The organism is Brotaphodocola sp., from assembly GCF_050873365.1.
In the GTDB taxonomy this organism is placed as follows: domain Bacteria; phylum Bacillota; class Clostridia; order Lachnospirales; family Lachnospiraceae; genus Brotaphodocola.
In genome coordinates, this window is sequence record NZ_JBNMIQ010000005.1 from 1 (window position 1) to 115,343 (window position 115,343).

Below are 115,343 nucleotides of genomic sequence, written 5' to 3' on the forward strand. Positions count from 1 at the left end.
AAACATACAGACCTTTTGGCACTCCAGACATGTAATTAGTGTAAGGAGCATTTCAGAATGGCACAAAACCAAAAAGTTTCGTGTAAAGGGATTTTTGAAGTTTCTACACGAACCTTGAAAACGGAAGAGCCTGCCCATAGGGATACCAGATCTGAATGTGCATTGTGCATGTCTTTTCTGGAAATACGTCCCGGAAACATCAGAACCCGGTACAGGAACGGATATGGGATGAACACAGGAACGGAAAAACGAAGAAAGGAGGGCGTCAGAGAATGGCACAGACACAGGGATTCATGACAGCGTTGTATGAGCGTCTCAGTCGTGATGATGAATTAAACGGGGAATCCAATAGTATTTCCAACCAGAAAAAGTTACTGGAACAGTATGCAAAAGAGCATGGTTTTACCAATCTGGTGCATTTTACCGATGATGGAATCTCAGGCACAAGATTTGACCGCCCCGGCTTTCTTGCCATGATGAGAGAAGTGGAGTCCGGGAAAGTTGGGACGATTCTGATAAAAGATATGAGCCGAATGGGAAGAGATTATCTGAAAGTGGGACAGTACATGGAACTGCTCCGGCAGAAGAATGTTCGGCTGATCGCAGTCAATGAGAACGTGGACAGCTTCCGGGAGGACGATGATTTTACCCCATTCCGAAATATTATGAATGAGTGGTATGCAAGAGATACCAGCAAAAAGATTAAATCTACCTTTAAAGCAAAGGGAAAGTCAGGGAAGCATGTGGCAAGTACAACACCGTATGGTTATCTGAAAGATAAGGACGATCCGAATGTATGGGTCATTGATGAAGAAGCGGCAGCAGTTGTACGGAGAATCTTCCACATGACGATGGACGGATGCGGGCCATATCAGATTGCCCGGATACTGAAAGAGGATAAGGTTGAGATACCTGCAGTGCATATGGCAAAGAAAGATGCCGGGTTATGGAAAGGCAGGATAGAGGAAATCAAAGACCCGTATGGATGGGGTTCCTCTACGGTTGCAGGGATTCTGAAGAAAAGAGAATACCTTGGACATACTGTGAATTTCAAAACCAGAAAGCACTTCAAGGATAAGAAAAGCCATTATGTATCTGAGGATAACTGGACAGTATTTGAGAATACGCAGGAAGCAATTATAGATCAGGAAACCTTTGATAACGTACAGAGAATCAGAAGCAATGTAAGGCGGTATCCAGATGGATGGGGAGAAGCCCACCCACTGACAGGACTGATGTATTGTGCAGACTGTGGCTCAAAGATGTATGTCCACCGGGTAAACAATGGAAAGAGGGTACCGCAATACACCTGCTCTGCATATTCTAAAGTTCCAGTTGGAACGCTCTGTCCGACACAGCACAGAATCAATGCTGATGTAGTTATGGAGCTGATTAAGGAGCTTTTAAAGGCTGTTGCGGAATATTCCCAACTGAACCGGGAAGAGTTCATGGAGACGGTTAAAAAAGCACAGACTTCACAACAGTCCAGTGAGATCACAAGGCTGAAAACCAGATTATCAGAAGCACAGAAACGTGTGCAGGAACTGGAAAAACTGCTCTGCCGGATTTATGAGGATAACATTCTTGGTAAACTGCCAGATGAACGTTATGCAATTCTGGACGGGCAGTATTCCAAAGAACAGAAAGAATTATCCGCAGAGATCGCAGATATGGAAACTGAGTTATCCAGTTATGAGGAAGGTCGCAGGTCAGCGGAGAAGTTTATCTTATTGGTTGATAAATACCAGAACTTCGATGAACTGACCACCTATATGCTGAATGAATTTGTTGAAAAGATTGTGGTGCATGAACGTGACCGGAAAGGAAGCGTTGAAACAACACAGGAAGTGGAAATCTATTTTAACTTTATTGGCAGATATTTACCGCCACATTTTGGTGAGGTAGAAATGACACCGGAGGAAATTGAAGAAATGAAAAAACGGGAAGCCAGAAAGGACAGGCTTCACCAGAATTACCTGAGAAGAAAAGCAAATGGCAAGCAGCAAGAATACTATGAACGGACAAAAGCAAAAAAGAAAGCTGAGATGGATGCCAAAAAAGAAGAAATCCGGCAGGAAGATATTGCAAAGGGTGTGTTCGTTCCGGTATCACTGCTTCCACCTGCAGAGCCGAAGAAAGGAGTTGCATCAGCATGAGCAAATTAGAAAGAATCATTCACGATGACAGTAACGGTCTGGATTATATCCTTGTCGGGGAAATCTATCTGCCATTGATCGCAGTGCCGGAAGAAAGAAGAGAGATTGGTTTTTATGGAAGTATCCATAGAAATTATCTGAAAGACTACAAGAGTGGTTTGTATTCCTATCTAATGTTGACCGGAAAACTCTGGACATACCTTGCAGATCTGAACGAACAGTGTAAAGAACGCAGAGATTTTCTCATGGAGCAGATCATGGAGCAGGAAGGCATTACGGAGGAATTGAAAAGCAAAGATCAAATGGAATGGGTTCGACGGGCAAACAATGTAAGAAGCCGGGTTGATGAAATCATTTTAAATGAACTGGTGTATGTGTAGGAGGGGTTTATGAGATATCGGATTGAATATGCAGATGGAAGATGCTGTAATTTTGCAAACAGCAGAAAAGATTTATTGGACTGGCTGAAACTGCTGAAAGATGAAAAGATTGTAGATATTCGTAAGATTTACAAAAGCGGTGTGACAGATTCCGTTCTGGATAATTATCGCAGATATTTAAAACAGTGAAAGGGGCAGGCAGTCATGGTAGTTGTAAAAATTATTATAAGGATTTTGTTATTGCCAGTGCGGATATGCCTGACGTTGATACAACTTGTTCTTATGTTCAGTACATGGCTGTCTGCAACTGTGTTTCATATCCTGTCTGGAATCATCTGCATTACGGCAGTTTTAGGTTATGGATTCGGGCAGGAAACAGGCACAGAAGCGGTCAGAATGCTTTCGGCAGGTTTTATGCTTTATATCCTGCCTGTGCTTTCTGGCTGGGCAGTGATGTGGCTGGAAACAATCAAAATCAGATTGATGGGAGATTAAATAGATGGAATTAACAGAAAATATGGAAGAGTTTCTGAGTGACCTGATCGGAAAAAGAATGGAACAGGTTTATCAGGAAAAAGATGGAGAGCAGTATGATCCATTCAACGAAGAACTGGAACTGAAAGTACAAAAGGTAATTCGGAAGTTACCGCCAAAACAGGGAAAAGTCATTTTTGACTATATGACGGAAACCTCAAATAATAACAGTGACCTGAATGAGTTCTATTACCGTATGGGATTGAGAGATGGGCTGAAGCTGAGAGAAGCTATCCGAACTATACTGGACACATTGATGGAGTAGGGAACTGTAGAAAGGAACGGGATTCACAAATGAAAATGACAAAAGAGATTGAAGAATTTATCAACCTGACCATAACGGAACACATGGGAAAATCATATGCAGACTGGAAGCTGAACCAACCGTCTGTGACAGAACCAGATGAAGTTGAGGAAGAATATAAAAAAGTGATTGCAACACTCCCACCGGAACAGGAAGAGGTCATTACAAAATATTGTGACCAGATATTCAACAGTGGAGCAGATACAGAAGAATTTTTCTATCGGCTGGGTCTGAGGGACGGAATGAAACTCAGGAAGATTGTAAAGATGGTTATGAAGCAATTAGCAGAATGATACATACTGGAACCATCCGTGAAAGTGAATGAGTAAAGGAAAGGGCATTAACCGTAAAAAGTTAGTGCCTTTTATTTTACCCATTTTTATATTTTCATAAAATCCGGTACAGAGGATTTTTGAAAAACAGACAGAACGGAGAACATGCCAAAGGGACAGTGGCAGGTGTTACGTTTTGTCTGCCGGGAGTACAGAGGGCGGGCAGCTCTCTGTGCCGGGATTGCAAAGGGCGGCAGCAACCTTGCTGGGGTTAAGGGGCGAAGCCCTTAGCAGGTTAAGGGCGGCAGCCATTGCCCAGTGATATGGCGTTTCGCCATATGGTACTGGGTACTGTCTGTAACGGGGACAGAGGCTTTTGGCAGCTTCGCTGCAATCCCCTCCGGGGAAACAACTTGAAAAAAGGAGAGATGTGAATTGAAAGGCACAAGGCATAATGGACGGTCGGGCAAAGATGGTGTTTACAATCCGCTTCACAATGACCGGAGATTTGACCCGGAACACAGCGAGCATATCGACAATGAACGTGTCCGTCAAAATATTTACTGGGACTGCTATCAGGGATATACCACAATGGCTGACCGGGGGAAAGATGTCAATTTTTCTTTCAACCAGATTGAAATGGCATACTATGTGGAGCATTACAGCGACTATGTAATCAACCAGAACAAGCGTCATGAGAAAGCCAGACACCCCGACAGGTGCAAAGGGATGGAAGATGTCCTGAAAAATAAAAAGACCTGCCCGGAAGAAAGTATCTATCAGCTTGGCACGATAGATGAACATGCTTCGGCAGAAACGCTGGTCTTGATCTTTGATGAATTTAAAAAAGAGTTCGATGAGCGATTCGGTTCCAACGTGCATATCATTGACTGGGCATTGCACATGGATGAAGCAACACCGCATATCCATGAGCGTCATGTATTTGATGCCACAAACCGATATGGGGAGATCGAACCGAAGCAGGAAGCGGCACTGGAAGAACTTGGTTTTGAACTTCCACACCCGGAAAAAGCAAGGTCGAAGTCCAACAACCGGAAGATCGTTTTTGATTCTGCCTGCCGGGCAATGTTCCTGGACATCTGCAAACGTCATGGACTGGAACTGGATGAAGAACCGTCTTATGGTGGAAGGCAGTATCTGGAGAAACAGGACTATATCCGAATGAAGCAGAAAAAAGAGATTGCGGTTCAGCAGGAAATGCTCGAACAGCAGAGGGATAAGGTCAATGCAAACCATCTGGAACTTGCAAGGCAGTCAAACCATGTCAGGGCAAATGAAAAGGTTATCCAGTCACAGAAAGAAAAAATAAATCAGCAGGAAGAAGAGTTTAAAGAAAAATTCTTTGCCAATTCTGACCGGATTCTAAGTCAGGGTGAGCTGATTGAAGAACAGCAACAGGAGTTGCAACAACTGACACTCCGCATAGAAGATATGGAAACTTTGCTTGATGAAGTATCCAGTGAAGCTTATGACAAGGCAGTGGAGAAAGTTGCAAAGGAAGCTGTGCTGGCTACCAGAAAAGATGATATTTACCTGGCAGAAGATTCAAAAAGATGGATACAGAGTCCGGAACGCAAAGCAACACGAAAAGAAAAGGAATATGCGATAAACCGGCTGGACGGTCTGATACGGAAAATTGAAAATGCGATGGAAAAAGCGGTTGTGAAAATCGTCCGTCAGTTAAAACAGCCAGAGAAAAAGAAAGCGGTTGTGGAAGAAATCAAGAAAGAAGTGAAGCCGTCCATCAGGGAAAAACTTGCACAGAACGTTGCAAAGGTTCAAAAAGAAGAAGCTGAGAGAAAACAACTGAATAAAGGAAAATCACATTCCAGTGATCTGGAGATATAAGGGCATTTTGTTGATTCCGTAAGGACAGGACAAAGTGCCTTTTTTTGTTTTTAGTGAAAACTTGCTTCCCAGATTTGGGAAGCAGATTTAAGAAAGTGAGGAAACAAATTGGGACTATTTGATGAAGTAAAACAGAATGTGACCGTCCGGCAGGCTGCTGAGAGGTATGGGTTAAAGCCAAATCGGAGTGGACTTATCTGTTGCATTTTTCATAATGACAAATCGCCCAGCATGAAAGTAGACCGGAGATATTACTGCTTTGGTTGTGGGTGTACGGGTGATGCGATTGATTTTACCGCACAGTTATTTGGGATTGGACTGAAAGATGCAGCCATGAAGCTGGCAGATGATTTTGGGATTTCCTATTCCGGCAGGGACAGGGGATCACCACAGAACAGGAAACGTGTTGCAATAAAAAAACCAGAGCCGACACCAGAAGAACTCTGGCAGAAAAGATATATAAAATGCCTGAGAACGTATCTGGACTACCGGAGCCAGCTTCTGGAATGGAAAGAGCAGTATGCACCAAAAACATGGACGGAAGAATGGCATGAAAAGTTTATGACTGCTCTCCGGGAGCTGACGGTTGTTGAGCATTATCTGGACATTCTGCTCTTCGGGGATCAGGCAGATAAGGAAGCACTTGTAAAAGAAAAATGGGAGGAGGTGGAGAGGATTGAGCAATGCGAAAGAGAAGATAAAGGAGATCGCCACAAAAGAACAGAAAGACGCTATGAAAGAAATGCTCCGAATGGTAGATAAAAGCAAAGTCGATGAAGTGAAACAGATGTTGGAATATACACAGAAGGGAACCGCTAAAGCAACGGTGGGAAATTATATGGTTGTGCTGAGAAATGACCCTCTTGTGCGTGAGAGTATGAAGTACAACAGGCTGACAGGCAGGATTGATATTGTAAAAAAACTCTGGTGGAATGATGAAATCTGCAAGCTGGACGATGATGGCAGGACTTATTTTTATTATTTCTTTGAACGTTATTACAAACTTGCAAGTGAAAAATGTATGGATAAGGCACTCCGACTGGAAGCCAACAGCAGGGCATACCACCCGATCTGTGAGTATCTGGAACAACTGGAATGGGACGGACAGGAGCGAATCCGCTATGTCCTGCAACGGTATATGGGGGCTGATGCTTCGGATTTTGTCTATGAGGTTGTGAAGCATTTCCTTATGGAAGCATTGAGCAGAATCTACCGTCCCGGCTGTAAGGCAGATGAGATGCTCTGTCTGGTAGGTCAGCAGGGAGCCGGAAAATCTACGTTTTTCCGTTTCCTTGCCATAAATGATGACTGGTTTTCCGATGATCTGAAGCAGTTAAACGACAGTAAAATATATGAGCATCTCCGGGGACACTGGATCATGGAAATGTCGGAAATGATCGCAGCGATTAGTGCAAAGAGCAATGAGGAAATCAAGTCATTCCTTACCAGACAGAAAGACACTTACCGTAACCCTTATGATAAATATGAGGAAGACCGGAAGCGTCAGTGTATTTTTGCCGGGTCAACGAATACAAGGCAGTTCATTCCTTTTGACCGTACCGGGGCAAGGCGGTTCCTGCCGATTGCCATTGACAGCAGTAGGGCAGAGAAGCATATCCTTGATGATGAAAAAGAAGCCAGAGCCTATTTTGACCAGCTATGGGCAGAAGCAATGGAACTCTACTGGTCTGCGGAGGATAAGAACAGCCTATTAAGGTTTTCAAAGGAAATGGAACAGGAGATCAATGAATACCGAAAGCAGTTCACACAGGAAGATACGATGGCAGGAATGATCCAGGGGTGGTTAGATGCTTATAAAGGTACCCATGTATGTTCCGTCCAGATCTGGAAAGAAGCCTTTGACCATTTTGACCGGGAGCCAAAGAAATTTGAAACAAATGAGATATGTTCCATTATGGATACACAGATCACTGGCTGGAAGAGATCAGGATTCCACCGTTTTACCAAAGAAGGCTATGGCAGACAGCGGAGTTGGATCAGGGAAAGGACAGAAGAAGAGGGTGGCAACGAACCGGATAAAGACGGATTTACGAAGCTGACGAAGGCAGAGCAGATGGAACTCCCATTTGACCTGCCCGACAAAGAGAAAGGCTGATTTTTCCACCGGAAGGCTGTTGAATTACCCGAAAATTTATCGCTTGTTGCCATTCTTGTATCCACCCTGAACCATTGAGTTTACTGATGATTTTGCCATTTTTAACGGGTGGCAACAAGAACATTCAAAAAAATTTTTAGTAGTATTTAGGGGAACAGAAAAAACAACCTGTAAAAAGTTTCAATCCCCATGTTGCCACTTACGTTACCAGTTTACCAATAAACTTCCGGCAGGGACAGAAACAGTCCTCTCTCTGTCGGGCAAATAAACGAAAGGAAATAGATGATTATGGAAAAAATGATAAATACAAAAACAGAAGGAAGCACATTTACAAAGAAGATCGGACAGACAGTTTACATTGTACGCTATCATTTCAATGAAGATGCAAAAGAAACCATGCAGGAAAAGATTAACCGGATGCTGGTTACAGAAGCAAGCCGACAGGCTGTTAATAAAGTATAAACGAAAAAAACCTACTGTTATCTGTGGAATAATCTACGGATAATGGTAGGCTCTTTTACTTTTTGTTGAATGATTCACTGAGCAATTCATCGTAAGTGGTATGCAGGCAGTCCCGGATACCACGAAGCTGAGTGCCTGTGATGTGCTGAATACCTCTTTCGATTTTTACCAGAGATTCTCTGGTCATGTCTATGTTTTCTAATTGAAGCATACGGACAAGTTCAGTCTGACCGTAGCCTTTCTGTAATCTGATACGGCGGATATTTCCACCAATATCAATACCAACCTGTTTTATTTTTTGCTCCATTCATATCACCTGAAATAGAGGACTGAAATTAGTCCATATTTGTCTTTATCATATCTGTCAGAAATGATATAATGGGACTAATATGAGTCCATTTCTAAATCTCATAATACAAACAACATAAAATTAGTATTTCGGGTTTTGAGTGTATTTATTTAGCGAATAAAAAAGTAAAATTACTACGGCACTAATATAAAAATATTAAAATGATCATTCTAAATGATACTGCTTTTGATTGACGATATTATTTTGTGGGAGATATAATATAATAAAATTTTTATCGAAATTAGAAGTGTATTATGGTATTGGAAGACGGTAGAAAGAGGAAAGGATAATTTTCATGGATAAAAATCTAAACCTAAAAGGAAGCATAATGGCAGGTATAATACAAATTCTTGCCTGCATTATTGTATATAAATTCAATATTCCAAATCCGAATATTGTGTTATTTGTTCTGCTTTCAGCGTCAATAGTACAATTCGGATACTTTGCAGGGATAATAAGTGGTGTTATTGCTGTTTTGTATTCAGCATTCTTTTTTTCCACAGATCACAGTTGGATTTTTTATACGCCGATTAATCGTGATAAACTGATTGTCATTGTGTTGGGAGTTATTGCTAATATTATTGTTGTCGGACATCTGCAAAAAGTAAATAGACAGGCAGTGCATAAGATTGCAAAACTTGAATCAGAGAAAAAACAGAAGGAGAAAATGGAGGGACTTAATGCGACCACGGTTGCCCTTTCTGATATTTATACGGGTGTATTTTTAATTAATCTTGTAACAGATACCTTTGTACCTATTAAAGCAGAAGATGAAATTACTAAAATTCTTGATGGTTACTCATCTGCTCAACAAGCTATTTCCATAGCAATAAAAAAAACTGCCAATGTGAAAAATCAGCAAGATATGCTGAAATTTGTTGATTTAAACACTTTGCCACAGCGTATGGATTCGCAACGGTATTTAAGCAAGGAGTACAGAGGTGTTTATTCTGGCTGGGTGCGGGGAAACTTTGTTGAAGTTTCGAGAGATGACAGGGGAATTTTGACACAGGTACTCTACACATATCAAGTTATTGATGAAGAAAAGAAAAAAGAGCTTGAACAGCAAGAAACGCTTCGTAAGGCAGTAATCGCAGCAGATACTGCGAATCGGGCGAAATCTACATTTCTTCTTAATATGAGTCATGACATTCGAACACCACTCAATGGAATCATTGGCCTTTTGAAAATCAATATGACACACAGCGATGATGAGAAACTTGTGCGTGAAAATTACAAAAAAATGGAAAAGGCAGCAAACCATCTGTTGTCTTTGATTAATGATGTTTTACAAATGAGTAAATTGGAGGATGGCAGAGAAGAATTTTCATCGGAATTGGTCTGTTTATCTGATATTTTCTATGATATTAAGGCTATTATAGAAGGAAATGCCTCGGATAAGGGAATTTCATGGGATTTTTCAGGAGATATTGTTTTTGTACATCCGTATGTTATAGCGAGTCCGCTACATTTGCGACAAATATTTTTGAACATATATGGGAACAGCATTAAATTTACAAATCCTGGTGGAAAAATTTCAACAAAACAGGAATGTATAGAGGAAAAGGATAATGTAATTACTTATCGCTGGATAATTTCTGATACAGGAATTGGCATGAGCAAAGAATTTCTGCAACATATTTTTGAACCGTTTTCACAAGAACAATCTGATGCCCGCAGTGCTTATCATGGAACCGGACTTGGCATGTCTATTGTGAAAAAACTGGTTGATAATATGGGCGGCACGATTTCTATTACCAGCGAAATTGGAAAAGGATCAACTTTTGTAATTGAACTGCCTTTTGAGATGGCCTCTGCACCAGAAAAATCTAAGAAGGAAGAAGTGGAGAAGGAGAATAGTATTCGTGGTTTGAATCTTATGTTGGTCGAGGATAATGAGTTGAATGCCGAGATTGCAGAAATGCTTTTAAAAGATGAAGGTGCAATCATTATAATGGCCAATGATGGACAGCAAGCTGTTGGATTATTCAATAATAATCCAGTGGGAACATTTGATGCAATTCTTATGGATATCATGATGCCGGTAATGGATGGACTAAGTGCTACTAAAGCAATTCGAGCATTAAATCGACCAGATGCAGGCACAGTTCCGATTATTGCAATGACTGCCAATGCTTTTGCGGAAGATGCACAGAAATGTTTGGAAGCAGGAATGAATGCACATTTGGCAAAACCTTTGGATATTGAAAAGGTGAAAAAAATCATTTATGAACAGACAAAAAATAGATTATATAAAAAATAGTAAATGGATGTGACAGCTTTGTTGATTAAATTGACATGGATTTGCTATAGAGTATAATTACTATTGTAGACACTGAAAATATAAAAAATCGGAGGTATAGTATGAAAGCACATAAATATTGGTCAGCAGGAGCGTTAATTACAATGCTTGGTACTCTTTACACAGGGCATAAAGCTTCAAAATCAAGTCACAAATATTTTGCACTGGGTTCTCTTTTTTGTATGATGATGGCTATCTATACAGGTCATAAAATGATTTCCGGGAATAAGAAAGTAAAGGTAAATAAAGAGAAAGCGGTAAAGACGGAGGAGTAAAGAATGCTGGAAGTAGGAATAAAAGCACCAGATTTCGAGTTACCAGATCAGAATGGAAAGATTCATAGATTATCCGATTATGCAGGAAAGAAAGTGGTTTTATACTTTTATCCAAAGGATAATACAGCGGGATGCACAAAGCAGGCATGTGGTTTTTCAGAAAGATACCCTCAATTTACGGAAAAGGGTGCGGTCATTCTTGGAGTCAGTAAAGATTCCGTAGCATCTCATAAGAGATTTGAAGAAAAATATGGACTGGCATTTACACTTTTATCTGATCCGGAACGTAAAGTTATTGAAACATATGATGTCTGGAAAGAAAAGAAAAATTATGGAAAAGTTTCTATGGGAGTAGTAAGAACCACATATCTTGTTGATGAGCAGGGAATCATTATAAAGGCAAATGATAAAGTTAAAGCTGCAGATGATCCTGAAAACATGCTTAAGGAATTGATGTGATGAAGATTATATTATCACCTGCAAAAAAAATGATTACTGATACAGACAGTATAGCACCAGTTGAATTGCCAGAATTTATTGACAGGACGGCAGAGATATTGAGCTGGATGAAAAGTCAGTCAAAAGAAGAACTGAAGTCCATCTGGAAATGTAATGACAAGATTGCAGAACAGAATTTCAACAGGTTAGAAAATATGGATCTTTATAACATGCTTACACCGGCTGTTTTATCGTATGAGGGAATTGCATTTCAGTATATGGCACCATCTGTGTTTGAAAATCGGCAGTTTGATTATATACAAAATCATTTGAGGATACTGTCTGCGTTTTATGGTGTTCTAAAACCGATGGATGGTGTAACGCCTTATCGCTTGGAGATGCAGGCGAAAGCTGAAATAGAAGATACAAAAAATATATATGATTACTGGGGTGAAAGATTATATCGTTCAGTGATCGACGGCGACAGGGTTATGATTAATCTTGCATCAAAAGAATACTCGAAATGTATAGAAAAATATCTGTCAGATAAAGACCAATATATTACAGTTACATTTTGTGAACGATCAGGAGATAAATTGGTAACAAAAGGTACATATGCCAAGATGGCTCGTGGTGAGATGGTCAGATATATGGCAGAAAAAGAAATTGAAAATCCGACAGATATACAAAAGTTTGACAGACTTGGATATACCTTTAGAGGAGACTTATCATCTGAATCGAGATATGTTTTTGAACGAAAAATTATGAAATAAGATTGTGCTAAAAAGAGATATTTACTAAGTGCTATTGCTATTTTAGAAAATAGTAACTATTACTATTTTTTTGTTGACATCTTCAGACTTCTGATATATACTTCTAATTAAGAATAAATCCTAATAAGGAGAAGGAATGACTAACAGAAGAAATACAATTCAGAAAGATCTTGTGAAAAATGCCGTATATGAAATGAAAAGGCATGTTACAGCAAATGAAGTATATGAATTTCTAAAAAAAGAATATCCTACCATTGGAAAAGGAACAGTATATAGAAATCTTGATATACTGTCAGAAGAAGGTGCTCTGAGAAAGGTTGAAGTGCCAGATGGAGCAAATCGGTTCGATATCACACTGAAAAATCATTATCATGTGAGATGTATAAAATGCGGTGAAGTATCGGATGTAGATATGGATGAAATACCGGATTTAATGAAAAGAATTCATGATACGCATGGAATAGATTTTTTGGAATATGATATTTCCTTTAAAGGTATTTGTCCGAGATGCAGGGAGAAGATGAAGGAGGAGCAGAATGGATAAAAAAGCGATGTATAAGCTGAGTTACGGATTATTTATACTGACTGCCAGAGAAGAAGAAAAGGATAATGGTTGTATCATTAACACTGCGATTCAGGCGGCATCAGAACCAAATCAATTAAGTATCTGTGTAAATAAGGCAAATTATACACATGAAATGATCCAAAGAACCGGAAAATTCACAGTGTCAGTATTAAGCCAGAGTGCCCAGTTTGAACTATTTAAACATTTTGGTTTTCAATCCGGGCGGGATATGAATAAGTTTGAAACATTTGAAAAATGTGCAAGGGGCGAAAATGGCATTTACTATATCACGGAAGGAACAAATGCATATATTTCTGTAAGTGTTAATAAAATAGAAGATTTGGGTTCCCATACGATGTTTATTGGTGAAATAACAGATATGGAAGTCTTAAGTGATATCCCTTCTGTAACATACGAGTACTATCAGAATCACATAAAACCTAAGCCACAGGCAGTAGGAAAAACAGAAGATGGTCAGACAATATGGCGTTGCAGGATTTGTGGATATGAGTATGTAGGAGAAGAATTACCGGATGATTTTGTATGTCCTTTGTGTAAACATCCGGCATCAGATTTTGAAAAAGTGATAAAGAAAACGGAGGTAAAAGAGATGGCTGCTAACAAGTACGCAGGAACACAGACAGAGAAAAATTTACAGGAGGCATTTGCAGGAGAATCACAGGCAAGAAATAAGTATACTTATTTTGCATCTGTAGCGAAAAAGGAAGGCTACGAGCAAATGTCAGCATTATTTTTAAAAACAGCAGATAATGAGAAAGAACATGCTAAGATGTGGTTCAAGGAATTAGCAGGAATTGGTGATACAAAAGAAAACTTAGCTGCTGCAGCAGAAGGAGAGAACTACGAGTGGACAGATATGTATGATGGATTTGCTAAAACAGCAGAGGCAGAAGGGTTCCCGGAGCTTGCAGCAAAATTCAGAGCTGTAGGGGAAATCGAGAAACATCATGAAGAGCGATATCGTGCACTCCTTAAGAATATTGAAACTGCTCAGGTGTTTGAAAAGAGCGAAGTCAAGGTATGGGAATGCCGCAACTGCGGACATATTGTAGTCGGAACAAAGGCTCCGGAGGTATGTCCGGTATGCAATCATCCGCAGAGCTATTTTGAAGTACATGAAGAGAATTATTAGGAGGAATAGACATGAAAGTAAAATATTATGTATGTAAGCATTGTGGAAACATTATTGAAAAGGTAAAAGACAAAGGTGTACCTGTAATTTGTTGTGGAGAGCCGATGCCGGAACTGAAAGCCGGAGTAACAGATGCCGCAGTTGAAAAGCATGTACCGGTATATACAGTAGACGGTAATCATGTTCATGTTGTTGTTGGAGAAACCAAACATCCAATGCTTGAAGAACACTTTATTGAATGGATTACATTAAATACCAATCAGGGCGTTTACAGAAAACAGTTAAATCCCGGACAGGAGCCAGTTGCAGATTTCTGTCTTTCTGACGGAGAGCAGATAGAGGAAGTATATGCATACTGTAACTTGCATGGATTATGGAAATGTTAAAATAAATTTTGTACATATCAATACCATAGAATAATAAGGATACAACAGCAAAACAGCTGTGGATTAAAATATTTTACAAGGAGGAACCAATAATGAAATATGTATGTGATGTTTGCGGATGGGAGTATGACGAGGAAGCAGGATACCCGGAAGGTGGTATTGCACCGGGAACGAAATGGGAAGATGTTCCAGAAGATTTTGAATGCCCGTTATGTTCCGTAGGAAAGGATCAGTTTTCAGAAGTATAAATAAATTATGATAGGATTATGTTAATGGAAAAAGAGCAACTGGCCATAGATATTGTCGGACTGGCAGGAGCCTGCTCATATGCCTTGGACTGTATCGAAGCAGAACTGGTAAATATCAAAAATAAACATGGGAAAAGGGTTGCATATATAAGTGTGCGTATGGCTGAATACTGGGCAATCCAAAGTGATGCACTACAAGATTTAGCCATATGTGCATTGTTGCATGATAACGCTCTGACACAATATATTTCTGAAGAATTGAAAAATAATTCAGATGTTGATTTAAAAGAAGATTTATCAGAGGAAAAAACAAATCTACATTGCATTTATGGTGAAAAAAATATTTCAAAAATTCCATTTAAAACAGATGTTTCAAATATTATATTATATCACCATGAACATGCTGATGGAACGGGTCCATTTCAGAAGACATGGCAGGAAACACCATTATTTGCAAGAATTATTCATCTTGCTGATATGATTGATATCATTGGAAACAGTAAGGACTTTAATGAGCAGAGATGGGATTTTATATGCCAGTATCTTTCAAAAAACAAGGATCGGTTATTTGATTCCGAATGTGTGGATGCTTTTCTTAAGGCATTCTCAAAAGAATCATTTCAGGCTTTAAGGGATGATTCTTTTGAATCAAAGCTATGGGAAATTATTCCAAGGGAAAAACAAGATTTTGACTGGGAAACGTGTAAAAACGTTGCAGATTTTTTTGCAAAGATTGTAGATTATAAATCGCCTTTTACCAGCACTCATTCTATAGGGGTAGCTGAAAAAGCTTCGCTCTTTGCCAAATACATAGGGTTTGATTCAATAAACGTACAGAAAATGTATCTGGCGGGTGCTTTGCATGATATTGGGAAAATGGCGATCGGTAATGAAATTTTGGAAAAACCGGATAAACTTACTGATGATGAATTTTCAAAAATGAAAAATCATGCTGGTTATACGTATATAATATTGTCGGAAGTTAATGATTTCGAGGAAATACGGGACTGGGCTGCTCTTCATCATGAAAAGTTAAATGGAAAAGGATATCCTTTTGGAAAAATTGCTGATGAATTAAATGAGCCGGAGCGTATCATGGCTTGCATTGATATTTATCAGGCACTTACTGAGGACAGACCATATAAGAAAGGATTATCACATGAAAAAGCGTGTGATATACTTACTGATATGGCACAGAAAGGTTTTGTTGATTCTGATATTTCAAACAAGATTAGAAAGTGTTTCAAATAAGCGTGCTAGTAGAGATAGGATTCTATTTAATAAAATACCAATCTATATTAATCTGACAAATTTAAAATAGAATATAAAATGGAGTGTATGAAAATTCATATGCTCTATTTTTTTGCTCATTTTCGGAAAAAAGTGATTAAAAAACTATTGACATTTTGTTTCTGGTAAAACGGCAAAATCCATCCTCATTTCCTGCGGTGCAAGATTAGCTCCGTTTGACATTGCGGAACTGCGTGACCTCATGGCCTACGATGAAATGGAACTGGAACAGTTGGGAGAGGAACGGACTGCAATGTTCGTTATTATCTCCGATACTGACGATACGTTCAATTTCGTGGTGTCCATCATGTACACCCAGCTTTTCAATCTTCTATGTGATAGTGCAGACGATAAACACGGCGGGCATCTTCCGTGTCATGTACGGCTGCTGCTCGACGAGTTTGCGAATATCGGTTTGATTCCGAAGTTTGATAAGCTGATCGCTACCATCCGCAGCCGCGAGATTTCGGCATCCATCATCCTGCAATCGCAGAGCCAGTTGAAAACCATCTACAAGGATGCCGCAGAAACCATCATCGGCAACTGCGATACCATGCTTTTCCTCGGCGGCAAAGAAAGTTCAACGCTCAAAGAGATTTCCGAAACCTTGGGGAAAGAAACGATTGATCTATACAACACATCCGACACGCGCGGTCAAAGCCCATCCTTTGGCACAACGTACCAAAAAACCGGGAAGGAACTCATGAGCCGGGACGAGCTTGCTGTCATGGATGGCAGCAAGTGCATCCTGCAATTACGCGGTGTCCGGCCATTCTTGAGCGATAAATTCGACATTACCAAGCATAAGCGGTACAAAGAGCTTTCGGACTTTGATAAGAAGAACGCTTTTGACGTAGAACGCTACCTGAAGCATGAACTGCAATTGCGGATGGATGAAGAATTTGACTGCTACGAGGTGGATGTGACCGAAGAAAACACAGCATAGGAAAGGAGAACATTATTTCCAGTAAGAAGTACACCCGCCCACCTGTCCGGGCAGACCCCATGACAGGAACCTCGTCCGACTGATTTTTCCCATCTGCGATTCCAAAAGGCTGATTTTTATGAATATGAAAGGAGAAGCCAGAATTGCAGGAAGCAGGCAGCACCGAAGCTGTGCCAGCCTGGTTCTCTTTTGGAATCGTGTACATTATCAATGCTGCAATCTGGCGAAAGTACATATATGGAATTCTTCAATCAGGCTATTACCGTTCTCCAGACTCTCGTTGTTGCCATCGGCGCGGGCCTTGGCGTTTGGGGCGTTGTGAACCTCATGGAAGGGTACGGGAACGACAATCCGGGCGCAAAGAGCCAGGGCATGAAGCAGCTGATGAGCGGCGGCGGTGTCATTTTGATCGGCACCCAGCTCATCCCGCTGCTTTCTGGTCTTTTCGGCTAAGCGATAGTTATAGGAGGAAAACCCGCCATTGTTCGATAATATTTTCGCAGCAATCGAAAAATGGATGAGGGAACTTCTCTCCGGCATGGTGGAGTCCAACCTGAGTACGATGTTCACGGCAGTCAACCAACAGACCAGTGAGATCGCTGCTCAGGTCGGGCAGACACCGCAAGGGTGGAACAGCAGTATTTTCAGCATGATCCGTAATATTTCAGATTCGGTGGTGATTCCCATTGCAGGAATCATCATCACGCTGATCCTCTGCTACGAACTGATCTCGATGCTGACGGAACGAAACAATCTGCACGATGTGGACACATGGATGTTCTTCAAGTATTTCGTGAAGATGTGGATCGCGGTCTATCTCGTCAGCCACACGTTCGATATTGCAATGGCCGTGTTTGACATTGGACAGTCGGTGGTGAACGCTTCCTCCGGCATTATCCGTGGCAATACGGAGATCGACATTAGTTCTCTTTCCATGCAGATGCAGGCGGCAATGTCTACAATGGCGATTGGCGAACTGGTGACGCTGGCACTGGAAACCCTTGTTGTAAGCTGGTGTCTGAAAATTCTGTCGGTGGTTATCACGGTGATTATGTACGGCAGAATGATTGAAATTTACCTCTACACTTCGCTTGCTCCGATTCCATTTGCAACCATGAGTAACCGAGAATGGGGTCATGTGGGTACGAGCTACTTCCGAGGACTGTTCGCGCTGGCATTTCAGGCGTTTCTAATGATGGTCTGCGTGGCGATTTATGCAGCCCTCATCGGCAGCATCCGGGTATCTTCGGATATTCACTCGGCTTTGTTCGGCACGATGGCCTACACGGTGATTCTTTGTTTTTCGCTTCTTAAAACGGGGAGTCTGTCTAAGCAGATCTTCGGCAGTCACTAAATCCGGGAAAATTCAACGAAAGGAAAAGACAGCAGACAACGCCGTTTCCCGGCGGCGGTCTGGCTGTTCTGGTAATCAATGGCCTATGTAACGATCCCCAAAGACCTTTCCAAAGTAAAAAACAAGGTCTTTCTGAACCTGACGAAACGCCAGCTTGTGTGTATGGGTTTCGCGGCGAGCATCGGCGTTCCGTTCTATTTCCTCATGCGCGGTACGCTGGGAACCAGCAATGCAGCGGCAGGTATGGTGCTTCTGATGCTGCCGGAATTTTTCTTTGCACTGTACGAGAAAAACGGGATGCACCTTGAAACCATCCTGACGAACTTTATCAGCGTCCGATTCAAACGTCCTGCGGTACGCCGCTATGAGATTGAAAATCTGTATGACCGGGAACTGGAAACAGCAGCACCGATCCAGCGGAAAGGAGGCTTTATTGGTAAAAAATGAACCGAAGAAGAAACTGCCGTTCGGCGACTTCTTCCAGAAGTTCTTTCGGAAATCCGAAAAGAACCAGAAAGAACAGCGGCTGACCGTGCAGCGTTCCATTCCGTATCTGGAAATGGGGCGCGACGGCATCTGCCGGGTGGAGGAACATCTGTATTCCAAAACTGTCCGATTCTACGACATTAACTATCAGCTTGCCCAGAACGAGGACAAAAACACCATCTTTGAAAGCTGGTGCGATTTTCTCAATTATTTCGATTCCAGTATACGCTTCCAACTCTCGTTTATCAACCACAAAAGTGACATGAGCGAGTACAACAGGGTCATCCAGATCGAGCCGCAGCACGACCGGTTTGATGATGTGCGCATGGAATATGCGCAGATGTTGAAACAGCAGCTTGCCAAGGGCAATAACGGTCTGGTTCGGACGAAGTACATCACGTTCAGCATCGAAGCAAAGAGTGTCCGGGAAGCAAAGCCCCGGTTAGAGCGTATCGAAACCGATATTCTCAACAATTTTAAGGTGCTGGGAGTGAAAGCCTATCCGCTGAACGGTGTAGAACGGCTTCAGATCATGTACGAAACCTTTCATCAGGAGGAACAGCAGAAGTTCGATTTTAGCTATGACCGCATTTTGCAGAGCGGCATGACGACCAAAGATTTCATTGCCCCGACCAGTTTTCTGTTCAAGAGCGGCAAGGACTTTATGATGGGCGACACCTACGGTGCTGCATCCTATCTGAACATCCTTGCCCCGGAACTGACGGATAAGGTGTTGGCTGAATTTCTGGACATGGACAAGAATCTGATAGTCAGTATCCATGTAAGATCGGTAGACCAGCTGAAAGCAATCAAGCTCATTAAGAGCAAAATTACCGACCTTGATCGTATGACCATTGAGGAACAGAAGAAAGCTGTGAGGTCTGGCTATGATATGGAAATTATTCCGAGTGACCTTGCAACTTATGGCGGCGAGGCCAAAAAGATTCTGGATGATCTGCAAAGCCGTAATGAGCGTATGTTCCTTGTTACGGTACTTTTCCTCAATACGGCCAAGACCAAACAGGAGTTGGATAGTGCTGTGTTTCAGACTGCTGGTATCGCTCAGAAGTTCAACTGCACTCTGAACCGTCTGGATTATTTGCAGGAGCAGGGCCTTATGAGCAGCCTGCCGCTGGCAAATAATCTCGTTCCCATTAAGCGCGCACTGACGACCACTTCCACCGCAATTTTCGTCCCGTTTACGACACAGGAGCTTTTTATGGAGGGCGATTCCCTCTATTACGGCTTAAACGCGGTGTCCAACAACATGATTATGGCAGACCGCAAGCAGCTGAAAAATCCCAACGGCTTGATTTTGGGTACACCCGGCAGCGGTAAAAGTTTCTCGGCAAAGCGTGAAATTACCAATGTGTTCTTCACCACAACGGACGATATTATCGTCGCAGACCCGGAAGGCGAGTATTATCCGCTGGTGGAAGCGTTGGGCGGTCAAGTCATCCATATCTCGTCCACCAGTAAGGACTACATCAACCCGATGGACATTAACCTCAATTACGCGGACGATGATAACCCGCTGGGCATGAAATCGGACTTTATTCTTTCCTTGTGCGAACTTATCATGGGCGCACGGGATGGCATGGAGCCGGAAGAAAAATCGGTCATTGACCGCTGCCTGCCGCTGGTCTACCAGAAGTATCTGAACGACCCGAAGCCAGAAAATATGCCTACGCTTGGTGATCTGTACGACTGTCTGCGGGAGCAGAAAGAGCGGCAGGCGCAGCGTATCGCCACGGCGTTGGAAATTTACGTCAATGGTTCGCTGCGAGTATTCAACCATCAGACGAACGTGGAACTGGATAATCGCATCATCTGTTTCGACATTAAGGAACTGGGCAAGCAGCTTAAAAAGCTGGGTATGCTTATTGTTCAGGATCAGGTCTGGAACCGTGTCACCATCAACCGCAGCGGCAAAAAGAACACACGGTACTACATAGACGAATTCCACCTCCTGCTGAAAGAGGAACAGACCGCAGCATACAGCGTGGAAATCTGGAAGCGGTTCCGAAAATGGGGCGGCATCCCCACGGGCATCACCCAGAACATCAAGGATTTGTTGGCCAGCCGGGAAATCGAAAATATCTTCGAGAACAGCGATTTTATTTATATGCTTAACCAAGCATCCGGCGACCGACAAATCCTTGCAAAGCAGCTTAACATTTCGCCGTTCCAGCTGTCGTATGTGACGAACAGCAACGAGGGTGAGGGACTGCTGTTCTACGGCAACACGATTATTCCGTTCAAGGATAAATTTGATACTTCGCTGAAATTGTACAGCTTAATGACCACGAAGCCCGGAGAAATGGGAAAATACAAGGAGAAAAGAGAAGCATGAAAACACCGAACATTTTTGACCGACTGAGCCGTAAGATTCATCATCATTCTGACATGGAGCCGCACGAAAGTGATTCCGGCCCGCCTTTTGCCGAGGTGGAGCCGCTCAACTTCCACGATGAAGAATCGGTGGTGCATACGGTGCTGGAGGATTTTTACGCCGTTGGTACACTGGCCGATGAACTGACTGCCGGCTTTCACATGGAAGCCCACGGTTATCTTGACCGTGAGGAAGTGAACACCCGTCTGATCGCCTTTGCCCGGAAGCTGGAACAGGTGCTTGATAAGTGGGAAACCCACGCAGCCCTAATCGCATGACGGTTCCAGCTGGAAGGAGGTGATTTCCATAGCAGACAAAAAGTTTCGGGGCAGAGATAAAATTGTCCAGAAAATGACCAAAGATGGTCTGGCGGATGAAAACCTCCGCACCGGGGAACAGAAGTCCGCAACCGCAGAAGAAAAGCCAGAGCAGGAAGATTCGGCAAAAGAAACTGCGGAAAAGGAAACAGACGAAGAACCTATCGTGGAAGAAGAACTGTGCATGGATGCCGAGGACGGGGAGGAGGATGCACCCCGGTATCACAGCACCGCCAAGCAGAGCGCAGACTATTATAAAGCCCATCAGGAGGAGGGTAAGCCAAAGAATGCGCCTGCGGAACCTGATGCAGAGCCGTCGCCCACAAAGAAAGGCCGACTTTCTTTTGAGGATGAAAAAGGCGGTATTGTCCGTGGCATGGGGATGGGCGTTAAGAAGGTGGCCAAGAAAGGAGTGGACACCGCCACCGGGTTTGCCCATCAGAAAGTACATCAGGTAGAAAAAGACAATTCCGGCGTGGAAGCTGCCCATAAGTCGGAAGAAGCCGCCGAACGCCTGCACCATTTTGTCAAAGGCAGAAAAAAGCCCAAAGAAAAATCTGCCAGAGCGGAGAAGAAAGTCAGCGATGAACAGAAATCCAGCCGCCTGAAATTCTCCGAAAATGAGGGCGGCACGGCAGAAAATGCGGCAGAACTGCCGGTGAAAAAGAAGCAGCCCCAGCCACCACCGACTGCCGCAGGGGGTGAAGCAAAAACAGTCGGTGCGAAGTTTTACCAGAAAAAGCAGTATAAGGATGCTTATGCAGCTGCCAAGCGCGGCCAGAAAGCCGGAACTGCTGCCAGCAAGCAGGCGGCAGCGGCTACCAACACCATTACGGAGAAAGCGAAAGCAGCGGTGCAGGAGATCGTTGTGCAGAACAAAACCCTGTGGGTCGGTATTGGTGTGGGTATCCTGCTTGTGATGGTAATGCTGGGAGCCTTTTCAAGCTGCGGTGCAGCAATTCAGGGGACAGGCAGTACCTTTGTGGGAACGACCTACCCCAGCAAGGATGCCGACATGAAAGGCGCGGAAGAAGATTATCTGGAACTGGAAAAAGAACTGGATAAGCAGATCAGACAGATGGAATCCACCCATCCGGGCTATGATGAATACCGCTATCAGCTTGACGAAATAGGGCATGACCCGTATCAGCTTATTTCCCATCTGACTGCGGTTTATGAGGAGTTCACCAGAGGACAGGTCAAGCCTGTTATCAAAGAACTGTTCAAGCAGCAGTATCTCCTGAAAGTGTGGGAAACCATTGAGATTCGTACACGAACTGTGACTTCCGTTGACCCGTTTACGGGAGAACTGACGCAGACAACGGAAGAATATGAGTACAAAATTCTCAATGTCCTGCTGAAAAATAAAGGCTTTGACACCATCGCACGGCAGAACATGAACCAGAAGCAGACGGGACGATACGATGCCTATAACCTGACCTACGGCAACCGCCCCGAACTGTTCGGCGCAGGTTCTCCGACTTACAGCGGCGGCACAACGGGCAGTATCGGCACGGGCGGCGGTGCTGGTGGCTCCGGCGGTGGTTTCAAGTACGATATTCCATCGGAAGCCCTTTCGGATGAAAAGTTTGCGAGGATGATAAAGGAAGCCGAAAAGTACCTTGGTATGCCGTATGTGTGGGGCGGCAGTTCCCCAAGCACCAGTTTTGACTGCTCCGGCTTCGTATGCTGGGTCATCAATAACTGCGGCAATGGATGGAGCGTTGGGCGCACAACGGCCAACGGCCTGCGCGGAAAATGCAGCTATGTTTCGCCTGCGGATGCGCAGCCCGGTGACCTGATCTTCTTCGAGAAAACCTATAACACCGTTGGTGCGTCGCACGTTGGTATCTATGTTGGCGATGGCATGATGATCCACTGTGGCGACCCCATTTCCTATACCAGTATCAATTCGACCTACTGGCAGAGCCACTTCTTAGGCTTTGGCCGCATTAACTGAAGGAGGGCCGATGGGCAAAAAATTACAGAAATATCTGGATGAAGCTGAAAAGACCGAACAGCAGATCGCGGAACTGGAGGAACGGCTGAAAACCATCCGGGCAGCACAGAAAAAGGAAGAGGACAGCGAGATCATTCGTGCCATCCGCAGCACCAAGATGGGCGGGCGCGAACTGCTGGCTCTGCTGGACAACATTCAGGCAGGCAACGTGAAATTCATAACTGCTGTAAACAACGCTTCGGAAGAAGCAGAAACGGAGGAAGTTCTTGAAAAAGATGCTTAAACGGCTGGGAGTTGTTATTCCCAGCACAATTCTGACCCTGCTGATGGCGGTGGGCTTTTCCACTCCGGCCTTCGCCTATGTGGATGCCACTGAAGTTACGGAGGAACCTGTACAGGTGGTTGAGGAAACCGAGCCGACAGAGGAAGAAAAGATTCCGTTTACCATCGTGGGCAATGGCGAGGTGGAGGATAACATCACAGATGATTCCAGTAAAGAGTTCTTCACTGTCAAGACCAAGGGCGGCAATACGTTCTTTCTGGTGATTGACCGGGCGCGGAACAGTGAGAACGTCTATATGCTCTCCATGATCGACGAGTACGATTTGCAGGAGTTTCTGGACGATGAAGAACGGAACGGCAAGCAGGAAGAAGAAACACCTGCGGTAGTGCTGCCCGAAACCAAACCAGAACCTACCCCGGATGTGGAAGTCGAAGAAGCAAAAGAGGAATCGGGCGGCGGCAAGAATAAGATTCTGCTGCTGGTATTCGTGGCTGCGCTGGGCGGTGCAGGTGCTTTCTTCTACTTCTACATTTATAAGCCGAAGCCGAAAGAAGAAACGCCGCGGAGTGAAAATTTGGAAACCGACCAGAGCCTTGCGACTGTGAACGAGGATAATCAGTCCGACAACGAAAATGATACATAAGAAACCGTAACATAAGGATGCAGGGGTAGTCGAAAGGCTATCCCTGCTTTTTTAAAAAGGAGAAAAAGTTGAAATATCTGGTGATTGCAGAAAAGCCGAGTGTATCAAAATCCATTGCAAAAGTGATCGGTGCGTATCGGCAGGAGGACGGGTACCTGGAGGGTGGGGATTGCGTGGTAAGCTGGTGTCTGGGGCATCTGGCAGAGTATGCAGCCCCGGAACACTACGATGAACGCTATGAGAACTGGCGTTTTGAAGATTTGCCGATTCTCCCTACTGAGTGGAAACTGCTGGTACATAACACCAAGAAGCCGCAGTTCAATGTTCTGCGCAAACTGCTCCGCAGCAAGAAATTTGATTATGTGGTGAACGCCTGCGACGCAGGGCGTGAGGGTGAAGCGATTTTCCGCCGTGTGTATGCCCTTGCCGGAAGCAAACTCCCCATCAAGCGGCTGTGGATCAGCAGCATGGAAGATACAGCCATCCAGCAGGGCTTTGAAAATCTGAAAGATGGCGCGGCGTATGATAATCTGTTTGCAGCGTCTGAGTGCAGAGCAAAAGCGGACTGGCTGATTGGCATGAACGGAACCCGCGCATTTACGAAAAAATACGGCAGAAAGCAGACCATTGGCCGGGTGCAGACCCCGACACTGGCAATGCTGACCGAACGGCAGGCCGAAATCCAGAACTTCGTAAAAGAACCCTATTACAAAGTGGAACTGTCCGGCGCGGGTGTCGTGGCGGTATCGGAACAGATGACGCAGGAGCAGGATGCCGATACCATGCGGGTCGCTTGTGATGGCCAGTGCGCGGTGGTCGGCGGCATTGAGCGCAAGAAGGTAGAAAAGAAGCCACCGAAGCTGTATGACCTGACGACCTTGCAGCGAGAAGCAAACCGCTACTACGGTCTGACCGCCAGCCAGACTTTGCAGGCTGTACAGGAATTGTACGAAGAAAAGCTGGTGACATATCCCAGAACAGACAGCCAGTTTGTGACCGAGGATATGCGCAAGACAGTGGAATCTCTGGTGCTGGCCTTGGATGGCACGGCGGCAGACGTAAGCTGCGTTATCAACAACAGCAAAGTCATAGACCACCATGCAATTTTGCCGACCATGCAGGGTGCAAAGTGTGATAAAGAAAAGCTGTCCGAAATCAAGCAGAAGATTCTTTCCCTTGTCGCATGGAAGCTGCTGCAGGCTGTACAGCCGCCGTTCATCTATGAGGACGTTCTTGTGACGGTATGCTGCCAGGGCAAGAACTTTATGGCAAAATATAAGAACATCCTGCAGCCCGGATACATGGCAAAGCCTGTTCCGTTTGTAGAGCTGGAAAAGGATAAAGATGTACCTCTCCCGAAAAAGATGGAGCAGGGAATGGTTCTTCCTGTGGTACGGGCAGAGAAAAAGCAGGGCTTTACTTCGCCGCCGAAAGTCTACACCGAAGATACCTTGCTATCCGCAACGGAAACCGCAGGCAACAAAGAATTTGAAAAGGACACGGAAAAGAAAGGGCTGGGAACTCCTGCAACGCGCGCCGCAATTCTGGAAAAGCTGGTATCCTCCGGCTATGTGCAGCGCAAAGGAAAGCAGATGATTCCAACGGAGGACGGTGTGGCCGCGATCCACAATATCCCGGACTACCTGAAATCTGCCAGCATGACAGCCGAGTGGGAAAATGACCTGCTGCGGATGGAGCGCGGCGAGATCAAACCCCATGATTTTATGCAGGGCATCCACGGATTGCTCGACAAGATGCTGGCCGATTTGCGGCAGATTCCTACTGTTGCGGCGGCTCCCTATTATAATAAGGTAGGCGTGGGAAGCTGCCCGGTCTGCGGAAACCCTGTGCATGAGAGTAAACTCAGCTTTTGTTGTGCAGACCGCAGCTGCAAATTTGCTCTCTGGAAAGAAAGCAGATACTTGTCCAATATGAGAAAGACGATGGACAAGAAGATGGCAGCCGACCTTTTGAAGAAAGGCCGCACCCATGTGAAAGACTTTTATTCTGCGAAAAAAGATAAGACATTCGCCGCCGACCTTGTGATGCGCGTCGAGGATGGCCGCGCACAGTACAGTCTGGAATTTCCGAAAACGCCGATGAAAAAGAAAACGTAAAGGGGGAACACCTTGTCAAAAGTCAATGATATTCGTGAACTTGCGCAGAAAAATGCGCAGTACGTCAGCAATTCCCCACGGGATTGGATGGGCTATCTGGATGTAGCGGCACGGCTATACCGCTACTCGTTCAGTGATACGCTGCTGATCCATGCACAGCGGCCCGATGCAACTGCCTGTGCAGAAATGAAACTGTGGAACGGAAAAATGAATCGCTGGGTCAATCGTGGTGCAAAGGGCATCGCCCTGATCGACGACACCGGGCCGAGAATCGGACTGCGGTATGTGTTCGACATTTCGGACACCCACCTTGTCGATGGCGGCAGAACGCCGCTGCTATGGAATCTGAATAGCCACGAACATGAGCAGGAGATTTTAGACCATCTGGCAGATACCTACGGCCTGTCGCAGACGGACAGCATGAACGCCGCCCTGATGGAACTGGCACAGCAGTTGACCGCCGACAATCTGGACGAAGCGATGGATGGTCTGGCCTATGAGGTGGCAGACACATTTCTGGAAGAACTGGACGAAGATAACATCCGTGTCCGTTTCCGGGAACTGATGGTAAACAGTATCTTCTATACGCTTTCCCGTCGCTGTGGGCAGGAGCCTATGGATGTGCTGGATGATGATGACTTTATCCGCATCGTGGATTTCAATAAGCTGCCTGTGCTGTCGTTCCTTGGTAATGCGGTTTCCGAACAGTGCGAAGCCGTTCTTTTTGATATTGGCCGCGAGATGCGGAAAATTTATCAGAAAGAAATCACGCAGCAGCTTGAAAAATCTGTTCACAGCTTGTATAATACCAATACGGACTTTAGCACATTAAAGCACGAAACAAAAGAAACCACGACCAAAGGAGGACAAGAAAATGGAGTTGACGTATCATCGCAAGGGAGATTACCTGTTCCCGAATCTGGCCGTGAAGGACGAGCCGCAGACCATCGGGAAGTACGGGATGCTGCGCAGAACGTACCTGAAAGAGAACTGCAAGAACTGGTATCAGAGTATGCTGATGAGCGGCAAACTGAATCAGCACTTGGCGCAGATCGAGGAAGCAGCGGAGAGCCGGATGGAAGTCCTGCTGGACAGCCTGAACGAGAAGTATCCGGCTCCGAGCAAGGAAAAAGACCCGCTGGCATGGGCAGCGCACCAGAACAGCCTGACGGAGATGGCCGAGGAGATCGTGCTGAAGGAATTGGTGTACAATTAACCGAATCGACAACTGAACAGGATTTGAGCGAAGCAGAGGAAGAAATTGCCTCTGCTTTTTCTTTTCCCAATCTGCCCACTGTGGAACAGCAGATCCGCGCCATTGAAGCACCAATTCAGGCGCGGTATGCAGACGAGATTGCGCTTGATTCCGAAGTGGTAGATGAAATCTTGCGCACGGGCAGCAACCGCAGCAAGGGCCAGTTGCGTCTGATTTATAATTTCATGGTCGAGAAAACCCCGGAAGAATACACGGAGTTCGTGAAAAACGAATACGGTACGGGCGGCAAAGGCTTTGAAATTGATGATGCCAAGTATGCAGTCTGGTTCGATGATCTGGGTCTGCGCATTGCGGCAGGCGACACGGCCAAGGGCGGCACGATTGCCAATGCGTTTTTGTCATGGGAGGATGTGAGCAATTGCATCCACGAACTGCTCCGGCAGGGTGAGTATGCACCGCAGGCGGTTCTGGATGCTGCACGGCAAAATGCTTTGCAGGAACACGCGCAAACATTGGCTTATATGGAACGCGATTTAGCCGATGGCGTTGCAGAAGCAGTATTTGAAAATACGGAAATTTTCAAGGGCGGTTTCCCGGCAGTGACGGACAGACTGGCGGGCTTGCTGGATGATACGAGCTTTCTGGCTGACCTCAATGATAGATTGTCTGCACTGGGAGAAGCCTACGCCGAAGATAAAGACCTGATGCGGATGCACTTTTATAAGCCGGATAAAGTGGCGGCTCTGTTCCAGCAGTTTGCAAAGCCTTATCAGAATTACTCGGCGCGGGATGGCTTTCACTGGAATGAGTATAAAAGGTTCATCACGGAAGATGAAATCAATGCGTATTTCGCACAGGGCAGTAATTATTCGGATGGTCGGCTGGCAATCTATTCATTCTTCCTGAACCACGAGGACAAGAAAGAACAGGCTGACTTCCTGAAAGACCACTACGGAATCGGTGGCAGCAGCCATGCACTTTGCAGAGCAGATGATTCTCACGAAGATCACGATGGCAGGGGCATTTCGCTGGAACGTGGCACATACGGAAACCCGTATGCTAAGGTGCATTTGAACTGGAATCAGGCGGCAGGACGGATAGACCAGCTTATCCGAGACAGCGAATATCTGAAACCTGCGGACTACTCCCGAATGCCTGTCTATGAACGGGAACGGATGGCAATGCGGGTGATGAGTTTTTATCATCATCTGCCGAACGAGATAGAACGGCCTTATCCGCAAGACCTCTATCACGAAGAAGGCCGAAAAGCTCTGGTTGAAAAGCTGGCAGACCCCGAACAGGCGGCTGAACTGCTGGAGCAAATGGACAATGCGCTGCTGTCCGTGCCGATGGATTCCGAAGAATATGAGAGCAAAGCAGAAGCACTCTCTATCCTGCACCAGTATGTCGAGGGAACATACACGATTTTCCCGGAAAAGAAGCAGGCTGTTGAGATTGCGGCTCCTGAACACAGGCAGATGTCCATGTTTGACTTCATGGAGCAGAAGCCGCAATCGAAAGAGCAGTCAACCGCCACAGCGGTTGAGGAACCCCAAAAGGCAAAAGTCGTTGCGCGGTATCAGTCAACGATAATGATGCAGGAGGGATATATCGAGGATATTGCGATTCTGCAATATCCAGATGGCAAGTTTTATAACCATTACAACTATGACGAAGAAAAGGGTACGGGTACGGCAGAAACAGGGCCGTTTAATAGTCTGAATGATGCAAAAGCTGTCATTAGTCAAACGAGGGAAGATGCAAAAGCAGTAGAATCATTTGAAAATCAGCCCAAGCAAATGTACAGCAGAGAAAATGGTAGCTTTCTGTATCTGGAAAAGAATCATCTGTACCGTATTGAGCGTTCCAATGCCTATGACGTTTATCTGAAAGATATGGAAAATCCTGCTGTGGCAGGCAGGGTTATTTCCGTGCAATCTTATGATGAAACGCTGGCGAAGAATCCGCTGAACGATTTTCTGAAACTGGATGCCGACCACGCGCAGAAAGACAGCCGCAGCATCTATAAAGAATGTCTGTACACGCTGCTGGAAAAGGTAGAGCGCAGCGAAATCTATCCACTGCTGCGTGACCGCGATACCGCCGAGGAAGAAGCGGAGAATCTGATCCGCGAGAAAATCGAGGATTTGTTTGCTTCCGGCGAGGTGGAAAATGCCGTTTACTCCGAAGCCATCGACACATGGGCGCACTTCGGAGAGTGGATTCAGGAAGATATTTTCCAGCGCACCTATCAGGATGTTATCACGGACAGACGGGATGCCGTTGCACTGTATCAGGATAGCATGGACGCACCGCAGTGGGTGCGTGGCGTTATGGTTCCGTATGCAGCGGTAGAAAAGACCTTTGAGCCGACCTTACAGCCCATGCCGCTGGATGCTGCCAACGAGTATAACGCACTGAAAGAGCGTTACCCGGATGCACTGGTCGGCTATGAGCAGTACGGAAACTTTGAGTTTTACGGCGAAGATGCAAAGCGCGTTTCCGAACTTCTTGGCAGTAAGCTGATGGAAAAGGAAACCGCACTCGGCAAAGTTGAAGTGGCTGGTTTCCCGCGTGAACAGTGGGTTTCACAGGCAATGCAACTCTGGAAGCAGGGGGAGAGCGTCTATCTGTCCGGCCAGCAGGAAGATGGAACCCATGCGCAGACAAAGTATTTCCGCAGAGAGGAATATCTGCCAGTCAATACAATCGTTGAACTGGACGATAGAGAGTTCCGCGTGGATTCGGTCAACTTTGAGCAGGGAACGGTCAGCTTGCAGGACATGACCCTTGCGAAAGAAGCCCAGTATCCGATTTTCCGAACGGAACCGCTGGAGTACATTCGGCATCTATATGAACAGGCCGACGTACCGATGGAAGAAGCGGTTGAAATCACAGTCTTTACTGCTCTGCACAATGCAGGTGTGGCCTACGAGGATTTCTCCCCGGAGCAGATGGATGTGATCTATTCGGTGGCAGAATCGGGCGGTGAGTTGGAAGATTTGCTCAATCCTGACTTTCCGCCGGAACAGATGCAGCTGATCGCAGATGTGCAGAATCGAACGGATGCCATCAGCCGTGCAGCGGCAGAGGAAGCCCTTGAACCGCTGACGCAGCAGCCTATGACTCCGGCAGAGGTCAATCACGCACGGCGGCAGCACAATCTTCCGCTGGATAGTGGTGCGGCAGAACCACCTGCGCAGCCCAAACAGGAGCCTATTAACTTCCACATCACGGACAATGACCTCGGCGCAGGAGGGCCGAAAACAAAGTATAAAGCGAATGTGGAAGCCATTCGGATACTGAAAACGCTGGATGCAGAGCAGCGGCAGGCAACCGCAGAAGAACAGGAGATTCTTTCCCGGTATGTGGGCTGGGGCGGTATTCCGCAGGTGTTCGATGATAAAAATGCAGATTGGTCGAAAGAATACGCCGAACTGCAATCCCTGCTTACAGCAGACGAGTACAAAGAAGCCCGTGCCAGTACGCTAAATGCGTTCTACACTTCGCCTACGGTCATCAAGGCGATGTATGAAGCACTGGACAAGATGGGATTGTCCAAAGGCAACGTACTGGAACCGTCCTGCGGTGTCGGCAACTTTATGGGACTTGTGCCGGACAGTATGGAGAAAATTCGGATGTATGGCGTGGAACTGGACAGCATTTCGGGCCGTATTGCACAGCAGTTGTACCAGAAAAACAAGATTGCCGTGCAGGGCTTTGAAACGATGCAGTTCCCGGACAGCTTTTTCGACTGCGTTGTGGGCAACGTACCGTTCGGCAATTATAAGGTGCCGGACAAGCGGTATGACCGCCACAATTTCCTGATTCACGATTACTTTATTGCAAAAAGTCTTGACCTTGTGCGTCCGGGCGGCGTGGTGGCGGTGGTAACGTCCAGTGGAACACTGGACAAGAAAGATTCCTCTGTCCGTGAATATCTTGCCAACCGTGCCGATTTGGTCGGTGCGATTCGTCTACCGAACAATGCGTTTCAGCGCAATGCCAACACGAGCGTGGTCGCGGATATTTTGTTCCTGCAAAAGCGTGACCGTGCAGCGGTCGAGAGGGCAGACTGGGTAGACCTTGGCGAAACACCGGAGGGCTATTCCATCAACCAGTATTTTGCGCAGCATCCCGAAATGGTGCTGGGCGAGATCACTACGGAAAGTACCCAGTACGGCAAGCAGGAAACCACGGTTAAGGCCATCGAGGGCGCAGACCTTGCCCAGCAGTTGAAAGAAGCGGTCCGCAGCATCCATGCCACCATCACGGAGCCGGAAATCTCCGATGATGAACTAGACGTGCAGGAAGAACCGATTCCGGCAGACCCCAGCGTAAAAAATTTCAGCTTCACGAATGTGGATGGGCAGATTTATTATCGCGAAAATTCCTTTATGAACAAGGTGGAACTGCCTGCTGTGACCGCAGAGCGTGTGCTGGGAATGATTGCCCTGCGCGAAACCACACGGAAGCTGCTGGATTGTCAGCTGCATGATGGTTCGGATGCAGAAGTGCAGCTTTTGCAGAATGACCTGCTGAAACAGTACAAAGCGTTCACAGCGCAGTACGGTCTTATCAACAGCACCGCCAACAAGCGGGCGTTCCGGCAGGACAGCAGCTATTGTCTGCTGGCATCGCTGGAAATTCTGGACGAAGAAAAGAACCTCAAACGGCTGGCTGACATTTTTACAAAGCGCACCATCCGTAAGCCAGAACCCGTCACCTCGGTGGACACGCCCAGTGAAGCCTTGGCACTCTCCATCGGAGAGAGAGCAAAGGTAGATGTGCCGTTCATGGCGCAGCTTTGCGGAAAGTTAGAGCAGGAAGTCACGGATGAACTGGCAGGCGCAATTTTCCGAAACCCTGTGACACAGCAGTGGGAAACTTCGGATGAATACCTTTCCGGCAACGTCCGTGAAAAGCTGGCAACGGCAGAAACCTTTGCGGCAAACCATGCAGAGTATCAGATCAATGTGGACTACCTCAAACGGGTGCAGCCCAAGGATTTGGACGCTTCGGAAATCGAGGTGCGGCTGGGTGCAAACTGGGTAAAGCCGGAGTACATCACGCAGTTTATGAAGGAAGTGTTCAAGACACCGAATTACTACGCGGGCATCGACATTAAGGCAACTTATTCTGAAATTTCCGGTGCATGGAACATTTCCGGCAAGTCGCTGGATCGCGGAAATCCCCTTGTCACCAACACTTACGGAACGATGCGGGTCAATGCCTATAAGCTGCTGGAAGATGCGCTGAACCTCCGGGATACCAAAATCTACGATACGATTCACGATGCGGATGGCGACCACCGTGTGCTGAACAAGCAGGAAACCATGCTTGCGCAGCAGGCACAGGAATCCATTCGGGAAGCGTTCAAGCAGTGGATTTTCAAGGATTTAGACCGACGCGAGGATTTGTGTGCGACCTATAACCGAATTTTCAATGCGATTCGTCCGCGTGAGTACGATGGCAGTCATATCCGCTTTGAGGGTATGACCCCGGAAATTTCCCTGATGCCGCACCAGAAAAATGCGGTGGCGCACATCCTATACGGCAACAATACACTGCTGGCGCATTGTGTGGGCGCAGGCAAAACTTTCCAGATGATCGCTGCCGGTATGGAAAGCCGCAGACTGGGCTTGTCGCAGAAGAACCTCTATGTGGTTCCGAACCACCTCACAGAGCAGTGGGGCGCAGACTTCCTGCGGCTCTATCCCAATGCCAATGTGCTGGTGGCAACGAAAAAAGATTTTGAACCCAGCAACCGTAAGCAGTTCTGCTCCCGTATTGCAACAGGTGATTACGATGCCATCGTGATCGGACACTCCCAGTTTGAGCGAGTGCCGCTTTCCCCTGAACGGCAGAAAGCCATTATCGAGCGTCAGATTGATGACATTACGCTGGCCTTGGCAGATGCCCGGAGTGAGGACAGCCGCAGTTTTACGGTCAAACAGATGGAAAAAACGAAGAAAACGCTGGAAGCAAAGCTGCAAAAGCTGAATGACCAGGCGAGAAAGGATGATGTGGTAACATTTGAGGAACTGGGTGTTGACCGTCTGTTTGTGGACGAGTCACATTTCTATAAAAATATGTTCCTCTACACAAAAATGCGCAACATCGCAGGTATTGCCCAGACCGATGCGCAGAAGTCCAGCGATATGTTTGCAAAGTGCCAGTATTTGGACGAACTGACAGGCGGTAAGGGCGTGACATTTGCAACGGGAACCCCGGTCAGCAATTCGATGGTGGAATTGTACACCATTATGCGGTATCTCCAGTATGATACCTTGCAGAAGATGGGGCTGAGCCACTTCGACGATTGGGCAGCATCCTTTGGCGAAACCGTTACAGCAATCGAACTTTCGCCGGAGGGTACGGGCTACCGTGCGAAAACACGTTTTGCCCGGTTCTTTAATCTGCCGGAACTGATTTCTCTATTCAAGGAATCGGCAGATGTGCAGACAGCAGATATGCTGAACCTGCCTGTGCCGGAAGCAGAGTACATCAATGAAGTGCTGAAACCAAGCGAAACACAGGAAGAAATGGTGAGTTCCTTTGCAGACCGCGCCGAGGCCGTGCGCAAAGGAAATGTGAATCCCAGATTCGATAATATGCTCAAAATTACCAACGATGGCCGAAAATTGGCACTCGACCAGCGGCTTATCAATGATATGCTGCCGGACGAGCCGGAAAGCAAGGTCAATCGCTGTGTGGACAATGCGTTTAAGGTCTGGGAAGAATCTGCGCCGGATAAGGGAACACAGTTGATTTTCTGCGACCTGTCTACCCCAAAAGCAGATGGCACATTTAACGTGTACGATGATGTTCGGGAAAAGCTGGTGGCAAAAGGCGTTCCCCGTGAAGAAGTGGCGTTCATCCACGAGTACAACACCGAAACGAAAAAGGCAGACTTGTTTGCAAAGGTACGCGCCGGACAGGTGCGTATCCTGATGGGGTCTACGCCGAAACTTGGCGCAGGAACCAATATTCAGGATCGGCTGATTGCGCTGCATCATCTGGACTGCCCGTGGAAGCCCTCTGACTTGGAGCAGCAGGAGGGCCGTATTCTCCGTCAGGGAAACCGAAACAAAAAGGTGAAAATTTTCCGTTATGTCACTGAAAATACATTTGATTCGTATATGTGGCAAATTCTGGAAAATAAGCAGAAATTCATCAGCCAGATTATGACCTCTAAATCTCCTGTCCGCGCCTGTGATGATGTGGACGATACCGCGCTGTCGTATGCCGAAATCAAGGCATTGGCAACGGGCAATCCCTACATCAAGGAAAAGATGGACTTGGATATTCAGGTCAGCAAACTGAAACTGCTGAAAGCCAACCACACCAGCCAGATTTACAGCCTTGAATCGGATATTGCACGCCGTTATCCGCGAGAAATCACAGCGGCACAGAGTCAGATTGAAGCTCTGAAAACTGACATGGAAGCGGCAAAACCACTTTTGGCGCAGGATAAAGAACACTTCACTATGGAAATCAGCGGCAAGGTGTACACCGAACGCAAGGAAGCAGGTGCGGCCATCATCGAGGCTTGCAAGGCTCTGAAAGCGGCTGGCACCGAAGGAAGGATCGGCAGATACGGCGCGTTTGAACTGCACTCCCGGTTTGACAACTTCGATAAAGTGTACCGCCTGTCCATCAAGGGCGCATGGAACTACTCAATGGAAGTCGGCAAAGATGCGCAGGGTAACATCCTGCGTGTTACCAATGCGCTGGCAGGCATCGAAAGAGCATTGCCGCAGGTGGAGCGCAGACTGGAAACCTTAGAACAGCAGTTGGAACAGGCAAAGAAAGAAGCAAAACGACCCTTTGTGCAGGAAGATGAACTGGCAGAAAAATCTGCACGTCTAGCAGAACTGAACACCCTGCTCAATATGGACGAAAAGGGCAGCGAAGATGCGCTGGGCGTGGACGAGGATGCAGCCGAAACGGAAGTGGCAGATAGACCACGCCAGCCTGTGAACTATGCAGGCCGCGTTGCAGAACGCAGCGCAGACAGTGTGCGGAAACCCTCTGTACTGGCACAGCTTCATGCAAAGCAGGCAGAGCGCACCGCAGAACCGCAGAAACCTCAGAAGCGGAAAAATCACGATATGGAACTGTAAATAGGATAACCCCGTTAGCTCTCTGCAAGGAATCTAACGGGGCATTTTGAAAAGGAGGGCATTTGCTGACATTAACACCGATCAATTTGAAAACGGCAAACGCATTTGTGCAGCAGTATCATCGCCACCACAAGCCGACACGAGGACATAAATTCTCCATCGGAGTATCGGATAATGGCGCATTGGTGGGCGTTGCTATCTGCGGCAGACCCGTGGCACGGCGGCTGGATGATGGCTACACGCTGGAAATTAACCGTCTGTGTACGGACGGAACGCCAAACGCCTGCAGCATCCTATATGCGGCGGCGTACCGTGCGGCACGGGCAATGGGCTACAACAAAGTTATCACCTACATTCTGGACACAGAAAATGGCAGTTCCTTGAAAGCTGCCGGATATATTTGTGAGGGCAGAGCCGGAGGATTGGAATGGAACGGTGCAAAAGCACCGAAACAGACCGACCAATACCCGCACCAGATGAAAACGCGATGGGTCAAGAAGAAGGAGGGTTTGCATGGCAGTTGACCGCAAACAGCAGATGAAAGAAATCACGGAACGGCTGGAGCAGGGCGTAAAGGACATTTTTACATCGGAAATGTACACGACGTACCTGCGCACGATGGCAAAATTCCACAATTACAGTTTCAACAATACGCTGCTGATCGCTATGCAGCGGCCTGATGCCACACTGGTGGCGGGATTTCAGGCATGGAAGAACAAGTTCAACCGCTACGTCAAAAAAGGCGAAAAGGGTATTCAGATCATTGCTCCGGCTCCCATCAGGGAAGTAGAGGAACGCGAGAAAATCGACAAGGATACGGGGCTGGCGGTGTTGAATGAAAACGGTGAGCCTGAAATGGAGCGTGTGGAGTATGTAATTCCGCACTTCCGAGTGACAACGGTTTTTGATGTTTCACAGACCGATGGTGAACCGCTCCCGGAACTGGAAGTGAATGAATTGACCGCCAGCGTTAAGGACTACACGCAGCTTACGGCGGCAATCGAGCAGGTATCGCCTGTGCCGATTCGGTTTACTGAAATCGAAGGGGAAGCCAAGGGGTATTACAGTGATGCAGACAAAGAAATCTGCATCCAGACAGGCATGGGTGAGAGCCAGACCGTCAAGACGATGATCCACGAAGTCGCTCATGCGATGCTGCATAACAGCGATTTGATGAAGCTGCGCGGTGAAGAAAAAGACAGACTCACGAAAGAAACTGAAGCCGAAAGCATCGCCTTTACGGTCTGCTCGGCTCTGGGCATTGATACGTCCGACTATTCTTTCCCGTATGTGGCAAGCTGGGCCAGTGGAAAAGAGTTGAAGGAACTGAAAGATTCGATGGATACGATTCGATTGACTGCTGCCGATTTTCTGGAAAAGCTGGAGGCGGCGGTGGCAGAAAGGAGTGCGGAGCGTATGACTGCGATGCAGTATGCGGAAAAGCTGATTGCCGATAAAGAACAGGAAAAAACGATTTTCGATGATGAGCAGCGAAATCTCATCGTGAACTTTGCTTTCAAACTGGATGATCGGGCAGAAACGGAAGAACTGGTGAACGGCTTGGCGGCTGTACTGGCCGAGGATGATAAGGAAGAAGCCAACCGCCTGATGTACGATGCGCAGGAGAAAATTGAAAATCTCCCGGATGGGATGATCGGCCTTGCAGAAATGCACGACTATGGCTATCTGAAAGATGATGTGCTGCCGCTGACGAAAGAGGGCGCACGGGAATGGCATCGGCTGGGTGAGAGGATTTATCCGCTGTTCCGTAATGGAACAGCAGGTGATTATGTAAGCCAAGAGGGAATCGAGCGGCACGATGGAATTTTCGGCATCAAGGCAGACGCATGGGATGCGATTCTGTTGGAACAACGGGAAGATTATGCAGAGGACGAGTATGCGCGCCCAGATTTTAAGCTGACAGTAATAAACCGTGAACAGGCCCTCCGACTGTATGACGAGGGCAAACAAATTTATCTCGTCCGCATTAGCCCTTGGCCGATTCTTGTCACGGCACGAGAGGAAATCGAACGCGGAAGTGATACCTTCCAAATTGCAATAGCAGATTTGGAACAGGAGCGGAACATGGCAGAACAGGAAGATGCCCTGCTGCACAGCAGCGAAAAGCAGTTCGGTATTTATCAAATCACTGCTCGTGACCCGGAACACGACTACCGCTTCATGGGGCTGGATTTTGTGCAGAAGAAAGGCATGACGGTTGCCCGCGCAGATTATAACTTGGTTTATACCGCGCCGCTCACAGATAAAGATACATTGGACGGAATCTATGAACGATTCAATATCCAGCGTCCGGCAGACTTTACGGGACATTCGCTGTCGGTCAGCGACGTGGTGGTACTCAATAATGGCAGTACGGTCAAAGCCTACTATGTAGACAGCATCGGATTTGCAGAACTGCCGGAATTTTTCAATGAAAGGAATATGGATTTGCAGAAAGAAACTCTCTTAAATAAAGAATTGCAGGAAATCGAAATCTTTGATAAGCCGGGTCTTTTCAGCAATGGCCGACTGCGGGATGAAGATGTGCCGGAGGGATTATATCGCTATGATCTGCGCGGCTCGGACTACGACCCCGGCCAGCCTGTCACGGTAGAGAAAACTGTGGTGGTGAACCATGCGGCATCTGTTCTGATGGCCGAAGAACTTGACCTTGGCGCAGATGAGCGGCTGGAACTTGGCGAGGATGGACTGAATTTCACAGGTGCAGAACTGACCGTGCGGGAGTTCATGGGGGAACAGAAGCAGAAAAACAATGGACTGATTCACGGCGATTCCTACCATATCACGGTTGAAGGCCATATCGGTACATGGTACGCCATTGATGAAACGGAAATCGGCGGCGAGAAGTTCTTCCTGCTGGAGCATGAGGAACACGGCGATATGGCGGCCTGCGTTGCAGTCAATGAGCAGGGCAAGCTGGTAGCAGAGGATTTGTGGAATGGCTTCGACGATGGTTTTCTGGACGCGGTAAAAGAGTATCTTTCTGAAAAATGGAATATGCCGAACAAGGATGATGTGGTATCGGAAATCATTGAAAAGGCTGTGCCTGTGCCAGATAACAGCGCACAAGACTATTCCGATGTTCCCGTCTACTATGAGCCGTTCTCCTATGCGCAGGAACATGGTGAAGTGGATTTGTACCGCACTTCCTATCGGATGAACAGCGAGTGCAAGCAGGCAATCCATGAAGTGATTGCAGACAATTATGATGGGATGCACCTTGGGGACGATGCAGTGAATCAGGTCGTGCGGCAGTACGGTATGGAGCGCGTGGGCTACATTCTGGCGAATACCCTGCACCACAAAAGTTATGATGGCCGCTTTTCTGCCAGCAATAAGGAATGGGCAGAACAGGTCAGCACCCCGGAACATAACGCAAGAATGATTGAGTTTCGCACGGATTGGGTGGTTGACAGCCACCCGGCTGTGCTGGATGGCTTTGTGACGATGTTCAGGGAAGAACTGGAAGCGCAGAAAAAACGGGAACAGGAGCAGCCTTTTGTAAAGCAGTTCTATGTAGTCGAAAATTTGCAGACCGCGCCTTTGATAATTGAGCGATTCGGAAATCTCGACGATGCAATGTCACAGTATCAGGCACTTCCCAGCCATTACATGAAAGCCTTGGGCGTAGAGAAAAATCCTGATCCTCTGCCGGGTTCGCTGGATATATTACAGTGCAGGAACGGCATTGACACCATCGTGGAGGACTACAAAACGGTTCCGGGCTGGGATAACCCGTATATTCAGAATCACGTTGTCCAGCCGTTACAGGGGGCTTTGGCTGTGCAGGATGTGGAACTGGCCTACAAACTGCTGGATGCCTATTTCCATATTCAGACCTGTGAAGATGGCTTTGACTATACCTTATATAATAAGGACTTCACAGAACGTGATGGCGGTGTCCTTGAAACGGATGGGGATAAATCTGTGCAGGAGGCTATGACGGAACTGCTTGCAGAGTTTGGATGCGATGCAGCAGAGGGTCGGGTCATGGACGCGGAAGAACTGCGGGAACAAGCCGACACGGTGGCTGAACAGCAGGCAGAGGTTTTGAAAGAAAAGCTCGCCGCAGAAAGACCTGCGCCGGAGGAAACGCTCAGTTTTTATGTTGCGGAGTGTTTGGAGTTTACGTTTGCGGGAGAGTTCCACGACCATCTGACGATGGAGGAAGCCTTGGAAATCTACGATAAGATTCCGTCTGAACGGATGAACGCCGACAAGTGCATTGGATTCTGCATCGAGGAAGATGGTGGCTTTGTTGGGATGTATGAGTTGGTCGTGAACGATAAAGTGCAGCGCGAGAACATCAATTCCATCAACTATTTCAGGGATGATAAGCTGGTGCAGCAGGCTATTTCCGATATGGAAAAGCTGATGGCGGCACGGCAGCGGAGCAAGGAGCAGGAACGCAGCAGTACGAAAAAGTCTGTTCTGGATGCCCTGCATAGTCTGAAAGTGAAGAAGCAGGAGCAGCCTGCACAGGAACAGGACAAGCCGAAGGAAGCAAAAAAGAAAGGGATGGAATTATGAGCAATGTGCGTTTTGATGAACTGGAACTGATGCTGATGGCGATGTTTGAGCAGTCGACACTCAAAAATACGATTCAGGTGTTGACGGAAGTTCAGCCGCTTGTGGCAGAAGATGCGGAAATGTCTGCGCTGGTTCAACAGACTATTCCGAAGATGCAGCAGTTGAATGAGCAGCAGTTCAAGGGGCTGGAACTGGAATGGCATAGGCCGGAGGAGCCGGAAAAGGAGAAAATGTAAAATGATAAACCAGTATAGAGTTTTCCAAATCAAAGAGGTGCATCATCAGCATTGGGCAAAATCCTATGCACAGCAGGTAGAGGACGGCTTTCTGATTCATCATCAGAATTACCAGAGTGCATATAAAGGAAAGCCTGCACCCAGCGATACACCGATGACAGCCCGGAAGAGGCTGGAAGAAAAGCGACCGAACACATTTGTTGGACGCCCGTTTGGTGTCGGTGATGTAATCGTATGGGATGAAGAAAAGGGTCGGAAGTTTTTCTACGTTGATAAAGAAGAACTGGTAGAGTTCGGTGGCTTTATGGATGCTGATGCAGCCGGAAATACTGTCGTCTACATGGTTCCCAATTATCAAATTGATGGAAAGACAGGAACGTGGCTTCCGTATGACAGTGAAGTTGTCGAGGGCGTTTGCTTCTTTATGATGCGTAACGAGCAGCGCAAAGATGCCGTTTCTCCAATCGTGGTAGATGGAAAAGGCGTATTTGTAACGGATGCTCCAAATGGCTTTGAAAATGTTCGTGCGGTTCTTGCGGAATATGTTCATCGTGCTGAAAAAAAGCAGCAGGATATGACCGAACATGAGAAATGCTTGACGAATGGAACGTATGAACGTGCGCGGGAATCCGGCACAGAGCAGAATTACGACATGATAGATGGTTGCGTGAATAATGTGCCGAAAAAGCCACGGCGCATTGGTGACAGATGGTCGGTGCTGGATCGATTGCATATTAAGCAGGCAGAGCGGAAACAGAAAGAGCAGACCCAGCAACAACAGCAGGAGCGAAGTCGTAAAAACTAAAAATTCGTTATGACGCGGAGTGGTGGTTCCTATAACAAGGAACTGCCACTCTTTTTTTGTGTGGAAAACACAGATGTCTTGATATTTTTGAAAATCACGAGTATAATAATAACAGGACAGAAAATAAAAAACACGAAACTGTGAATGGAGGGCAGTATGGAAACATTATATGAGTATCTTCTAAAAAACTACAAACCGAATGAGCCAATTTTCCTTGCTGATCTTCAAATCGAAGGCATGAGCCGCGCAAACCTTCGACAGCAGATAAAAAAACTCACCGATGCTGGAAAGGTTAAGCGGTTTGACAATGGAGTTTACTTTTTGCCGAAAAAAACGATTTTCAAATCAGGGTCACAGCTTCCACCAGAAAAAGTGTTGGAATGTAAATATCTAAGAGATAAGGATAAGCGATGCGGCTATGTGAGTGGTTTGATGTTCTTTAACCAAATGGGGCTAACGACACAGGTTCCGATGCTGTATGAAGTCGTATCTAATAAGGCAACGAATGAATACAGGGAAACATCTCTGGCAAAGTCGCGGGTGATTGTTCGTAAGCCGAAAGTGCCAGTGACAGAATCTAATTACAAGGTACTACAATTTCTTGATTTGATGAAAGATGTGGACGTATATTCCGAGGTTACAGGAAAGCCGTTGCAGGAACGCTTATATCAATATATGAGCGATGCAAGGTTGAGTCTTTCGGAGATGGAACCATATTTTTCTTATTACCCGGATAAGCTGTACAAAAATCTGGTAGAAACGAGGGTGATTTATAATGGCATACTTGCACAGTGATAGAGAACAATTCCGGGATGCGATTGACTTGGCCTATGAACAGACGGGCGTTATGGTGCAGGCAATCGAAAAAGATTATTATGTTACTATGCTGTTACGGCTTTTGGCGCAGAAGATGCCGTATATCGTTTTTAAGGGTGGCACATCACTGAGCAAATGCCATAAAGTGATTCGCCGCTTTTCTGAGGATATTGATATTACGATTGATACATTGCTGTCACAAGGACAGAAGAAAAAGATAAAGCAGGCAATCGTGGATTCGGCGGAAGAACTTGGAATGACGATTGAAAATCTGGATGAAACCAGAAGCCGCCGTGACTATAACCGCTATGTGATCGCATACGATTCAGTCATTCCGATGGCAAGCGATGCGCTGAAAGCGGCGGTTTTATTGGAAACGTCTTATACGGCAGTATCCTTTCCAACTGTTTTATTGCCTGTTCATAGCTACATTGGCGACATGATGGGGCAGGAAGCCCCAGATGTGATTGAAGAATATAATCTAAATCCGTTTGAAATGAAAGTACAGGGAATTGACCGAACACTGGCGGACAAGGTTTTTGCAATTTGCGATTATTACTTGCAAGGAAAAGTTGCAAAACATTCTCGCCACCTCTATGATATTTATAAGCTGCTGCCGCTTGTGCCGCAGGATGAAAATTTTAGAGAATTGGTAAAAGAGGTACGGGCAGTTCGCGCACAATCGGTCATTTGTCCATCTGCATTGCCGGACGCCAATGTTCCAGAATTACTTGAAAAAATCATAAAGGAAAAAGCGTATAAGCAGGACTATGATAGCCTGACAACACAGCTATTGGAAGAAAACGTGCCGTATGATACGGTGGTAGCTGCATTGAAGAAAGTTGCAGAAAGCAGCCTTTTTGAAAATAACTGAAAAATTGAGAAGCCAGCCATAGGACTTTCAGTGTGAAGTCTTGTGGCTGGCTTTTTCATGCATCGCTTAGAGTGATGGTTCGTGACTATGCTTGGGTTGGGTATGGCTGTGCTGCGGTGTGTGTTCCGTTTCAAGGATCATATCTACATTCCTGCAAGCGGTTTGCAGTTCATGGTAGTAATCTTTGAAATAGGTGTAGCTTTCGTATTGTGCGGTTCGCGCGGAAAGCAACTTTTCCTTTTCTGCTCGTAAATCTTTCATCGTGGGAATTGTGCCATCTGTGGAATTGCGTTTCAAGAATTGAACGGCTTCTTCGTATCTGGCAATTTCATCCTGATGTGCAGAACGGTATATCTTCTTGTTGTCTGCCTGCAAAAATACTTTGTATGTAGCCTTTGTGGAAAGATATTGCCCCAGATAGTGAATCTTCTCGTTAAGCAACTTCAAGTCGGCATCAGTGGATTTGGCGGTGCTGCGGGCATCGGACATTTTGACGGACAGTTCATCACGCGCTTTTTTCAAATCCTCGTAACTGTCATAACCATGTTGCTGTACATAGACGATGGTATTTGCCATTTGCTGTAAATTGGAAATTTTGACTTTCTGAGCATAAGCGCGGCTTTGCTGGGCTTTTACGCAGTCCTGCAAATTCACCACCAGACGAAGATTGGACTTGATATAGAGAACGGCAATGGGGTCAGCAACACTCCATTGCTGTTTTTCTTTTGCGGCGGTGATCGCGTTACTTTCAAAAAGTGTCAGAAGATGTTCACGGTCAAAACTGGTTCCCAGCGTCCTGGCAGATATGTATTTTTCTCTGTCCGGGAGAAGATAACTAAATCGACCACGGTGGTCTTTTACTAAAATGTTAGATTCGGTTTGGAGCAGGCGGCAGAATTCTTCAAAAGATTTTGCTTTCTTCGCCGCAGCAGTAATAGCGTCGCGCAGTTTATCTTTCTCCGTTTGAAACTTGGTTTTCATGGGAGTGAAACCCTCTGCGACAAGTTCGGCGTTCAACTTGTCCAGATTGATCTGCCCACGCTGTTTAGCATAATACTCTTGTTGCGTAATTTTGTTGACAGACGGGGAAAGCAAATCGACCTGATTAAGATTTTCCCTCATGCAGATATTCATAAGAGATTGCTGTAAATGCTTCAGATAGTCTTTCGTCAGATGATGCTTATATCCTGCCTTGCAGTCGATGGGGCGTTCCATAAAGGGCTGCTGCGGAATATCCAGTTTTCGCAAACTGTTGATTACGATATGTACATGAATATTGCCGCTGCCGTTGTGACCGTCCATGTGAGTACAGACCAACGCCTGATGCCCCGGAAAATTGGCTTTCACATATTCCATGCCGATGGCATGCGCCCGCTCTCCTGTCAGCCCACACTCGTCTTTGTCGGCAGGGTCGAAACTGATGAGATAGTGGTGCGTCTTGATTTCATCGTAATTCTGATTTTTGTGATACTGCGCATTAAGCATTTCGCACTCTACATCAAAAAGTTCCGGCTCGCAGTTTATGCCCTCCAGCAGAATATCTCGGCGGAGTACCCAGTTCCCGTTTGCATCAAGCAGAGGTTTCTTCAGGACTTCATCATGCTCATATTTCAAATAGTCGAGTGCAGCACCATAGTCTGCACTTTTACCCGCGACGTGTTTTAAGATTGCCACGATAATCACCTGCCAATCCTACAATTTCTTTCCGCATGGCGCGAAGGTCGGTCATGCAACGATTGATTTCTTCCAGCATGGCACGAGATTGGATGCCGCCGCTGTTAAAGAAAGCAGCGATTTGATTCAGATTGTTCCCGATGTGAGAAAGCTGTCTTGCAAAATCTCGCAGTTCTGCAATGTCGGCAACGATGTTGTAATGGACGTGAAGTTTTTCGGTTATAGCCTGTTTCCTTACATAAACGGCAACGGGATAGCCAGCCTGCTCAGCTGAACACGAAACCAGTGCATACTCTACATCGGTAAAGCGAACCATTACATTATTAGTCCGCCTGATACTTTCGTCCTTTTTGGGTCGAGCCATAGTGTGATCCTCCTGCATTTTATAGTTGCGAAGCAATTCCCGATAAGCCGCAGGCGTTCGGCTGCGAACACATTCATGTGGAGCCAGATAGCCAAAATCAAAGATTTTGTGCGTACCGTGGGAATGGGGAGCGGAATCCCCATCAAGATTGCCGGGAACGAAAAATCACGAAAGTGAGTTTTGAGTTACCATAGGCGAATCTTGCTCTAAGATAGGGAAAACCTAGTGTTTGCAGTATAGCCCCGTTCTTCATCAAAAGAAGTGCTTCTATAAATAGGAATCCGCAGCCCCGATTTGGAATACACTTTTCAGATTTTTTTTGAAATTTTTTCAAAAATTGTATTCCAAAATGTCCTTCTGGATTCCTATTAGTAAAGGGGGATTGATTCCATGAAGCAGAAAGAGCGATTTGACGAAAAGCCCAAACAGGAGCATACGGAGCCTGTGTATCACCGAAAAGCCATCATCAAGGGCATTACTGTATATGAATCATTCCGGCCAGAGGGCAGCGAACTGTGGGATTGCCTGTTGCAGAGCATGGGAAAGCACTGAAAAAAGAAATTTCGTAAAAATATGCGCAGCAGCTTGATTTTTATGCCGCAGCTTGGTAGAATACAGACGGGTTAAGTAAATAAGTGCAATCACAAGCCATTAACTTTCTGGATTTTACCATGCAATTTGCGTGGAGACAGGAGGTTTAATGGCTTTGTTTTTTTATAAAGAAAAGAATAAAGACATACGGGCAGCGGCCTATCTGAGATTGTCCATCGAGGATGGCGACAAAGCCGAAAGTAACAGCATCGGCAATCAAAGAGAACTGATTCGGGATTTTGCTGCAGAACGGCCAGAGCTGCATTTAGTCGAAGAATACGCCGACGATGGTTACACAGGAACCAACTTTGAGCGTCCGGGCTTTAAGCAGATGATGGAGGATATTAAATCCGGCAAAATTAACTGCATCATTGTCAAGGACTTATCCCGACTTGGCCGTAACTACATCGAGATGGGAAAATATCTGGAACAGATTTTTCCCATGATGGGGATTCGCTTCATCGCCATCAATGACAACTATGATAATGCGAATAGCGAGAGCAGCGATTCGGACAGCATTGTGGTTCCGTTCAAGAATCTGCTGAACGATTCTTATTGCCGGGATATTTCCATCAAGGTGCGCAGCCAGTTGGACATTAAGCGGCGCAAAGGAGAGTTCATCGGCGGCTATGCAATCTACGGCTACTGCAAAGACGAACGGAACAAAAATCGGCTGGTGGTAGACGAGTATGCGGCAGATATTGTTCGCTCTATCTACCGCAGAAAATTGGAAGGCATGAGCGCACAAGCGATTGCCGAACAACTGAACAGCGAGAATGTGCTGGCTCCGAGCGAGTACAAACGACTGTGCGGGTTGAATTATCACAGCGGCTTCAAAGCAGGAACTCATGCGAAGTGGCAGGCAATTCAGGTACTTCGGATTCTGAAAAACGAAGTTTACACTGGAACGATGGTTCAGGGCAGACGGCAAAAGATCAATTACAAAATCAAGAAGATTCGGAATGTGGAAGAATCCGGCTGGATCAGAGTTCCCAATATGCACGAAGCAATCATTCCGCAAAAGCTGTTTGATACCGTGCAGGAGGTTTTGAAACTGGATACCTGTGCATCGAAAGGACAGCAGACTGTAAATCTGTTTTCGGGCATCGTTCGTTGCGGCGGTTGTGGGCAGAACATGGTGCGGCGTACCGTATCGAAAAACGGCAAGAAGTATATTTATCTGCACTGCGTCACAAACCACAATGGCCTAGGCTGTTCCTCACATCTTATCAGCGAAAGCAAGCTGGTGGAAGTGGTGCTGGCTGCATTGCAGGGAAAAGTACAGCAAATCAGCGGACTGGAACATCGGCTGGACGAAATCAATGAGATTCCCAAGAATGAACGCAGACTGAAATCTGTGGAAGAGCATCTGAAAATGCTGGAGCAGGAAGAACAAAAATATCAGACCTTGCGCCGCCAGCTTTATGAGGATATGAGTAATGGCATCGTCAGCCAGGAGGAGTACAAAGAGTTCAGCCATTCCTTTAATGAAAAGGTTGAAACTATCCGTAAGGCCAAAGCAGAAATGAACCGCCAGAGGGATTGCCTGAACAATCTGGATGTGGAACATCTGCCGTGGATTGAAGATTTCAAGTCCTACCAAAACCTGACGGGCCTGAACCGCCGTGTACTGGTGGAATTGGTAGAGAGCATCACCATCTATGATAAGGAACACATTCATATCCAGTACCGCTTCGATCAGGAAATTCGTAATGTGCCGGAATATTGCAGTAGTGTTCCGCAGGCAGAAACGGAAGGAAATGCAGTATGAAGTGTGTAAGTTATACCCGGACGCTTCCATGGAAGAACCATCAAGGTGAACTAGCGATTGCCGAGCAGAATCAGCGTATTGCGACATATCTGGCGGAACATAAAGAACTGGATTTTCTGAAAAAGTATTCTGACCGCAAGAACGATGAAAAGGCGCGCACCGCGTTTGACCAAATGACCGATGATGGCGTGGAGCGAAAATTTGATTGCATTATTGTGGCATCCATGTACTACTGCGGGCCGGATTTCCCGGCGGCACGACAGGCAATCAAGGAAACGCTCTATGCGACGGGCATCGACCTGATCGTGCTGGATGAGGGTTTGGACACCAGAACAGCCAGCCGAAAAGAAGTCGAGGACTATTTTGAAGCAAAACGCTGTGAGATGCACGCAGAAATCATGTTTGCGTGGAGAAGGAAACAAGGCGCAGGATTCCGGCTGACAAGCTCTGTTCCATTTGGCTATATCCGCAGGAATGGCGAAAGCAACATGATAAAGGATGAAGAAGTTGCTCCTTATTTGAGCGAGGCTTTTTCCAGATATGCGTCCGGTCAGAAAATGCGTGACATTGCAAAGTGGTTAAATGAGCAGGGTGTTGAACCTCCCATGAAGCACAAAAAGAGAATTTTGGGAAAGCCTTATGATGCAGAACCAGACCAGTGGACAACGGATATGTTGAGGTGCTTATTCCGAAACCCGACTTATACGGGTGCGGCGGCAAATGGAAGCCGCCAGATCATTGCGGAAAACTGCCACGAACCATACATAACCAAAGAACAGTTTCATGCGTTCCCGTGCAATATGCGCGAGGACGAAAACAAAATCTCCACTCGAAAAAGCTACAAAAAGCCGAATCCGCTGGCAAAGCACATTGTCTGCACCTGTGGACGCGCACTCTGCTGGCATAAGGATAAGAGAACAGGTGAGGAACTTTTCTATTGCCGATACTGCCGCGCACACAAGGAAAATGGAAAGGAACTGAAAGTTCCGGCAGCTTCCATTTATAAAAAAGTGATGGATGCTCTGGAAACGGAACATCTGGAAGAAGAAAAGCTGGCTGCAGCTATTCAGCGAGGAACGGGCAGGAAAGCGATTGAAGCAGTCCGAGCTGAAAAGTCGGTGCAGATGAAGTCCGTTCTGGCCGAACTGAATATGGAACAGTTTCGCCGTGTGCCGCTGTATGAAAGTTATATGGCAAATGAAATCACCGAAGAACAGTACCATGCGGAACTGATGGACTATGAAGAAGCGCATCGGAAGCTGAATGAGCAGCTTACGGCAATCATGGGAGATACGTTGGTATGGGAGCGAGCATTGAGCCTGCGCAATCCGTGGATTCAGCAGATGGCACAATATAAGACCCCGGCAGAACTGAATCGCAATTTTGTGAAAAAGTATATTGAGCAGGTCACAGTTACATTACTGGGCGATGAACAGGCAGAAATCAGCCTGACGATGAAAACGGATGAGTGGAAACAGATGCTTGGTCGGATAGAGATGGAGGATACAGACGATGGCACGAAAGAGTAGAAAGAATCTTCCGCAGCCGGAGCAGACAGCGGTTTCTGTGCTGCTCCCGGAACTGGAAGAAGCAAAAATACCTGCGGCAATCTATGGGCGGCTTTCCGTTGAGGATGATGAAAAAGAGGAGAGCATGGAAACGCAGATCGCGCTGGTGCAGGACTATATCAACCGCAGCACTGAACTGAGTTATGTGGACACCTACTTCGACAATGGTTTTACGGGAACAAATTTTAAGCGGCCTGCATTTACCCGCCTGATGAACGATGTGCGGCAGAAGAAAATCAAGTGCATTGTGGTGAAAGACCTCTCGCGCTTTGGTCGTAACTATCTTGAAGCAGGGTACTATATCGAAACGGTGTTCCCTTTTTTGGGTGTTCGATTGATTGCTGTCACTGATAATTTTGATAGTACGCGCAAAGAGGATATGGAAAGTCTGGCTCTCCCGATTCGGAATATGGTCAATGCGATGTACGCGAAAGACATTTCCAAAAAGGTGTGGACTTCCTTACAGCGCAAGAAAGAAGCAGGCTATGCAGTTGGAAGTGATGCTCCGTTTGGATATGTTCGGAATCCAGTAACGAAACGCAATGAGATTGACCCGGCAGCGGCCTTTTATGTCCAGCTGATTTTTCAGTGGAAACTGATGGATGTACCAATCAATGAAATTGCCAGACGAATGACATTGCTGCGTGTGCCGACACCGCGCGAGTGGCATCGAAAAAATGTTGAGGGTAAGGAAATCCTGACAAATAAAAAATGGGGAACGACAACGATTTGGCACATTTTAGAGAATCAGACCTATGTTGGAGATACGGTCAATAGTAAAAGTACGCAGAGACTATTTGCAGGGCAGGATAAACGGGATGTGCCAAAAGAACAATGGCATATAACAAAAAATACGCACCCGGCTATCATCGCAAGGGATGACTTTGAGCGAGTGCAAAAAGACTTGGAAAAGAATCGAAAGGTATTCCATACCGTAAGAGCAAAGTCTGAACAGATTCGGGCAGAGTATCAGAATGACCTTGCAGGAATGGTATTCTGCGCAGACTGCGGCAGACCTATGGATTTTGACAGGCTGCCGCATGGAGCAGAAGAAAGCAAAAAGGTCTGCTATTACATCTGCAAAGCAAGGCAGGCAGACGATAAGTGCATCGGCCACCAAATCACGGAGAAGCTCCTGAAAGCCCTGATAATGGATCAACTGCACCTGTTTATTACACAACTTAGTGATAGGCGCAAGGTGGTGGAAGAATTACAGAAAATTGAAGATGTGCAGAATCCTGTCTACCGTGCAAAGGGAGAAATTATGAGTCTGACCGATAAAGTCGGCCAGATGGCAAGAAAACGGGAACAGCTTTATGCGGACTATGTGGCTGGTGTGGTGGATTCCGAAGATTATCAACTGATTCGGGAAGATTATTCCAGACAATATGATGGCTTGCGGGCTGCGCTGCAGGAAGCGGAAAATAAGAAAGTAGCAGTAGAACAGCAAATCGAAGAATATCTGGATATGACCGCACATCTGGAAGAACATCTGGACAGTTTTGGATTTGATATTCAGCTGGTGAAAGCTCTTGTACAAAAAATCGAGGTGAGCGCGGACAAACGGATTCGGATTGTTTTCGGATTCCGGGATGTGTTTACAGAACTGGGAAAGGAGAGTGCAGGAAAATGATCGCGGTATATCAGCGCATTTCACGGGCAGACGGTGACTTGGGCAAAGATGGAAAAGATAAGAGCAACAGCATTGAAAACCAGAAAGAACTGATCCAGCGGTATATCGCCCACAAAGAAAGTCTGCAAAATTTGCCTGTGATGGACTTTGTGGACGATGGCTATACGGGAAGCAATTTTGATAGACCGGGATTCCAGCAGATGATGGATGGTGTGCGCAGCGGCAAGATTGATACCATCATCGTGAAAGACCTTTCCCGATTTGGTCGTGACTATATCGGTGTGGGCGAGTACATGGAGCAGATTTTTCCACTGCTGGGTGTCCGGCTCATTGCTATCAACGATAACTATGACAGCGACAATTATAAAGGTACGACGCTGGGTATGGATGTGGTAGTCAGCAATCTGGTGAACACGATGTACTGCCGGGATGCCGGAAAGAAACTTCGGACTGCCAATCAGGTCAAGTGGAGAAAAGGCATCACAACGGCATCTGCCGCACCGTTTGGCTATCAATTTGACCCAGATAAAAAAGGCGCATTTATCATTGACCCGCCAGCAGCAAAAATCGTGCGGCGTATTTTTGATCTTGCGATTCTGGGGCTTGGAACAAGAGATATAGCCATGATGCTGAATGATGAAAATGTTCCTGTGCCGAGCGTATATAACAAGGAAAATAAGGCGTATGGAAAAGAAACGACCTATACCATTGCGCCTGTAATGCTTTGGGATAGCACTCGTGTTTGGAGAATCCTTACGGCGTATGTGTACACCGGGGCGATGGTTCTTGGAAAAAGCAAAACGCTGATTTCCGGCAAGGGTATCGTCCGGGCAGTTCCAAAAGGACAGCAGTTTATTACGGAAGGAACCCACGAAGCAATCGTCAGCCGGGAAGAATTTGAAAAAGCGCAGCTTGTCATAAAAAGCAACAGCCATAAAGTGCTGATGGGCGGCGTGGACTTTCCGCTGAAAGGAAAAGTCCGCTGTGGAAATTGCAGACGAGTCATGGGGCATAATTTTAGGCAGGCTGTTCCGACATTCTGGTGCAGAGAGGGCTTGGAACTGATTGGGCAGACACAATGCACTTCTGAGGTGTTCCAAGTCAGTGATATAGAAAATGCGGTTTTCCATGCACTGAAAAAGGAACTCTCTTTGCTGGATTCTCTCTATGGCGATATTCAAAAAGAAGAACAGGGATTGAAAGAAGCCCACAAAAAGGCAAGCCGCCGCAAAACTCTGATGGAGCAGGAACTTAAAAACCTGAAAGGTGAGAAGATGCGGATGTATGAAGAATATGCGGCAGGAACGCTCTCGCTGGATACCTACAAGCAGAAAAAGCAGGAGTGCGATAGGAGGATTTCAGAGGTACAAGAGCAAATTGAACAATCTAAAGCGGAAGAATCCACTAAGAGCGTTGTGCCGGGAACCGTGCGCGCAGCGGCAGAGCAAGCAGAAAACTTTCTGAATGGAACTAGGCTTACGGCAAGCATGGTGTCCGCGTTCATTGAAAACGTCTTTGTATATGATGGTGGGCGTATTGTGGTACGATTCAAATATGAGCAGAGCATCCAAGAAGCTGTAAAAGTGTTACATACGGGCTGAATCTGAAAAAGGCTGAGTTGCCCATGTTGTAACATCAAAGAGTGTGTTATAATATGGGCAACAAAACAGCCGGAAAGAGGACATTATGAAAGCGATTCGATGGCTGTTAAAATTGGTGTTGGTGATGATAACCCTGCCACTGCTCCTTGCTGTGTGGTTGGCGAAATGGTTTGTGGTATTTCTGCATCACTGTTCGGCATGGATTTTCTATCTGCTGGGCAGTGCGCTATTGGCAACGGCGGTGCTTTCGTTCCTTATGCAGCAGTCGCAGGGAATGGAAGCACTTCAAATGCTGATCGGTGGATTTGTGATTTTTATGATACCGCAGGTGATCGGTAGCGTGGTGGTACTTCTGGAACTGGTGGCAGTAATGCTTCGGCAGGTGTGGTACATATAAAGTGGGGAGGAACATAGAAAATGAAATTAACGACGATTCATCATGTGGCAATCATCGTTTCTGACTATGAAAAAGCAAGAGACTTCTATGTGAATAAGCTGGGCTTTGCAGTTGTAAGAGAAAACTTCCGCAAGGAGCGGAACGACTGGAAACTGGATTTGCGTGTCGGTGATGGAGCCGATGCGATTGAACTGGAGATTTTTGCAGAACTGAACCCGCCCAAGCGTGTAAACAGGCCGGAAGCCTGTGGTCTGCGGCATCTGGCATTCCGGGTGGATGATGTGGAAGCTACCGTGGCAGAGCTGGAACAGATGGGGATTGGATGTGAACCGATTCGATTAGACAGCTACACCAAAAAGAAAATGACCTTCTTCTTTGACCCGGATGGTTTGCCTTTGGAACTGCACGAATAATTACATGAATAACAACAAAGAAGGATGGTGAATAAATTGGCAAGATGGGAACGAGAAGGTATTCCACATAAAGGATGGAAAGAAATAGGAATAGAAGATTTGGGTGAGGATTTAGCGTTTGGGGATGACGTAGAATACGAACAGTGCGAAATGTGTGGACAGGAGAAGATTCGTTACGTTCACATTTTGCAGCATCCTAATTTTAATGGTGAACTGCGTGTGGGATGTGTGTGCGCAGAACACATGACTGACGACTATATCAACCCTCAAAAGACTGAGCGGGAACTGAAAAATCGCTTGAATCGCAAGAAAAATTTCATGCGCAGGGAATGGCAAGAACGCAATCAAGGAAAATATGTGCTACGGTATAAGGGCGAAAATATAACGATTATGAAAAGTAAGTATGGAACAGGCTGGGGTGTTCTCTATGGAGGGAAAAGCGTATTTCGATATAACAATCGTAGAATTGATGATTTCCATACGGCTCGGTTGATTGCGTTTGATCTTTTTGATGAGCAACATGAATCCAGAGGAGAAGTTCAGCCATACTGGGATGGTATGCGGTGGCTTTATTACTAAAGCTGTACGATGATGGATAAGTAAGCCAAAAGCAACACCCGTCTAGGGAAGAGGATTTGTGAATCTTCTCAGCTAGGCGGGTGTTTCATTCCGTAGGAATGTGAAGGTTAAAGGTTGAGCGTTTCTACCCATGCCGACAAGTCGGCTTTGCTGGAATAGGCGTTGAATACCTTACCATGCAGCAGTTTTGCACCGGGGCAGCTCGGCGCAAGTTTTTCATTGGTCTTACCCATGCTGCTGCCGCCGGAGGTGGCAAAGGGGATGATGGTCTTACCTTTTAAGTTGTAGCTTTCCAGAAATGTATTGATAATGGTGGGAGCAACATACCACCAGATAGGGAATCCAACGAAAATAGTGTCATACTCGTCCATGTTATCACGTTTGGCAGCAATGGCAGGGCGAGAGGTCGGGTCGCTCATTTCGATAGTGCTGCGGGCTTTCTTATCCATCCAATTCAGATCGGCCTTGGTGTACGGAACTTCCGGCTGAATCTCAAAAATGTCTGCACCGATGGCATCTGCCAGATTTTCGGCAAACTTTGCGGTGACACCGCTGGCAGAAAAGTAGGCAACAAGTCTTTTGCTCATGTCAATGCGCTCCCTCTTGATGATTTTGTATAGGATAAGTATAGCACGGCAGGGAAGCAGCATCAAGCGGTTGCCCATGATATAACATCAACGACAATGTTATATTATGGACAACTTAAAACATGAAAAAACTTAGTGATAATGTGCGTTTGCAGCTTATCTTAACTCTAATATTGCATCTTAACTTAAAATGAGTTATAATACAGAAAAGGAGTTAAGATTGGAGGTGAACACATGGAGTATCTCGATAAAGTCCTTGGAATTGAGGTCGCCTATAAGAATGGGGAGTTTGAGCATTTGCCAAATTTTATAGCTACAAGGTATCGCTTACAGATGGCGTCTATGAATGGACAAAGGGTGATTTTTCTTTATCCTAAGACAGAACTGGAGCAGATCGAAGTGCTGAAAAAGCATATTGCGCGGATACAGAAAAATGAAAATTTGCCTGTTGTGTTGGTGCTAAATGAACTTGGCTTTCGTCAGAAAGAATATTTAATTCGTGAAAAAATTCCATTTATCGTAGAAGGAAAGCAGATTTATTTGCCTTTCATGGCATTGTATTTGCAGGAACGGTGCAATGCCGAAAGGGAGCCACGGGAAGAAATACTTCCATCGGCGCAGATGCTTCTGCTGCATTTCATTTATGGAGGCGCACGAGAACTGTCCACAAGTCAGGCTGCGAAAGATCTGGAACTGACACCTACTTCTATATCGAGGGCATCGAAACAGCTTGAAGAAATGGGATTGCTGCATATAAAGAAAATGGGTGTGCAGCGGATTTTACAATCTGAGGATTCTCCGAAAATACTATTCCAAAAAGCAGGAGATAAGTTGTTGAATCCAATAAAACGAACGGTTTATATTCCGAAAGAATTGGTGGGAACAGACCTGTTGGAAAGTGGATATTCGGCATTGGCAGAGTATTCCATGCTGAACGCACCGAACGTCAAATGCTATGCAACAGAAAGAATCTCTCAATGGAAAGATGTTATGACAAATAGCTTGCAAGATTCGCAGGTGCAAGTGGCTGTAGAAATGTGGCGATACAATCCTCGAAAATTGTCCACACTAAATATTGTAGACGAACTTTCGCTGGCATTGGCATTGCGAGAAGATGCAGATGAACGGGTTGAAGAAGCAGTAGAAGAAATGCTGAATGAACTGTGGAGGAAGATAGATGGTTACAGGAATTGATAGTTTTAAGGAATGGTTCAAGGGCAGTGAAGAACAATATGCCATTATTGGAGGAACGGCGTGTGACATTCTGATGACGGAAGAAGGTTTGGATTTCCGAGCAACAAAGGACATTGACCTTGTTCTGATTATAGAAGCAGTTGACGCGAATTTCGGAAAGAAATTCTGGGAATATGTAAAACAGGCTGGATATGAACATTGCAATAAAAGTTCGGGTGTGCCGCAGTTTTATCGTTTTAGCCACCCAATCTCGAATCAGTATCCTGCGATGATTGAACTTTTCACGCGAAAGCTGGATGCCATTCAACTTCCAGAAGATGCAGTGCTAACGCCGTTACCAATAGACGAAGATATTTCAAGTCTGTCTGCTATTCTTTTGGACGATGATTACTACGAATTTTTGAAACATGGGAAAGTCACTGTTGATGGGGTGACTGTCTTGGATGCGGCATATTTGATCCCATTTAAGGCAAAAGCGTGGATGGATTTGACGGATCGCAAAGCCGCAGGTGAACATGTTGATGGCAAAAACATCAAGAAACATAAGAATGATGTTTTCCGTCTGACGGAATTGATTGATCCCACGGTTAAGATTACGGCTCCCCAAGGAGTTTATACAGATGTTCAAGAGTTCGTGCAGCGGATGCAAAACGAAAGCGTTGACATTAAGCAGTTGGGGCTGGTAGGGAGAACGAAAGATCAGATTTTGGATGAACTAAAAGATTTGTATATAGCACAGTGATTATAGAGCCATTTCAGGTGTCATGCAGAGATGCAGTGAACTGAGATGGCTCTTTTCCGTTGAATAACGGCTCATTGAAGCCAAGGGCAGATTGAAAACTGCTTTGGCTTTGATGAGCCTATTTTTGTGCCTTTTTCAAATTTGTTTGTGAAAAAAGTTGTCCAAGACTTGACATCGGGCGGAATTGATTGGCAGAGAGAAAAGTGGAAATCCGGTTTTGGTTCAAAATATATTCGGCAGGGTGAAAAAAATGCCGTGAAATATGCGGATGAGATCATCGTTCTGAGTAAAGGAGTACAAGACTATTTTAAAAATACATATGGACGTACAACCCATTTTATTCCAAACGGTGTGAGTCGCCCGGAGATTCAAAGTGCAAATTTGATTACAAAAAAATTTGGTCTTACAAAAGATTCCTATATTTTGTTTCTGGGGCGACTTGTTCCAGAAAAGGGACTTCGTTATTTGATCGAGGCGTTTAAGCAGGTTGAGACAGACAAGAAACTGGTGATTGCTGGTGGTTCGAGTGATACGGATTCTTTTACGAATGAGTTAAAAGAGCTGGCAAAGGGAAACGATCGGATTCTTTTTACTGGTTTTGTTCAGGGTCAAATGTTAGAGGAACTGTACAGCAATGCTTACATTTACACCTTGCCATCTGATTTGGAGGGAATGCCGTTAAGTTTATTGGAGGCAATGAGCTACGGAAACTGCTGTCTGGTATCTGATATTCCGGAGTGCGCAGAAGTGGTGGAAGATAAGGCTCTGATCTTTAAGAAATCAGATGTGAGCGAGTTGCGGTCTTGTCTGCAAGATGCGTGTGATCATCCGGAAAAAGTGATGATACTGAAAGCGCAGGCAGGAGATTTTATCTGCAAGAAGTACGACTGGGATAAGGTTGTAGAAGAAACAATGAAGTTATATAGGAGAGAAAAGTAATGCGGGTATTGATGATTAACAATTTCTTCTAAATGAATGTAGGTAGTGAAACTTAATATATATGTTTCTAAAAAGGAGATAAATGCAATGAGTACAGTAAATTTAGATAATAGAACTGTTTTAGTCACAGGTGTAGCCGGTTTTATAGGTTCAAATCTTGTGAAGCGAATTTATCAGGAAACACCGTCAGCCACAGTTATAGGCATTGATAATATGAATGACTACTATGATATAGCACTGAAAGAGTTTCGTTTGAAAGAGCTAGCCAAGTATCCTACATTTATTTTTGTGAAGGGAAATATTGCGGATAAGGTACTGATTACAGAACTATTTGACAAATATAAGCCGTCTGTGGTTGTGAATCTTGCAGCACAGGCTGGTGTACGTTATTCTATCTCTAACCCGGATGCTTATGTGGAATCTAATCTGGTGGGCTTTTTCAATATTCTTGAAGCTTGTCGCCATTCTTACGATAACGGACAGCTTGGCGTTGAGCATCTGGTGTACGCTTCTTCTTCCTCTGTTTATGGCTCCAACAAGAAAGTCCCGTATAGTACAGATGACAAAGTAGATAATCCGGTTTCTCTTTATGCTGCAACTAAGAAATCCAATGAGTTGATGGCGCATGCTTATTCTAAGTTATATAACATTCCATCTACTGGTTTAAGATTCTTTACTGTATATGGTCCTGCTGGACGCCCAGATATGGCTTATTTTGGTTTTACTAATAAGCTAGTGAAGGGAGAAAACATTAAGATTTTTAACTATGGTAATTGTAAACGTGATTTTACTTATGTGGATGATATTGTAGAGGGCGTTGTTCGTGTGATGAAGAAAGCACCGGACAAGAAAAATGGAGAAGACGGTTTGCCGATTCCGCCGTATGCGGTTTATAACATCGGCAATCAGAATCCAGAGAATCTGATGGACTTCGTACAGATTCTTTCCGAAGAATTAGTTCGTGCTAAAGTTCTGCCAGAGGATTACGACTTCGAGGTTCACAAAGAACTTGTTCCGATGCAACCGGGAGATGTGCCTGTAACCTATGCGGATACCAGTGCTTTGGAGCGCGATTTCGGGTATAAACCTAGCACTGACCTGAGAACTGGACTACGGAAGTTTGCTGAATGGTATGCTGAGTTTTACAAATAAGGAGAAAGTTAATGAAGTGTGTTGAGGTTTACAAAGAATTATATCATCAGGAGCCGTATGATGTAGCTTTCTGTCCATACCGTATCAGTCCGCTAGGTGCGCATATTGACCATCAGTATGGAAAAATCAATGGTTTGGCAATTGATAAGGGAATACATATGGCTTACCATCCGAAACAGAACGGCGTGGTGGAACTACAGTCGTTGAACTTTCCGAAACGCGCTCAGTTCTTTGTAAGTGCAGTGCCGGAAGAAAAACAGGGGGACTGGGCTGATCATCTGCGTGGTGCAACTAAAATGCTGGGTGAGAAGTACCGCCTAAAAGTTGGTCTGTCCGGCATCATTGAGGGAAGTTTGCCGATTGGTGGTTTATCTTCATCTGCATCGGTTATTATTTGCTTTCTGTCTGCATTATGCAAGGTTAATGGTATTCATCTTGAACCGATGGAGATGATTTTTACAGCAAAGGCTGCAGAGAATCAGTACGTTGGCGTTTCTTGTGGTAAACTTGATCAGAGCTGTGAAGTGCTCTCTAAGAAGAACCATTTGCTTTACCTCGACACGAAAGATGACAGTTATGAGCTGATTCCTACTAGTGAGAAGATGAAGCCTTACAAAGTGGCGATTTTCTTTTCTGGTTTGGAGAGGTCCTTGAAGAATTCTAAATACAACTTGCGCCAAGATGTATGTAAGGCTGCGGCTTATGCACTGATGGGTTACGCTGGAATGAATTATGATACTTTTGCAAATACGCGGTTACGAGATGTACCATTTGAAGTATTTGAGAGTTATAAGGATAGACTGCCAGAATTATGGAAACGCCGTGCAGAACACTACTATAGTGAGTTTGCTCGTGCCGAAAAGGGGGCAGAATTGTGGAAAAACGGTGATTTGGATGGCTATGGTCAGCTTGTTTTTGAGAGTGGTAAATCTTCTATTTATAGCTATGAATGTGGTTGCGATGAGCTAAAGAAACTGTATGAAATTATGGTTGATACGGATGGTATCTATGGTGGCCGTTTTTCTGGTGCAGGGTTCAAGGGATGCTGTATGGCTCTAATCGATCCAGATAGAGCGGATGATATTGAAGCAAAAGTGACATCAGAATATCTGAAAGAGTTTTCTATGTTGGAAGGAAAGTACAGCTTCCATCTGTGTGAGAGTGCGGATGGCGTAGCGCTATAAGAGGAGTGCACATAATAAATGAAATGTTTAATTTTAGTAGCGGGTTACGCTACACGGCTTTATCCATTAACTGAGAATTTTCCAAAGCCACTTTTGAAAGTGGGAGAAAAATCCATTCTCGATTGGTTGGTAGATGATCTAGTGGATACTACTGATATTGATGAATTTGTGGTGATTTCTAACCATAAGTTTGTACAGTATTTTGAAGATTGGAGAAACAAGAAAGTAAGGGTTCGACCTTATAAGATCACTGTAATTGACGATGGCACTAGTACTAATGAGAGTAGGTTGGGAGCAGTTAAGGACATTCAGTTGGCAGTAGAAAAATTGAATTTAATAGATGATCTTCTAATTATGGCTGGTGATAATGTATTGGATTTCAGCCTTTCAAAGTTCGTGGAGTTTGCCAAGAGAAAGAATACCTCTTGTGTAATGTGTCATGAAGAGAATGAATTGAAAAAGCAACAGAAGACAGCAATTATCACGGTGGATAGGAATGACCTGATTACTTCTTATGAAGAAAAACCGATAAAACCGAAAGGTAATTTGGCTGTACCGCCGTTTTACTGTTATCGTGTTATGGATGTAAAGCGTATTGAGGAAGCATTAAACAATGGATGTGGTTATGATGCACCGGGGAGTTTTGCTGCATGGCTGAGTAATCAGACGCCAATGCATGCATATCTTATGCCAGGTAAGAGGTATGATATTGGTGACATTAATAGTTACGAGTATGTGAAAAGTGTGTTTTTTAAGTGAGAAATATGTTTAGAATATAGGCGTTAATATAGGGGTTAGCAGATCTGCGAAAGAGGAGAAGTAAATTATGAGAGAATTTAAAGATTTAAAGATTGCTGTTGCAGGAACCGGCTATGTGGGGCTTTCTATTGCTACGCTTCTTAGCCAGCATCATAGGGTGACTGCTGTGGATATCGTTCCTGAGAAAGTGGAATTAATTAATAACAAAAAGTCTCCGATTCAAGATGAATATATAGAAAAATATTTATCAGAAAAGAAACTGAATTTAACCGCAACATTGGATGCTAAAGAAGCTTATAGTGATGCTGATTTTGTGGTTATTGCTGCACCCACAAATTATGATAGTAAGAAAAATTTTTTTGATACAAGTGCAGTTGAATCAGTTATCAGTTTAGTCATTAAATATAATCCAGAAGCTATCATGGTTATTAAAAGTACTATTCCAGTTGGATATACTATAAATGTGAGAGAAAAGTTTCATTGTGATAATATCATCTTTAGTCCAGAATTTTTGCGAGAGTCCAAGGCACTGTATGATAATTTGTATCCAAGTCGTATTATTGTTGGCACAGATGTTGCAAATGCTCGATTAGTGAAGGTAGCACATGTTTTTGCGGAACTTCTTCAGGAAGGTGCTATTAAGAAGAATATTGACACACTGTTCATGGGATTCACTGAGGCAGAAGCGGTCAAACTATTTGCTAACACTTATCTTGCTTTGCGTGTTAGTTACTTTAATGAGCTAGATACATATGCTGAAATGAAAGGTTTAAATACGCAACAGATTATAGATGGTGTTTGTCTTGATCCTCGTATTGGTACCCATTACAATAATCCGTCTTTTGGTTATGGAGGTTATTGTTTGCCTAAAGATACTAAACAGTTATTAGCTAATTATGCAGATGTGCCAGAAAACTTGATTGAAGCTATTGTTGAGTCTAATCGGACGCGTAAAGATTTTATTGCTGATCGTATACTGGAAATTGCAGGAGCTTATGAGGCTAATGATAGTTGGGACGAAAGGAAAGAAAAAGAAGTTGTGGTTGGTGTGTATCGATTGACTATGAAGAGCAATAGCGATAACTTTCGTCAGAGCTCTATTCAAGGAGTCATGAAACGGATTAAGGCGAAGGGAGCAACTGTCATCATTTATGAACCGACTTTAAAAGATAATGATACTTTCTTTGGCAGTCGTGTTATTAATAAATTGGATGAATTTAAAAAAATGAGCCAAGTAATCGTTGCTAATCGTTATGACAAATGCTTAGATGATGTGAAAGAAAAAGTTTATACAAGAGACTTATTCGGACGTGATTAATGAGGAATGGTATGAAAAAGTATTTATTTATTATTCCATCGCTTTCTAAAGGTGGAGCTGAGAGAGTTGTATCTGTTTTGGCAAGTGAATTAATAAAAGTAGATCGGATGAGTGTTATTGTAACACATTTCAAAGTAGAGAAAGAATATCCTGTTGATTCATCTGTAAAGGTAATTTGTTTATCAGAGTTAGAAGAAGTAGAATATCGAAAAAAAATTAGTAAAAAATATCTTTTAGAATTAGCTTATAAATTGAGAAAAGTAATTCAAAAAGAAAGACCAGATTTTATTCTTCCATTTTTATGGACAACTTGTATTCGGACAGATATTGCATTGTTGGGATCGATGTATAAGAAACGAGTTATACAAACCGTTAGAAATAACCCATATATTTTTCCAGAAAGTAAACTGCAAAAAAAATATAGAGATTCTCTTGTTAAACGTTCGAGAAAAACGATCGTTCAAAATATAGATCAAAAACGTTATTTTATGAATAGCATTCAAAATAAAATTAGTGTTTTACCAAATCCTGTCTCGAAAAATTTAATGGAAATCAGACGAAAACCAGATACAGATGTTTTTCGAATTATTGGTGTTGGCAGAGTTGAAAAACAGAAAAATTTTAATTTGTTAATCGATGCTGTTGCGGAAGTATATCGTATTTATCCGATGGTTCGATTGGATATTTTTGGAGAAGGAACTTTAAAAAATGATTTACAGAAACATATTGTGCAATTAGGGCTAGATAATATTATTACTTTGCGAGGTAGAAGTAGTGATTATTATGAAATGTATGGACACGCAGATGTTTTTGTTTTATCTTCAGATTTTGAGGGAATGCCTAATACATTGTTAGAAGCTATGGCTGTGGGTTTACCATGTATTTCAACAGACTGTCCGACTGGTCCAGCAGATATTATTTATCACATGGAAAATGGTATACTTGTTCCAGTAGGAGATAAAGAAGAATTAAGTAATAGAATTCAACTTTTAATTGAAGACAAAACTTTAAGAGAAAAAATAGGAAAAAATGCTAAAGTAACAATTGAGGAACAATATTTGCCAGATAAAATTACAAAAAAGTTAATTAGTATTTGTGAAGCGAGGGGATGTTAATGAAAATTTTACATTTGGAGTATGCAGGAAAAACTGGAGGAATTGAAAAGCTTTGCAAAGATATTGGATTAAACGCGAAAGATGATCAACATATTTTTTGGTTTATCCATGAAGGTGGGATACTATATGATGAAATGAAAAATGAACATCTTCAGGTTGAGTGTTTACATTTGGGAAAATGGCAGATTTTTGAATTGTGTCAGAAAATTTGTTGCTTTGTAGCACAATCTGGCATTGATGCAATTATTATTCATCATCCAGCACCATTAATATGGCTGGCAATGGAAATATATCTTTGCAAGAAAAAACGTTCAAAAGTTTTTGTTTATGTACATAATACTTATCATGAAATAATTACAGAAAAAAAATATCGTAAAAAAATTTATGATAATCTATTAAAACGTAGCGATGGTATTATTGCTATTTCTAAATGGGTAAAACAAAGTGTTTTATCAAATGTTTCTATTCCAGAAAAAAAAATAAAAGTGATTTACAATGGGGTGGTATGTCCAGAGAATATTGGTGTAATAAATGGAAAATTGCATAGACCAGTTCAATTGATTTATATTGGAAGATTAATTGAAAAAAAAGGGGTTCAGGTGTTGTTAGATGCGTATTCTAAGATTGCTGAAAAAGATAATTATCAACTAAATATTATCGGGGATGGTCCGTATAAGCAAGATCTAGAAAAGCGTGCGAAAATGCTTGGGTTAGAGCATAATGTATTATTTCACGGGATGCAGAGAAATATAGATGAATGGCTTAGAAATGCAGACGTTTTTATTCATCCGGCAATTTGGGAAGAGGGGTTTGGAATTAGTATTATTGAAGCAATGAGCTATGGAAAAATATGTATTGCTTCGCGAAAAGGCGCGATTCCAGAAATTATTACAGATGGAGATAATGGCTTTTTAGTAGAATCGGGAAATTCAGATGAGTTGGTCAAAAAAATTATAGATGTATGTAGTAACATAACGGAAGAACAACGAGCGCAAATTGCAAACAATGCAAAAGACCATGTTCAGAAGTTTTCAATTAATAGATTGCTTCAAACATTGCACGAATTTATTTTAGAAGAGAAAAATAAATGATATTGGTATAGTAAAGAAAAACTAAAAGAATATACAAGTTATGAGACAGAATTTTTTGTTAGAAATTGTTAATATATTTTCCGGTAAATTTAATAGTAAAAATGACTTGGGTTAATTACTAAAACTTGGAAATAATATTTATGTTGGATCTGATGCTAAAATATTTGGAAAACTATTTATTGCAGATGGGTGAAAAATGGAAGCCAATGTAGTTGTCAACAAATCTTGTATAGAGAAAAATTCTGTACTAGTAGGAGTATCTGCAAAGAGAAAGGACGATAAATGACAGAAATTCAAATGGATCATTATCGCTTGTTTGGGGATGATGTAGTAAGGTTTCGATCTTTTCAAGACTATCGATTCCTTTATATGTATTGTTGGAGAAAAATAAAAAATAAGAGTAATTTAACGTTTTTTTATAAGTTAATATTAAAAAATTTACGGAAACATTATCATATTGAGATTCCATATACGGTAGAAATTGGTGGTGGATTTTCTATGGATCATGCGTATAATATTACCATCAATTCTAGAGCAAAGATTGGAAAAAATGTAACTATGTATAAAGGATCAACTATAGGTTGTGATAAAACGGGAGTTCCGATTGTGGAAGACTCTGTTTACATTGGATTAAATACAACTATTGTAGGAGGGATACATATTAAAGAAGATGTACTTATTGCTCCGAATTCTTTTGTCAATTTTAATGTTCCAGCGGATTCGGTAGTTGTTGGTAATCCAGGGTGCATTCATAGAAAGAAAAATGCAACAGATGGATATTTATTGAATGTTGTGAGGTGATTTGATGAATGCAAAATTTATGCTTCCAAAAATAAAGAATTTTCTTTATTGTGGTGTTTTTATTCTAATATTAAAAGTTTATGGATCGGCATCTAGTATATTGCCATTTTATAATGATAATATTGATACAGTGTTAGCTATACTAGGAGTTGGGTGTTTGGGGCTACATTGTATTATGATGCAATATTATAATAGAAAAATATTGTTAGTGTATATTTTGGTAAGTCTGTTAGCTTTGTATAGTACAATTCGAGTTGGAAATTATGGCATATTTATTACAGCGGTAACTTGTTTAGCTATTTATGGGGAAGATCCTAAAAAGGTAATTGAGTTTATTTTTAAATATGAGTGCCTTTTTTTTGTTTTGCATTTAATTTTTGCCATTATAAGAATACCATTTACAGGAGATTTTTATTCACAAATTATTGATGGAGTAGAACGACTTAATATGGGATTTGGTCATCCTAATCGCTTTTCAGTATTAGTATTTAATCTTTTACTGATGTGGATTTGGCTAAATTTTAAGAATATTAAATACATTAATATATTGATTATATTTGGAATTTCCTTAATAAATTATAAATTGACTCGGACGAGAACAAATGAGACGGCAATACTGATATTATTGATAGTATTGCTATTTTATAAACATTTTCCACAAAAAACATCTAATGTTTTGAGAATTGTTGCAATGTTCATTACACCAGTTTTATCAATTATATCTATGTTAGCAGTTATTCTATATACGAAAGGTAATAACATTGTCCTTGTGGCACTTGACAAGGCTTTGTCAGGACGAATTCGTTTAGGGGCGTATGCATATGAGCATTATGGAATAAGTTTTTGGGGAAGAACATTGCTAACTGAAAAGATTCAATATGATGAAACTTATCAACTGAATTATTTTACATTTGATAATATTTATACGGATATCTCTATGCGTCAAGGAATCATTTGGTTAATACTTTTAATTGTTTTGTTTTATGTGTTAGCAAAAAGAAAGAATGATGATATAAATTTTGCCATTATAGCATGGGGAATTTATGGAATTACAGAAGTGCACGGATTGAATGTTTATATGTTGTTTGTAGTATTACTTACTTGTGAATTGTTTAAAAAGTGCTCCGGTATTATTGAAAACTATAACAGAAAATGAATTAGAAGGAGAAATGAATGGAAAAAGATTTTAAAATGAAATATCTTTTATTTCTCATTATAATTTTATCTGAATTAGTATTTTGTTTAGGAAGCATTATAGGTATTTGGAAATTTAGAGAAGAAGAGATAAGAAATGTATTTATTATAATTACATTGTTGACATCAGTTTCTTTTTATCGATGTTTTGAATTGATGAAAGTGTCGATAGGTTTGTGTATAAGTTATTTGTGTATATATTTTATAGTTGAAAAGATTTTGATTATTAGTTTTGATGTGCAATTGTTAACTTTGTATTATGTAAAATTCGTATATATAATAGGTGAGTTAATTGCGTATATGTATTTTTCATTATTAGTATTATATAGAAAAAATGGCTTAATATTTTTTATAGAAGAATTAGCTATACTGTTTATTACTTTTTTATTTTTGGGAGGTACGGGATTATATTTTCGAGATCATGTACTTTTACAAAATGAAAAAAGAATTAACTGCGATCTTAAAAGCATAATACAAGGTAAAGAAAAGCTTATAGATGAGTTAAATGAAATTCCTAAAATTGAAAATTTGAAGGAAGGCATAGAAAATCAGATTTTATTTATTGGGGATGGAATGGGAAAAAATCATGTTCAATTAGCTAAGCGAAAATATGGATACGATTTTTTGAACATGGAAAAGCTTTCTATTCAAGGAGAATGTAGTACATTTTCTTTAGAATTGAATGGTCCAACAGATAGTGCAGCAGCGGCTACTGCAATGTCAACGGGATATAAAACAAAAAACGGGTATATTGGATTAAATAAAGAAAAAATAAAAAATAAAAATCTTGTTCAATATTGCCAAGAAAATAGAATAGCGGTGGGAATTGTATGTACAGATTTTTTTTGGGGAGCAACGCCTGCAGCATTTTGTTCATATGCAACAGATCGTAATGATAGTCTAAATATTTTTGAGCAAGAAGTTAATAAAAAAATTAATCTGTTTATTGCGCAAAGAGATCAGGACTTATGGAATAGTGTTAATAGTAAAAAAAATGATAGTATTGTTTTCACAACAGATAGTACATTAAATTATGAAGCACTAAATACTTATGCAAAAGAAAATATGAGCTTATATTGTGGAATTAGTGGACATTATAATGGGTGCTCTTATGATGAAACGGAATTTCCAGAATTATCTACTTTGGTTAAGTATGCGATTTATTATATGGATAGTTTAGTGAAATTAAATCAGGAACAATATAAGGCATATTTATTAATTGTAGAAGGTAGTCATATTGATAAATTTTCAGCAAAAAACATGTTAGATGATACATTAGCAGAGGTTATGGAATTTGATAAAGCCATAGGTACGGCATTAGAAGAAATAGATGAAAATAAAGTGTCAGTATTTGTAACGGCGGATCATGAGTGTGGTGGATTAGTTTTGAATGACCATGGAAATGGAAGTTTTACAACAACAAAGCATACAGCAGTAAATGTTCCGTATTACGCATCTATTCATTACAAAGGATTACCACAAAAAATTGATAATACAAATATATGTACAATTATCAAACAAAAATTAAAATAATTTTTTTAATTTATAGTGATGTAATAAATATCCCAAAGGAGAGAACATTAAAAAGTGAAAAGAATTTGTGTATATGGTTGTTCGGCAATGTTTGGTGGGACGGAGCAGTATTTGTTAACCATGTATAAAGGAATTGATCGTAATAAAATTCAATTTGATTTTTTGTTTCCTCACAATATGAAAAATATTTCATACTCTGCGGAAATTGAAAAATTGGGAGGTCGAATTTATCGAGAATATTATTATCAGCGTGAAGAAAAATTGCCTGATGCAATGACAATAGAAAAAGTATTACAAAAACATCCAGAGTGGGATGGTGTGTATGTTAATTGGCAAAGTGTTGATACGGCATATCGTTTACTTATTGCTGCAAAAAAATGTGGATTGCCATATCGAATAATACATGCTCATAATAACAATTATAATCGACCCTTTAAAGTAAAAGATAAAATTTATGAATTATACTTTCATATGACAAAGAGATATTATCTTACTCATGAGCTTGCATGTTCTACTTTGGCGGGAGACTGGCTCTTTCATAATAAAAATTATACGGTAATTCCTAATGCTGTTGAATTTGAAAAGTTTTCATTTTCTAATCAAGTACGTGAGCGGATTCGTACTAAGTATGGATTGAGAGAAAATCAGTTAGTTATTGGTTTTTGTGGAAGGTTAGTTGAACAAAAAAATCCGGAATTTTTATTAGAAATATTTGAACAACTTTATTATAAAAATTCAGAAACTGTATTATTGATTGTTGGAGATGGTATACTCAGAAAAAAAATGGAAGAAAAAATAAAAGAGAAATGTTTGAAAAATATTATCTTTACTGGTTCAGTTTCCGATGTGGAAAATTATATGCAAGCAATGGATTGCTTTCTTTTACCGTCAAGATTTGAGGGATTTGGCATCGTGCTTTTAGAGGCACAGGCTGCAGGTTTGCCATGTTTTACATCAAAAAATGTTGTGCCAGAAGAAACAAATTTAACAGGAAATGTCCATTTTATTTCTTTAGAAAAAGGTCCGAAAGTATGGGCAGATGAGTTACTTTCAACTTCATTAGAACGCTACAATGCGATGGAACTATTATTAAAAAGCGATTATACAGTAGATAAAGCAGTAAAAAAAATAATGAAAATTTTTAATTGTTAAGGTGGTGAGAAATTATGCAAGATATATTTGTTTCTGTTATTGTACCAGTTTATAATGTGGAAAAGTATTTAAAAGAATGTGTGGATAGTATTCTGGGACAATCTTGGCAAAATTATGAGATGATTTTAGTTGATGATGGTTCTACTGATTCGTCTGGAAAAATATGTGATGATTATGCTTTAAAAAATAAGAAGATAAAAGTAGTTCATAAGAAAAATGGTGGTTTGTCATCGGCAAGAAATTCTGGGATTGATATTGCTAAGGGAAATTATATTGCTTTTGTAGATAGTGATGATGTTCTTCATACTGATTACTTAAAAGTAATGATAGAGTTGATAAAAAAGGAGAGTGCTGATTTAGTAGCATGTGATTTTGTTAAAGGAATGAATTGTTGTTGGGAAAAAAATATAGAGCAACAATTAGATATTCGTTGTGGTGATGATGTTTTGGACCAGATGAATAATAATGATGTTATCGTCACAGTTGCTTGGAATAAATTGTATGATAAAAAGTTTTTTCAGGATTATCAACTACGTTATCCTGAAGGAAAAATTCATGAGGATATGTTTTTGACTCCACAGATATTACATCTTGCTAAAAAAATGGTGATCACTAATCAAAAATTATATTTTTATCGTCAGAGAGAAAATAGTATTATGAATTCTAAATTTTCTAAGAAACAATTAGATATTTTAGAAGCAATTGAATTTAGAATAACATTATTAAACAAATGGAATAAGACAGAGCTTTTAGTGAGAGAATATGAAAGCTATATTAGAAAGTGTAAAGAACTATATCAAAAGATGCAAAAAGATGATTCACAGGTATATCAGAAAGCATGTGACAAAATCGAAGCCAAAATTAAGGAAATAAGTAAAAATCCAATAATATTTAATGAGTTAAATTGGAAGTATAAAATAAAACTTATATTATTTTTGGTATTTAAGCGATAAACAGAGGTTAAAGGTTTTATATAAAGTAAAAATATCTTGTTATAGTTTTATAATTGAAGTTTTTTGAGTGCAGATTTGAAATGAGGGTTCAGCTGTAACAAGAAAATTGAATGCTATAAAATATTTATTTTAACAAATACGGGAATATCTATTATAATGGCATATTTGTGTAAGAAGAAATAGCAAAATTTTTTATAGTTGAGGGTTCTTGATTAAATGGGAAGGGGAACAAATGCAAATTTATGAATTTAAAAGAAAAATTTGGTCGTGGAAAGTTTATAAAGATCTAAAGAAAAATATAATAAAGATATTTTATTTACTTCCAATACAGAGAAATAAGATTGTATTTGATAATTTTGGAGGCAAAGGATTTGGTGACGATCCAAAGTATATTGCACAAGAATTGCTTCAGGAGATGCCAAAATTAAAATTAATTTGGGTAACAACTGATGTTCATACAAAATTACCAAGTGGCATTAAACCAGTAAAGTATGGAACTATTAGAGCAGCATATCATTGGATTACAGCAAAGATTTGGGTGGATAATATTAAGTCAACAATTCGTCCAGAGAAGAGAAGAGGACAATTTTATATTCAAACATGGCATTCAACGCTTGGATTTAAGAAAAATGAAGCAGATGCATCAGATTTACCGTTAGTTTATTTAAAACAATCAAAAGAAGATGGAAAATGTATTGATTTAATGTATTCAGATAATGATTTTCGTTATGATAAATATAAGAATCGATTTTGGTATGAAGGAGAGGTAATTAAATGTGATGTACCTCGAATGAGTATACTTTTGAAACAAGATCAAACATTGCATGGAAAAGTATATCAAGAATTGAAAATTCCAAACGACAAAAAAATTGTTTTATATGCACCTACATTTCGAAAAAATACGGATAAAATGATTTACAAAATGAATGTGAAAGCAGTTTGCAAGGCTCTTAATAATAAATTTGGTGCTTCATTTGAATTTGTAATGCGTTTGCATCCTAATGAAGCAGAGCTTGCAAAAGATATAATGCAAGAGGAAAATATTATAAATGCAACATATTATCCAGATATGCAAGAGCTTCTTGCTGTGTCCGATGTATTGATTACGGATTATTCTGGGTGTATGTTTGATTTTGGTTTTGCTAGAAAACCTGTTTTCTTATTGGCGAAAGATGTAGAAAAGTACTTAAGGGAAGAACGAGAATGGTATTTTACATTATCAGAGGTTCCATTTGATTTAGCTCAATCAGATGAAATGTTAATACATAATATTATGGAATTTGACAATCAAAAATATATGCAAAAATGTAAGATGTTTGAACAGAAAGTTGGTTTTTCTGACATGGGAAATGGTGCAAAACAAATCTCTAATTTAATTTTGGAGCAAATAAATAAGGAGTATAATATAAACAATGGCAAGTAGAACTAAAAATGCAACTCGAAATATCATATGGGGAATTACTTATAAAGTTTCAACTTTATTGCTTCCTTTTATAGTTCGTACAGTAATGATTTATTCGCTTGGTTCAGAATATTTGGGTTTAAGCAGTTTATTTACGTCTGTTTTAAATGTTCTAAGTCTTGCAGAATTAGGAGTAGGAAGTGCGATGGTTTATGCGATGTATAAACCTATTGCGGAAAAAGATACCTATACGGTATGCGCTTTACTAAATCTTTATAAAAAAATATATCGAATTATTGGTATAGTTATTATTTGCGCAGGCTTAATAATTATGCCATTTTTAAGGAGATTTATTTCTGGTGATGTACCTAATGATGTTAATATTTATATACTGTTTATAATTTACTTAGTAAATACTGCAGGAAGTTATTTATTGTTTGCCTATCAAGCATCAGTTTTAAATGCGAGTCAGAGAAATGATGTGGCAAGTAAAGTAAATATGTTTACAGGTATTACTAAGAATCTACTTCAAATTATAGTTTTAATACTCTGGCACAATTATTATGGTTATGTTGTTTTGTTACCACTAACTTCTTTGACTGCTAATATTATTTTAGCTTTTTGCGCTTGGAAAATGTATCCAGAGTATGTTTGCCGAGGACAGGTGGAGACTCGATTGGTCAAAGAAATTAAAGGTAAGGTTATGGCACTATTTGCAGTTAAAATTACCAATGTTATTTATAATTCTGTTGATAGTATTGTCATTTCAGCATTTTTGGGTTTGGTTGCTTTGGCGAAATATAATAACTATTATTATATTATGAATGCGATTATTTCTATTGTAACAGTCGTGTTTACTTCAATTATTTCTTCTATTGGAAACAGTATTGTATTGGAAAGCGATCAAAAAAATTACCATGATTACATGAATCTTTCTTTTATCAATGCATGGATTGTGGGATGGTGTACAGTTTGTTTATTTTGTTTATATCAACCATTTATGAAACTTTGGGTTGGAGAAGACCTTATGTTTGGGATGGGAATAGTTGTTTGCTTTTGCATATATTTTTATGCATTTCAATTGAAGTCTGTACAGAGCGCATATAAAGATGCTGCCGGACTTTGGAAAGAAGATATGTGGCGTTCATATGCAGCAAATATTTTCAACTTAGTAATGAATATTATATTGGTAAAGACAATTGGAATTTATGGTATTCTTTTATCGACAATTTTGGCATTAACTTTGATTACATATCCGTGGCAGACTTGGATGATCCATAAAAAATTATTTCATTGTAGTATGTGGCCGTATTTAATAAAACTTGGAATATATACGATAGTTACTTTAATTGCTTGTGGAGTGACGTATTTCATTTGTACATTAATAACGGAAGAGAATATTTTATCATTTTTCATTAAAATTATTATTTGTATGATTGTTCCCAATATAACATTTTTAATTGCTATGTTTAGAATGAAAGAATTTAAAGAAACAATTAAAATTGTTAGACGAGTTTTAAAAAAATAATATATTGCTAGCGCTATTGTTACTTCTAAATGAGCAATAAAGTGATACTTGTCTACAATGATTTGGTTCTATACTGAATATTGAAAGTATATTTTCTAATACACCTCAACATTCAGTATAGAAGCAAAAAAATGTAAAGTATTTGTTGAAAAACTGGAGACTGAAATATAACAAATTTTGTTACAGGGATGAATTGTTCGCTGACCTGTGATATACTGGAGCCATGGGAAACTGTGGCTCTTTTTCTATTTCATAAGAAATACCGTTCTATGGAATAAAAATGTTCTGAAAATGGCGCATAGAAAATTTGATATAAGGTTGTGCTCTAATAGGGTACAACAGAAGCAAAGAAAAAGGAGAACAATACTATGAAAATTGCAGTGGCAGGAACGGGATATGTTGGTCTTTCGATTGCGACATTGCTTGCGCAACACCATGAAGTTACAGCAGTGGATATTATTCCTGAAAAGGTTGAATTGATCAATAACAGAAAATCTCCAATTCAGGATGAGTACATTGAAAAATATCTGGCTGAAAAGGAATTGAAATTAACCGCGACTCTGGATGCAAAGAAGGCTTACAGCGATGCTGATTTTGTAGTGATTGCAGCGCCTACGAATTATGACAGCAGAAAAAATTTCTTTGATACATCCGCAGTTGAATCTGTCATCCAGTTGGTGATGGAATCTAATCCGAATGCGATGATGGTGATCAAGAGTACAATTCCAGTGGGATATACGGAATCTGTTCGAAAAAAATTCCACTGTGATAATATTCTTTTTAGTCCGGAGTTTTTGCGGGAGAGTAAAGCCTTGTATGATAATCTCTATCCATCACGCATTATCGTTGGTACGGATGTGAACGATCCAAGACTTGTAGAATCAGCGCATATATTTGCGGGACTTTTGCAGGAGGGCGCAATCAAAGAAAACATTGATACGTTGATTATGGGATTTACTGAGGCAGAGGCGGTAAAACTTTTTGCAAATACTTATTTGGCTCTGCGAGTATCGTACTTCAATGAGCTGGATACCTATGCAGAAATGAAAGGACTCAATACCCAGCAGATTATTAATGGCGTTTGCCTTGATCCGCGTATTGGATTTTTCTATAACAATCCGTCTTTTGGATACGGCGGTTACTGTTTACCAAAGGATACGAAACAGCTTTTGGCAAACTATGATAATGTTCCGCAGAATATGATGACGGCTATTGTGGAGTCAAATAAAACGAGAAAAGATTTCATCGCAGACCGGGTACTGCAAAAGGCCGGATATTATGCGTATGGCGATGAAAATACCTATGATGCTTCGATGGAAAAGGATGTTGTGATTGGAGTGTATCGGTTGACGATGAAGGCAAATTCGGATAATTTCCGTCAGTCTTCGATTCAGGGAGTGATGAAGCGAATCAAGGCAAAGGGAGCAACCGTGATTATTTATGAACCGACACTCGAAGATGGGACAACGTTCTTTGGAAGTAAAGTTGTGAATGATTTGCAGAAGTTTAAAGAGCAAAGCCATGCGATTATTGCAAATCGATATGATGAGTGTTTGGATGATGTGAAAGATAAAGTGTATACAAGAGATTTGTACGGCAGAGATTAAAGGAAATTTCAGATTTTTGTTGGTGATTAAGGTGGAGTGGAAAAAATTCTACCTTAATCACCAGTTAGCAATGTTATGTTCACTTATGCTTATAAAGTGTATGTAGGAAAGACAAGCTGGGGTGTAATGATAAGGTGAAGTCATTGTACCCTGTTTTTTGTCTTTGAATATAACGGGAGAGGAAGTGGAGAAATGGTGGGATGGGGAATTCTTTTTATTGCTATTTTTTTGGCTATTTTTGGTGCGATGGTGCAAATGTGGAAAGGACTTCCTAAGTGGATAGTAGCTGTGTGCGCCACTATTGTCTCGTTGAGTGGGAGCGTTGCAGGAAGTTATCTTTACGAGAATTTGAAACCTTTTCTTCCTCCCATAAGTAACACGACTTCATCGGATGGCATGACGAAGCAGGATATGGGGGAAAGCAATGATATTATGCAAAATGAAGAATTGCCGGGACAAAACAATGAGTTGCCAGATGGAAATTCTGATTTTGATAACACAAATTTTGAAGAAACTATACCAGATACCGCGGAAAATGAAAGTACAGAGTCTGAAGATAGACAAGAATCTCCATCTTATGATACGGAACCCGAGACGACTTATAGTAACGAGACTGTTTTAAATACCGGTGTGGAGGTTACAAAGGAGAATATTTCACCATTATATAATATAGAGGATATCACAGGTGTGTCGACGGTTACGGGAAAAATTAAAAATGAGGGACAAAAAAATCGTTATAAGTTTACATCTGGAGTTAATGGAGTCTATCGCTTTGATTCAGATTTGAGTGCAGGAGGGAGTGTAAAGATACGAATTAGTGGAGAAAGTGATGAAACAATAGATTCGGGCACGAATAATCTGACAATATATTTGGAGAAAAATAAAACTTATATTATGAGTGTTGAATATCGCAATGGACCATGCGATTATATAATAAAGATTGGCGTACCAAATGAACTTGCAGATGTTACTGGAAGTACGAGCGTTTCTGGTAGTATTACTTATCAAGATCAGAATGATCAGTATCGTTATGTGGCTCCAGTTAGTGGAAGGTATCGCTTTGATTCAGATTTGAGTGCAGGAGGGAGTGTAAAGATACGGATTAGTGGAGAAAATGGTAATTCGCTTTCCTCAAATACAAATGCTTTGACGATAGATCTGGAAGCGGGAAAAACTTATATTTTAAATATTGCTTATCGAAACGGATCGTGTGATTATACAATTAATATTGGTGTGCCGGTTGCAATAGCAGATATTAGCGGTGCAAATGTTGTAGCTGGAAGTATCAGATATCAGGATCAAGGTGACAGATATCGCTATACGGCTCCGATCAGTGGAATATATCGTTTTGACACGGATTTGAGTGCAGGAGGGAGTGTAAAGATACGGATTAGTGGAGAAAATGGTAATTCCCTTTCTTCAAGTACCAACGCTTTGACAATAAATTTGGAAGCAGGAAAGACCTATATTCTAAGTGTTGAATATCGAGATGTCCCTTGTGATTATACGGTCAATATTGGTGTTCCGATTGCAGTGACAGATATTACGGAAGAGGGTTATATCTCTGGTTGTATCCGATATAGGGATCAAACGGATAGGTATTTGTATACTGCACCAGATACTGGAACTTATAGATTATCCACAGATCTTGATGCTGGAGGAAAAGTGAAAGTACGAATTGGTGGAGAAAATGGAAATTCAATTAAATATGCGATTAATGATCTTTCTGTTAATTTAGAGGAGGGAAAGACCTATATGTTGAGTGTAGAGTATGAAAATGGACCGTGTTTTTATGAAGTATTTATTGAGGAAGATTATGATTAGTCTATTGTAAATTGCTAGCTTTATGTTAATGTTAGTAACTCGTAAGAAAGTAACTTATGAGTTACTAACTCAAGGGTATAATTGTAAGAAAGGATGAGCAACCGTGAAAAATCTAAATATTCCTGTTGGTGTTTCAGATTTCGAAGAAATTCGCAAGAACGGATATTATTATGTTGATAAGTCTGGTTTGATTGAAGAACTTCTTAAGACAACTGGAACAAAGGTGACATTGATTACTCGTCCGCGCCGGTTTGGGAAAACACTTGGAATGAGTATGCTGGAAAGTTTTTTTGACATTCGGAAAAATAGCAAAGAGATATTTGCTGATCTTGAAATTTCAAAGAATCAAGAGTTTTGTGATGAGTGGATGAATCAATGGCCGACGGTCTTTGTCTCATTTCGACAGGTAGACGGTTTGGATTTTACTGGTGCATATGGAATGTTGGCACTGGTAATTTCCGATCTGTATAAAGAGCATTTATATTTGCTTGATAGTGACAAAATTACAGATTATGACAAAGAAATTGTAAAACAATTAATCCGAAGAAATGCGTCTATAACAGATACGAAGGGCAGTCTGATGTTGCTTACAAGATTGTTGCAACAATATTATGGAAAGCCTGTAATTCTTCTGATTGACGAATACGATGTTCCGGTGGCGAAAGCAAATGCTCAAGGTTATTATGATGAGATGCTTGATGTCATGAAGGGTTTGATGCAGGCATTAAAAGATAATCAGTCGCTTCGTTTTGCTGTGATTACGGGATGTTTGAAAATTGCAAAAGAAAGTATTTTTACAGGGACAAATAATTTTGTTTCCGATACGATTACAGCCTCTCGTCTGAATGAGTATTTTGGTTTTGTGCAGAGTGAAGTAAACCAGATACTCAAGGATGCAGATATGCTAGACCAGTCGGATAATATGAAGATGTGGTATGACGGTTACCATTTTGGTGATTTTGACGTGTATTGTCCGTGGGACGTCATGAATTACCTTTTAGAATTGCAACGCAATCCAAACGCCAAACCTGTAAGCTACTGGAAAAATACGAGTGACAATGCGATTATTCGATCGTTTATCGATTATGCAGGGAGCAATATCACAAAAAAACTTGAAACTTTGATGGCAGGGGGCTATATCGTTCAGAATATAGATGAAAATTTGACCTATGATTATCTACATTCTTCGGAAGATAATCTTTGGAGTGTGTTGTATTTGACTGGGTATTTGACGAAAGTGAGAGAAAAAAACTGTGACAGTGAGTTGCCGGAAGATGCCATTGCGCTTATGATTCCGAATAGAGAAATCAAGGAGATCTTTGAAACGACAGTAATCAAATGGTTTTATGATAGTGCGAGAAAATGGAATAGAAATGGACTGTTTGATGCGGTCTGGAATGGCGACAGCGAGAAACTCACGGAAGAAATGAATGTTCTTTTGCGGAGAACGATCAGTTATCACGATTACAGAGAGGATTTCTATCATGCTTTTTTAGCAGGGATTTTCACTGGTGCAGGGTACATGGTGGACTCGAATAAGGAGCATGGGGAAGGACGGAGTGATGTGATTGTCTATGACTCCATTCATGGTCGGCTGGCGATTTTTGAAGCAAAATATACGAAATCGTTGAAAAATTTGGAAAATGAATGTGAGATTGCTCTGCAACAGATTGATGATCGGATGTATGCGAAAGAATTTGAGGATGATTATGACCAGATTCTTTGTTACGGTATCTCATTTTTCAAGAAACGCTGTATGGTAAGGAAAAAGTAGGTTACTGTTACTGCGCGCGTGCGTGTGAACAGTAACGAATTTTCTAGACAGCAGAAGAAATAGAAAGAATAGTATTGGATTTTTATGTAGACCTTGCCAAGTTTTCCATTCAATGCTACAATCAGAAAAAAGAAATTCTAGATAAGATCAAATATACGCAGAAGATTTGGCTAAATATGCAAGATCCAATAAGCATATGGAGTGGGAAATAGGTGCATAAAGAAACAAAGGAGAATATGATTATGAAAAACAAGAAACTGATCACGGCGACGGCGGCAGCGATCCTTTATTTATCGGCGGCGACGTTTCCGGCGTGGGCAGCGGGCAACTGGCAGCAGGACGCGCAGGGAAAGTGGCAGTATGAGGAAAATGGCGCGATTGCTCAGGATAAATGGGTGAATGTCACCGATGGTCGTTGTTATGTAGATGAGAATGGATACCGCAAGGAGAATGAGTGGTTTTCGATTGCGTCCATTCCGACGGAGCCGAAGGACAAAGTCCGTTATACCTGGTACTATGCCGGCGCAGATGGAAAGATCTATATGAATGGATGGTACACGATTGACGGTCACGACTATTACTTTGGAAAGGGCGGAAACTGTACGCTTGACGGAATCATCACTGTCGATGACAAGAAGTACTATATTTCCAAGGACAATGGTTGTATGAGTGGCGGTTGGTTCCACATTGACCGGACGAATGATCAGGGTGTCTCCTATTCAACTTGGTACTATGCATCTGCAGATCGCTCTTTGTATTGCAATGGCTGGTTTGATATTGATGGCGGTAGCTTTTATTTCTATGAGTGGGGTAACGCTCCGAGAAATGCCTGGGTCAACCTGGATGAGAAGCGATACTACATTGGAGAGAATGGACTGGAGAAAAATGGTTGGTTCTCCGTTTCTGGAATCAATAAAAATGGTGACGAGTACACAAACTGGTACTATGCAGGCTCAGACGGTGACATTCGACGTGCCGGATTTTCTCAGATTGGAGAGGATACGTACTATTTTGATCAGAACGGTTTGAATTATCGTGCACGCTGGTTTGCCGATGATGAGAAGAATCGTTATTACCTGAATGCGGATGGAAAGGTAGAAAAAGATTGGTTCAATGTTCCGACAATAAATAAGGACGGAGCGAGTGTCGATCACTGGTATTATGGCGGTGAGGATGGCAAGGTACTCAAGAACGGTTATTATGATCTTGATGGAAAGACCTACTATTTTGACCAGAACGGATCGAGATATCAGAGCCGTTGGATGAATCTGAAGAATGGCAAGCGCCAGTATTTCGATGAGAATGGCGTGATGCAGAGAAGTTGTTGGTTTTCACTCGATAAGACAAAGGCAGATGGAACACCGTACACCGAATGGTACTATGCAGATGAGAATGGTTACCGCCTGAATCGTGGAATCTACACGATCGACGGCAAGCGTTATTTCATCAACAATAACGGAACGATGTTTACCGGCTGGTATACGATGAAGACCGGAGACCGCTATTACTGCGGAGAGGACGGAGCTGTGGCAACTGGCTGGCAGATGCTCAAGATTCCGGTGGATTGGGATGCAAACGGTATTGTCGGTCGTTATGTCAAGGCGAACGGACGTGACGCATATTTCTATTTTGATGAGACGACGGGTGTGCTTACGCGCAGTCTGTCTGGAAATTATACGGAAATCAATGTCAATGGAACTTATTATTGCGTGGACAAGCGCGGAATCATGCAGAGAGGCTGGGGCAAGCTTCGCGACACTTCTCCGGAGATTGACGGCTTCCGCTATTATATGCCGGAGGCAACCGATACCTTGGCTCAGGGCGAGCGCGCAAGAGATTGCTGGGTAAAGACACTCGGCGCGGATGATATGGTTGGCGAGCTGACTGAGAACTGGTATCGTTTTGACAGCAATGGAATGGCAGTGCGTGCAGGAAGAAATGAGATTGTTCTGAAAGAATTTGACGGAAAGACGTATGCATTCGATGAAAATGGACGTACTCTCGACGGTTTCTGGGAGATCAACCGCGTGACGTACTACTTCAATATGGATGATAAGAATGCAGCGGCAACTGGAAAGATTCAAATCGATGATGGCAATGGAGTGACGGATTATTACTTCACGGATACCGGTTCGGCTTATACAGGTGTTTATGATGGTTCCCTCTACTATAAGGGAAGAATGCAGAAAGCTTTCCCGGGCAAGGGCTATGAGGCGATTTCGATTCCGGATGGAAATACGAAACTCGTTGATGAGGCAGGTAAGATTGTAGTCGGTCAGACTGTGACGGATGCAGATGGTAATGAGTGGACGACGGATGACAAGGGTGCAATCACGAAGAACGGAAGTCAGGACAGAAGAACTGCATTTGCACCGAGCGTTCGCGCATGGCAGAAGGGTGACGACAGAGACTGATGAAATCTCTTCTAATTCATACAATGTCAAATAGTTAGAAATAGGACAGACCGCTTGCCAGCGATGGTGGGTGGTCTGTCTGTTTTCGATGTTGAAGTTCTGGCGTTTTGGGCAGAAAATATCTGCGAAGAGTTTCCCTTTCCTTTGGGGAGTGGGTGGATTTTGTTTATGCAGGGAAAGAAACAGTTGAAGAATTTTTCATTTGATAGTAGAATATTTGAGGAATATTTGAAGGAAAAAGAAAATTCGTGAATTTGTCCGGAAATGGTTTCGGACTGCTGTCACTTTTAGGGGGACAGAATTAAGGAGGATAAATTAGAACATGATCGCATATCAGATAAAAATCACCGAGAAGAACAGAAAACCGGTTGCATGGAGACGCTGTCAGATTCCGGCAGGTCTGACCTATACCAGACTGGCTGAGATCTTGCTGGCGGTTTTGGAGCAGGATCAGGCTCTGCCTTTCGGATTTGAGTTCTATCATAAAAAAGTACGGATTCAGGAGAATGGAGCAGGTGTGTTTGGTGCAAGCACAGCTTACACGATGGAAGATGCTCAGACATCCGCGGATGAGCTGATGAACACGGAGGAGTGGTTTAGCTTCTTTGCTGGAAAAGACGGAAAATATCGTGTGGATATCGAGAAACAGCAGGAGAACGTGGACGCAGAAAGCCTGGTTGTGCTTCAGATCAAGGATGCAGAGATTGCAGATGCAGAGGGTGCAAAGAATGCCCTGAATCAGAAGTTAGCTACCGAGTTTGCTGTTTCCCAGACAGAAGCAAATGCAGAGGCGAATAGAGGAGCAAATACTGCCACTCAGAATGCCGAGGAGATCGCACAGGTTGAGAAGGCAATGAAGATCGCAGAGACTGCGGAGAAGAAAGAGGAAGCATTAGACGCTCAGTCTGCAATGCAGGAGGGTGTTGTGCTCAGCACTGAGTGGATTCTTCTGAATCAGGAGATGGATGCCTTAAAGAACATGGCAAAGAAGTGGCATCTCGCTCCGGCAAAGGAGGATGAGGCAGATCCGACGAAGGAGGAGCTTGCACAGAAACTTGCTGAGATCGTTCTTCAGCCGGAAAATATGCGCCAGAACCTTGTGACGATGAAGGATGTCTCCATTCATGTCTGGGAGCAGGTACTTGCAAATGAGGGTGCAACTGCGATTGAGCAGGAGAAAATGGAAGCCCTGATGCCGTTTTACTGGAATGGCTATGTGATGCTGTATCAGAATGGCACGGCTGCTGTTCCGGCAGAAGTAAAGGATGTTTACGCGCAGATCAACACGAAGGAATTCCATCACCGCAGATCTGAGGTAATCTGGATGCTCGACTGCCTGTACATGCACCGCATGATCTATGCAACCGTTCCGGTTTCTGTTATGGTGCAGATGTACCGTGGCAGAGAGGGATTTGAGGTAACTCCGAAGCAGTTTATGGAGATCTTTGAGGCAATCCCGGCAGACCAGAATCCGTGCGTGATCAAGGATGACCGTGTGATCCAGAAAGATGTGCTTCACGATGACGTTTACCGCAAGATTGAGCAGGGACGTCGGATGAAGGATTTCTCGATCCCGTCCGCAGAGGAAGTGCGCGACTGTGAGAAGCACGGCTATCCGTCTAAAAACCCGTCCTACCAGAAGCTCGCAACCTTCTTTGCAGACCAGATGGGACTGCGCGGTGCGTGGACGCAGGAGGCTGTCGCAGCAGTTTGGGAGATGACCGCGATGGGATACAGCCGTGATGAGATTCTTCATGAGTTGACCGAGATGGGAATGGAGTTCTCCATGAGCGCAAAGGAAGCTTTTGGTACTCTGTATCAGGAGGTTTGTGCAAATACGAGAATGTTCCGTTGCAGTGGCTACACCCTCGATGAGATGATGAAGGCACAGGCAAAGGGAATCCGCAAGATTTACCCGAATGATCCGTGTCCGTGTGGAAGCGGTAAGAAGTACAAGAAGTGCTGTGGACGCCTTCAGTAAAACGAAGAAAAAAAGTAAGGTCGAGTAAGTTAAACGTAAAGCCGAGCAAGTTAAAAGTAGAGCCAAGTAAGTAAAAAATAAAGCGAAGTAAGTTAAAACTGAAGTCAAGTAAGAGAAAGTCAAGTAAGACAAAAAAATCGAGAAATGAATGAATTTAAGAATTAATAAATAAATTTAAGAATTGATCGATCGATAAATGAATTTGAGAAATTTGAGAAGCGAGTGAAAAAGCGGAGAGGGGGTTCTGTCATGCCAGTATTTGATTTTAATGATGTCCCGGAGAAGGAGAGAACAGCGGAGTGCACCTACACGACGTTTTCTTCAAACAATTCGAACCCGACACCAGAGCAGCCGATTATGGTTTTGGATAATCAGAAACGGAAGTGGCAACATCATTCCTGTGGACGTTTCACAAATCCGGTGAAGCGGACTGCATTTGAGTTTGAGGAGGAGGACGGAACGGTCAGCGCAGATATCTTGCAGATTGATGCGCGTTTCGTCAGCCTGTTAAAGTGGCTGGGTGAGAACCACATCACGGTGCGCCTGTCCGGTGAGAACCAGGAGGACGGCTATGCTGTGTACAAGATTCGGGAGATTGCATTCGGAGGCGGTACAAAGCTGTCTGCGGAGGACGGTTTCTTGCAGTTTATGATTGAGAGACTGTTAGCAAGCAGTGCACCGGTAGAGGAGGAGAGCGAGGAGGAGACTGATGAGCTCGGCGATGACATGAAGCTCACAAGTCTTCAGAGCATCACGGACTTTATGACCTGTGCAGGAAGAACCCTGCCGGAGAATATTCGTCTGTGGGCACGCCGAAATCTTGCAGTCGCACGTTCCCACGAGGTTTCCCCGGAGGAGCGCCGTCACGCACAGCGCGCACTCTCGATCATGATGAATATCCAGTGGAAGAACAATTACTTTGAGTCGATTGACCCGAAGGAGGCACGCAGAATCCTCGATGAGGAGCTCTATGGCATGGAGCGCGTAAAACAGAGAATCATTGAGACGATCATCCAGATCAACCGCACGCATACGCTTCCGGCTTATGGTCTTCTGCTTGTCGGTCCGGCTGGTACCGGAAAGTCCCAGATCGCCTATGCGGTGGCAAGAATTCTGAAATTGCCGTGGACGACGCTTGACATGAGCTCGATCAATGATCCGGAGCAGTTGACCGGAAGTTCCCGAATTTACGCAAACGCGAAGCCGGGAATCATCATGGAGGCATTCTCAATGGCGGGAGAGTCCAACCTTGTCTTCATCATCAACGAGCTTGACAAGGCGGCTTCCGGAAAGGGAAATGGCAACCCGGCAGATGTGCTTCTGACGCTTCTTGACAACCTTGGATTTACGGATAACTACATGGAGTGTATGATCCCGACCGGAGGCGTTTACCCGATCGCGACCGCAAACGACAAGTCTCAGATCAGTGCACCGTTAATGTCCCGTTTTGCCGTGATCGACATTCCGGACTACACCGCGGAGGAGAAGAAGATCATCTTCTCGCGCTATGCTTTGCCGAAGGTTCTGCGCCGGATGAGCCTGCGCCCGGAGGAGTGCATTCTCACCGATGAGGGTCTTGATGCTGTGATTGAGCTTCATATGAAAACGAGCGGAATCCGTGACCTTGAGCAGGCAGCGGAGCATATCGCGGCAAATGCGCTCTACCAGATTGAGGTCGATCACCTCGAAAAAGTGGTCTTCACCGCCGAGATGGTAAAGAAATTGCTTGCTTAATAAATAATAATTGTAAAATTGTATTTTATTTTTGGGTATGTTTCATTCCTGATTATTTTATCCCCGACTTTTTCTGGAAATGGAGAGAGCCGGGGATTTTTATATACTGTCTTTAGAGTTTTTAGAAAAATTTCTCTAGTGGATTGCATCAGAAAACAGAACACGTTATAATAAAAAAACAGAGGACTAAATTTAATACAAAATCAGTGTTTGCAAAGGAAAAGCGTACTAACTTTAGTACGAAATCGGTGCTTGTAGAGAGAAAGCACACTAACCTTAGTACGAAATTAGCATTTGCAAAGATGAAACGTACTAAATTTAGTACTTAATTAGTACTTGCAAAAATTGAGAGAATCATGTATAATCTTATCAATTTGGGCTGAAATACGAAAGAGCCTGCAAAAAGAAAGGATAGGTACCCCGTATATGAAAGCATTTCTCATTCTGGAAGATGGCACCGTTTTTGAAGGAACAAGCATCGGTTCTACCAGAGAAGTAATCAGTGAAATCGTGTTCAATACTTCGATGACCGGTTACCTGGAGGTTCTCACAGATCCCTCCTACGCGGGACAGGCAGTTGTAATGACTTACCCGCTCATCGGCAACTATGGCATTTGTTATGAGGACATGGAGTCGGGACGGCCTTGGCCGGACGGCTATATTGTTCGTGAATTATCTCGGATCCCCAGCAATTTCCGCAGCGAGGATACCATCCAGCATTTCTTGGAAAAGTATGACATTCCCGGTATCAGTGGCATCGATACAAGAGCCCTCACAAAGATTTTAAGAGAAAAAGGAACCATGAACGGCATGATCACGACGAAGGAGTACGCTGATTTAGCAGAGCCGATTGCCCGCATGAAGGCTTACACCGTAAAGGGTGTGGTTAAGGCAACCTCCTGCAAGGAGAAGTATGTGCTCAAGCAGTCTGACAAGTTTGAGAAGCCGATCAAGAAAGTCGCTCTTCTCGATCTCGGTGCAAAGCGCAACATCGCCCGTTCTCTTGCAGAGCGCGGTTGTGAGGTGACGATCTACCCGTGCGATACAAGCGCAGAGGAGATCCTGGCATCGAACCCGGACGGCATCATGCTGTCAAACGGCCCTGGAGACCCGAAGGAGAATGTCGAGATCATCAAAGAGATCCGCAAGCTCTATGAGTCCAACGTGCCGATCTTTGCAATCTGCCTCGGTCATCAGCTGATGGCACTGGCAACCGGCGCTGACACCTTCAAGCTGAAGTATGGTCACCGCGGTGGCAACCATCCGGTAAAAGATCTCTCCACCGGAAGAGTGTACATCTCTTCTCAGAACCACGGCTATGCAGTGAATCCGGAGAGCTTGGACCCGAAGGTAGCTGAGCCAGCATTCACCAATGTCAATGACGGAACAAACGAGGGTCTGCGCTACGTTGGAAAGAACATTTTCACCGTACAGTATCATCCGGAGGCTTGTCCGGGACCGCAGGATTCTTCGTACCTGTTTGATCGTTTTATCACTATGATGGGAGGAAATGAATAATGCCTAAGATTCCTGGTATCAAGAAAGTTCTGGTTCTGGGTTCCGGCCCGATCGTCATCGGACAGGCGGCCGAGTTTGACTATGCGGGTACCCAGGCCTGCCGTTCCCTGAAAGAGGAGGGCATTGAGGTTGTTCTGTTAAACTCCAACCCGGCTACGATCATGACCGATAAGGACATCGCAGACCGCGTTTACATTGAGCCGTTGACGCTTGAGGTTGTGGAGCAGTTGATCAAGAAAGAGCGTCCGGACAGCATTCTTCCGACTCTGGGTGGACAGGCTGGACTGAACCTTGCAATGGAGCTTGAGGAGGCTGGTTTCTTAAAGGAGAACAACGTTCGCCTGATCGGTACGACAGCCCTGACGATCAAGAAGGCAGAGGATCGTGAGATGTTCAAGGAGACGATGGAGAAGATCGGTGAGCCGGTTGCTCCGTCCGACATTGTTGAGAACGTTGAGGATGGTCTTCGCATCGCAGAGCAGATCGGTTACCCGGTTGTGCTCCGTCCGGCATATACGCTCGGCGGTAGCGGTGGTGGTATCGCAGACAACCCGGAGCAGTGCCGTGAGATCCTTGAGAATGGTCTTCGTCTCTCCCGTGTAGGTCAGGTTCTTGTAGAGCGTTGCATCGCAGGATGGAAAGAGATCGAGTACGAGGTAATGCGAGACAGCGCAGGCAACGTAATCACCGTATGTAACATGGAGAACATCGACCCGGTTGGCGTTCACACCGGAGACAGTATCGTTGTGGCTCCGTCCCAGACTCTGGGCGATAAGGAGTACCAGATGCTCCGTACTTCTGCACTGAACATCATCACCGAGCTTGGTATCACCGGTGGATGTAACGTACAGTATGCACTTCATCCGATGAGCTTTGAGTACTGTGTTATCGAGGTAAACCCGCGTGTAAGCCGTTCTTCCGCACTGGCTTCCAAGGCAACCGGATACCCGATCGCAAAGGTAGCTGCAAAGATCGCTCTTGGTTATACGCTTGACGAGATCAAGAATGCAGTAACCAAGAAGACCTACGCAAGTTTCGAGCCGATGCTCGACTACTGTGTTGTCAAGATGCCGCGTCTGCCGTTCGATAAGTTCATCAGCGCAAAGAGAACGCTGGGAACTCAGATGAAGGCAACCGGTGAGGTTATGAGTATCTGCACGAACTTCGAGGGTGGTCTGATGAAGGCAATCCGTTCCCTCGAACAGCATGTAGACTGCCTGCGCTCCTATGATTTCACGGCTCTGACAAATGATGAGCTGATGAAACAGCTGGCACAGGTTGATGACCGTCGAATCTGGGTAATCGCAGAGGCACTGCGCCGTGGCATTTCCTACGAGGAGATCCATGCGATCACGAAGATTGACTTCTGGTTCATCGATAAGCTCGCAATTATCGTGGAGATGGAGAATAAACTGGAGAAGGGACCGCTGACTCCGGAGCTTCTGAAGGAAGCAAAGCGCATCGAGTTCCCGGACAACGTGATTTCCCGTCTGAGCGGTGTTCCGCAGGATGAGATCAAGGCAATGCGCCATGCAAACAACATCCGCGCTGCTTACAAGATGGTAGATACCTGTGCGGCAGAGTTCGCAGCAGAGACTCCTTACTACTATTCCTGCTTCGACGGCGTGAGCGAGGTTGAGGAGGAGCACTCCCGCAAGAAGGTTCTCGTTCTCGGTTCCGGCCCGATCCGTATCGGTCAGGGTATCGAGTTCGACTTCTGTTCCGTTCACAGTACCTGGGCATTTGCAAAGGAAGGCTATGAGACGATCATCGTCAACAACAACCCGGAGACCGTAAGTACCGACTTCGATATTGCTGACAAGCTGTACTTTGAGCCGTTGACCCCGGAGGATGTTGAGAGCATCGTGGACATCGAGAAGCCGGATGGAGCAGTCGTTCAGTTTGGTGGACAGACCGCAATCAAGCTGACCGAGTCCCTGATGAAGATGGGCGTTCCGATCCTTGGTACCGCAGCAGAGGATGTCGATGCGGCAGAGGATAGAGAGCTCTTCGATGAGATCCTTGAGAAGTGCCAGATTCCGCGTCCGGCAGGTCATACCGTATTCACCGCAGAGGAAGCAAAGAAGGCAGCAGAAAAGCTCGGTTATCCGGTTCTCGTTCGTCCGTCCTACGTTCTCGGTGGTCAGGGTATGCAGATCTGTATCAACGATCACGATGTGGATGAGTTCATCGGCATCATCAACCAGATCGCACAGGATCATCCGATCCTTGTCGACAAGTACATCATGGGTAAGGAGATCGAGGTCGACGCAGTTTGCGACGGTCAGGACATCCTGATCCCGGGTATTATGGAGCACATCGAGCGTACCGGTATCCATTCCGGAGATAGTATCTCCGTATATCCGGCACCGAGCATCACTCCGGTTGTCGAGGCAAAGCTCGTTGACTACACCGAGAAGCTCGCTCGTGCCCTTCATGTAAAGGGTATGATCAACATCCAGTTCATCGTCGATGGAGAGGATGTCTACATCATCGAGGTAAACCCGCGTTCTTCCAGAACCGTTCCGTACATCAGCAAGGTAACCGGAATCCCGATCGTTCCGTTAGCTACTCAGGTGATCTGTGGTCACACGATCCGCGAGCTTGGCTACGAGCCGGGTCTTCAGAAGAAGTCCGAGTATATTGCAATCAAGATGCCGGTATTCTCGTTTGAGAAGATCCGTGGCGCAGATATCAGCCTTGGACCGGAGATGAAGTCTACCGGTGAGTGCCTTGGTATCGCAAAGACCTTCAACGAGGCTCTGTACAAGGCATTCGAGGGCGCAGGCATCAAACTGCCGAAGCACAAGAACATGATCATCACCGTTCGTGAGTCCGAGCATCAGGATGTTGTTCCGATCGCAAGACGTTTCCAGAATGTTGGATACAAGATCTTTGCAACCCGCGGAACCGCAAAAGTGCTCAACGACAACGGCGTAAAGGCATTCCCGGTTAGAAAGATCGAGCAGGAGTCCCCGAACATCCTGGATCTGATCCTTGGTCATGAGATCGATCTCGTTATCGATATCCCGCACCAGGGCGCAGAGGCAAGCCATGATGGTTTTGTGATCCGTCGTAATGCAATCGAGACTGGCGTTCATGTACTGACGAGCCTTGATACGGCTGGTGCACTTGCAACAAGCCTTGAGAATCGTGCAAAAGAGCTGACTCTGATCGATATCGCAACCGTAAAGGGTCGCTAGAACTTAGTTTTCCATAAAATTGCCACGCCTGATAAGATTTGTCTTTTGTCAGGCGTGGTAATTTTGTTTAGAAAGGACGGTGTTCGCTATGGAAATGATGATGATTATCGTGCAGGAGCAGGATTATGAGAAACTGGCGGGGCTTTTGATCCGCAACCGGATTCTTGCGACAAAGTTTTTGACAGAGGGACTTTACACGAACAAGAAAAATATCACGCTGATGATCTGTATTGAGAAGGAGCGTGAGCAGGAAGTTCTTGACTATGTGCGCCAGAGCTGTACGGAGCGCTATGAGGATCGTCAGGTCTGGGAATACAACGGCAAGACGATGGTCGATGTCGTGCGAAACATCAAGATCGGCGGAGCAACCGTTATCATTTCAGAGGTGGATCGCGTTCTGAAATATTAAAAGATTAATAAATACTGAAGTACCGGAATACCGAAATACTGGAATACCGAAATCCCAAAGGATTTATTACGGACGGAAGGATTTATAGATTTATAAAGAAAAGAAAAAAGAAAACAGGAAACAGGAAGAAAAGAGGAGTGACTTTGCGGAAACTTCCCCAATTGGGGGTGGACATGGAGTCTCTCTCTTCTTTTCTTCCTTTTTGTGTTTTGTGTGTGCATGTTTTGTTTCTGTCTCCGTTGACAATTGCGAGTGTGGATGTGCTGATTGCCGATGGGGCAAAATTCGTTGCTGTTTGTGCAATGCATGAATTCTAATTTTAAAAAAATAAAAAAAAGAATCCGAGGAATTTGGAAAAAAGAGATGTTGTCAGATCGGTAAAATTCGTGTACAATTTAATCATATCGTGACGTTTTTTCTGCAATTATTCTTACGCTCAAAAAGTATTGTGGAAAGTTTTGCCAGTATTGTGGAAATGGATTTGCGCGAAATTTATGAGAAGATTTTGCGAATATGTTGCGGAAAAAGTGAGATGGACGTTACTGTACACGGGTAGGAATTTTCTGAACGGAAAATGCTGTATGATACCGTGGAGGTAACAGATTGACAACTTAGAATTGTATGGGGGGAAAGCAAAATGGCAGAAGAGAAAACTGGAAAAATGAATCCGGAAGTCATGCAGGAAAAAAAGAGAGAGGTGCTTCTGACTGCAAAGAAGGCATATGACGAGAAGCTGATGGCAGGCACGAGTGGAAATATGAGTGCCTACTGTCCGGAGTGTGGACTGATGGCGATCACACCGAGCTCTTATGATTACAGCATTATGGAGGAGAAGGACATCGTTGTGATTGATCTCGATGGAAATGTGATTGAGGGTTGCCACCGCCCGTCTTCCGAGTGGAAGATGCATGCAGAGATTTATCGCCATCTGCCTCGCGTTGGCGCGATCGTGCACACGCACTCTCCGTATGCGACCTCGTTTGCAGTGACGCATCAGGAAATCCCGGTCATTCTGATTGAGATGATTCCGTTCCTCAAGGGAAGCATTGAGGTCAGCCCGTATGCGACGCAGGGAAGTGCCGAGGTTGGATTGAATGCGGTGCCGATTCTCGAGCGCAAGAATGCCTGCCTGATGGCAAATCACGGTGTTGTCGCAGTCGGAGCGACGATGGCGGAGGCTTATATCAACAGCGTCTACGTTGAGGATACCGCAAAGATTTATCACATGGCGCTGAGCGTTGGAACACCGATTGAGATCCCGGGATATGAGAAAGAAAAGTAAGATTCTGGGATAAGTGTATCTAAGTGTATTTAAACGTATTTAAACGTATCTAAACGTGTCGTTTTATAGAGTTATAGGAAATATTAGAGATAATATCAGATAATATCAGGAAACATCAGATAAGGGGACAGAAAGGAAATGCGAGGAGTTTATTTTAACGGAACAGGGGCAGAGTTTCGTGACGATCTGCCAAAGCCGGTTCCGTCTGCAACGGAGAGTCTGATTCGGATTCTCTGTGCAGGAGTGTGTAACACAGATCGGGAAATTCTAAAAGGATATCGCCCGTCGTTTCGCGGTGTGATGGGACATGAGTTTGTCGGTGTGGTTGAAGAGTCCTCTGATCCGTCATGGGTTGGAAAGACGGTTGTCGGGGAACTGAATGCGGGATGTGGTCACTGCATTTACTGTCGGACGGGGCGTGAGAAGCACTGCCTGACGCGCCGGGTAATCGGGATGGAGAGAAAGGACGGATGTTTTGCGGAGTATATGACGCTTGAGACCCATCTCTTGCATGAAGTGCCGGCTACGTTGGCGCCGGAGACAGCACTGCTCACCGAGCCTCTTGCGGCAGCTCTTCAGGTCACAAAGCAGGTGCATATCCAGCCGGATCTTCCGGTCGCTGTGATCGGAGATGGACGACTGGCATATCAGGTTGCAAGCGTTCTGCGACTGACCGGGGCAAATCTGACGGTGATTGGAAAACATCCGGAGAAGCTCGCCCAGTTTGCGTCATTTGGGCGGACGATGACGGTCGAGCAGGCGGAAAATCTTGCCGATCAGGCACTTGAATCCGGTGAGGGAAGCTATGAGGTTGTCGTCGAGGCGTGCGGTGCACCGTCCGGACTTGAGCTTGCGACAAAGATTGTGCGAAAGCAGGGCACGATCGTTTTAAAGAGCACGTATGCGGGAAAGACGAATGTCGATATGAGTTTCTATGCAGTCAATGAGATTGCAATCAAGGGAAGCCGATGTGGCCCGTTTGAGCCGGCACTGCGTCTTTTGGAGCAGGGGCTTGTGAAGTTACCGCCGGTGGAGTTTTATGAGCTTGAGGATTATGAGAAGGCGTTTAGTTCCCGGGCGTTTAAGGCGGGATTTCGAATTGGGAGATAGTTGAAACTTTTTTGCTTCGGGAGCCCGCTAGTAATTGGCGTCATAGAATTGGCATCATAAAGCAAATAAAAATAGTTTTAATAGAGAGGATAACAAAATGGCAGAGTTTTTGATGGAAGACGGCAAGATGGCAGAGCCGGAGAATGTGAGACTGAGTGAGGATGGAAAGGCGGTTGTGATTTTAGATCAGACCCAGCTTCCGAATGTGACGGAGTTTTTGACGCTCGATACCGCAAAGAAGATGTATGATGCGATTTTTGAGCTTCAGGTGCGCGGAGCACCGGCGATCGGCATCTGTGCAGGATACTGCATGTATGTGCTTTCTGGTCAGATTGCGGAGGAGACGAAGGATTATGAGGGATTTCTTGCGAAGTTCCGCAAGCAGAAAGAGTATCTGAATTCTTCTCGTCCGACGGCTGTCAACTTGAGCTGGGCATTGAACCGCATGGAGAAGACCGTGATCGCAAACAAGGAGAAGAGCGTGGATGAGATCGTCGAGATCCTCGGCGCGGAGGCAAAGGAGATTCAGGCGGAAGATCAGCGCATGTGTCGTGCAATTTCCGAGTACGGTCTGTCTCTGATCAAGGACGGCGATGGAATTCTGACCCACTGCAACGCAGGTCCGCTTGCAACCTCGAGCTATGGAACGGCTCTTGGCCCGCTGTTTCTCGGAAAAGAGCGTGGAATGAATTTCCATGTGTTCTCGGATGAGACGAGACCGCTGTTACAGGGTGCGCGTTTGACTTCCTATGAGCTTCAGAAGGCAGGCATCGATGTGACGCTGATCTGCGACAATATGGCGAGCATCGTGATGAAGAACGGCTGGGTACAGGCATGCTTCGTCGGCTGTGACCGCGTCGCAGCAAATGGAGATGCAGCGAATAAGATCGGAACGAGTGGAGTTGCGATTCTGGCAAAATACTACGGAATCCCGTTCTATGTACTCGGACCGACCTCAACGATCGACATGAACTGTAAGACAGGTGCGGACATCAAGATTGAGCTTCGCAATCCGGATGAGATCAAGAAGAAATTCTACGAGAAGCCGATGGCACTTGAGGAGGTCAAATGCTATAATCCGGCATTCGATGTGACCGATCACGAGCTGATTGCGGGAATCATTACCGAGAAGGGCATTTGCCGTGCTCCGTACACCGAGAGCCTTGCAAAATTGTTTGAGGATTAAAGATTCACGTCGATTCAAAAAAGATAAAATTCTGAGGCTTACGGCGGGATTGATTTGAAAAAACGAAAATATTCATTAGAAAATTTAATAAATAGTGAGAGAAAAAGAAGAAGTTTAGAAGAATTGGTTGATATTCGCCGTGATTTGTAGTAAAAATATACATGTAACCATTTTTTATTTCTCAAAAAGATGTGGATTTTGTGCGCGAAAAGACAGGGGAAACAGTTCGGAGACGGACTGGATGGCACGAAGGGTATCATGGCGAGAATCATAGGAAACAGGTACAGAGAGAACAACAAAAAAGGAGAATCAGATTATGAAAAAAGTTCTGAGTATAGCGCTGAGCACAGCAGTAGTAGCTAGTACGCTTTTAACCGGATGTGGCGGTAGCAACGGCGGTTCCGCAGAGACCACAGCACCGGCAAAGGATGAGACCACTGCAAGCGCAGAGGGTGAGAGCAAGGCAGAGGGTGGCTCTGAGGCAAGTGGCGATGCTCTGAAGATTGCGATTGTCAGCAGTCCGTCCGGCGTAGATGACGGTTCTTTCAACCAGGATAACTACAACGGTGTTCTGGCATTCATCGAGGAGAATCCGTCCGCAACCGTTACTCCGGTTCGTGAGGAGACCGGTGATACCGCAGCAGCTCTTCAGGCAGTTGCAGATATCGTTGCAGATTACGATGTTATCGTATGCTGTGGTTATCAGTTCGCAGGAATCGGCACCCTTGCAGAGGACAACCCAGATGTAGATTTCATCCTGGTTGACTCCAACCCGTCTGATGCAGAGGGCAATGAAGTTAGCTGTGACAACATCTACGCAATGACCTTCAAGGAGCAGGAGGGTGGCTTCTTTGCAGGTATGGCAGCAGCACTTGAGTCTCAGTCCAAGAAGGTTGCAGTCGTAAACGGTATCGCATATCCGTCCAACGTAAACTATCAGTTTGGTTTTGAGTCCGGTGTCAACTACGCAAACGAGAAGTTTGAGGCTGGCGCTGAGGTTGTAGAGCTTCCGTCCTACGCAGGTACCGATGTAACCGGCGCAAATGTTGGCGGTAACTATGTAGGTAGCTTCGCAGATGAGGCAACCGGTAAGGTAGTCGGCAAGGCTCTGATCGACGAGGGCGTTGACACGATCTTCGTAGCAGCAGGTGGTTCCGGAAACGGTGTCTTCACCGCAGCAAAGGAAGCAACCGGCGTGAAGGTAATCGGCTGTGACGTAGACCAGTACGATGACGGTGCAAACGGTTCTGACAACGTAATCCTGACCTCTGTTCTGAAAGTTATGAGCATGAACGTAGAGAAACAGCTCAACGCAGTTAAGGATGGTTCCTTCAAGGGTGAGAACGTAGTTCTTGGTGCAGATACCGATTCTACCGGCTTTGTAAAGGCAGAGGGCAGAAATCAGATGTCTGAGGATACGATCAGCAAGCTCGATGAGGCTTATGAGCTCGTGAAGGACGGAACGATTGTTCCGGCATCCAACTTCAACGGCGAGACTCCGGAGGATTTCACCGGCTTAAAGTAAGCGCTTGATGAATTTCGGATAGGTTTCCAAGAATCCAAGAATTAATGAATGAAAGAATGAAAGATTCGGAGTTTGGAAGTTTGAAAATTCGAAAATTCGGATAAGAGATTTGAGTTGAGAAGAGACTAGAGAAGAGATTAGAGAAGAAAGATGGTCTCAACAGAACAATAAGGGTTCCGGCTTTATGGGTCCCTGATCAGGACTCATAGAAGCCGGCCTTTTTGAATGCCTCAGATGCAGGTCGCAGATAAGTGTCGCATGACAGCAGAGGTGCTGGCTTGCGACACCTATGCGTTTACAGGAAAATGAAAAACGAAACGTGAAGCCGAAAAATGAAAATAGAACAGAAAATAAGAAATCTGGGTATTCAAAAGGGAACAAGAAAATGGAGATAAGGAGGTCGGTTTATGTCGGAGTACATCATTGAGATGAAGCACATCACCAAACGCTTTCCCGGCATTGTGGCGAATCAGGATGTGACGTTGCAGATCAAGAAGGGAGAGATTTTTGCCCTTCTGGGAGAGAATGGAGCGGGAAAATCCACGCTGATGAGTATGCTGTTCGGTATGTATGAGCCGGATGAGGGCGAGATCTGGATTCGCGGAAAGAAGGAGAACATCACCTCTCCGAGTTATGCGACGAAACTGAATATCGGTATGGTGCACCAGCACTTTAAGCTGGTATCCAACTACACGATCACAGAGAATATCATTCTCGGACTGGAGAACAAGGACAAAAAGTTCGGTTTTCTGCCGTGGGTGGATTTAAAGAAGGCGGACAAGAAAGTCGCAGAGCTGTCAAGGCAGTATGGTCTTGAGGTCAATCCGACCGATGTGATCGAGGACATCAATGTCTCGATTCAGCAGAGAGTGGAGATCCTGAAAATGCTCTATCGCGAGGCGGAGATTCTGATCTTTGATGAGCCGACGGCTGTGCTGACTCCTCAGGAGATCGAATTCCTCTTAAAGATCATCAAGGGACTGCGCGACGGCGGAAAGACGATCATTCTGATCACGCATAAGCTCGAGGAGATCAAGCAGGTTGCAGACCGCTGTGCAATCCTCAACCGTGGTCGCCTGATCGATGTGCTCGATGTGGCGACGACCTCGACGAAGACGATGGCGAACAAAATGGTCGGCCGTGAGGTTAGTTTCCAGGTTGAGAAGAAGCCGGCAAACTTCCGCGAGACCGTGCTTGAGGTCAAGAACCTCACGGTGCGCAACCAGGATCATTTCGATGTCGTGAAGAACGTCTCGTTCTCGATTCATGGCGGTGAGATCTTTGCGATCGCCGGTGTATCCGGAAACGGTCAGATCGAGGTTGCCGATGCGATTGCGGGACTTGCGGAGGCAGCTGAGGGACAGATCATTTTAAACGGTGTCGACATCACGCATGAGAGCATCCGAAAGAGAACCCTTCAGGGTATTTCCTACATCCCGGAAGACCGTCAGAGTTACGGTCTCGTCCTCGACTTTACGCTTGAGGAAAATCTGGCATTAAAGACGTATTTCAAGGAGCCGTTCTCTCATCATGGGGTACTCAACCAGAGCGCGTTTGATGAGTACGGAAAAGAGCTAATTGATCGCTACGATATCCGAAGTGGTCAGGGCATCAAGACGATCGTCCGCTCGATGAGTGGAGGAAACCAGCAGAAGGCGATCATCGGTCGTGAGATCGAGCTGAAATCCCCGCTGATGATCTTTGTACAGCCGACGCGAGGTCTTGATATCGGTGCGATTGAGAACATTCACCGCCAGATCATTCAGGAGCGTGATGCGGGCAAGGCGATCCTTCTGATTTCTCTCGAACTCGATGAGATCATGGACTGTGCCGACACGATCGGTGTCATCTACAACGGTCAGATTCAGAAGATTGCAGACGCCAAGACACTGACGACGAATCAGGTCGGAGAATTTATGATGGGGGTAAAAGCGGATGCAGAAAAATAATCATACAATCAAAAAAGGATTCGTCCGCCTTCTCGGAAATGAGCGCTATCAGGCGGTTTCGATTCCGCTGTTTGCGATCGTGCTGAGCCTTCTCGCCGGTGCGGTTGTGATCCTTGCACTCGGCAAGAATCCACTTGTGGCTTACCAGAACCTGCTTCAGGGTTCGGGCATCCTGCCGAAGGCGACGTATGCAGGTCACAAGAGCATGTTGACGGATTTCATGAGCTTTATGAACGCGTGGACGCCGATGCTCTTTGCTTCTCTTGCAGTTGCAGTGGCTCTGCGTGCCGGTCTGTTTAACATCGGTATCTCAGGTCAGATGCTGGTTGCCGGTTTTGTGACGACTCTGCTGATCGGTTACAGCGATCTTCCGGCTCCGGTTGCAAAACCGCTTGTTCTGATCTGTGGAATCATCTCGGGTGCGCTTGTCGGTGCACTGATCGGATGGATGAAAGAGAAGTTCAACATCAATGAGGTTGTGTCCTCGATCATGATCAACTACATTGCACAGTATGTGATCAGTTTCTTTATCAACACCTACTATGTCAATCCGGTATCCCGTCAGTCGAATCCGGTTTCGAAGGCATCGAGACTGACGCTGATGGACACGACAGTCGGAGATCTCAAGATGGATATTCCGCTTGGAATCGTCCTCGCGATCATCATTGCGATCGCAGTAAAGTTCCTGCTTGACCGCACGACATTCGGCTATGAGCTCAAGAGTGTCGGAACAAGCCGAAATGCCGCAAAGTATGCCGGTATCAAGGTTGGTCGCAGTATGGTTATGGCATTTGTCGTATCGGGTGCACTTGCCGGACTTGCCGGTGTGACCTACTATCTCGGATACTTCGGATCGATTCAGCCGAAGGTGCTTGCAAGCACGGGATTTGACTCGATTGCAGTCTCCCTGCTCGCAAACTCGAACCCGATCGGCATCATTTTCTCCTCCTTCCTGATTACCGTGATCAGCAAGGGTAGTACTTATATGAACTCTGCGTCCGGACTTGAGTCGGAGATTGCGTCTGTTATCACCGGTGTGATCCTTCTGTTCTCCGCGTGCGGTGCATTCATTCGTTATAAGGTCAAGAGTATGAAAGAGGAACTTAAGGAAAGCGAAGAAAGGGGGAACCGCTAATGGAACGAATCATCATAGACGGACTTTCTTTTTCCCTGCCGTTGTTTATCATGGCAATCGGCGGTATTTACAGTGAGAAGAGCGGTATCACAAACCTTGCGCTCGAGGGACTTCAGGGCGTGGGTGCATTCTTCGGCGCGCTTGTCGCTGTGAGCATTGCAGGAAATTTTTCGGGAAATTCTCAGGTGCCTTACTATGTCGCACTTTTGTTTGCCGTGATCGGAGGAACGCTCTACTCCCTGCTTCACGCTCTTTTGTGCATTCGCTTTAAGGCAAACCAGGTTATCAGCGGTGTCGTTATCAATATTCTGGCATCGGCGCTGACGGCTTTCTTAACCAAGTACATCAACCGCAGTGTCTTCGGCGCGGCTTCTGATAAGTTCGTGCTCGGCGTATCTGCAAAGTGGACGATCCCGGGTCTTTCCCAGATTCCGGTGCTCGGTGCAGTCTTCAAGGATATTTACCCGTTTGAGGTGATCATTGTTGTTGTGGCAATCATCGCCTGGTATGTGATGTACAAGACTCCTTACGGCATGAATCTTCGCGCCTGCGGTGACAACCCGCATGCAGTCGATGCTGCCGGTGTCGATGTGGCAAAGGTTCGCCTGATTGCCGTTATGGTGTCCGGCGGTCTTTCCGGTCTTGCAGGAATCAGCTTTGCGTACTCCATCTCCGCAAACTTCTCCTCGAGCATCTATGTCGGCTACGGATATCTGGCGATTGCAGCGCTGATCTTCGGAAACTGGACGATTCTTCCGACACTCGGCTCCTGCCTGCTGTTTGGATTTGCGCGTTCTGGCGGATACTTCCTTGTACAGAAACTTCAGATGCCGAGCAGTTACTCGGATCTCGTGATGACGCTTCCGTATGTTGTGACGCTTTTGCTTCTGATTTTCTTCTCGAAGTACAACCGTTCCCCGCGTGCGCTCGGTGAGATCTACGATAAGGGCAAGCGATAAGAGTAAGCCATAAGACAAAACGGGTAAGTGAGAACTATGCGCAGAAGATAAACGTAAGCAACAAGAGTAAATAACAAAAGTAAATAATAAGAAGTTGTTTTGGAACGCATAGAAAAATTGAACTGAAAAAGAGAAGTCGATCTGGAAAAGAAAATAGAACTAAAAAAGAAAAGAATGGAGAAGGAGGGATTACAGATGAATATTCGTTTTTATAATGCGAGAATTCTGACGATGAATCAGAGTACCGAGATTCTGGAAGGAGAAGTCTGGGTGGAGGGAAACCGAATCACCCATGTCGGACCGGTCAATGTCAGCGGTGCGGACTCTGTAAAGATTCTGGAACAGCCGATCTGGGATCGTGAGATTGATGCAAAGGGCAACCTGATTATGCCGGGATTTAAGAATGCACATACGCACTCTGCAATGACGTTTCTGCGCTCTTATGCGGATGATATGCCACTTCTCGACTGGCTGAACAAGCAGATCTTCCCGATGGAGGCAAAACTTCAGGGAGAGGACATTTACTGGCTGAGCCGTCTTGCGATTCTCGAGTATCTGACAAGCGGAATCACCGCAAACTTTGATATGTATTTCCACCCGGAGATGATTGCAAAGGCATCGGTCGACAGTGGATTCAGAACCGTGATTGTCAGCAGTCTCAATGACTTTTCGTCCTCGCTCTCCGCGATGGAGGAGGAGTATCAGACTTATAACAACTACGATGAGCTGATTAAGTACAGCCTTGGCTTCCATGCAGAGTACACGACCTCGAAAAAACTGCTTGAGGGTGTCGCAAATCTCTCCCAGAAGTACAAGGCTCCGGTCTTCATGCACAATTCCGAGACCGAGTCAGAGGTGGCTCAGTGTGTGGGACGCTATGGCATGACTCCGACGACATTTCTTGATTCTCTCGGCATGTTTGAGTACGGCGGTGGCGGTTACCACTGCGTCTGGATGAGTGAGGAGGATCTCGACATCTTTGCAAAGAAGCATCTGATTGCAGTCACAAACCCGGGATCAAACACGAAACTCGCAAGTGGAATTGCGCCGATCTCCGAGATGCTTGAGAAGAATATCTGCCTTGCAATCGGAACGGACGGACCGGCGAGCAACAACTGTCTCGACATGTTCCGCGAGATGTTCCTTGTGACCGGACTCGGCAAACTGCGCGAGAAGAATGCAGGGGCAGTTCCGGCAGATGAGGTGCTCAAGATGGCAGTCTCCGGCGGTGCGTATGCGATGGGACTTACCGACTGTGACTGCTTGGCAGAGGGCAAACTTGCCGACCTGATCATGATCGATCTTCACCAGCCGAACATGCAACCGCTCAACAACATTGCAAAGAACCTTGTGTACAGCGGAAGCAAGCAGAATGTAAAGCTGACAATGGTAAATGGCCAGATTCTGTATGAGAACGGCGAGTTCTCGATCGGTGTTGATCCGGAGGAACTTTACGAGAGAGCAAACGGCATCATCACGCGTATGCGCGAGAACTAAGACATGCACCAAGTTTTCCTGAATTTGAAAATCAGAGTTTGATTTGACTCATAGATAGCAGGTAGTAATTAGGTTTCTGATATGAAAAAACAGACAGAGAAGACCTGGGGCGGATATGATTTGATCCGCACATCCAGGAAAACGATCGCCATCCAGATTACTTTGGATGGCGATGTTACCGTAAGAGCCCCGAAAGACTGCGACAAGGAGGAGATCGACGATCTGATCCGGGATCGTCAGGCATGGATTGAGGAAAAGAGAGCAGAATTTCTCGCAGAGAAGAGGGAGCGGGAGAGAAGGCAGGAGCAGTTTCCAGAAATCACGCCGGAGAATGAGCCGGAGTTTCGTCGTCTCGCAAAGGAGAAGATTCGCAGTCGCGTCGCATTCTTTGCGGAGCGCGTCGGTGTGGATTACGGGAAAATCACAATCAAGGATACGAAATCGCGCTGGGGCAGTTGCAGTTATCAGGGCAACTTAAATTTTTGCTGGCGCTTGATTCTTGCGCCGGATGAGGTGCTCGACTATATTGTCGTGCATGAACTCTGTCACAGGCTTGAGATGAATCATTCTGAGCGATTCTGGGCGGAAGTCGGGCGGGTGCTTCCGGAATATGAGAAGAGCAAGGAATGGCTGAAGGAGAACGGACTGGCGCTATTGGAGCGCTGAAAAAAGTCATCTTAGATCGCTCGTTTGAGGCTTGGCAAAAAACTGAATCGAAAGACGAGAGACAGGAAAGATGGAAAACGGACAGAATAAGAAAGACTGACAGACAAGAAACAACGATAGACAGGATAGAACAACAGACAAGAAAGAATGACAGACAAGATAGAAGGATAGGTTAAAAAGTTTTATGACAAATGATATGACAAAGGGAAGTCCGGTACGGCTGATCCTTGCTTTTATGATTCCCGCGTATCTGGGAAATATTTTTCAGCAGTTTTATAATCTGGTGGATGCCGTTGTCGCCGGGCGATACATCGGCGTAAATGCGCTTGCAGCAATCGGAAGCACGACTTCCCTCAACTTTCTGGTGATCGGATGGCTCAATGGAATCACGAGTGGATTTGCGATCATGGTTGCTCAGAGTTTCGGAGCAAAGGATTACAAGAAGATGCGTCACTATGTGGCTGTTTCGATCGAGCTCTGCGTGGCGTTTGTCGTCGTGATGACACTCGCACTTCTGACATTCAACTATCCGATCTTGAGACTGATGAACAGCCCGGATGAGATCATCGACCAGACGGCATCGTATCTGGCGATCATCTATGCGGGACTTTTTGTGACTGCCGCCTACAATGCACTGGCAGCAGTGCTTCGTGCACTCGGAGACAGCCGTTCTCCGCTGTATTTTCTGATTATTTCCGCTGTCCTCAATGCGATCCTCGATGTAGTCTTTGTGATCAAACTTCACATCGGAGTTGAGGGATGTGCGTGGGCGACGGTGATTGCGCAGGGCGTTTCGGCACTTTGCTGTCTGGTCTATATCATCCGCAAATTTCATATTTTAAAACTCTCATCGGAGGATTTCCGTCTGGATTTCCCGATGATGGCAGAACTCATGGGAATCGGTATTCCGATGGCACTTCAGTTTTCGATCACGGCACTCGGAACGATCATTGTGCAGGGCGCAGTCAACAGCTATGGTTCCACTTATATTGCGGGATTTGCAGCGGCAGGAAAGCTCCAGAACCTTGTCACCTCGATCTTTATCGCCTTCGGTGCGACAACAGCGACCTATGTGGGACAGAACTGGGGAGCAGGCAAATTTGACCGCATCAAGCAGGGCGTCCGGGACACGCAGATCATGATTCTGATCAGCGCAGTGTTCATGATCCTGATCATCCATTTCTTCGGAGATCCGTTGATCCACATCTTTATCGATGGAAGTCAGACCGAAGTGACGGAGGCGGCAAGATCGTATTTCCGCACGGTTTCCTGGTGTTATCCGTTCCTCGGAAGTATTTTTCTGTATCGAAATGCGCTTCAGGGACTCGGGCACGGATTTGTGCCGATGATGGGCGGTGTGTTTGAGCTTGGAGCGAGATCGCTGGTTGTCATGGTCGTTGCAAGACTCGGTTACGGTTTTGTAGAGACCTGTGCGTCTGATCCGGCAGCATGGATTGCGGCACTGATTCCGCTGATCCCGTATTTCCTCTATATGATGAAGAAAACGGAGAGACAGATCCTTGCAAAGCAGGAAAAGTAGTTGCGCGACAAGTCGGTCAGTCTGCAAGTTCCGTGTACAAGTAATATCGTCAAAAACGTTTTGCATGCAAAAAAATGCTTTACAAAAGGAAAATTTGTGATAAAATAAGACAAAAATAAATAAGAGAAGCAGAGTAGGTCTGTGTGCGTCAAGTGCCAGCCGGACAGGGAGTTGCCGGCAGGACGAAAAAGAACGAGAACAAAGGAGTTCTTTGCGGTACACAGTCCGCATCCCGCTGCGAAGAGGATATATTTCAATCTTATATCTCCTTTGTAGTTCGAGAGGTCTGCAAAGGAGGTATTTTTTATGCGTAAAATGATTTCCTTGTTTACCAGTTCTCATCAGGAACTCAAGCACGTCCGTGCGATCACGACGATGGCGATGTTTGGAGCTTTGTCCGTGATTCTCGGATACTTCACGATCCAGATCGGCGATTACATCAAGATCGGTTTCTCGACAATCGTCAATCAGTTTGTGTGCAGTCTCTTTGGACCGGTTGCCGGAGCCGTCTTCGGTGGCACGATGGACATTGTGAAGTTTCTGATCAAGCCGACCGGAGCATTTTTCCCGGGATTCACGCTTGTGGCGATTGTCGCAGGACTGATTTATGGCTGTTTCTACTATAAGCGCCCATTGACGCTGACGCGCGTTCTGATCGCAGAGCTGACAGTCTGTGTGATCTGCAACATGCTGATGAGCACGTATTTCCTGAGCATGCTCTACGGAAAGGGATTTCTCGCACTGCTTCCGATGCGTGCATTCAAAAATATGATTATGTGGCCGATCAACTCCGTTCTGTTTTACACGGTGAGAAAGGTTCTCGAGAGTGCCGGAGTGGTACGCCTTTTGAAAGCGAATGCTTAAAAGGATATGCCTGAAAACGACGATTAAGAAAGACAATAAATCAAAATAGTAAGTCAAATAATAAGTCAAAGTAATGAATCAAAAAGTGGTAAATCAATAAGAAAACCAGCAGGGAATCGGAAATCGAATTCTCTGCTGGTTTTTTGTCTCACTGTGGTGATCAGAAATGGATGAATCGTTACGTTACTTGTTATTCTTTTTTTACGGTCTTTGCCTCAATATCTTTTCGGATCGAGAGCATGCGCTGATCGGTCTCTGCAATGACTTCGGCGCACTGGCGGAGCTGTTCGCCGATCTCCTCAGCATTGTCGACATCTTTCTTGTATTTGAGCTGATGATCAAGACTTGCCCAGAAATCCATCGCAATCGTGCGGATCTGAACCTCGACGCGGATGTTTCGTTTTTCTTCCGAGAAATAGACCGGCACTTCGATGATCAGGTGGTAACTGCGATAGCCGTTTGGCTTCGGATGCTTGATATAGTCCTTGATTGCGATGACGGTCACATCGTCCTGACTTACGAGCATGTTGGCGACGGTGTAGATGTCATCGACGAAGGAGCAGATAACGCGGATTCCGGCGATGTCGTCGAGATTCGTGCACATGGATTCCACGGATACGGGAAGATTTCGGCGGATCAGCTTTTCCACAATGCTCGTCGGCTTCTTTACACGGGATTTGATGACTTCGATCGGGTTGCGCTGGTGGCGGATCGAGAGTTCATCGTTGAGTACCTCGAGTTTGGTCTTTACTTCACGGATGGCGCAGGTGTACATCATCATGGCGGACTGGAACTGTCTTGCCTGACTGATCAGTGCCTCCGGAACCTGTGCGAGATTTGGGACATTGACGGCGGACTGGATCAGCTCGCTGTTTGGATTCATATTTACATTCATTTTTTAAGACCCCTTAGTATCGATAGATTTAGAATTCTGTATCAGGGAGCGGGAGCATGGGTGACATCCTACCCGGATACATGTTCATTATAAGCAGTTTTTACTAAAACGACAAGCGATAAAATGAGAAAAAATTAAAAAATTCACAAATACAGAGAATCTGGGAGCGGGCAAAGGTTGGGAGGGCGAAATGGACGAAAGAGGGGCTTGGGAGGGCACTATGAAAAAAGAAAGGCTTGCAAAAGCCTGTTAAATGAACTACAATGAAATGAGGGTCTAAAAATGTGTATGTTTAAGATTGCTTGATTTGGGGGATTGCGAACGTACATAAAAAGAAACGATAAGAAGAATCAGAATTGGAGGAAATTTCACATGAGTGAGAATTGTACGCATGACTGCAACAGCTGTGGAGAGAGCTGTCCAAGCCGGAACGGAGGTCAGCCGACCAGCCTTCTGGCACCGCTGAATCCTGCAAGTAGCGTCAAGCATGTAATTGGCGTTGTGAGCGGAAAAGGTGGAGTAGGAAAGTCTCTTGTTACTGCACTGATGGCAGTGAAAATAAATGAAAAGGGAAAACATACCGCGATTCTGGATGCAGATATCACCGGTCCGTCGATTCCGAAGGCATTTGGTCTTGGCACGGATGGTCTGTCTGTGACTGAGGATGGCATGATGGTTCCGGCAACGACGGCTACCGGAATTGACATTATGTCTGCAAACCTGCTTCTTGATAAGGATACTGATCCGGTAATCTGGAGAGGCCCGGTTATCGCAGGTGCAGTAAAGCAGTTCTGGAGCGATGCACTCTGGAAGGATGTGGACTACATGTTCGTAGACATGCCTCCGGGAACTGGCGATGTTCCGCTGACCGTATTCCAGTCTCTTCCGCTTAGCGGAATCATCATTGTAACCTCTCCGCAGGAGCTGGTTTCCATGATCGTTGCAAAGGCAGTGAATATGGCACAGAAGATGAATGTTCCGATCCTTGGTCTTGTTGAGAATATGAGCTATTTGAGCTGTCCGGATTGCGGAAAGAAGATTTCTGTATTTGGTGAGAGCCATATTGATGAGATTGCGGAGCAGTATGGTATTCCGGTACTTGCAAAGATCCCGATCGATCCGAAGATTGCAGAGAATGTCGATGCAGGTACGGTAGAGTATCTGAAGGAAGACTGGATGGAGACCGCTGCCGAGAAGGTACTGGCTCTGTAAAAGGTTTGAGTTGGATTGAGAACTCAGAAATTGATTTGAAAAGTTAAGAATTTAGAAAATTGAAATAATTTAGAGAATTGAGATAGTGAATAGTGAGTGAATAGTGGGGCTCCGACAGGCGAAACAAGTCACGCAAACGCGCTCTCGCTCCGGGTAAATCAGCGGAAGCGTCACTGGCGCTTCCGCGATACGCCGAGCGAGCGTAGCGGTGCATAAGGCTATAAAGTACATAGCCTAAGCACCGACGCTTCACACGGGTTTGCTTAGACTTTTTCGCCATCGGAGCCATCTAGTAAATTTCTTTTCCAAAGTAGTGCTTGCTGAGAGGTATTTTTTCACGGCTTTCAAAATCTAAATATATGTTGTACGAATTTTGAGTAGTTAGTACAAATAATAGGACAGGCTTTGTGTGATTGCAAAGCCTGTTTTTTTGTATAGAGAGAGTGCCGGCGTATTGTCTCCGGAAACTTGCAGGATCACGCGTTTTACACCAAATTCAGCAAGTTGTTTGAGTAGTTTGCGAATCAGAATAGTGCCAAATCCTTTTCCTCGAAGATCTTCACGGATCTCGACATGGTGTAGACACACACCGTTTTCAGAGGTGCGTGTTGTCAGGCAGGAACCGATAAAATCAACCGTAGATGAATTGGAAGTTGCATCGAAATTTGTCTGATCATCGACAATTACTTCTTCATTTTTTTCGCAAACATGGAGGGAAAATGAATCTTCGTTTTCTCCTTTATAGGCGACAAGAGTCCATTTTGCAGTCTCAAAGAGAGTTGAATTCTGGTTGATATAACAAGGGTTATTACAATGAATAGGGGAAGAAGAGTGTATAGATGCGTCGAGTTGGCATGCCATTTCATACTCAGTGGAGAGACATTCTGCCTCAAGTGCATGCATGACGGCAAGACCATCGGCACAGGAATCCGGGAGCGGGAAGAGAATGTCTCTTTCTCCTGCGAGTGTTTCTGCCTCATTAAGAAGGGCAGAGAAATATCCCTGACGGCGAAATGCAGGTGCGGTGACAGCCCGACATTCTGCGGTTTCATTATCCAAGATTGAGAGAGAAAGAACGGCAGGAATCGAACCGTCTGAACGCATCAGAAAGAGAAAAACGTTTTCTTCATCGTCAGAGAATGAAAACTCGGGTACGTTTTCTCCATTCTGATGACAAGATAATATGAGTGAATCAAGTGTGGATGACTGAGAAGAATCTGGTGTCTGGGTAACAAGAATAGAAAAATCGGTATATGTGATGGTTTTCTGAATGTTCATAAATAAATCCTTTCGTTTGTTATAAGGTGTCCCCATTATTTTAGGTGATAAAAAATGCTTAAAGAAATGTGCCTTTTTGCATTGAATTCTGCCTTTTTATAGTCGTCACAGGTGAAATCGATGACTTGGCAAGGTTTTTCTTATTATAATAAAAATACAAAAAGAATACAAGAAATGGGATTGTAGTTTGACGGGGGTGGTGGTAGAATAGCCGGGATGTGCAAATTTGGCGCAGATCATCATGCCCAGGAAAGAAAATATCTGAGAATGTATAAAGAATGCATTTGAGAGTGACAGAAGAAAGTTGTGTTAAGGGGATAGAAGCAGGCGACGGAGACGAGAAAGATTAGGCAAACCCGTGTGAGACGCCGGTGTTTAGGTCGCGTAGTTTGCGACCTTATGCACCGTTGCGTTGCTTTGCATGTCGAGGAAGCGCCAGTGACGCTTCCGCTGACCGAACCCGGAGTGCGAACGTGTTTGCCTAACTTTACTCGTTGAAGGAGCCCCCCTATAAAGAAAGAGGACTTCTAAAAAGAAAAACTCTAAAAAGAGGAATTCTTAAAGGAGGCGTCTCCGCAAACTGATGCGAACAAAGTTTTAACACACTTCCCCGGGCAGTACAAAAGGAGAGAAAAAAATGAAGTATGTGAAGGAGAGCGCGATTCTGTTCGGAATTACGCTGGTTGGCGAGCTGATGAATCTGCTACTGCCGTTGCCGGTACCGGCAGGTGTCTATGGACTTCTGCTGTTGCTTGTGCTCTTGTGCAGTGGAATCCTTAAATTGGATCAGGTTGAGGCGACAGGAAATTTCCTGCTTGAGATCATGCCGATTCTGTTTATTCCGGCAGCGGTTGGCTTGATGGAGAGTGTAGATGCCATGCGGGCAATTCTTGTTCCGATGCTGGTGGTATGTACCGTTTCAACGATTATCGTTATGGTTGCAACCGGAAAGGTTACGGAGCTGATCCTTGCATTTGGCGAAAAAGAAGTTCGCGAGTATGACGAACATCACGAGAAGAACAAGAATAATAACGAGAACGAGAATAGCAATAAAAGCAGAAATAATAGAAACAGAAATAATAGAAGCACCGGAACCAAGAAAAACAAGGGAGGCAGATAGGCATGAGTGCAGTTCAGAGTTCTTTATATTTGGGATTTGTGTTAAGCCTTCTCGCTTACCTGTTTGGCGCGTGGCTGAAGAAAAAATTCGGATGGGCGATCTTAAATCCCCTTCTGATTTCCGTGATTCTTGTGATCGCGATCTTGAAGATTTTCCATATCGATTATGAGACTTACAACAACAGCGGAAAATACATCAGCTATCTGTTGACCCCGTCGACGGTTTGTCTGGCAATTCCGCTCTACAAGCAGTTGGAGCTTTTGATGAAGAATGCAGTTGCAGTCATCGCCTCGATCATTGCAGGCGTCATTGCAAGTGCGGGAAGTATTTTTGTGCTCTGTACAGTATTTGGACTGAGCCACCAGGAGTATGTCACCTTTCTTCCGAAGTCGATCACGACAGCGATCGGAATGGGAGTCAGTGAGCAGGCTGGCGGTGTTGTGACGCTGACCGTTGTCTGCATCATCATCACCGGAATTTTCGGAAACATCGTTGCAGATGCTGTCTTTGCGATCGCAAAAATCAAACATCCGGTTGCGCGCGGACTGGCACTTGGAACCTCCGCCCATGCAATCGGAACGGCAAAGGCACTCGAGCTTGGCGAGGTCGAAGGCGCAATGAGCAGTCTTGCGATTGCCGTTGCAGGACTTCTTACGGTTATCATTGTTCCGATGATTTCCGGCTTGATTTAGCTTGAAAGGCTTTCACGGATATGCTAAAATGTTCCAAGAGATATCTGCTATACATTGCTATACACTGCTATACATATGTATAGCAAGCGATAAGCAATAAGTAATACAACAAAATAAAAACGGACAAGGTATGAGGAGGACAAAGATGATTCAGCAGTTAATTGAGAAGATTCAGAAAACAAAGGCACCGATTTGTGTGGGACTTGATCCGATGCTCAGTTATATTCCGGAGCACATTCTGAAGAAATCATTTGCAGAATATGGTGAGACTTTAGAGGGCGCCGCAGACGCTGTCTGGAACTATAATAAGGAGATTGTCGATCATACCTGGGATCTGATCCCGGCTGTGAAACCGCAGATTGCAATGTATGAGCAGTTTGGCATTGAGGGCTTAAAGGTTTATGAGCGCACCGTTCGTTACTGCCAGGAGAAGGGACTGATCGTGATCGGCGATGCAAAGCGCGGTGATATCGGTTCTACTTCCGCTGCATACGCAACCGCTCATTTGGGCAAAGTGAAAGTTGGAAGCAAGGAGTACTCCGCATTCAACACCGAGTTTCTCACTGTAAACCCGTATCTCGGAACCGATGGCGTGAAGCCGTTTGTAGATGTGTGCAAGGCAGAGAACAAGGGAATCTTCGTTCTGGTAAAGACCTCCAACCCGTCCAGCGGTGAGCTTCAGGACAAACTTGTCGATGGCAGACCGGTTTATGAGCTGGTTGCAGACAAGGTAGTAGAGTGGGGCGCAGATTGCATGGATGGCGCATACAGCAACGTTGGTGCCGTTGTCGGAGCAACCTATCCGGAGATGAGCGCAATCCTCAGAAAGCTGATGCCGAAGACCTACTTCCTCGTTCCGGGTTACGGCGCACAGGGCGGTACCGCAAAGGATCTGAAGGCTTGCTTCAATGAGGACGGACTCGGCGCAATCGTCAACTCTTCCCGCGGTATCATCGCAGCATACAGACAGGAGAAGTATGCAAAATTCGGCGCAGAGCACTTCGCAGAGGCATCCAGACAGGCAGTTGTGGACATGGTTGCAGACATCAACAGCGTTCTGTAACTTCCTCCTGTAAGAACAGAGTGAGAAAAAATCCGTTGTTGTTTGCAGGGCGTGTGAACAGTAACTAATCTTGGAAATGAGGTACGGGTCGTAATGGGAAAGATCAAGATGACGGCATCTGTGGTCAGTCAGGAAGCACTGACAGCAGATGTATTCAGCATGTGGATTCAGGCAGAGGAGATTGCCTCTCAGGCAAAGCCGGGACAGTTTATCTCTGTCTATACGAAGGATCAGTCAAAACTCCTTCCGCGTCCGATCAGTCTGTGTGAGATTGACCGTGAGAATGGACGTCTGCGCATTGTTTACCGGACAGTCGGAGCCGGAACAAAGGAGTTTGCCACCTATCAGGCAGGTGATGAGATCGAGATTTTAGGACCGCTCGGAAATGGTTTCCCGACGGACAGCACGAAGAAAGCCTTCTTAATCGGCGGTGGAATCGGTATTCCGCCGATGCTTGAGCTCGCAAAGACGCTCAAGGGCGAGAGACAGATGGTGCTCGGCTACCGCGATGTTCTGTTCCTGAATCAGGAATTTGAGCCGTATGGTTCGGTTTATCTGGCAACCGAGGACGGAAGTGCCGGAACGAAGGGAAATGTGCTTGATGCGATCCGTGAGCAGGCACTTGACGCAGAGGTGATCTACGCCTGTGGTCCGACCCCGATGCTTCGCGCAATCAAGGCGTATGCACAGGAGAACGGAATCGAGTGCTGGCTCTCCCTCGAGGAGCGCATGGCATGTGGCGTCGGTGCATGCCTTGCCTGCGTTTGCAAGTCGAAGGAAGTGGATGACCATTCCCATGTGCACAACAAGCGAATCTGCAAGGATGGTCCGGTATTCCCTGCGCAGGAGGTGGAGCTGTAATGAATACAAAGGTGACGATTGCCGGTGTAGAGTTAAAGAATCCGGTTATGACAGCTTCCGGTACATTTGGAAGCGGAGAAGAGTACAGCGAGTTTGTGGATTTGAGCCGTCTCGGAGCTGTGGTGACGAAGGGCGTGGCAAATGTGCCGTGGCCGGGCAACCCGACTCCGCGTATCACCGAGGTTTACGGTGGCATGCTCAATGCGATCGGTTTACAGAACCCGGGCATTGATGTGTTTGCAAAGAGAGACATCCCGTTCTTAAAGAAGTACGACACGAAGATCGTGGTCAATGTCTGCGGAAAGACGACCGAGGACTATCTTGAGGTCGTGGAGCGTCTTGCTGATGAGCCGGTAGATCTTCTTGAGATCAACATCTCCTGCCCGAATGTCAAGGAGGGCGGTATCGCGTTTGGTCAGGACCCGAAGGCGGTTGAGGCGATCACAAAGGCAGTCAAGGCAAAGGCAAAACAGCCGGTGATCATGAAACTCAGCCCGAATGTGACGGATATCACGGTGATGGCAAAGGCAGCGGAGGCAGGCGGTGCAGATGCACTCTCCCTGATCAATACGCTGACCGGAATGAAGATCGACATCAATCGCCGGACGTTTGCGCTCGCAAATAAGACCGGTGGCATGTCCGGTCCGGCAGTGAAGCCGGTCGCAGTCCGCATGGTATACCAGACCGCTCAGGCAGTCAAGATTCCGATCATCGGTATGGGCGGTATCGCGACGGCTGAGGATGCGCTCGAGTTTATCATGGCAGGTGCAACCGCAGTTTCTGTCGGCACGGCGAACTTCTTCAATCCGTATGCAACGGTTCAGATCGCTGAGGGCATCGAGAACTTCATGAAACAGCATGGAGTCGAGGATATCCATGAGCTGATCGGCTGTGTGAAATAAGAGTAAGATTAATTAAGACAATAAGACCCAAATGAGAGGAGATATCGTGCTATGGAGCAGTATAAGAAAGAATTTATTGAGTTTATGATCGACTGTGAGGTTCTGAAATTCGGTGATTTCGTGACCAAGAGCGGAAGAAAGACCCCGTTCTTTGTAAATACCGGATTCTACCGCACCGGAACCCAGCTTCGCCGTTTAGGTGAGTACTATGCAAAGGCAATCCAGAGCGCATTCGGCATGGATTTCGATGTGCTGTTTGGACCGGCTTACAAGGGTATTCCGCTGACCGTTGCAACGACGATGGCAATCAGCGAGTTCTACGATGCAGATATCCGTTACTGCTCAAACCGTAAAGAGGTCAAGGATCACGGCGATAAGGGAATTCTGCTTGGAAGCCCGATCAAGGACAATGACAAGGTTGTGATCATCGAGGATGTAACGACCGCTGGTACTTCAATCGAGGAGACTCTGCCGATCATCAAGGCTCAGGGCGATGTGGATGTGCTCGGTCTTGTTGTATCCGTAGACCGCATGGAGCGCGGAAAAGACACGACTCACTCTGCACTCAAGGAGATTGAGAGAAAGTATGGCTTCAAGACGACCGCAATCGTGACGATGGCAGATGTTGTGGAGCATCTCTACAACAAGCCGTACAAGGGTCGTATCGTGATCGACGATACCTTAAAGGCAGCAATTGACGCTTACTATGAGCAGTATGGTGCTGAAGAGTAAGGGAGTTGCATATGGAGAAAGTATATAAGACAATGCAGCGTACCGGTGCGTGTAGCATTGCGGTGGGAATTGTGGTTCTTGTGACGGGTCTGGTAGTCGGAATCATGTCCATCGTGTGCGGGAGCATTCTGCTCAAACGCAAAGGCGAGATTACATTTTAAATCGGCGGGAAACGCCGGAAGAAGGGGATGTTGCGGGAGTGCGACATCCTCTTTGCGTTCTGGAGTTTTCATTTCGGAAAGGAGCGCAGGGTGCGTAGAAAAAAATACAGGATTTCCTATATCCGAAGACCGCTTGCGAGCAGGAGCATTCCGGCGACGGGATTTGCAGTCGTTGCACTTGCGTCGACGCTTGTCAGCCTGATTCTCAGCGTGCGTGCGCAGGGAAACGGCGGGGCGAACGTGTCAGCGTGGGGATTTTGCGGGATTGTGTTTACTGTCGCAACCCTGATCTATGGGATCACCGCATTTCGGGAAAAGGAAAAAAATTATATTCTGGCGAGGATTGCCTCAATCGCCGGTGCGATTCTGGCAGTGTTCTGGGTCTGCATGCTGATTGTGGGCGTCCTGTCGCTGACGATGTAAAACAGAACATCAACAAGATATCAGAATATCAACAGAATATCAGAATATCAACAAAATATCAGAACATCGGCTTGAATCTGATAAATTGAAATTTAAATCGGAATCTGAGCTGAAATCTGGGCTTGAATCTGAGAAAGAAAGGGTATGACGACTGTGAATTATCGGGAATTATGGAATGACGAGAATACGCAGATCCGCGAGCGCTATGATCTGGCGATGGAGCGGATTGCACAGATTCCGTCGGAGGAGAGAATTGCAGAGCCGTTTCGGGACTACTTTGTCGTGGTGGCTCATTTTGCGGGTCAGATCGAGGAGCTGGCAAGACTTCAGCTTCGCGAGGAGCTTGAAGGATATTCGCTCGAGGAGTTAAAGACTCTTAACCATGCGCTCTATGCGGATGTACTCCCGGAGCATTATGGTGAGAGCTACGCAAATCCGGCATATGCGGTGGAGAAACTCGGGGAGGAGCTTGGCACGATTCTGTCCGCCTTTTATGCACAGTTTCGCGAGGCGATTGTCTTTGCCTACGAGTGCCGTCTGACAGACATCACGATCCTCGCAGAGACGCTGATTGAGATTTACAATCTTTTTGAGGAAGGGGTTCCGCAGGAGAAGGCAGTGAGAGATGTGCTCTACTGGTTCTTCAGCGATTACACCGATGTGACGCTGACTTACCGGATTCGCGAACAGCTCGACCCGTCTCTGTCATTTGCGCGTGACATCATCATGGAGGGCGATCTTTCCGATCTGCGCTATCTGTACCGTTTCGGAGAGTATATTTCCGATGCAGAATTGAAGATTGCGGGATTTTTGAACACGCTTCCGGACGAGACGATCGAGAAGATGGCTTCGACGTACACCGAAGGATACCGCAAGGGCTTTGAGGTCATGGGAAGAGATCTCTCCCGCAAGAAGACAGTCGCAATCCGCTATGAGCTCGGATTTGAGCGCATGATCCGCTCTGCGATTCGCCAGTTTTCCGAGATGGGACTTGAGACGATTCTCTACCGCTCGGCATCGTGGTCGGTGACGAAGAATCCGAACCGCAAGATCGGTTATCACGGCACCCCGGCAAACCGCCAGTACGACTACGATCATCGCTATGACAGTGCGATCTATCTCGACAAGGCATTCAAGGAGCGCAAGCTCGCAGTGCTCCGCACGGCGTATGAGACCTACCGCAAGGAAGCGGGATGGTTTGCAGGTCCGGCTGTCGTGGAGACGTTCGGGGAGGACGGATTCTGTCCGGTCAACTGCCCGCAGGCATATAAGCTCAGCGAGAAGCAGGAGGAGCTGACGATCGCCTATGCGAACGAGTCGATGCAGGTGCTCAACGACTACATTCCGGGGGATGAGACGAGCTTTACGATCATCGCCTTTCCGGTTCCGGCAATCGGAGAGGACTTTGAGCAGATCTTTGCGGAGACGATCCGGATCAACACGCTCGACTACGAGGTCTACAAGGAGATCCAACAGCACATCATTGACGTGCTCGATCAGGCAGAGCAGGTGCATGTGACCGGACGAAACGGCAATGAGACCGACATCCGCGTTTCGCTTCACACGCTCTCAGACCCGTCGAAGCAGACAAACTTTGAAAACTGTGTCGCCGACGTCAACATTCCGCTCGGGGAGGTCTTCACCTCGCCGATTCTTGCGGGAACGACGGGACTTCTGCATGTGAGCCAGGTCTACCTTGGGGACATCCAGTTTAAGAATTTGCGAATCCGCTTTGAGGACGGAAAGGTCGCAGAGTACAGCTGTGACAATTTCGAAAATCCGGAGGAGGGCAAACAGCTGATCCGCCAGCAGATTCTTAAGAATCATGACACGCTTCCGATGGGCGAGTTTGCGATCGGAACGAACACGACGGCATATGCGATGGCGCAGAAGTTTGGCATTGTCGAGAAACTGCCGATCCTGATTGCGGAGAAGATGGGACCGCACTTTGCAGTCGGTGACACCTGTTACAGCTGGAGCGAGGATTCCCCGATGTACAATCCGGATGGACGCGAGGTGATCGCGCGCGACAACGAGATCTCGATTTTGCGTAAGGAAGATGTCTCGAAGGCGTACTTTGGCTGTCATCTCGACATCACAATCCCGTACTCGGAGCTCGGGGACATCACCGCAGTCCGTGCAGACGGAAGCGGAATTCCGGTAATCCGTGAGGGAAGATTTGTCGTTTCCGGAACCGAGGAGTTAAACCGCGCGCTCGACGAAGAGTAAAAAATCAACACAATAAAATCGACACAATAAAAAGTCAGCAAAAAACCAAGATCAATGCGAAAAAGATCAGTGTGAAAAAGTCCGATAAATAAAAGATGGAGACTGCGTGGAGCACGGGAGCATTTCCCGGTGCTCCTCTCGGTCTTCTTTTTTTGTGCCTGCTTTCACAAAAAATTAGTTGAAATGCCACACAAAATCTGATAATATAGACGGATATTTGTTACAGTAGACAAAAAACACCAAAACTGTCAAGAAATGGGGAACAAAACGGAAAGGAGAAGAAGTCAAACGGATATGGAACAGAAATTTTTTTCGATCGGGGAAGTGAGCAAAATTTGCAATGTCTCGAGGAAGGCACTGCGCTATTACGATCAGATCGGGCTGATTTCGCCGGACTATATCAACGAGGAAAATGGTTATCGGTATTACAGTGAGGACACTCTGCTGTATGTGCCGATCTTGAAATATTATAAACAGATGGGCTTTAAGCTCGAGGAGATGCAGGGGCTTTTCGACGATGTGAACTTCGCCGGAATCCGGAAATGGTTCCCGGAAAAGATCGGGGAGCTGACGGCGGAGAGGCGCAGGCTTCAGGAGAGCCTGATCTCGATTCAGGACTGGTATCAGCTGATTCAGGAGGCGCAGATGGTTTTGCGCTACCAGACGTGCGAGATCTCCGTCAAATATTTTCCGGAGATGGATTTTTGCTACATGGATCAGGAATTCACCTACGATTACCCGCCTGCGGTCATCAACATTCCGTGGACGAATTACCTCGAGGAGCACGGGGAGGAGATCACCGGAGCAGTGATTTTGCACTATGACTCGTTTGAGGAGAAGATGGAGGGCAGATGCCGTCGCGTGCGGATCATGCAACAGGCAGTTCGCCCGAACACGCAGAGTCCGATTCAGCGAACACGCCAGCGCGGGATGGCGGTCTGCGTCTACCACATCGGTTCCCATGAGACGATCGATCAGGAATATGAGAGAATCCGGGAGTGGGCGAAAAAGCGCGGATGTCGTCTCGCCAAGGATTCGTATGAGCGGTTTGTGACAGACTACTGGTCGACAAAAAAGACGGAGGAGTTTGTGACGGAGATCATGGTTCCGTTTGAGCAGGAGTCGGAAGAGTAAGAGAGACAAGATTAAAACAACAAGAATAAGGCGCCAAGAATAAGGCGACGAAAAACTAAGAATAAATAAAAAAATAAAAAGCCAAGAAAAAAGACAAGAAGTAAGAAAAATAAGAGCAGGGTAAAAACCGAGGAGACTAGAGCAAAAAAAGGCAAGAGCGAGAGAAAACAGGAACAGGGACGGTGAAACATGCGGTAAAAAACCTTCCCCTTAGGGGGAATGGCAGAGCGGGCAG

97 protein-coding genes, 3 pseudogenes and 1 riboswitch are annotated in these 115,343 nt (G+C 44.7%); of the genes and pseudogenes, 94 read left to right on the top strand and 6 right to left on the bottom strand.

Features of this window, described 5'->3' with window-relative positions:
* Positions 1–272: 272 nt before the first annotated feature.
* From ACR0QT_RS03700 to ACR0QT_RS03750, 11 genes are all read left to right on the top strand, one after another.
* Positions 273–2,156, top strand: a complete 1,884-nt coding sequence (locus tag ACR0QT_RS03700) for a recombinase family protein (RefSeq protein ID WP_432629553.1) — start codon at positions 273–275, stop codon at positions 2,154–2,156.
* On the top strand, positions 2,153–2,536 hold the full coding sequence (locus ACR0QT_RS03705; RefSeq protein WP_432628021.1) for a TnpV protein: 384 nt from the start codon (positions 2,153–2,155) through the stop codon (positions 2,534–2,536). The genes ACR0QT_RS03700 and ACR0QT_RS03705 overlap by 4 nt, the downstream gene beginning before the upstream one ends.
* A gap of 9 nt (positions 2,537–2,545) precedes the next feature.
* On the top strand, positions 2,546–2,725 hold the full coding sequence (locus tag ACR0QT_RS03710; RefSeq protein ID WP_028086643.1) for a hypothetical protein: 180 nt from the start codon (positions 2,546–2,548) through the stop codon (positions 2,723–2,725).
* Between the two features lie 15 nt (positions 2,726–2,740).
* Entirely contained in the window at positions 2,741–3,031 is a 291-nt protein-coding gene (locus ACR0QT_RS03715) for a hypothetical protein (RefSeq protein ID WP_432628022.1), read from the top strand.
* Positions 3,032–3,035: 4 nt separating this feature from the next.
* On the top strand, positions 3,036–3,335 hold the full coding sequence (locus ACR0QT_RS03720) for a hypothetical protein (protein WP_432628023.1): 300 nt from the start codon (positions 3,036–3,038) through the stop codon (positions 3,333–3,335).
* Between the two features lie 29 nt (positions 3,336–3,364).
* The gene (locus ACR0QT_RS03725) at positions 3,365–3,667 is read left to right on the top strand and encodes a hypothetical protein (protein WP_432628024.1); all 303 of its coding nucleotides are present in this window, start codon (positions 3,365–3,367) and stop codon (positions 3,665–3,667) included.
* 144 nt (positions 3,668–3,811) lie between these two features.
* Positions 3,812–3,937: a hypothetical protein gene (locus ACR0QT_RS03730; RefSeq protein WP_432629554.1), complete on the top strand. Its 126-nt coding sequence runs from the start codon at positions 3,812–3,814 to the stop codon at positions 3,935–3,937.
* A 144-nt stretch (positions 3,938–4,081) separates the two neighbouring features.
* Positions 4,082–5,515: a serine/arginine repetitive matrix protein 2 gene (locus ACR0QT_RS03735; protein WP_432628025.1), complete on the top strand. Its 1,434-nt coding sequence runs from the start codon at positions 4,082–4,084 to the stop codon at positions 5,513–5,515.
* Positions 5,516–5,653: 138 nt separating this feature from the next.
* Positions 5,654–6,277, top strand: a complete 624-nt coding sequence (locus ACR0QT_RS03740; RefSeq protein WP_432628028.1) for a CHC2 zinc finger domain-containing protein — start codon at positions 5,654–5,656, stop codon at positions 6,275–6,277.
* On the top strand, positions 6,192–7,631 hold the full coding sequence (locus ACR0QT_RS03745) for a VapE domain-containing protein (protein WP_432628026.1): 1,440 nt from the start codon (positions 6,192–6,194) through the stop codon (positions 7,629–7,631). The genes ACR0QT_RS03740 and ACR0QT_RS03745 overlap by 86 nt, the downstream gene beginning before the upstream one ends.
* A 288-nt stretch (positions 7,632–7,919) precedes the next feature.
* The gene (locus ACR0QT_RS03750) at positions 7,920–8,093 is read left to right on the top strand and encodes a transposon-encoded TnpW family protein (protein ID WP_432628027.1); all 174 of its coding nucleotides are present in this window, start codon (positions 7,920–7,922) and stop codon (positions 8,091–8,093) included.
* Positions 8,094–8,148: 55 nt separating this feature from the next.
* Here ACR0QT_RS03750 and ACR0QT_RS03755 read toward each other — a convergent pair whose 3' ends face one another.
* Complete coding sequence (locus ACR0QT_RS03755; protein ID WP_432629555.1) at positions 8,149–8,400, bottom strand: helix-turn-helix domain-containing protein; 252 nt, start codon at positions 8,398–8,400, stop codon at positions 8,149–8,151.
* A gap of 337 nt (positions 8,401–8,737) precedes the next feature.
* Between ACR0QT_RS03755 and ACR0QT_RS03760 the strand changes: the two genes are divergently transcribed.
* The 27 genes and pseudogenes from ACR0QT_RS03760 to ACR0QT_RS03890 all read left to right on the top strand — a co-directional run bounded on the left by ACR0QT_RS03760 (position 8,738) and on the right by ACR0QT_RS03890 (position 42,994).
* Positions 8,738–10,705, top strand: coding sequence for an ATP-binding protein (locus ACR0QT_RS03760; RefSeq protein ID WP_432629556.1), 1,968 nt, complete (start codon positions 8,738–8,740; stop codon positions 10,703–10,705).
* Positions 10,706–10,806: 101 nt separating this feature from the next.
* Positions 10,807–11,019, top strand: a complete 213-nt coding sequence (locus ACR0QT_RS03765) for a DUF6219 family protein (RefSeq protein WP_432629557.1) — start codon at positions 10,807–10,809, stop codon at positions 11,017–11,019.
* A gap of 3 nt (positions 11,020–11,022) precedes the next feature.
* A complete protein-coding gene (gene bcp, locus ACR0QT_RS03770) occupies positions 11,023–11,478 on the top strand; it encodes a thioredoxin-dependent thiol peroxidase (RefSeq protein ID WP_432629558.1) in 456 nt (151 codons plus the stop codon).
* Entirely contained in the window at positions 11,478–12,230 is a 753-nt protein-coding gene (gene yaaA / locus ACR0QT_RS03775) for a peroxide stress protein YaaA (RefSeq protein ID WP_432629559.1), read from the top strand. The genes bcp and yaaA overlap by 1 nt, the downstream gene beginning before the upstream one ends.
* A gap of 136 nt (positions 12,231–12,366) precedes the next feature.
* Positions 12,367–12,774 (top strand): Fur family transcriptional regulator, encoded by a 408-nt coding sequence (locus tag ACR0QT_RS03780; protein WP_432629560.1) that lies wholly within the window; start codon positions 12,367–12,369, stop codon positions 12,772–12,774.
* Positions 12,767–13,387, top strand: a pseudogene (locus ACR0QT_RS03785) (flavin reductase); the annotation flags it as partial. The gene ACR0QT_RS03780 and the pseudogene ACR0QT_RS03785, both read left to right, overlap by 8 nt.
* A gap of 18 nt (positions 13,388–13,405) precedes the next feature.
* Positions 13,406–13,948, top strand: a complete 543-nt coding sequence (gene rbr, locus ACR0QT_RS03790; protein WP_432629670.1) for a rubrerythrin — start codon at positions 13,406–13,408, stop codon at positions 13,946–13,948.
* Between the two features lie 11 nt (positions 13,949–13,959).
* Positions 13,960–14,334 (top strand): desulfoferrodoxin family protein, encoded by a 375-nt coding sequence (locus ACR0QT_RS03795; protein ID WP_432629561.1) that lies wholly within the window; start codon positions 13,960–13,962, stop codon positions 14,332–14,334.
* A gap of 92 nt (positions 14,335–14,426) precedes the next feature.
* The gene (locus tag ACR0QT_RS03800; RefSeq protein ID WP_432629562.1) at positions 14,427–14,582 is read left to right on the top strand and encodes a rubredoxin; all 156 of its coding nucleotides are present in this window, start codon (positions 14,427–14,429) and stop codon (positions 14,580–14,582) included.
* A gap of 24 nt (positions 14,583–14,606) precedes the next feature.
* Positions 14,607–15,833 carry an HD-GYP domain-containing protein gene (locus tag ACR0QT_RS03805; protein ID WP_432629563.1) on the top strand — a complete coding sequence of 409 codons (1,227 nt, stop codon included), beginning with the start codon at positions 14,607–14,609 and terminating at the stop codon, positions 15,831–15,833.
* Between the two features lie 160 nt (positions 15,834–15,993).
* Positions 15,994–16,818 (top strand): annotated as a pseudogene (locus ACR0QT_RS03810) (VirD4-like conjugal transfer protein, CD1115 family); the annotation flags it as partial.
* Positions 16,819–17,055: 237 nt separating this feature from the next.
* Positions 17,056–17,271, top strand: a complete 216-nt coding sequence (locus ACR0QT_RS03815) for a Maff2 family protein (protein ID WP_113998658.1) — start codon at positions 17,056–17,058, stop codon at positions 17,269–17,271.
* Positions 17,272–17,299: 28 nt separating this feature from the next.
* Positions 17,300–18,172 carry a VirB6/TrbL-like conjugal transfer protein, CD1112 family gene (locus tag ACR0QT_RS03820; RefSeq protein ID WP_432629565.1) on the top strand — a complete coding sequence of 291 codons (873 nt, stop codon included), beginning with the start codon at positions 17,300–17,302 and terminating at the stop codon, positions 18,170–18,172.
* Positions 18,173–18,250: 78 nt separating this feature from the next.
* On the top strand, positions 18,251–18,619 hold the full coding sequence (locus ACR0QT_RS03825; protein ID WP_432629566.1) for a PrgI family protein: 369 nt from the start codon (positions 18,251–18,253) through the stop codon (positions 18,617–18,619).
* The gene (locus ACR0QT_RS03830) at positions 18,555–21,011 is read left to right on the top strand and encodes a VirB4-like conjugal transfer ATPase, CD1110 family (RefSeq protein WP_432629567.1); all 2,457 of its coding nucleotides are present in this window, start codon (positions 18,555–18,557) and stop codon (positions 21,009–21,011) included. Before ACR0QT_RS03825 ends, ACR0QT_RS03830 begins: the two co-directional genes overlap by 65 nt.
* Positions 21,008–21,328 carry a hypothetical protein gene (locus ACR0QT_RS03835; RefSeq protein ID WP_432629568.1) on the top strand — a complete coding sequence of 107 codons (321 nt, stop codon included), beginning with the start codon at positions 21,008–21,010 and terminating at the stop codon, positions 21,326–21,328. Before ACR0QT_RS03830 ends, ACR0QT_RS03835 begins: the two co-directional genes overlap by 4 nt.
* A gap of 19 nt (positions 21,329–21,347) precedes the next feature.
* A complete protein-coding gene (locus tag ACR0QT_RS03840; RefSeq protein WP_432629569.1) occupies positions 21,348–23,327 on the top strand; it encodes a CD1108 family mobile element protein in 1,980 nt (659 codons plus the stop codon).
* A gap of 10 nt (positions 23,328–23,337) precedes the next feature.
* The gene (locus ACR0QT_RS03845; RefSeq protein WP_432629570.1) at positions 23,338–23,610 is read left to right on the top strand and encodes a DUF4315 family protein; all 273 of its coding nucleotides are present in this window, start codon (positions 23,338–23,340) and stop codon (positions 23,608–23,610) included.
* Positions 23,603–24,253, top strand: coding sequence for a DUF4366 domain-containing protein (locus ACR0QT_RS03850; protein WP_432629571.1), 651 nt, complete (start codon positions 23,603–23,605; stop codon positions 24,251–24,253). The genes ACR0QT_RS03845 and ACR0QT_RS03850 overlap by 8 nt, the downstream gene beginning before the upstream one ends.
* Positions 24,254–24,321: 68 nt before the next feature.
* Positions 24,322–26,370 (top strand): DNA topoisomerase, encoded by a 2,049-nt coding sequence (locus ACR0QT_RS03855; RefSeq protein WP_432629572.1) that lies wholly within the window; start codon positions 24,322–24,324, stop codon positions 26,368–26,370.
* Positions 26,371–26,382: 12 nt separating this feature from the next.
* Complete coding sequence (locus ACR0QT_RS03860; protein WP_432629573.1) at positions 26,383–35,712, top strand: DEAD/DEAH box helicase family protein; 9,330 nt, start codon at positions 26,383–26,385, stop codon at positions 35,710–35,712.
* A 62-nt stretch (positions 35,713–35,774) separates the two neighbouring features.
* Positions 35,775–36,236, top strand: coding sequence for an XF1762 family protein (locus ACR0QT_RS03865; protein WP_432629574.1), 462 nt, complete (start codon positions 35,775–35,777; stop codon positions 36,234–36,236).
* On the top strand, positions 36,226–40,263 hold the full coding sequence (locus tag ACR0QT_RS03870; RefSeq protein WP_432629575.1) for a DUF3849 domain-containing protein: 4,038 nt from the start codon (positions 36,226–36,228) through the stop codon (positions 40,261–40,263). The genes ACR0QT_RS03865 and ACR0QT_RS03870 overlap by 11 nt, the downstream gene beginning before the upstream one ends.
* Positions 40,260–40,499 (top strand): transposon-transfer assisting family protein, encoded by a 240-nt coding sequence (locus ACR0QT_RS03875; RefSeq protein WP_432629576.1) that lies wholly within the window; start codon positions 40,260–40,262, stop codon positions 40,497–40,499. The genes ACR0QT_RS03870 and ACR0QT_RS03875 overlap by 4 nt, the downstream gene beginning before the upstream one ends.
* A gap of 1 nt (position 40,500) precedes the next feature.
* Positions 40,501–41,304, top strand: a complete 804-nt coding sequence (locus ACR0QT_RS03880) for a YodL domain-containing protein (RefSeq protein WP_432629577.1) — start codon at positions 40,501–40,503, stop codon at positions 41,302–41,304.
* Between the two features lie 156 nt (positions 41,305–41,460).
* Positions 41,461–42,099 carry a DUF6088 family protein gene (locus ACR0QT_RS03885; protein ID WP_432629578.1) on the top strand — a complete coding sequence of 213 codons (639 nt, stop codon included), beginning with the start codon at positions 41,461–41,463 and terminating at the stop codon, positions 42,097–42,099.
* Positions 42,100–42,127: 28 nt separating this feature from the next.
* Positions 42,128–42,994 (top strand): nucleotidyl transferase AbiEii/AbiGii toxin family protein, encoded by an 867-nt coding sequence (locus ACR0QT_RS03890; protein ID WP_432629579.1) that lies wholly within the window; start codon positions 42,128–42,130, stop codon positions 42,992–42,994.
* Positions 42,995–43,060: 66 nt separating this feature from the next.
* Here the strand turns inward: ACR0QT_RS03890 and ACR0QT_RS03895 are convergent, their stop codons facing one another.
* Positions 43,061–44,668, bottom strand: a complete 1,608-nt coding sequence (locus tag ACR0QT_RS03895) for a relaxase/mobilization nuclease domain-containing protein (protein WP_432629580.1) — start codon at positions 44,666–44,668, stop codon at positions 43,061–43,063.
* Positions 44,640–45,032 (bottom strand): plasmid mobilization protein, encoded by a 393-nt coding sequence (locus ACR0QT_RS03900; protein ID WP_432629581.1) that lies wholly within the window; start codon positions 45,030–45,032, stop codon positions 44,640–44,642. Before ACR0QT_RS03900 ends, ACR0QT_RS03895 begins: the two co-directional genes overlap by 29 nt.
* 390 nt (positions 45,033–45,422) lie before the next feature.
* On the opposite strand from ACR0QT_RS03900, the gene ACR0QT_RS03905 reads away from it, so the two are divergent.
* The 8 genes from ACR0QT_RS03905 (at position 45,423) to ACR0QT_RS03940 (ending at position 53,585) form a co-directional block, all read left to right on the top strand.
* A complete protein-coding gene (locus ACR0QT_RS03905) occupies positions 45,423–45,584 on the top strand; it encodes a hypothetical protein (RefSeq protein WP_432629582.1) in 162 nt (53 codons plus the stop codon).
* A gap of 148 nt (positions 45,585–45,732) precedes the next feature.
* A complete protein-coding gene (locus tag ACR0QT_RS03910; protein WP_432629583.1) occupies positions 45,733–47,394 on the top strand; it encodes a recombinase family protein in 1,662 nt (553 codons plus the stop codon).
* On the top strand, positions 47,391–48,923 hold the full coding sequence (locus tag ACR0QT_RS03915; protein ID WP_432629584.1) for a recombinase family protein: 1,533 nt from the start codon (positions 47,391–47,393) through the stop codon (positions 48,921–48,923). The genes ACR0QT_RS03910 and ACR0QT_RS03915 overlap by 4 nt, the downstream gene beginning before the upstream one ends.
* On the top strand, positions 48,907–50,595 hold the full coding sequence (locus ACR0QT_RS03920; protein ID WP_432629585.1) for a recombinase family protein: 1,689 nt from the start codon (positions 48,907–48,909) through the stop codon (positions 50,593–50,595). Before ACR0QT_RS03915 ends, ACR0QT_RS03920 begins: the two co-directional genes overlap by 17 nt.
* The gene (locus ACR0QT_RS03925) at positions 50,592–52,196 is read left to right on the top strand and encodes a recombinase family protein (protein ID WP_432629586.1); all 1,605 of its coding nucleotides are present in this window, start codon (positions 50,592–50,594) and stop codon (positions 52,194–52,196) included. The genes ACR0QT_RS03920 and ACR0QT_RS03925 overlap by 4 nt, the downstream gene beginning before the upstream one ends.
* 85 nt (positions 52,197–52,281) lie before the next feature.
* Entirely contained in the window at positions 52,282–52,593 is a 312-nt protein-coding gene (locus ACR0QT_RS03930; protein ID WP_432629587.1) for a hypothetical protein, read from the top strand.
* 20 nt (positions 52,594–52,613) lie between these two features.
* Positions 52,614–53,006, top strand: a complete 393-nt coding sequence (gloA2, locus tag ACR0QT_RS03935) for an SMU1112c/YaeR family gloxylase I-like metalloprotein (RefSeq protein ID WP_432629588.1) — start codon at positions 52,614–52,616, stop codon at positions 53,004–53,006.
* Positions 53,007–53,042: 36 nt separating this feature from the next.
* The gene (locus ACR0QT_RS03940) at positions 53,043–53,585 is read left to right on the top strand and encodes a hypothetical protein (protein ID WP_432629589.1); all 543 of its coding nucleotides are present in this window, start codon (positions 53,043–53,045) and stop codon (positions 53,583–53,585) included.
* A 107-nt stretch (positions 53,586–53,692) separates the two neighbouring features.
* Here ACR0QT_RS03940 and ACR0QT_RS03945 read toward each other — a convergent pair whose 3' ends face one another.
* Positions 53,693–54,172, bottom strand: coding sequence for a flavodoxin (locus tag ACR0QT_RS03945; protein ID WP_432629590.1), 480 nt, complete (start codon positions 54,170–54,172; stop codon positions 53,693–53,695).
* A 234-nt stretch (positions 54,173–54,406) separates the two neighbouring features.
* Here ACR0QT_RS03945 and ACR0QT_RS03950 point away from each other — a divergent pair, with 234 nt between their 5' ends.
* The 37 genes and pseudogenes from ACR0QT_RS03950 (at position 54,407) to ACR0QT_RS04130 (ending at position 102,406) form a co-directional block, all read left to right on the top strand.
* Complete coding sequence (locus ACR0QT_RS03950; protein WP_432629591.1) at positions 54,407–55,366, top strand: MarR family transcriptional regulator; 960 nt, start codon at positions 54,407–54,409, stop codon at positions 55,364–55,366.
* Positions 55,350–56,108, top strand: coding sequence for a hypothetical protein (locus ACR0QT_RS03955; protein WP_432629592.1), 759 nt, complete (start codon positions 55,350–55,352; stop codon positions 56,106–56,108). Before ACR0QT_RS03950 ends, ACR0QT_RS03955 begins: the two co-directional genes overlap by 17 nt.
* Before the next feature lie 150 nt (positions 56,109–56,258).
* Positions 56,259–57,047 (top strand): annotated as a pseudogene (locus ACR0QT_RS03960) (glycosyltransferase family 4 protein); the annotation flags it as partial.
* 87 nt (positions 57,048–57,134) lie between these two features.
* Complete coding sequence (locus ACR0QT_RS03965) at positions 57,135–58,199, top strand: NAD-dependent epimerase/dehydratase family protein (protein WP_432629593.1); 1,065 nt, start codon at positions 57,135–57,137, stop codon at positions 58,197–58,199.
* A gap of 11 nt (positions 58,200–58,210) precedes the next feature.
* Positions 58,211–59,383 (top strand): galactokinase, encoded by a 1,173-nt coding sequence (locus tag ACR0QT_RS03970; protein ID WP_432629594.1) that lies wholly within the window; start codon positions 58,211–58,213, stop codon positions 59,381–59,383.
* Between the two features lie 18 nt (positions 59,384–59,401).
* Positions 59,402–60,142 carry a nucleotidyltransferase family protein gene (locus tag ACR0QT_RS03975; RefSeq protein ID WP_432629595.1) on the top strand — a complete coding sequence of 247 codons (741 nt, stop codon included), beginning with the start codon at positions 59,402–59,404 and terminating at the stop codon, positions 60,140–60,142.
* A gap of 67 nt (positions 60,143–60,209) precedes the next feature.
* A complete protein-coding gene (locus tag ACR0QT_RS03980; RefSeq protein ID WP_432629596.1) occupies positions 60,210–61,460 on the top strand; it encodes a nucleotide sugar dehydrogenase in 1,251 nt (416 codons plus the stop codon).
* Between the two features lie 11 nt (positions 61,461–61,471).
* On the top strand, positions 61,472–62,575 hold the full coding sequence (locus ACR0QT_RS03985) for a glycosyltransferase (protein ID WP_432629597.1): 1,104 nt from the start codon (positions 61,472–61,474) through the stop codon (positions 62,573–62,575).
* A complete protein-coding gene (locus tag ACR0QT_RS03990; protein ID WP_432629598.1) occupies positions 62,575–63,666 on the top strand; it encodes a glycosyltransferase family 4 protein in 1,092 nt (363 codons plus the stop codon). The genes ACR0QT_RS03985 and ACR0QT_RS03990 overlap by 1 nt, the downstream gene beginning before the upstream one ends.
* Positions 63,667–63,948: 282 nt before the next feature.
* Positions 63,949–64,467: a serine O-acetyltransferase gene (locus ACR0QT_RS03995; RefSeq protein WP_432629599.1), complete on the top strand. Its 519-nt coding sequence runs from the start codon at positions 63,949–63,951 to the stop codon at positions 64,465–64,467.
* 4 nt (positions 64,468–64,471) lie between these two features.
* Positions 64,472–65,623: a hypothetical protein gene (locus ACR0QT_RS04000; protein WP_432629600.1), complete on the top strand. Its 1,152-nt coding sequence runs from the start codon at positions 64,472–64,474 to the stop codon at positions 65,621–65,623.
* Positions 65,624–65,640: 17 nt separating this feature from the next.
* Positions 65,641–67,194 (top strand): alkaline phosphatase, encoded by a 1,554-nt coding sequence (locus tag ACR0QT_RS04005; RefSeq protein WP_432629601.1) that lies wholly within the window; start codon positions 65,641–65,643, stop codon positions 67,192–67,194.
* A gap of 54 nt (positions 67,195–67,248) precedes the next feature.
* Entirely contained in the window at positions 67,249–68,346 is a 1,098-nt protein-coding gene (locus tag ACR0QT_RS04010; RefSeq protein ID WP_432629602.1) for a glycosyltransferase, read from the top strand.
* A 14-nt stretch (positions 68,347–68,360) separates the two neighbouring features.
* Positions 68,361–69,299 carry a glycosyltransferase family 2 protein gene (locus tag ACR0QT_RS04015; RefSeq protein ID WP_432629603.1) on the top strand — a complete coding sequence of 313 codons (939 nt, stop codon included), beginning with the start codon at positions 68,361–68,363 and terminating at the stop codon, positions 69,297–69,299.
* 232 nt (positions 69,300–69,531) lie between these two features.
* Entirely contained in the window at positions 69,532–70,722 is a 1,191-nt protein-coding gene (locus tag ACR0QT_RS04020; RefSeq protein WP_432629604.1) for a CDP-glycerol glycerophosphotransferase family protein, read from the top strand.
* Positions 70,712–72,229, top strand: coding sequence for an oligosaccharide flippase family protein (locus ACR0QT_RS04025; RefSeq protein WP_432629605.1), 1,518 nt, complete (start codon positions 70,712–70,714; stop codon positions 72,227–72,229). The genes ACR0QT_RS04020 and ACR0QT_RS04025 overlap by 11 nt, the downstream gene beginning before the upstream one ends.
* 368 nt (positions 72,230–72,597) lie before the next feature.
* Positions 72,598–73,836: a nucleotide sugar dehydrogenase gene (locus ACR0QT_RS04030; protein ID WP_432629606.1), complete on the top strand. Its 1,239-nt coding sequence runs from the start codon at positions 72,598–72,600 to the stop codon at positions 73,834–73,836.
* A gap of 192 nt (positions 73,837–74,028) precedes the next feature.
* On the top strand, positions 74,029–75,660 hold the full coding sequence (locus ACR0QT_RS04035) for a hypothetical protein (RefSeq protein ID WP_432629607.1): 1,632 nt from the start codon (positions 74,029–74,031) through the stop codon (positions 75,658–75,660).
* 103 nt (positions 75,661–75,763) lie between these two features.
* A complete protein-coding gene (locus ACR0QT_RS04040) occupies positions 75,764–77,434 on the top strand; it encodes an AAA family ATPase (RefSeq protein ID WP_432629608.1) in 1,671 nt (556 codons plus the stop codon).
* 242 nt (positions 77,435–77,676) lie between these two features.
* Complete coding sequence (locus tag ACR0QT_RS04045; RefSeq protein WP_432629609.1) at positions 77,677–79,848, top strand: hypothetical protein; 2,172 nt, start codon at positions 77,677–77,679, stop codon at positions 79,846–79,848.
* A 54-nt stretch (positions 79,849–79,902) separates the two neighbouring features.
* Positions 79,903–80,100, top strand: a complete 198-nt coding sequence (locus ACR0QT_RS04050) for a hypothetical protein (RefSeq protein ID WP_432629610.1) — start codon at positions 79,903–79,905, stop codon at positions 80,098–80,100.
* 70 nt (positions 80,101–80,170) lie between these two features.
* Positions 80,171–81,829, top strand: coding sequence for an SEC-C metal-binding domain-containing protein (locus ACR0QT_RS04055; protein WP_432629611.1), 1,659 nt, complete (start codon positions 80,171–80,173; stop codon positions 81,827–81,829).
* Positions 81,830–82,078: 249 nt separating this feature from the next.
* Positions 82,079–83,563 carry an AAA family ATPase gene (locus ACR0QT_RS04060; RefSeq protein WP_432629612.1) on the top strand — a complete coding sequence of 495 codons (1,485 nt, stop codon included), beginning with the start codon at positions 82,079–82,081 and terminating at the stop codon, positions 83,561–83,563.
* A 426-nt stretch (positions 83,564–83,989) separates the two neighbouring features.
* The gene (locus ACR0QT_RS04065) at positions 83,990–85,081 is read left to right on the top strand and encodes a carbamoyl phosphate synthase small subunit (protein ID WP_432629613.1); all 1,092 of its coding nucleotides are present in this window, start codon (positions 83,990–83,992) and stop codon (positions 85,079–85,081) included.
* Complete coding sequence (gene carB, locus ACR0QT_RS04070) at positions 85,081–88,284, top strand: carbamoyl-phosphate synthase large subunit (RefSeq protein ID WP_432629614.1); 3,204 nt, start codon at positions 85,081–85,083, stop codon at positions 88,282–88,284. Before ACR0QT_RS04065 ends, carB begins: the two co-directional genes overlap by 1 nt.
* Positions 88,285–88,372: 88 nt before the next feature.
* Positions 88,373–88,693 carry a cyclic-di-AMP receptor gene (locus ACR0QT_RS04075; RefSeq protein WP_432629615.1) on the top strand — a complete coding sequence of 107 codons (321 nt, stop codon included), beginning with the start codon at positions 88,373–88,375 and terminating at the stop codon, positions 88,691–88,693.
* 637 nt (positions 88,694–89,330) lie between these two features.
* Positions 89,331–89,975 (top strand): class II aldolase/adducin family protein, encoded by a 645-nt coding sequence (locus ACR0QT_RS04080; protein WP_432629616.1) that lies wholly within the window; start codon positions 89,331–89,333, stop codon positions 89,973–89,975.
* A 138-nt stretch (positions 89,976–90,113) separates the two neighbouring features.
* Positions 90,114–91,085 (top strand): MDR/zinc-dependent alcohol dehydrogenase-like family protein, encoded by a 972-nt coding sequence (locus tag ACR0QT_RS04085; protein WP_432629617.1) that lies wholly within the window; start codon positions 90,114–90,116, stop codon positions 91,083–91,085.
* Between the two features lie 97 nt (positions 91,086–91,182).
* Positions 91,183–92,271, top strand: coding sequence for an S-methyl-5-thioribose-1-phosphate isomerase (gene mtnA, locus ACR0QT_RS04090; RefSeq protein WP_432629618.1), 1,089 nt, complete (start codon positions 91,183–91,185; stop codon positions 92,269–92,271).
* A gap of 316 nt (positions 92,272–92,587) precedes the next feature.
* Complete coding sequence (locus ACR0QT_RS04095) at positions 92,588–93,796, top strand: BMP family lipoprotein (protein ID WP_432629619.1); 1,209 nt, start codon at positions 92,588–92,590, stop codon at positions 93,794–93,796.
* Between the two features lie 407 nt (positions 93,797–94,203).
* Complete coding sequence (locus ACR0QT_RS04100) at positions 94,204–95,745, top strand: ABC transporter ATP-binding protein (RefSeq protein WP_432629620.1); 1,542 nt, start codon at positions 94,204–94,206, stop codon at positions 95,743–95,745.
* Positions 95,732–96,880, top strand: coding sequence for an ABC transporter permease (locus ACR0QT_RS04105; RefSeq protein ID WP_432629621.1), 1,149 nt, complete (start codon positions 95,732–95,734; stop codon positions 96,878–96,880). The genes ACR0QT_RS04100 and ACR0QT_RS04105 overlap by 14 nt, the downstream gene beginning before the upstream one ends.
* Positions 96,880–97,839, top strand: coding sequence for an ABC transporter permease (locus tag ACR0QT_RS04110; RefSeq protein ID WP_177978636.1), 960 nt, complete (start codon positions 96,880–96,882; stop codon positions 97,837–97,839). Before ACR0QT_RS04105 ends, ACR0QT_RS04110 begins: the two co-directional genes overlap by 1 nt.
* A gap of 195 nt (positions 97,840–98,034) precedes the next feature.
* The gene (locus ACR0QT_RS04115) at positions 98,035–99,336 is read left to right on the top strand and encodes an amidohydrolase (RefSeq protein WP_432629622.1); all 1,302 of its coding nucleotides are present in this window, start codon (positions 98,035–98,037) and stop codon (positions 99,334–99,336) included.
* 81 nt (positions 99,337–99,417) lie between these two features.
* Positions 99,418–100,002: a M48 family metallopeptidase gene (locus ACR0QT_RS04120; protein WP_432629623.1), complete on the top strand. Its 585-nt coding sequence runs from the start codon at positions 99,418–99,420 to the stop codon at positions 100,000–100,002.
* Between the two features lie 184 nt (positions 100,003–100,186).
* A complete protein-coding gene (locus ACR0QT_RS04125) occupies positions 100,187–101,542 on the top strand; it encodes an MATE family efflux transporter (RefSeq protein ID WP_432629624.1) in 1,356 nt (451 codons plus the stop codon).
* Between the two features lie 127 nt (positions 101,543–101,669).
* Positions 101,670–101,782, top strand: a riboswitch (THF riboswitch).
* Positions 101,783–101,848: 66 nt separating this feature from the next.
* Positions 101,849–102,406 (top strand): folate family ECF transporter S component, encoded by a 558-nt coding sequence (locus ACR0QT_RS04130; protein ID WP_432629625.1) that lies wholly within the window; start codon positions 101,849–101,851, stop codon positions 102,404–102,406.
* Positions 102,407–102,596: 190 nt separating this feature from the next.
* Here the strand turns inward: ACR0QT_RS04130 and ACR0QT_RS04135 are convergent, their stop codons facing one another.
* A complete protein-coding gene (locus ACR0QT_RS04135; RefSeq protein WP_432629626.1) occupies positions 102,597–103,301 on the bottom strand; it encodes a GTP pyrophosphokinase in 705 nt (234 codons plus the stop codon).
* Between the two features lie 372 nt (positions 103,302–103,673).
* On the opposite strand from ACR0QT_RS04135, the gene ACR0QT_RS04140 reads away from it, so the two are divergent.
* The gene (locus ACR0QT_RS04140) at positions 103,674–104,513 is read left to right on the top strand and encodes a P-loop NTPase (RefSeq protein ID WP_432629627.1); all 840 of its coding nucleotides are present in this window, start codon (positions 103,674–103,676) and stop codon (positions 104,511–104,513) included.
* A 381-nt stretch (positions 104,514–104,894) separates the two neighbouring features.
* Here the strand turns inward: ACR0QT_RS04140 and ACR0QT_RS04145 are convergent, their stop codons facing one another.
* Entirely contained in the window at positions 104,895–105,791 is an 897-nt protein-coding gene (locus ACR0QT_RS04145) for a GNAT family N-acetyltransferase (RefSeq protein WP_432629628.1), read from the bottom strand.
* 637 nt (positions 105,792–106,428) lie between these two features.
* Between ACR0QT_RS04145 and ACR0QT_RS04150 the strand changes: the two genes are divergently transcribed.
* The 10 genes from ACR0QT_RS04150 (at position 106,429) to ACR0QT_RS04195 (ending at position 115,108) form a co-directional block, all read left to right on the top strand.
* The gene (locus ACR0QT_RS04150) at positions 106,429–106,911 is read left to right on the top strand and encodes a CidA/LrgA family protein (protein WP_432629629.1); all 483 of its coding nucleotides are present in this window, start codon (positions 106,429–106,431) and stop codon (positions 106,909–106,911) included.
* Positions 106,912–106,913: 2 nt separating this feature from the next.
* Positions 106,914–107,603, top strand: coding sequence for an LrgB family protein (locus ACR0QT_RS04155; protein WP_432629630.1), 690 nt, complete (start codon positions 106,914–106,916; stop codon positions 107,601–107,603).
* Between the two features lie 145 nt (positions 107,604–107,748).
* On the top strand, positions 107,749–108,666 hold the full coding sequence (pyrF, locus tag ACR0QT_RS04160; protein ID WP_432628733.1) for an orotidine-5'-phosphate decarboxylase: 918 nt from the start codon (positions 107,749–107,751) through the stop codon (positions 108,664–108,666).
* Between the two features lie 93 nt (positions 108,667–108,759).
* Positions 108,760–109,527: a dihydroorotate dehydrogenase electron transfer subunit gene (locus ACR0QT_RS04165; protein WP_432629631.1), complete on the top strand. Its 768-nt coding sequence runs from the start codon at positions 108,760–108,762 to the stop codon at positions 109,525–109,527.
* A complete protein-coding gene (locus ACR0QT_RS04170; protein ID WP_432629632.1) occupies positions 109,527–110,429 on the top strand; it encodes a dihydroorotate dehydrogenase in 903 nt (300 codons plus the stop codon). The genes ACR0QT_RS04165 and ACR0QT_RS04170 overlap by 1 nt, the downstream gene beginning before the upstream one ends.
* Before the next feature lie 51 nt (positions 110,430–110,480).
* The gene (pyrE, locus tag ACR0QT_RS04175; RefSeq protein WP_308451330.1) at positions 110,481–111,161 is read left to right on the top strand and encodes an orotate phosphoribosyltransferase; all 681 of its coding nucleotides are present in this window, start codon (positions 110,481–110,483) and stop codon (positions 111,159–111,161) included.
* 11 nt (positions 111,162–111,172) lie between these two features.
* Positions 111,173–111,322 (top strand): hypothetical protein, encoded by a 150-nt coding sequence (locus ACR0QT_RS04180; protein WP_177977577.1) that lies wholly within the window; start codon positions 111,173–111,175, stop codon positions 111,320–111,322.
* A 90-nt stretch (positions 111,323–111,412) separates the two neighbouring features.
* On the top strand, positions 111,413–111,745 hold the full coding sequence (locus ACR0QT_RS04185; protein WP_432629633.1) for a hypothetical protein: 333 nt from the start codon (positions 111,413–111,415) through the stop codon (positions 111,743–111,745).
* A 153-nt stretch (positions 111,746–111,898) separates the two neighbouring features.
* Entirely contained in the window at positions 111,899–113,974 is a 2,076-nt protein-coding gene (locus tag ACR0QT_RS04190) for an aminopeptidase (protein ID WP_432629671.1), read from the top strand.
* Positions 113,975–114,268: 294 nt separating this feature from the next.
* Positions 114,269–115,108, top strand: coding sequence for a MerR family transcriptional regulator (locus tag ACR0QT_RS04195; RefSeq protein WP_432629634.1), 840 nt, complete (start codon positions 114,269–114,271; stop codon positions 115,106–115,108).
* Positions 115,109–115,343 lie beyond the last annotated feature (235 nt).

Excerpts from the sequence above, each read along its gene's own strand:
- ACR0QT_RS04100 (WP_432629620.1), top strand. The coding sequence starts at position 94,204 with ATGTCGGAGTACATCATTGAGATGAAGCACATCACCAAACGCTTTCCC.
- ACR0QT_RS03715 (WP_432628022.1), top strand. The coding sequence starts at position 2,741 with ATGGTAGTTGTAAAAATTATTATAAGGATTTTGTTATTGCCAGTGCGG.
- ACR0QT_RS03985 (WP_432629597.1), top strand. The coding sequence starts at position 61,472 with ATGAAAAAGTATTTATTTATTATTCCATCGCTTTCTAAAGGTGGAGCT.
- ACR0QT_RS03710 (WP_028086643.1), top strand. The coding sequence starts at position 2,546 with ATGAGATATCGGATTGAATATGCAGATGGAAGATGCTGTAATTTTGCA.
- ACR0QT_RS04115 (WP_432629622.1), top strand. The coding sequence starts at position 98,035 with ATGAATATTCGTTTTTATAATGCGAGAATTCTGACGATGAATCAGAGT.
- ACR0QT_RS03880 (WP_432629577.1), top strand. The coding sequence starts at position 40,501 with ATGATAAACCAGTATAGAGTTTTCCAAATCAAAGAGGTGCATCATCAG.
- ACR0QT_RS03755 (WP_432629555.1), bottom strand. The coding sequence starts at position 8,400 with ATGGAGCAAAAAATAAAACAGGTTGGTATTGATATTGGTGGAAATATC.
- ACR0QT_RS03900 (WP_432629581.1), bottom strand. The coding sequence starts at position 45,032 with ATGGCTCGACCCAAAAAGGACGAAAGTATCAGGCGGACTAATAATGTA.
- ACR0QT_RS04105 (WP_432629621.1), top strand. The coding sequence starts at position 95,732 with ATGCAGAAAAATAATCATACAATCAAAAAAGGATTCGTCCGCCTTCTC.
- carB (WP_432629614.1), top strand. The coding sequence starts at position 85,081 with ATGCCTAAGATTCCTGGTATCAAGAAAGTTCTGGTTCTGGGTTCCGGC.
- ACR0QT_RS03725 (WP_432628024.1), top strand. The coding sequence starts at position 3,365 with ATGAAAATGACAAAAGAGATTGAAGAATTTATCAACCTGACCATAACG.
- ACR0QT_RS04030 (WP_432629606.1), top strand. The coding sequence starts at position 72,598 with ATGAAAATTGCAGTGGCAGGAACGGGATATGTTGGTCTTTCGATTGCG.
- ACR0QT_RS04125 (WP_432629624.1), top strand. The coding sequence starts at position 100,187 with ATGACAAATGATATGACAAAGGGAAGTCCGGTACGGCTGATCCTTGCT.
- ACR0QT_RS03850 (WP_432629571.1), top strand. The coding sequence starts at position 23,603 with ATGCTTAAACGGCTGGGAGTTGTTATTCCCAGCACAATTCTGACCCTG.
- ACR0QT_RS03930 (WP_432629587.1), top strand. The coding sequence starts at position 52,282 with ATGAAAGCGATTCGATGGCTGTTAAAATTGGTGTTGGTGATGATAACC.
- ACR0QT_RS04155 (WP_432629630.1), top strand. The coding sequence starts at position 106,914 with ATGAGTGCAGTTCAGAGTTCTTTATATTTGGGATTTGTGTTAAGCCTT.
- ACR0QT_RS03815 (WP_113998658.1), top strand. The coding sequence starts at position 17,056 with ATGGAATTCTTCAATCAGGCTATTACCGTTCTCCAGACTCTCGTTGTT.
- ACR0QT_RS04165 (WP_432629631.1), top strand. The coding sequence starts at position 108,760 with ATGGGAAAGATCAAGATGACGGCATCTGTGGTCAGTCAGGAAGCACTG.
- ACR0QT_RS04055 (WP_432629611.1), top strand. The coding sequence starts at position 80,171 with ATGATCGCATATCAGATAAAAATCACCGAGAAGAACAGAAAACCGGTT.
- ACR0QT_RS04080 (WP_432629616.1), top strand. The coding sequence starts at position 89,331 with ATGGCAGAAGAGAAAACTGGAAAAATGAATCCGGAAGTCATGCAGGAA.
- ACR0QT_RS03720 (WP_432628023.1), top strand. The coding sequence starts at position 3,036 with ATGGAATTAACAGAAAATATGGAAGAGTTTCTGAGTGACCTGATCGGA.
- ACR0QT_RS03780 (WP_432629560.1), top strand. The coding sequence starts at position 12,367 with ATGACTAACAGAAGAAATACAATTCAGAAAGATCTTGTGAAAAATGCC.
- ACR0QT_RS04150 (WP_432629629.1), top strand. The coding sequence starts at position 106,429 with ATGAAGTATGTGAAGGAGAGCGCGATTCTGTTCGGAATTACGCTGGTT.
- pyrF (WP_432628733.1), top strand. The coding sequence starts at position 107,749 with ATGATTCAGCAGTTAATTGAGAAGATTCAGAAAACAAAGGCACCGATT.
- ACR0QT_RS03705 (WP_432628021.1), top strand. The coding sequence starts at position 2,153 with ATGAGCAAATTAGAAAGAATCATTCACGATGACAGTAACGGTCTGGAT.
- ACR0QT_RS03750 (WP_432628027.1), top strand. The coding sequence starts at position 7,920 with ATGGAAAAAATGATAAATACAAAAACAGAAGGAAGCACATTTACAAAG.
- ACR0QT_RS03805 (WP_432629563.1), top strand. The coding sequence starts at position 14,607 with ATGGAAAAAGAGCAACTGGCCATAGATATTGTCGGACTGGCAGGAGCC.
- ACR0QT_RS04025 (WP_432629605.1), top strand. The coding sequence starts at position 70,712 with ATGGCAAGTAGAACTAAAAATGCAACTCGAAATATCATATGGGGAATT.
- ACR0QT_RS03995 (WP_432629599.1), top strand. The coding sequence starts at position 63,949 with ATGACAGAAATTCAAATGGATCATTATCGCTTGTTTGGGGATGATGTA.
- ACR0QT_RS04005 (WP_432629601.1), top strand. The coding sequence starts at position 65,641 with ATGGAAAAAGATTTTAAAATGAAATATCTTTTATTTCTCATTATAATT.
- ACR0QT_RS03910 (WP_432629583.1), top strand. The coding sequence starts at position 45,733 with ATGGCTTTGTTTTTTTATAAAGAAAAGAATAAAGACATACGGGCAGCG.
- ACR0QT_RS04035 (WP_432629607.1), top strand. The coding sequence starts at position 74,029 with ATGGTGGGATGGGGAATTCTTTTTATTGCTATTTTTTTGGCTATTTTT.
- ACR0QT_RS03730 (WP_432629554.1), top strand. The coding sequence starts at position 3,812 with ATGCCAAAGGGACAGTGGCAGGTGTTACGTTTTGTCTGCCGGGAGTAC.
- ACR0QT_RS03975 (WP_432629595.1), top strand. The coding sequence starts at position 59,402 with ATGAAATGTTTAATTTTAGTAGCGGGTTACGCTACACGGCTTTATCCA.
- ACR0QT_RS03950 (WP_432629591.1), top strand. The coding sequence starts at position 54,407 with ATGGAGTATCTCGATAAAGTCCTTGGAATTGAGGTCGCCTATAAGAAT.
- ACR0QT_RS03955 (WP_432629592.1), top strand. The coding sequence starts at position 55,350 with ATGGTTACAGGAATTGATAGTTTTAAGGAATGGTTCAAGGGCAGTGAA.
- ACR0QT_RS03885 (WP_432629578.1), top strand. The coding sequence starts at position 41,461 with ATGGAAACATTATATGAGTATCTTCTAAAAAACTACAAACCGAATGAG.
- ACR0QT_RS04045 (WP_432629609.1), top strand. The coding sequence starts at position 77,677 with ATGAAAAACAAGAAACTGATCACGGCGACGGCGGCAGCGATCCTTTAT.
- ACR0QT_RS04015 (WP_432629603.1), top strand. The coding sequence starts at position 68,361 with ATGCAAGATATATTTGTTTCTGTTATTGTACCAGTTTATAATGTGGAA.
- ACR0QT_RS04135 (WP_432629626.1), bottom strand. The coding sequence starts at position 103,301 with ATGAATGTAAATATGAATCCAAACAGCGAGCTGATCCAGTCCGCCGTC.
- ACR0QT_RS04170 (WP_432629632.1), top strand. The coding sequence starts at position 109,527 with ATGAATACAAAGGTGACGATTGCCGGTGTAGAGTTAAAGAATCCGGTT.
- ACR0QT_RS03830 (WP_432629567.1), top strand. The coding sequence starts at position 18,555 with ATGACCGGGAACTGGAAACAGCAGCACCGATCCAGCGGAAAGGAGGCT.
- ACR0QT_RS04085 (WP_432629617.1), top strand. The coding sequence starts at position 90,114 with ATGCGAGGAGTTTATTTTAACGGAACAGGGGCAGAGTTTCGTGACGAT.
- ACR0QT_RS04130 (WP_432629625.1), top strand. The coding sequence starts at position 101,849 with ATGCGTAAAATGATTTCCTTGTTTACCAGTTCTCATCAGGAACTCAAG.
- mtnA (WP_432629618.1), top strand. The coding sequence starts at position 91,183 with ATGGCAGAGTTTTTGATGGAAGACGGCAAGATGGCAGAGCCGGAGAAT.
- ACR0QT_RS04180 (WP_177977577.1), top strand. The coding sequence starts at position 111,173 with ATGGAGAAAGTATATAAGACAATGCAGCGTACCGGTGCGTGTAGCATT.
- ACR0QT_RS04110 (WP_177978636.1), top strand. The coding sequence starts at position 96,880 with ATGGAACGAATCATCATAGACGGACTTTCTTTTTCCCTGCCGTTGTTT.
- ACR0QT_RS04120 (WP_432629623.1), top strand. The coding sequence starts at position 99,418 with ATGAAAAAACAGACAGAGAAGACCTGGGGCGGATATGATTTGATCCGC.
- ACR0QT_RS03905 (WP_432629582.1), top strand. The coding sequence starts at position 45,423 with ATGAAGCAGAAAGAGCGATTTGACGAAAAGCCCAAACAGGAGCATACG.
- ACR0QT_RS03825 (WP_432629566.1), top strand. The coding sequence starts at position 18,251 with ATGGCCTATGTAACGATCCCCAAAGACCTTTCCAAAGTAAAAAACAAG.
- ACR0QT_RS04060 (WP_432629612.1), top strand. The coding sequence starts at position 82,079 with ATGCCAGTATTTGATTTTAATGATGTCCCGGAGAAGGAGAGAACAGCG.
- ACR0QT_RS03765 (WP_432629557.1), top strand. The coding sequence starts at position 10,807 with ATGAAAGCACATAAATATTGGTCAGCAGGAGCGTTAATTACAATGCTT.
- gloA2 (WP_432629588.1), top strand. The coding sequence starts at position 52,614 with ATGAAATTAACGACGATTCATCATGTGGCAATCATCGTTTCTGACTAT.
- ACR0QT_RS04140 (WP_432629627.1), top strand. The coding sequence starts at position 103,674 with ATGAGTGAGAATTGTACGCATGACTGCAACAGCTGTGGAGAGAGCTGT.
- ACR0QT_RS04020 (WP_432629604.1), top strand. The coding sequence starts at position 69,532 with ATGCAAATTTATGAATTTAAAAGAAAAATTTGGTCGTGGAAAGTTTAT.
- ACR0QT_RS03800 (WP_432629562.1), top strand. The coding sequence starts at position 14,427 with ATGAAATATGTATGTGATGTTTGCGGATGGGAGTATGACGAGGAAGCA.
- pyrE (WP_308451330.1), top strand. The coding sequence starts at position 110,481 with ATGGAGCAGTATAAGAAAGAATTTATTGAGTTTATGATCGACTGTGAG.
- yaaA (WP_432629559.1), top strand. The coding sequence starts at position 11,478 with ATGAAGATTATATTATCACCTGCAAAAAAAATGATTACTGATACAGAC.
- ACR0QT_RS03920 (WP_432629585.1), top strand. The coding sequence starts at position 48,907 with ATGGCACGAAAGAGTAGAAAGAATCTTCCGCAGCCGGAGCAGACAGCG.
- ACR0QT_RS03870 (WP_432629575.1), top strand. The coding sequence starts at position 36,226 with ATGGCAGTTGACCGCAAACAGCAGATGAAAGAAATCACGGAACGGCTG.
- ACR0QT_RS03915 (WP_432629584.1), top strand. The coding sequence starts at position 47,391 with ATGAAGTGTGTAAGTTATACCCGGACGCTTCCATGGAAGAACCATCAA.
- ACR0QT_RS03875 (WP_432629576.1), top strand. The coding sequence starts at position 40,260 with ATGAGCAATGTGCGTTTTGATGAACTGGAACTGATGCTGATGGCGATG.
- ACR0QT_RS03970 (WP_432629594.1), top strand. The coding sequence starts at position 58,211 with ATGAAGTGTGTTGAGGTTTACAAAGAATTATATCATCAGGAGCCGTAT.
- ACR0QT_RS03835 (WP_432629568.1), top strand. The coding sequence starts at position 21,008 with ATGAAAACACCGAACATTTTTGACCGACTGAGCCGTAAGATTCATCAT.
- ACR0QT_RS04195 (WP_432629634.1), top strand. The coding sequence starts at position 114,269 with ATGGAACAGAAATTTTTTTCGATCGGGGAAGTGAGCAAAATTTGCAAT.
- ACR0QT_RS03980 (WP_432629596.1), top strand. The coding sequence starts at position 60,210 with ATGAGAGAATTTAAAGATTTAAAGATTGCTGTTGCAGGAACCGGCTAT.
- ACR0QT_RS03925 (WP_432629586.1), top strand. The coding sequence starts at position 50,592 with ATGATCGCGGTATATCAGCGCATTTCACGGGCAGACGGTGACTTGGGC.
- ACR0QT_RS04000 (WP_432629600.1), top strand. The coding sequence starts at position 64,472 with ATGAATGCAAAATTTATGCTTCCAAAAATAAAGAATTTTCTTTATTGT.
- ACR0QT_RS04065 (WP_432629613.1), top strand. The coding sequence starts at position 83,990 with ATGAAAGCATTTCTCATTCTGGAAGATGGCACCGTTTTTGAAGGAACA.
- ACR0QT_RS03760 (WP_432629556.1), top strand. The coding sequence starts at position 8,738 with ATGGATAAAAATCTAAACCTAAAAGGAAGCATAATGGCAGGTATAATA.
- ACR0QT_RS03795 (WP_432629561.1), top strand. The coding sequence starts at position 13,960 with ATGAAAGTAAAATATTATGTATGTAAGCATTGTGGAAACATTATTGAA.
- ACR0QT_RS04095 (WP_432629619.1), top strand. The coding sequence starts at position 92,588 with ATGAAAAAAGTTCTGAGTATAGCGCTGAGCACAGCAGTAGTAGCTAGT.
- bcp (WP_432629558.1), top strand. The coding sequence starts at position 11,023 with ATGCTGGAAGTAGGAATAAAAGCACCAGATTTCGAGTTACCAGATCAG.
- ACR0QT_RS03990 (WP_432629598.1), top strand. The coding sequence starts at position 62,575 with ATGAAAATTTTACATTTGGAGTATGCAGGAAAAACTGGAGGAATTGAA.
- ACR0QT_RS03945 (WP_432629590.1), bottom strand. The coding sequence starts at position 54,172 with ATGAGCAAAAGACTTGTTGCCTACTTTTCTGCCAGCGGTGTCACCGCA.
- ACR0QT_RS04145 (WP_432629628.1), bottom strand. The coding sequence starts at position 105,791 with ATGAACATTCAGAAAACCATCACATATACCGATTTTTCTATTCTTGTT.
- rbr (WP_432629670.1), top strand. The coding sequence starts at position 13,406 with ATGGCTGCTAACAAGTACGCAGGAACACAGACAGAGAAAAATTTACAG.
- ACR0QT_RS03700 (WP_432629553.1), top strand. The coding sequence starts at position 273 with ATGGCACAGACACAGGGATTCATGACAGCGTTGTATGAGCGTCTCAGT.
- ACR0QT_RS04075 (WP_432629615.1), top strand. The coding sequence starts at position 88,373 with ATGGAAATGATGATGATTATCGTGCAGGAGCAGGATTATGAGAAACTG.
- ACR0QT_RS03965 (WP_432629593.1), top strand. The coding sequence starts at position 57,135 with ATGAGTACAGTAAATTTAGATAATAGAACTGTTTTAGTCACAGGTGTA.
- ACR0QT_RS03845 (WP_432629570.1), top strand. The coding sequence starts at position 23,338 with ATGGGCAAAAAATTACAGAAATATCTGGATGAAGCTGAAAAGACCGAA.